This window comes from Roseiarcus fermentans, assembly GCF_003315135.1.
GTDB classification, from domain to species: domain Bacteria; phylum Pseudomonadota; class Alphaproteobacteria; order Rhizobiales; family Beijerinckiaceae; genus Roseiarcus; species Roseiarcus fermentans.
In genome coordinates, this window is record NZ_QNRK01000005.1 from 1 (window position 1) to 111,101 (window position 111,101).

General features: G+C 69.2%; 111 protein-coding genes and 1 other RNA gene (1 of these 112 running past the window's edge). 66 read left to right on the forward strand and 46 right to left on the reverse strand.

The features are described from left to right. Positions 1–285: 285 nt before the first annotated feature. The 4 genes from DFR50_RS05360 to DFR50_RS05375 form a co-directional block, all read right to left on the reverse strand. On the reverse strand, positions 286–1,428 hold the full coding sequence (locus tag DFR50_RS05360) for an adenylate/guanylate cyclase domain-containing protein (RefSeq protein WP_113888177.1): 1,143 nt from the start codon (positions 1,426–1,428) through the stop codon (positions 286–288). Between the two features lie 96 nt (positions 1,429–1,524). Next, positions 1,525–1,689: a Flp family type IVb pilin gene (locus tag DFR50_RS05365; RefSeq protein WP_113888178.1), complete on the reverse strand. Its 165-nt coding sequence runs from the start codon at positions 1,687–1,689 to the stop codon at positions 1,525–1,527. Between the two features lie 166 nt (positions 1,690–1,855). After that, positions 1,856–2,203 carry a DUF1491 family protein gene (locus tag DFR50_RS05370; RefSeq protein WP_113888179.1) on the reverse strand — a complete coding sequence of 116 codons (348 nt, stop codon included), beginning with the start codon at positions 2,201–2,203 and terminating at the stop codon, positions 1,856–1,858. 4 nt (positions 2,204–2,207) lie between these two features. After that, complete coding sequence (locus tag DFR50_RS05375; RefSeq protein WP_113888180.1) at positions 2,208–2,822, reverse strand: peptidoglycan-binding domain-containing protein; 615 nt, start codon at positions 2,820–2,822, stop codon at positions 2,208–2,210. A 301-nt stretch (positions 2,823–3,123) separates the two neighbouring features. Between DFR50_RS05375 and DFR50_RS05380 the strand changes: the two genes are divergently transcribed. Further along, the gene (locus tag DFR50_RS05380; RefSeq protein WP_147262659.1) at positions 3,124–3,417 is read left to right on the forward strand and encodes a hypothetical protein; all 294 of its coding nucleotides are present in this window, start codon (positions 3,124–3,126) and stop codon (positions 3,415–3,417) included. A 67-nt stretch (positions 3,418–3,484) separates the two neighbouring features. Then, positions 3,485–3,904 (forward strand): SufE family protein, encoded by a 420-nt coding sequence (locus DFR50_RS05385; protein ID WP_113888182.1) that lies wholly within the window; start codon positions 3,485–3,487, stop codon positions 3,902–3,904. Between the two features lie 5 nt (positions 3,905–3,909). Here the strand turns inward: DFR50_RS05385 and DFR50_RS05390 are convergent, their stop codons facing one another. From DFR50_RS05390 to DFR50_RS05400, 3 genes are read right to left on the reverse strand one after another with little or no spacing between them, the layout of a single operon-like run. After that, the gene (locus DFR50_RS05390) at positions 3,910–4,818 is read right to left on the reverse strand and encodes a c-type cytochrome (RefSeq protein WP_113888183.1); all 909 of its coding nucleotides are present in this window, start codon (positions 4,816–4,818) and stop codon (positions 3,910–3,912) included. 15 nt (positions 4,819–4,833) lie between these two features. Further along, positions 4,834–5,280, reverse strand: a complete 447-nt coding sequence (locus DFR50_RS05395; RefSeq protein ID WP_245427331.1) for a c-type cytochrome — start codon at positions 5,278–5,280, stop codon at positions 4,834–4,836. Positions 5,281–5,312: 32 nt separating this feature from the next. Beyond that, the gene (locus DFR50_RS05400; RefSeq protein WP_113888184.1) at positions 5,313–7,631 is read right to left on the reverse strand and encodes a xanthine dehydrogenase family protein molybdopterin-binding subunit; all 2,319 of its coding nucleotides are present in this window, start codon (positions 7,629–7,631) and stop codon (positions 5,313–5,315) included. Positions 7,632–7,988: 357 nt separating this feature from the next. Between DFR50_RS05400 and DFR50_RS05405 the strand changes: the two genes are divergently transcribed. From DFR50_RS05405 to secB, 6 genes are all read left to right on the forward strand, one after another. Further along, complete coding sequence (locus DFR50_RS05405; RefSeq protein ID WP_147262660.1) at positions 7,989–8,690, forward strand: hypothetical protein; 702 nt, start codon at positions 7,989–7,991, stop codon at positions 8,688–8,690. Between the two features lie 169 nt (positions 8,691–8,859). After that, positions 8,860–9,384, forward strand: coding sequence for a 3-hydroxyacyl-[acyl-carrier-protein] dehydratase FabA (gene fabA / locus DFR50_RS05410; RefSeq protein WP_113888186.1), 525 nt, complete (start codon positions 8,860–8,862; stop codon positions 9,382–9,384). 42 nt (positions 9,385–9,426) lie between these two features. After that, the gene (gene fabB, locus DFR50_RS05415; RefSeq protein ID WP_113888187.1) at positions 9,427–10,650 is read left to right on the forward strand and encodes a beta-ketoacyl-ACP synthase I; all 1,224 of its coding nucleotides are present in this window, start codon (positions 9,427–9,429) and stop codon (positions 10,648–10,650) included. A 44-nt stretch (positions 10,651–10,694) separates the two neighbouring features. Continuing rightward, positions 10,695–11,492, forward strand: coding sequence for an enoyl-ACP reductase FabI (fabI, locus tag DFR50_RS05420; RefSeq protein WP_113888188.1), 798 nt, complete (start codon positions 10,695–10,697; stop codon positions 11,490–11,492). Positions 11,493–11,590: 98 nt separating this feature from the next. Then, positions 11,591–12,850: a lytic murein transglycosylase gene (locus tag DFR50_RS05425; protein WP_245427333.1), complete on the forward strand. Its 1,260-nt coding sequence runs from the start codon at positions 11,591–11,593 to the stop codon at positions 12,848–12,850. Between the two features lie 164 nt (positions 12,851–13,014). Further along, the gene (gene secB / locus DFR50_RS05430; RefSeq protein ID WP_113888189.1) at positions 13,015–13,500 is read left to right on the forward strand and encodes a protein-export chaperone SecB; all 486 of its coding nucleotides are present in this window, start codon (positions 13,015–13,017) and stop codon (positions 13,498–13,500) included. Positions 13,501–13,502: 2 nt separating this feature from the next. On the opposite strand, the gene dnaQ is transcribed toward secB, so the two are convergent. Genes dnaQ through DFR50_RS05455 form a run of 5 tightly spaced genes read right to left on the reverse strand, consistent with a single transcriptional unit; the run spans position 13,503 to position 17,147 of the window. Next, positions 13,503–14,219, reverse strand: a complete 717-nt coding sequence (gene dnaQ, locus DFR50_RS05435) for a DNA polymerase III subunit epsilon (protein WP_113888190.1) — start codon at positions 14,217–14,219, stop codon at positions 13,503–13,505. Further along, positions 14,212–14,820: a dephospho-CoA kinase gene (coaE, locus tag DFR50_RS05440; RefSeq protein ID WP_113888191.1), complete on the reverse strand. Its 609-nt coding sequence runs from the start codon at positions 14,818–14,820 to the stop codon at positions 14,212–14,214. Before coaE ends, dnaQ begins: the two co-directional genes overlap by 8 nt. Continuing rightward, positions 14,817–15,674 carry a shikimate dehydrogenase gene (locus tag DFR50_RS05445; protein ID WP_113888192.1) on the reverse strand — a complete coding sequence of 286 codons (858 nt, stop codon included), beginning with the start codon at positions 15,672–15,674 and terminating at the stop codon, positions 14,817–14,819. Before DFR50_RS05445 ends, coaE begins: the two co-directional genes overlap by 4 nt. Further along, positions 15,671–16,321 carry a Maf family protein gene (locus tag DFR50_RS05450; RefSeq protein ID WP_113888193.1) on the reverse strand — a complete coding sequence of 217 codons (651 nt, stop codon included), beginning with the start codon at positions 16,319–16,321 and terminating at the stop codon, positions 15,671–15,673. Before DFR50_RS05450 ends, DFR50_RS05445 begins: the two co-directional genes overlap by 4 nt. Next, positions 16,314–17,147, reverse strand: a complete 834-nt coding sequence (locus DFR50_RS05455) for a pyruvate, water dikinase regulatory protein (RefSeq protein ID WP_113888194.1) — start codon at positions 17,145–17,147, stop codon at positions 16,314–16,316. The genes DFR50_RS05450 and DFR50_RS05455 overlap by 8 nt, the downstream gene beginning before the upstream one ends. Before the next feature lie 462 nt (positions 17,148–17,609). Between DFR50_RS05455 and hemJ the strand changes: the two genes are divergently transcribed. From hemJ to DFR50_RS05480, 5 genes are all read left to right on the forward strand, one after another. Further along, positions 17,610–18,038, forward strand: a complete 429-nt coding sequence (hemJ, locus tag DFR50_RS05460; protein ID WP_113888195.1) for a protoporphyrinogen oxidase HemJ — start codon at positions 17,610–17,612, stop codon at positions 18,036–18,038. 222 nt (positions 18,039–18,260) lie between these two features. Then, a complete protein-coding gene (gene rho, locus DFR50_RS05465; protein WP_113888196.1) occupies positions 18,261–19,526 on the forward strand; it encodes a transcription termination factor Rho in 1,266 nt (421 codons plus the stop codon). Positions 19,527–19,543: 17 nt separating this feature from the next. After that, positions 19,544–20,431, forward strand: a complete 888-nt coding sequence (locus tag DFR50_RS05470) for a chorismate mutase (RefSeq protein ID WP_245427335.1) — start codon at positions 19,544–19,546, stop codon at positions 20,429–20,431. Then, the gene (locus DFR50_RS05475) at positions 20,428–21,543 is read left to right on the forward strand and encodes a pyridoxal phosphate-dependent aminotransferase (protein WP_113888197.1); all 1,116 of its coding nucleotides are present in this window, start codon (positions 20,428–20,430) and stop codon (positions 21,541–21,543) included. The genes DFR50_RS05470 and DFR50_RS05475 overlap by 4 nt, the downstream gene beginning before the upstream one ends. Beyond that, positions 21,540–22,502: a prephenate/arogenate dehydrogenase family protein gene (locus tag DFR50_RS05480; RefSeq protein WP_113888198.1), complete on the forward strand. Its 963-nt coding sequence runs from the start codon at positions 21,540–21,542 to the stop codon at positions 22,500–22,502. The genes DFR50_RS05475 and DFR50_RS05480 overlap by 4 nt, the downstream gene beginning before the upstream one ends. A 224-nt stretch (positions 22,503–22,726) precedes the next feature. Here the strand turns inward: DFR50_RS05480 and DFR50_RS05485 are convergent, their stop codons facing one another. Genes DFR50_RS05485 through DFR50_RS05500 form a run of 4 tightly spaced genes read right to left on the reverse strand, consistent with a single transcriptional unit; the run spans position 22,727 to position 25,656 of the window. After that, the gene (locus tag DFR50_RS05485) at positions 22,727–23,191 is read right to left on the reverse strand and encodes a hypothetical protein (RefSeq protein WP_113888199.1); all 465 of its coding nucleotides are present in this window, start codon (positions 23,189–23,191) and stop codon (positions 22,727–22,729) included. A 53-nt stretch (positions 23,192–23,244) separates the two neighbouring features. Continuing rightward, positions 23,245–24,027, reverse strand: coding sequence for a lysophospholipid acyltransferase family protein (locus DFR50_RS05490; protein ID WP_113888200.1), 783 nt, complete (start codon positions 24,025–24,027; stop codon positions 23,245–23,247). Positions 24,028–24,070: 43 nt separating this feature from the next. After that, positions 24,071–25,021 carry a cell division protein FtsX gene (locus DFR50_RS05495; RefSeq protein WP_113888201.1) on the reverse strand — a complete coding sequence of 317 codons (951 nt, stop codon included), beginning with the start codon at positions 25,019–25,021 and terminating at the stop codon, positions 24,071–24,073. Beyond that, the gene (locus DFR50_RS05500; protein ID WP_113888202.1) at positions 25,018–25,656 is read right to left on the reverse strand and encodes a cell division ATP-binding protein FtsE; all 639 of its coding nucleotides are present in this window, start codon (positions 25,654–25,656) and stop codon (positions 25,018–25,020) included. The genes DFR50_RS05495 and DFR50_RS05500 overlap by 4 nt, the downstream gene beginning before the upstream one ends. Positions 25,657–25,931: 275 nt before the next feature. Here DFR50_RS05500 and hpt point away from each other — a divergent pair, with 275 nt between their 5' ends. Both hpt and DFR50_RS05510 read left to right on the forward strand, forming a co-directional pair. Next, on the forward strand, positions 25,932–26,480 hold the full coding sequence (gene hpt / locus DFR50_RS05505) for a hypoxanthine phosphoribosyltransferase (protein ID WP_113888203.1): 549 nt from the start codon (positions 25,932–25,934) through the stop codon (positions 26,478–26,480). A gap of 26 nt (positions 26,481–26,506) precedes the next feature. Beyond that, positions 26,507–28,360, forward strand: coding sequence for an aminopeptidase P family protein (locus DFR50_RS05510; protein WP_113888204.1), 1,854 nt, complete (start codon positions 26,507–26,509; stop codon positions 28,358–28,360). A 54-nt stretch (positions 28,361–28,414) separates the two neighbouring features. Here the strand turns inward: DFR50_RS05510 and phbB are convergent, their stop codons facing one another. Further along, positions 28,415–29,140 carry a beta-ketoacyl-ACP reductase gene (gene phbB / locus DFR50_RS05515; protein WP_113888205.1) on the reverse strand — a complete coding sequence of 242 codons (726 nt, stop codon included), beginning with the start codon at positions 29,138–29,140 and terminating at the stop codon, positions 28,415–28,417. Positions 29,141–29,426: 286 nt separating this feature from the next. On the opposite strand from phbB, the gene phaR reads away from it, so the two are divergent. From phaR to DFR50_RS05560, 9 genes are all read left to right on the forward strand, one after another. After that, positions 29,427–30,008, forward strand: a complete 582-nt coding sequence (gene phaR / locus DFR50_RS05520; RefSeq protein WP_113888206.1) for a polyhydroxyalkanoate synthesis repressor PhaR — start codon at positions 29,427–29,429, stop codon at positions 30,006–30,008. A gap of 74 nt (positions 30,009–30,082) precedes the next feature. Continuing rightward, a complete protein-coding gene (locus DFR50_RS05525; RefSeq protein WP_113888207.1) occupies positions 30,083–30,877 on the forward strand; it encodes a methyltransferase domain-containing protein in 795 nt (264 codons plus the stop codon). A 32-nt stretch (positions 30,878–30,909) separates the two neighbouring features. Beyond that, on the forward strand, positions 30,910–31,539 hold the full coding sequence (locus DFR50_RS05530) for a 2,3-bisphosphoglycerate-dependent phosphoglycerate mutase (protein ID WP_113888208.1): 630 nt from the start codon (positions 30,910–30,912) through the stop codon (positions 31,537–31,539). Between the two features lie 83 nt (positions 31,540–31,622). After that, positions 31,623–32,054, forward strand: a complete 432-nt coding sequence (locus DFR50_RS05535) for a hypothetical protein (RefSeq protein WP_210208814.1) — start codon at positions 31,623–31,625, stop codon at positions 32,052–32,054. Between the two features lie 66 nt (positions 32,055–32,120). Next, positions 32,121–33,443 carry a tRNA uridine-5-carboxymethylaminomethyl(34) synthesis GTPase MnmE gene (mnmE, locus tag DFR50_RS05540; protein ID WP_113888209.1) on the forward strand — a complete coding sequence of 441 codons (1,323 nt, stop codon included), beginning with the start codon at positions 32,121–32,123 and terminating at the stop codon, positions 33,441–33,443. A 19-nt stretch (positions 33,444–33,462) separates the two neighbouring features. Next, positions 33,463–35,352, forward strand: a complete 1,890-nt coding sequence (gene mnmG, locus DFR50_RS05545; RefSeq protein ID WP_245427339.1) for a tRNA uridine-5-carboxymethylaminomethyl(34) synthesis enzyme MnmG — start codon at positions 33,463–33,465, stop codon at positions 35,350–35,352. Beyond that, positions 35,349–36,032: a 16S rRNA (guanine(527)-N(7))-methyltransferase RsmG gene (locus tag DFR50_RS05550; protein ID WP_170153061.1), complete on the forward strand. Its 684-nt coding sequence runs from the start codon at positions 35,349–35,351 to the stop codon at positions 36,030–36,032. Before mnmG ends, DFR50_RS05550 begins: the two co-directional genes overlap by 4 nt. Before the next feature lie 3 nt (positions 36,033–36,035). Beyond that, positions 36,036–36,884 (forward strand): ParA family protein, encoded by an 849-nt coding sequence (locus DFR50_RS05555; RefSeq protein WP_113888211.1) that lies wholly within the window; start codon positions 36,036–36,038, stop codon positions 36,882–36,884. Between the two features lie 34 nt (positions 36,885–36,918). After that, on the forward strand, positions 36,919–37,806 hold the full coding sequence (locus DFR50_RS05560; protein WP_113888212.1) for a ParB/RepB/Spo0J family partition protein: 888 nt from the start codon (positions 36,919–36,921) through the stop codon (positions 37,804–37,806). 33 nt (positions 37,807–37,839) lie between these two features. Here DFR50_RS05560 and holA read toward each other — a convergent pair whose 3' ends face one another. Then, positions 37,840–38,862 (reverse strand): DNA polymerase III subunit delta, encoded by a 1,023-nt coding sequence (gene holA, locus DFR50_RS05565; protein ID WP_113888213.1) that lies wholly within the window; start codon positions 38,860–38,862, stop codon positions 37,840–37,842. A gap of 125 nt (positions 38,863–38,987) precedes the next feature. Here holA and leuB point away from each other — a divergent pair, with 125 nt between their 5' ends. Further along, positions 38,988–40,100 (forward strand): 3-isopropylmalate dehydrogenase, encoded by a 1,113-nt coding sequence (gene leuB, locus DFR50_RS05570; RefSeq protein ID WP_113888214.1) that lies wholly within the window; start codon positions 38,988–38,990, stop codon positions 40,098–40,100. Between the two features lie 60 nt (positions 40,101–40,160). Here leuB and DFR50_RS05575 read toward each other — a convergent pair whose 3' ends face one another. Further along, the gene (locus DFR50_RS05575) at positions 40,161–42,935 is read right to left on the reverse strand and encodes a hybrid sensor histidine kinase/response regulator (protein ID WP_113888215.1); all 2,775 of its coding nucleotides are present in this window, start codon (positions 42,933–42,935) and stop codon (positions 40,161–40,163) included. 382 nt (positions 42,936–43,317) lie between these two features. On the opposite strand from DFR50_RS05575, the gene metX reads away from it, so the two are divergent. The 4 genes from metX to DFR50_RS05590 all read left to right on the forward strand — a co-directional run bounded on the left by metX (position 43,318) and on the right by DFR50_RS05590 (position 48,804). Beyond that, positions 43,318–44,406, forward strand: a complete 1,089-nt coding sequence (metX, locus tag DFR50_RS05580) for a homoserine O-acetyltransferase MetX (protein WP_281015942.1) — start codon at positions 43,318–43,320, stop codon at positions 44,404–44,406. Then, positions 44,403–45,083, forward strand: coding sequence for a methionine biosynthesis protein MetW (gene metW, locus DFR50_RS05585; protein ID WP_113888216.1), 681 nt, complete (start codon positions 44,403–44,405; stop codon positions 45,081–45,083). The genes metX and metW overlap by 4 nt, the downstream gene beginning before the upstream one ends. 600 nt (positions 45,084–45,683) lie before the next feature. Continuing rightward, entirely contained in the window at positions 45,684–46,208 is a 525-nt protein-coding gene (locus tag DFR50_RS31225) for a hypothetical protein (RefSeq protein WP_147262661.1), read from the forward strand. Between the two features lie 247 nt (positions 46,209–46,455). Next, on the forward strand, positions 46,456–48,804 hold the full coding sequence (locus tag DFR50_RS05590) for an ATP-dependent helicase (protein ID WP_113888217.1): 2,349 nt from the start codon (positions 46,456–46,458) through the stop codon (positions 48,802–48,804). A gap of 16 nt (positions 48,805–48,820) precedes the next feature. On the opposite strand, the gene DFR50_RS05595 is transcribed toward DFR50_RS05590, so the two are convergent. Next, positions 48,821–49,708 (reverse strand): branched-chain amino acid aminotransferase, encoded by an 888-nt coding sequence (locus tag DFR50_RS05595; protein ID WP_113888218.1) that lies wholly within the window; start codon positions 49,706–49,708, stop codon positions 48,821–48,823. 122 nt (positions 49,709–49,830) lie between these two features. On the opposite strand from DFR50_RS05595, the gene DFR50_RS05600 reads away from it, so the two are divergent. Genes DFR50_RS05600 through DFR50_RS05610 form a run of 3 tightly spaced genes read left to right on the forward strand, consistent with a single transcriptional unit; the run spans position 49,831 to position 52,438 of the window. Continuing rightward, positions 49,831–50,349, forward strand: a complete 519-nt coding sequence (locus DFR50_RS05600; protein ID WP_113888219.1) for a MarR family winged helix-turn-helix transcriptional regulator — start codon at positions 49,831–49,833, stop codon at positions 50,347–50,349. Next, positions 50,346–51,053 (forward strand): response regulator, encoded by a 708-nt coding sequence (locus tag DFR50_RS05605; RefSeq protein WP_245427343.1) that lies wholly within the window; start codon positions 50,346–50,348, stop codon positions 51,051–51,053. The genes DFR50_RS05600 and DFR50_RS05605 overlap by 4 nt, the downstream gene beginning before the upstream one ends. Then, a complete protein-coding gene (locus DFR50_RS05610) occupies positions 51,050–52,438 on the forward strand; it encodes an ATP-binding protein (protein ID WP_113888221.1) in 1,389 nt (462 codons plus the stop codon). Before DFR50_RS05605 ends, DFR50_RS05610 begins: the two co-directional genes overlap by 4 nt. Positions 52,439–52,499: 61 nt before the next feature. Here DFR50_RS05610 and trxA read toward each other — a convergent pair whose 3' ends face one another. Continuing rightward, positions 52,500–52,832 (reverse strand): thioredoxin, encoded by a 333-nt coding sequence (gene trxA, locus DFR50_RS05615; RefSeq protein ID WP_113888222.1) that lies wholly within the window; start codon positions 52,830–52,832, stop codon positions 52,500–52,502. A 118-nt stretch (positions 52,833–52,950) separates the two neighbouring features. Between trxA and DFR50_RS05620 the strand changes: the two genes are divergently transcribed. From DFR50_RS05620 to DFR50_RS33290, 7 genes are all read left to right on the forward strand, one after another. Next, positions 52,951–53,859 (forward strand): TIGR01459 family HAD-type hydrolase, encoded by a 909-nt coding sequence (locus tag DFR50_RS05620; RefSeq protein ID WP_113888223.1) that lies wholly within the window; start codon positions 52,951–52,953, stop codon positions 53,857–53,859. A 148-nt stretch (positions 53,860–54,007) separates the two neighbouring features. Continuing rightward, the gene (locus DFR50_RS05625) at positions 54,008–54,463 is read left to right on the forward strand and encodes a MaoC family dehydratase (RefSeq protein ID WP_113888224.1); all 456 of its coding nucleotides are present in this window, start codon (positions 54,008–54,010) and stop codon (positions 54,461–54,463) included. A gap of 81 nt (positions 54,464–54,544) precedes the next feature. Continuing rightward, on the forward strand, positions 54,545–55,498 hold the full coding sequence (locus DFR50_RS05630; protein WP_113888225.1) for a bifunctional riboflavin kinase/FAD synthetase: 954 nt from the start codon (positions 54,545–54,547) through the stop codon (positions 55,496–55,498). Positions 55,499–55,576: 78 nt separating this feature from the next. Then, complete coding sequence (gene ileS / locus DFR50_RS05635; protein WP_113888226.1) at positions 55,577–58,531, forward strand: isoleucine--tRNA ligase; 2,955 nt, start codon at positions 55,577–55,579, stop codon at positions 58,529–58,531. Further along, positions 58,528–59,040, forward strand: a complete 513-nt coding sequence (lspA, locus tag DFR50_RS05640) for a signal peptidase II (protein WP_245427345.1) — start codon at positions 58,528–58,530, stop codon at positions 59,038–59,040. Before ileS ends, lspA begins: the two co-directional genes overlap by 4 nt. Before the next feature lie 94 nt (positions 59,041–59,134). Beyond that, a complete protein-coding gene (locus DFR50_RS05645) occupies positions 59,135–59,767 on the forward strand; it encodes a hypothetical protein (protein ID WP_113888228.1) in 633 nt (210 codons plus the stop codon). Positions 59,768–60,313: 546 nt separating this feature from the next. Further along, entirely contained in the window at positions 60,314–61,237 is a 924-nt protein-coding gene (locus DFR50_RS33290) for a DUF4167 domain-containing protein (protein ID WP_425376065.1), read from the forward strand. A gap of 31 nt (positions 61,238–61,268) precedes the next feature. Here the strand turns inward: DFR50_RS33290 and chpT are convergent, their stop codons facing one another. After that, complete coding sequence (gene chpT, locus DFR50_RS05655) at positions 61,269–61,898, reverse strand: histidine phosphotransferase ChpT (protein WP_245427347.1); 630 nt, start codon at positions 61,896–61,898, stop codon at positions 61,269–61,271. Between the two features lie 179 nt (positions 61,899–62,077). On the opposite strand from chpT, the gene cysQ reads away from it, so the two are divergent. The 4 genes from cysQ to DFR50_RS05675 all read left to right on the forward strand — a co-directional run bounded on the left by cysQ (position 62,078) and on the right by DFR50_RS05675 (position 64,637). Continuing rightward, on the forward strand, positions 62,078–62,899 hold the full coding sequence (gene cysQ / locus DFR50_RS05660) for a 3'(2'),5'-bisphosphate nucleotidase CysQ (RefSeq protein ID WP_245427349.1): 822 nt from the start codon (positions 62,078–62,080) through the stop codon (positions 62,897–62,899). Between the two features lie 116 nt (positions 62,900–63,015). Beyond that, the gene (locus DFR50_RS05665; protein WP_113888231.1) at positions 63,016–63,588 is read left to right on the forward strand and encodes a DUF1134 domain-containing protein; all 573 of its coding nucleotides are present in this window, start codon (positions 63,016–63,018) and stop codon (positions 63,586–63,588) included. Between the two features lie 209 nt (positions 63,589–63,797). Beyond that, positions 63,798–64,013 (forward strand): hypothetical protein, encoded by a 216-nt coding sequence (locus tag DFR50_RS05670; protein WP_113888232.1) that lies wholly within the window; start codon positions 63,798–63,800, stop codon positions 64,011–64,013. Between the two features lie 39 nt (positions 64,014–64,052). After that, complete coding sequence (locus tag DFR50_RS05675; protein ID WP_113888233.1) at positions 64,053–64,637, forward strand: DUF4337 domain-containing protein; 585 nt, start codon at positions 64,053–64,055, stop codon at positions 64,635–64,637. 12 nt (positions 64,638–64,649) lie between these two features. Here DFR50_RS05675 and DFR50_RS05680 read toward each other — a convergent pair whose 3' ends face one another. Then, entirely contained in the window at positions 64,650–65,777 is a 1,128-nt protein-coding gene (locus DFR50_RS05680) for a DUF2336 domain-containing protein (protein ID WP_170153062.1), read from the reverse strand. 216 nt (positions 65,778–65,993) lie between these two features. Between DFR50_RS05680 and DFR50_RS05685 the strand changes: the two genes are divergently transcribed. The 5 genes from DFR50_RS05685 (at position 65,994) to DFR50_RS05705 (ending at position 69,775) form a co-directional block, all read left to right on the forward strand. Beyond that, positions 65,994–67,166, forward strand: a complete 1,173-nt coding sequence (locus tag DFR50_RS05685) for a phosphoserine transaminase (protein WP_113888358.1) — start codon at positions 65,994–65,996, stop codon at positions 67,164–67,166. Positions 67,167–67,253: 87 nt separating this feature from the next. Continuing rightward, positions 67,254–68,834, forward strand: coding sequence for a phosphoglycerate dehydrogenase (gene serA / locus DFR50_RS05690; protein ID WP_113888359.1), 1,581 nt, complete (start codon positions 67,254–67,256; stop codon positions 68,832–68,834). Between the two features lie 27 nt (positions 68,835–68,861). Beyond that, positions 68,862–69,209 (forward strand): type II toxin-antitoxin system Phd/YefM family antitoxin, encoded by a 348-nt coding sequence (locus DFR50_RS05695; protein WP_245427353.1) that lies wholly within the window; start codon positions 68,862–68,864, stop codon positions 69,207–69,209. Beyond that, positions 69,206–69,508 carry a hypothetical protein gene (locus DFR50_RS05700; protein ID WP_210208815.1) on the forward strand — a complete coding sequence of 101 codons (303 nt, stop codon included), beginning with the start codon at positions 69,206–69,208 and terminating at the stop codon, positions 69,506–69,508. The genes DFR50_RS05695 and DFR50_RS05700 overlap by 4 nt, the downstream gene beginning before the upstream one ends. 48 nt (positions 69,509–69,556) lie before the next feature. Then, a complete protein-coding gene (locus DFR50_RS05705) occupies positions 69,557–69,775 on the forward strand; it encodes a Trm112 family protein (protein ID WP_113888235.1) in 219 nt (72 codons plus the stop codon). Between the two features lie 139 nt (positions 69,776–69,914). Here the strand turns inward: DFR50_RS05705 and DFR50_RS05710 are convergent, their stop codons facing one another. After that, a complete protein-coding gene (locus DFR50_RS05710; protein ID WP_113888236.1) occupies positions 69,915–70,322 on the reverse strand; it encodes a nuclear transport factor 2 family protein in 408 nt (135 codons plus the stop codon). A gap of 140 nt (positions 70,323–70,462) precedes the next feature. On the opposite strand from DFR50_RS05710, the gene DFR50_RS05715 reads away from it, so the two are divergent. Then, positions 70,463–71,371 (forward strand): AraC family transcriptional regulator, encoded by a 909-nt coding sequence (locus DFR50_RS05715; RefSeq protein WP_113888237.1) that lies wholly within the window; start codon positions 70,463–70,465, stop codon positions 71,369–71,371. Positions 71,372–71,409: 38 nt separating this feature from the next. Here the strand turns inward: DFR50_RS05715 and DFR50_RS31905 are convergent, their stop codons facing one another. The 6 genes from DFR50_RS31905 to secA form a co-directional block, all read right to left on the reverse strand. Continuing rightward, positions 71,410–71,562 (reverse strand): hypothetical protein, encoded by a 153-nt coding sequence (locus DFR50_RS31905; protein WP_170153063.1) that lies wholly within the window; start codon positions 71,560–71,562, stop codon positions 71,410–71,412. Next, positions 71,559–72,554 (reverse strand): SDR family oxidoreductase, encoded by a 996-nt coding sequence (locus tag DFR50_RS05720; protein WP_113888362.1) that lies wholly within the window; start codon positions 72,552–72,554, stop codon positions 71,559–71,561. The genes DFR50_RS31905 and DFR50_RS05720 overlap by 4 nt, the downstream gene beginning before the upstream one ends. Positions 72,555–72,904: 350 nt before the next feature. After that, positions 72,905–73,309, reverse strand: coding sequence for an acyl-CoA thioesterase (locus DFR50_RS05725; protein WP_113888238.1), 405 nt, complete (start codon positions 73,307–73,309; stop codon positions 72,905–72,907). Between the two features lie 111 nt (positions 73,310–73,420). After that, on the reverse strand, positions 73,421–73,762 hold the full coding sequence (locus DFR50_RS05730; RefSeq protein ID WP_113888239.1) for a hypothetical protein: 342 nt from the start codon (positions 73,760–73,762) through the stop codon (positions 73,421–73,423). Further along, complete coding sequence (gene prmC / locus DFR50_RS05735; protein WP_113888240.1) at positions 73,763–74,641, reverse strand: peptide chain release factor N(5)-glutamine methyltransferase; 879 nt, start codon at positions 74,639–74,641, stop codon at positions 73,763–73,765. After that, positions 74,638–77,445, reverse strand: a complete 2,808-nt coding sequence (gene secA, locus DFR50_RS05740) for a preprotein translocase subunit SecA (protein WP_113888363.1) — start codon at positions 77,443–77,445, stop codon at positions 74,638–74,640. The genes prmC and secA overlap by 4 nt, the downstream gene beginning before the upstream one ends. On the opposite strand from secA, the gene DFR50_RS31910 reads away from it, so the two are divergent. After that, the gene (locus tag DFR50_RS31910) at positions 77,444–77,596 is read left to right on the forward strand and encodes a hypothetical protein (protein ID WP_170153064.1); all 153 of its coding nucleotides are present in this window, start codon (positions 77,444–77,446) and stop codon (positions 77,594–77,596) included. The genes secA and DFR50_RS31910 overlap by 2 nt on opposite strands. 189 nt (positions 77,597–77,785) lie before the next feature. On the opposite strand, the gene DFR50_RS05745 is transcribed toward DFR50_RS31910, so the two are convergent. The 4 genes from DFR50_RS05745 to epmA form a co-directional block, all read right to left on the reverse strand. After that, on the reverse strand, positions 77,786–78,376 hold the full coding sequence (locus DFR50_RS05745; protein ID WP_113888241.1) for a Uma2 family endonuclease: 591 nt from the start codon (positions 78,374–78,376) through the stop codon (positions 77,786–77,788). A 97-nt stretch (positions 78,377–78,473) separates the two neighbouring features. Continuing rightward, positions 78,474–79,343 (reverse strand): bifunctional DNA-formamidopyrimidine glycosylase/DNA-(apurinic or apyrimidinic site) lyase, encoded by an 870-nt coding sequence (gene mutM, locus DFR50_RS05750; RefSeq protein WP_113888242.1) that lies wholly within the window; start codon positions 79,341–79,343, stop codon positions 78,474–78,476. Beyond that, on the reverse strand, positions 79,336–81,129 hold the full coding sequence (gene recQ, locus DFR50_RS05755; RefSeq protein WP_113888243.1) for a DNA helicase RecQ: 1,794 nt from the start codon (positions 81,127–81,129) through the stop codon (positions 79,336–79,338). The genes mutM and recQ overlap by 8 nt, the downstream gene beginning before the upstream one ends. 17 nt (positions 81,130–81,146) lie before the next feature. Further along, on the reverse strand, positions 81,147–82,211 hold the full coding sequence (epmA, locus tag DFR50_RS05760) for an EF-P lysine aminoacylase EpmA (RefSeq protein ID WP_113888244.1): 1,065 nt from the start codon (positions 82,209–82,211) through the stop codon (positions 81,147–81,149). Positions 82,212–82,366: 155 nt separating this feature from the next. Between epmA and efp the strand changes: the two genes are divergently transcribed. The 6 genes from efp (at position 82,367) to DFR50_RS05790 (ending at position 89,457) form a co-directional block, all read left to right on the forward strand. Continuing rightward, a complete protein-coding gene (gene efp, locus DFR50_RS05765) occupies positions 82,367–82,936 on the forward strand; it encodes an elongation factor P (RefSeq protein ID WP_113888364.1) in 570 nt (189 codons plus the stop codon). A gap of 202 nt (positions 82,937–83,138) precedes the next feature. Then, positions 83,139–83,918, forward strand: coding sequence for a bestrophin-like domain (locus DFR50_RS05770; RefSeq protein WP_113888245.1), 780 nt, complete (start codon positions 83,139–83,141; stop codon positions 83,916–83,918). Positions 83,919–84,091: 173 nt separating this feature from the next. Then, entirely contained in the window at positions 84,092–84,940 is an 849-nt protein-coding gene (locus DFR50_RS05775) for a neuromedin U (RefSeq protein WP_113888246.1), read from the forward strand. A 390-nt stretch (positions 84,941–85,330) separates the two neighbouring features. Next, positions 85,331–87,181, forward strand: coding sequence for an amidohydrolase (locus DFR50_RS05780; protein WP_170153065.1), 1,851 nt, complete (start codon positions 85,331–85,333; stop codon positions 87,179–87,181). 93 nt (positions 87,182–87,274) lie between these two features. Beyond that, a complete protein-coding gene (locus tag DFR50_RS05785; RefSeq protein WP_113888248.1) occupies positions 87,275–87,595 on the forward strand; it encodes a DMT family transporter in 321 nt (106 codons plus the stop codon). A gap of 32 nt (positions 87,596–87,627) precedes the next feature. Next, on the forward strand, positions 87,628–89,457 hold the full coding sequence (locus DFR50_RS05790; RefSeq protein ID WP_113888249.1) for an amidohydrolase: 1,830 nt from the start codon (positions 87,628–87,630) through the stop codon (positions 89,455–89,457). A 138-nt stretch (positions 89,458–89,595) separates the two neighbouring features. On the opposite strand, the gene DFR50_RS05795 is transcribed toward DFR50_RS05790, so the two are convergent. From DFR50_RS05795 to DFR50_RS05830, 8 genes are all read right to left on the reverse strand, one after another. Continuing rightward, the gene (locus tag DFR50_RS05795; RefSeq protein ID WP_113888250.1) at positions 89,596–90,666 is read right to left on the reverse strand and encodes a DMT family transporter; all 1,071 of its coding nucleotides are present in this window, start codon (positions 90,664–90,666) and stop codon (positions 89,596–89,598) included. A 47-nt stretch (positions 90,667–90,713) separates the two neighbouring features. Then, positions 90,714–91,403, reverse strand: a complete 690-nt coding sequence (locus DFR50_RS05800; RefSeq protein ID WP_113888365.1) for an HAD-IA family hydrolase — start codon at positions 91,401–91,403, stop codon at positions 90,714–90,716. Positions 91,404–91,408: 5 nt separating this feature from the next. After that, positions 91,409–92,227 carry a TIGR00282 family metallophosphoesterase gene (locus tag DFR50_RS05805; RefSeq protein ID WP_113888251.1) on the reverse strand — a complete coding sequence of 273 codons (819 nt, stop codon included), beginning with the start codon at positions 92,225–92,227 and terminating at the stop codon, positions 91,409–91,411. Next, positions 92,228–92,782, reverse strand: a complete 555-nt coding sequence (locus DFR50_RS05810) for a 5-formyltetrahydrofolate cyclo-ligase (protein WP_245427357.1) — start codon at positions 92,780–92,782, stop codon at positions 92,228–92,230. 163 nt (positions 92,783–92,945) lie between these two features. Beyond that, positions 92,946–93,099, reverse strand: a non-coding RNA gene (gene ssrS / locus DFR50_RS05815) — 6S RNA. 43 nt (positions 93,100–93,142) lie between these two features. After that, positions 93,143–93,760 carry a class I SAM-dependent methyltransferase gene (locus DFR50_RS32460; protein WP_113888367.1) on the reverse strand — a complete coding sequence of 206 codons (618 nt, stop codon included), beginning with the start codon at positions 93,758–93,760 and terminating at the stop codon, positions 93,143–93,145. Between the two features lie 33 nt (positions 93,761–93,793). Next, positions 93,794–95,041 (reverse strand): BtaA family protein, encoded by a 1,248-nt coding sequence (locus DFR50_RS05825; RefSeq protein ID WP_245427359.1) that lies wholly within the window; start codon positions 95,039–95,041, stop codon positions 93,794–93,796. A gap of 447 nt (positions 95,042–95,488) precedes the next feature. Beyond that, positions 95,489–96,913, reverse strand: a complete 1,425-nt coding sequence (locus DFR50_RS05830; protein ID WP_113888253.1) for a D-alanyl-D-alanine carboxypeptidase family protein — start codon at positions 96,911–96,913, stop codon at positions 95,489–95,491. A gap of 205 nt (positions 96,914–97,118) precedes the next feature. On the opposite strand from DFR50_RS05830, the gene DFR50_RS05835 reads away from it, so the two are divergent. From DFR50_RS05835 to DFR50_RS31915, 5 genes are all read left to right on the forward strand, one after another. Beyond that, a complete protein-coding gene (locus tag DFR50_RS05835; protein WP_210208816.1) occupies positions 97,119–97,958 on the forward strand; it encodes a uracil-DNA glycosylase in 840 nt (279 codons plus the stop codon). A gap of 143 nt (positions 97,959–98,101) precedes the next feature. Next, a complete protein-coding gene (locus DFR50_RS05840) occupies positions 98,102–98,653 on the forward strand; it encodes a biliverdin-producing heme oxygenase (RefSeq protein WP_113888255.1) in 552 nt (183 codons plus the stop codon). Positions 98,654–98,719: 66 nt separating this feature from the next. After that, positions 98,720–100,462 (forward strand): NAD+ synthase, encoded by a 1,743-nt coding sequence (locus tag DFR50_RS05845; protein ID WP_113888256.1) that lies wholly within the window; start codon positions 98,720–98,722, stop codon positions 100,460–100,462. 78 nt (positions 100,463–100,540) lie between these two features. After that, positions 100,541–100,774 (forward strand): hypothetical protein, encoded by a 234-nt coding sequence (locus DFR50_RS05850; protein WP_113888257.1) that lies wholly within the window; start codon positions 100,541–100,543, stop codon positions 100,772–100,774. Between the two features lie 237 nt (positions 100,775–101,011). Further along, complete coding sequence (locus DFR50_RS31915; RefSeq protein ID WP_170153066.1) at positions 101,012–101,188, forward strand: hypothetical protein; 177 nt, start codon at positions 101,012–101,014, stop codon at positions 101,186–101,188. 198 nt (positions 101,189–101,386) lie between these two features. On the opposite strand, the gene DFR50_RS05855 is transcribed toward DFR50_RS31915, so the two are convergent. Together DFR50_RS05855 and purH are read right to left on the reverse strand one after the other, a co-directional pair. Next, positions 101,387–101,809 (reverse strand): hypothetical protein, encoded by a 423-nt coding sequence (locus DFR50_RS05855; protein WP_113888258.1) that lies wholly within the window; start codon positions 101,807–101,809, stop codon positions 101,387–101,389. A gap of 325 nt (positions 101,810–102,134) precedes the next feature. Continuing rightward, on the reverse strand, positions 102,135–103,736 hold the full coding sequence (gene purH / locus DFR50_RS05860; protein ID WP_113888259.1) for a bifunctional phosphoribosylaminoimidazolecarboxamide formyltransferase/IMP cyclohydrolase: 1,602 nt from the start codon (positions 103,734–103,736) through the stop codon (positions 102,135–102,137). Between the two features lie 172 nt (positions 103,737–103,908). Between purH and DFR50_RS05865 the strand changes: the two genes are divergently transcribed. The 4 genes from DFR50_RS05865 to DFR50_RS05880 all read left to right on the forward strand — a co-directional run bounded on the left by DFR50_RS05865 (position 103,909) and on the right by DFR50_RS05880 (position 107,284). Beyond that, positions 103,909–104,142, forward strand: coding sequence for a hypothetical protein (locus DFR50_RS05865; protein WP_113888260.1), 234 nt, complete (start codon positions 103,909–103,911; stop codon positions 104,140–104,142). Positions 104,143–104,317: 175 nt separating this feature from the next. Then, complete coding sequence (locus DFR50_RS05870; RefSeq protein WP_113888261.1) at positions 104,318–105,508, forward strand: acyl-CoA dehydrogenase family protein; 1,191 nt, start codon at positions 104,318–104,320, stop codon at positions 105,506–105,508. 3 nt (positions 105,509–105,511) lie between these two features. Then, positions 105,512–106,657, forward strand: coding sequence for an acyl-CoA dehydrogenase family protein (locus DFR50_RS05875; RefSeq protein ID WP_113888262.1), 1,146 nt, complete (start codon positions 105,512–105,514; stop codon positions 106,655–106,657). 30 nt (positions 106,658–106,687) lie between these two features. After that, a complete protein-coding gene (locus DFR50_RS05880; protein ID WP_170153067.1) occupies positions 106,688–107,284 on the forward strand; it encodes a pyroglutamyl-peptidase I in 597 nt (198 codons plus the stop codon). Between the two features lie 32 nt (positions 107,285–107,316). Here the strand turns inward: DFR50_RS05880 and DFR50_RS05885 are convergent, their stop codons facing one another. Further along, positions 107,317–107,838 carry a phasin family protein gene (locus DFR50_RS05885; RefSeq protein ID WP_113888264.1) on the reverse strand — a complete coding sequence of 174 codons (522 nt, stop codon included), beginning with the start codon at positions 107,836–107,838 and terminating at the stop codon, positions 107,317–107,319. A gap of 50 nt (positions 107,839–107,888) precedes the next feature. Then, a complete protein-coding gene (locus DFR50_RS05890; protein ID WP_113888265.1) occupies positions 107,889–108,257 on the reverse strand; it encodes a phasin family protein in 369 nt (122 codons plus the stop codon). A 241-nt stretch (positions 108,258–108,498) separates the two neighbouring features. On the opposite strand from DFR50_RS05890, the gene DFR50_RS05895 reads away from it, so the two are divergent. After that, a protein-coding gene (locus tag DFR50_RS05895) for an ATP-binding protein (protein WP_113888266.1) crosses the window boundary here: on the forward strand, positions 108,499–111,101 show its 5' portion. Its footprint extends 196 nt past the window's final position; the window shows 2,603 of its 2,799 coding nt (coding positions 1–2,603); the start codon lies at positions 108,499–108,501; its stop codon lies off the right edge, out of view.

Below are 111,101 nucleotides of genomic sequence, written 5' to 3' on the forward strand. Positions count from 1 at the left end.
AAAAACCCCTCTTGTAGTGAAGACCTTTTCGCTCAAGCCATTGCTTTCCTTCACGCCGCTACCCGAAAATTGGCCGAATCCGCGAAGACGGGCTAACGTCACAATCGCAAGCGTAAGACCGCGCAGGGTCTGGTTCCGCTTTCAAACAGCCGGGCGCTTGCGCCGCAAGCGACACACGTCCAATCCGAACAGCCTAGTCGAAACTTCTGCTTTTCACAACACATTGCTTTCCGGACGCCGCGCTCCCCTTCGGCGCCGCATCCGCGCCGCGCGGGCTCGACGCCGTCATCCGCAACGCCTGTCGTCCCGAGGGGCGGCCCGCTCGACGACGTGGGCGACGACCGGCGACTGGCGGCCGCGAATGGCGACCTCGACGGCCTCGGCGACCCTCACGCCGTCCGGAATCGTGATCCGCCCGACGAGGTCGCCCGACGCCACGAAGCGGGCGTTGACCGACTTGCAATGGTCGCACAGGCGGGAGCCGACGTTCATCGTATCGCCGAACAGCGCCAGTTGCCGCTTTTCGCCGCCGCATTCGCTGACGATCACGGGCCCGACGTGCGCGCCGGCGCGGAACTCCGGAACCAGGCCGAACTCCGCGCGGTAGGCCGGGGCGAGGCGGACGATGGCGTCGTCGATGGCGAAGAAGCTCGCCACGCACCGGGAGTCGAGCGCGCGGTTCCCGGTCACGGGCCAGAGGATCACCACCTCGTCCCCGACATAGGCGTGCACCTCGCCGCCCGAGTCGCTGATCGCCTCGTCGATGTCGAAGAAGAAGCGCGTGATCAGGTCGTGGACCCGAAGTTCGCCCATCGCCTCGGCGAGCCGGGTCGAATGGGCGAGGTCGAGGAACATCACGATCCGCTGCTCGCGGGACGGGCGCAGGTAGGTTCCCAGGAGCACGCTGGTCAGCATCGGCCGGCCGATCAGCCGCAGCGTCTCGGCGAGCGCGCCGAACACCAGCGACAGGCCGAAGCCGATCGCCACGATGCGCGGCAGATTGGTGGTCAGCCAGCGCCGGGTGAGCCAGTCGAGCCGGTACGGCTCGGCATAAAGAAGGGCCTGCAGCGCCAGACCGACGGCGATCAGCGCGACCGTCAGGGTCAACGCTTTCACGAGCGCCTCCACCGCGAGCGGCAGGCGCCGAAGCCTGGCGCCGAAGCGCGACCGCTCGGCGGAGGCGAAACCGATCTGGACGGACCAGACGGTGAAGCCGAGCCCTACGCCGTGCAACCCGCTGCGCAGGAAGTTCCCCAACGTCGCTTCGGCGCTCTGATCAAAAAGGAAGCGATAGCCGACGCCGATGGCGAAGCCTGCGAGCGAGGCCCAAACGAGAAGGCCGGCGCGGCGAACGGCGCGGCGCGCCAGGGGTCTCGGGCGAGGCCCGGGCGGCGGCGGGATGCGGCGGCGGGCGTCCTCGTCGCTCATGCGGATGATCCGGGCGAGTCGGAGGGTGTTTCACACAAGGCCGGCGGGAGCGCATCGCGCGGACCCGGGGTCCGCTCCGCCGGGCGGAGCGGCGCCTCAGCGCAGCGAAGCGGCGAATTCGCCGAGCACGCCGCCGCTCTTCGTTCCGACCGTCTCGGCCGCGGTCACGATGAAAATGGCGATCAGCGACGCGATCACCGCATACTCAATGACGGTGGCTTCGGAACGGTCATTGAAGAGCTTTCGGAAAGCCTTGATCATAGATCTTGCTCCTGCGCGTGGGATCCGCACGATCTTGTACTTCGAGGTGGCGAAATTGAGACGCGCGACAACTATCTCTGAACGCTTTCCAGTGCGTTAATATCCACTTAATATCCACAACCTGGGCGAAAGCGCTGGTCCTCACGAAAGGCGCGATATTGAACCGTCAGGAAACGAGGTCGATCCGCGGCTCGCCGTTGCGGTCCTCGACCTCGACGATCCAGAGATCGGGATCGAACCGCACCTGGCGCGCGAGGCGCGCCTCGGCCTCGGCGGGGTCGATCCATTCCGCGTCGTGCATTCGCGTGAAGACCCGGTCGACGCCGGGCGGCGCCTCGGCCGACAGGGATTGCGGCGCCGGGCCGTAGAGCGCGGCGCGGCCGTCGAGGCGATCGAGCTTGACGACGATCGCGCCCGCTTCGGCCGCCCCGCGGCGGCGCAGCGCGGCGAACGCGCCGTCTGCATTGCGGCGGCGAAGATAGGCGGCGACCCAGATGTCGGCCCTCAGGCGCATGTCGTCAGTGCGCGGCCGCGCGCGCCGCCGCGCTCAATTGCTTGACCAGTCGGGGCGTGATCTCGGTCGAAAGCGGCAGCCCATGCGCACGCTCGAATTCGCGCAGCGCCTGGTCGGTCGCAGGCCCTTGAACGCCGTTGGCCTTGAGCGCGTGGCCGAGCTTGGCCAGCGCCGTCTGGGCCTCCTTGACGAGCCTCGAATTGTCGGCCGGCGGCTCGCCCCGGAGAAGGTCTCCGATCGCGTCCGGCGCGCGCGCGGCCGGCGCCGCGGACCGCGCGGCCGGCGGGGGAGACGGCGGCGCCGCCGCGGGCGGCTCGCGCGCGGCGGGGGCGGACGGGGGAGGCGGCGGCGGCGAAGCGACCGGGACGGGCGCTGCGACCCTTTGCGGAGGAGGAGGCGCGAACAACGGCGCAGGATGGCGCTCGCGCTGAAGAACGAGCGCGTTCACCCCGATGCCGACGAGGAGCGCCGACAGGATCGCCCCGACGACGAAGCGAGGCGAGAGAGCCGCCGCGAGGTCCACCGTCCGCCTGAGCAGGCCCGGTCCGCGCGGCGCGGATTTCTTTCCCGGCCGCGACAGGACGGCATCGTTGCGAATACGGGCAAGCGCTTCGGTCATCGGTCGTCTCCCCGATCTCCAGCTTCGAGAGGACGCGCGCCCGGTCGCGCGCCGTCCAGGAACGGCGCGATCTGGTCCGCATGGTCCTTGCGAACAGGGATCGCACGCCGATCTTAACCCAACGCTAAGGTTGAGACATCGTCGCCGAACTGAGACGGTGTTCCGCGGCATGGTTAACAATCCGTGCCGACAGCCGGCGCGCCTGGTTAAGGAAATCTTGTCGAAGCGCATACAATTCGATCAGACCTTGCGACGATTCCTTCGAGCCTCTCGGCTACGCTGCCGGCGCTTGGAGGCGTCGGTGGGCTTCGTCGTACGAACGATTTTCTGGCTGGGCCTGGTGTACAGCCAGATGCCGCTCGACTTCGGCTCGCTCGTTTCCGATGGATCAGCGGGCCTCATGGGCGCCAATCCGCTGGCGGATTGCGTCCGCGGCGCGACCGACGCCTGTCGCCATCGGATCGCGGACCTGCACAAAGCCCTCGACGCCGCCGTCGCGCTCGGGCTGATCGACCCCGGCGCCGCGGCGGTCGGCCCGGCCGTCGCGAGCGACGCCCGGCCTTCGCGCAGGCTCGAGCCGGGCCGCTCCAACTGATGAGCGCTGGCCACGGCCGGCGGCCGGTCGCTATACTGCGCCGCAATCCGAGTTTCGCGAGGCGCCGGTGACTGCATTCGACACGATCCAGGAGGATTTTTCTTCGCTCGACGAGTGGGAGGATCGCTATCGCTATGTGATCGAGCTCGGTCACGGGCTCGAGCCGTTGAGCGCGGAGGCGCATAACGACGTCAACAAGGTGCGCGGCTGCGTGAGCCAGGTCTGGCTGGAGAAGGCGCTTCGCGCCAACGAGGCCGGCGAGACCATCCTGCACTATCGCGGCGACAGCGACTCGCATCTGGTGCGCGGCCTCGTCGCCATCGCGATCGCGCTCTATTCCGACCAGACGCCGGCCCACATTCTGGCGACCGACGCCATGGCGACCTTCCGCTCGCTCGGCCTCGAACAGCACCTCACGCCGCAGCGGTCCAACGGCGTCCGCTCCATGATCGAGCGCATCCGCAAGGACGCCGCCGAGGCGGCCTGAGGGTCTCAGGGCGCGGCCGGCCGGACCGTCTTGAGAAAGTGGGTGATCGCGTTCAGGTCGCCCTGCGGAACCTGCCCGAGATTGCGCACCACGGCCGCCATCGGACCGCCGAGCGAATCGCCGGACGGCGTGAAGCCGGTCGAGAGGGCGTAGGCGATGTCGCTGTCCGACCAGTCGCCGAGCCCGGCGGCGGTGATGTCGGGCGCCTTCCCCTTGCCGTCGGGAAGCGGCGCGCCCGTCAGGCGGCGCGACTCGACCGGACCGCCGAGAAAGGTTCGCGGCGTGTGGCACTCGCCGCAATGGCCCGGACCCTCGACGAGATAGCGCCCGCGATCCTGCGGATCGGCCGGCGCCGCCGCGACCGGGCGGACCGCCGGCATGTACAGCAGTTTCCAGAACCCCAGCGCCCTGCGGATGGAAAACGGAAAGCCGAGCCGATCGGCCGGCGCGCGTCCGGAAACCGGCGGCGCGGTCTTCAGGAAGGCGAACAGGTTGCGGACGTCGTCGACCGACATCCGCGCGTAGGAGGGATAGGGAAACGCCGGATAGAGGTGCCCGCCGTCGCGGGAGACGCCGGCCATCAGCGCATTGGCGAAGTCGACCGCCGACCAGGCGCCGATCCCGTCGGCGCGGTCGGGAGAAATGTTCGGCGGGAAGAACGAGCCGAACGGCGTCTTCAGCTCCCGCCCGCCGCCCAGGCGCAGCGGGTCGGTCTGGCCCGGCGACATGTGGCACGAATCGCATCCGGCGAGAAAGAACACGATCTTTCCCGCGCCGGGGTCGCCCGGCGCCGAGACGGCGCGCGCCGTCTCGGGGTCGATTGGACGCGGCGCGGAGAGAACCCATGCAGCCGCCGCCACCCCCGCGACGAGGATGGCGATCCCGACCGCGAGCGCGGTGCGCGACGTCGTCATCGGCGCCGCCGCCGGTCAGCTCTCCTTGGCGCGATAGGTCTCGTGACAGCCCTGGCAGTTCTTCAGGACCCCCATGATATTGGCCTTGAAGGTCGCCGCGTCGACGATCGCGCCGGACGCCGCCGCTGAATCGGCGCCGAGCTTCTTGAAGCGCGCGTCGAAGTCGGCCGTGTCGGTCCAGACCGCCGCGAGGGCGTGGGTGTCGCCGGCCTGGCTGTCGGACGGGAACAGACCGGGCATCTTCGCGGCGGCGTTCTCGTAGGTCGCCAGCGCCTTCTGCACGGTCGCGAGATCGAACGGCGCGCCCTTCAGCATCGCGATGACCGGCTTCGTCGCCTCGCCGTTGTCCTTCATCAGCGCGCGCCGCTCCTTGATCGCCTCCGCGCCCGACATCGCCAACGCGGCCCCGACCCCCACCGCCAGGGCTGCGAACGCGACCGACCCTCTGCCCAGCATTTTCATCGCTTCCTCCCGTCCTCGTCAGCCGTTTTGCGTCAGGCGGGACGCTTCGACGCCTCCGCCTTGCGAATCGCGCGAAATATCGCCTGCGGCGTCGCCGGCATGTCGATGTCCGCAACGCCGTAGGCGCGCCACAGCGCGTCGACGACGGCGTTGACGACCGCCGGGGCCGCCCCGATCGTGCCCGCTTCGCCCGCTCCCTTCAACCCCATCGGATTGGTGGTCGAGGGCACGTTGCGCGTCTCGAAGGCGATGGCGGGAAAATTATCGGCCCTCGGCATGCAATAGTCCATGAAGCTCGCGGTCAGGAGCTGGCCGTCGTCATCGTAGACGGCGCCTTCCATCAGCGCCTGGCCGACGGCCTGGGCGACGCCGCCGTGCACCTGTCCTTCGAGCAGCAGGGGATTGAGGGTCGCGCCGAAGTCGTCGACGATCGTGAACCGGTCGAGCCGCGCGACGCCGGTGTCGGGGTCGATCTCGACCTCGCAGATGTGCGTCCCGTTGGGATAGGTCGCCATGTCCGGGGTATAGGCGCCGAGGCCCTCGAGCCTGTCGGGCGTCGCGGCCGGCAGCGCGGCGATCTCGGCGAACGACAGCGATCGGTCGGTGCCGACGATGCGGAACGCGCCGTCGACGATCTCGAGATCGGAGGCGGCTGCTTCCAGCGCGTCCGCCGCGAGGTCGGCGAGCGAGTCGGCGAGCGTCTTCGCGGCCCGGCCGGCGGTCACGGCGCCGATCGGAATCGAGCGTGAGCCGCCGGTGCCGCCGCCGCTCTTCACCCGGTCCGAATCGCCCTGCACGACCCGGATGCGTTCGAGAGGGATATCGAACCGTTCGGAGACGACCTGGGCATAGGCGGTCTCGTGCCCCTGCCCCGTCGACTGGGTGCCGATCAGCAGGGTGAAGGTCCCGTCCTTGCCGAGCGTGAGCGAGGTGTCGGACTCGCCCGCGCCCATCGCCGTGCACTCGACGTAGCTCGCAAGGCCCAGGCCCCGCAGCCGTCCGCGGGCCTTCGACTCGGCGGCGCGAGCGGCGAAGCCGGCGACGTCGGCCTTGTCCGCGCAGCGGGTCAGCGCGCCGGCGAAATCGCCGACGTCGTAGGTGCGCTTCGTCTGCGTCAGGTAGGGCATGGCGGCGGACGGAACGAAGTTCCTCAGGCGGATTTCCTCCTGCGACAGTCCGGTCTCGCGGGCGCAGCGGTCGACCAGCCGCTCGAGCAGGTAGGCCGCCTCCGGCCGACCCGCGCCGCGGTAGGCGTCGACCGGAACCGTATGGGTGTAGACGCCGCGCACCCGCGCCGCCAGCGCGTCGATGGCGTAGGGGCCGGTGGCCATCGTCACCCCGAGCCAGGGAACGAAGGGGGCGAACTGGGACAGATAGGCGCCGAGATTGGCGACGACGTCGACGCGCAGGGCGAGAAACCGGCCGTCCGCGTCGAGCGCCATCTCCGCCGTCGCGACATTGTCGCGTCCGTGCGTGTCGCCGACGAAGTGCTCGGAGCGGTCGGCCTGCCAGCGGACGGGACGGCCGAGCCTCTGCGCCGCGACGAGCAGGAGCGGGTATTCGCGATAGAGAAAGATCCGCGTGCCGAAGCCGCCGCCCACGTCGCCGGTGGTCACGCGCAGCTGATCGGGCGCGATCTTCAGCACCTGGGCCACGGCGTCGCGGAGCCCGTGCACGCCCTGGCTGCCGACGTGCAGGGTCAGCTTGCCGGTGTCGGGATTGTACGCCGCCACCGCCCCGCGCGGCTCCATGTAGTTGGCGACGACGCGCGGGTTGACGATGGTGATCGCGACTGTGCGCGCCGCCGCGGCGAACGCTTCGTCGGTCTTCGCCGCGTCGCCGAGGCGGGCGTCGAACGCCACGTTGCCGGGCGCGCCGGCAAACACCCGAACCGCCTCGGGGCGCAGCGCGTCCACCGCCGCGGCGACCGCCGGAAGCGGCTCCCAGTCGATCGCGAGCCCTTCCGCGCCGTCGCGCGCGGCGAACTCCGAGCGGGCGACCACCATGGCGACGATGTCGCCGACGTGGTGGGCTTCGTCCCTCGCCATCGCCGGATACGGCTTCGACGGCGTCTTCGATCCGTCCGCGTTGGCGACCAACCCGAAACAGGGCAGGTCGGCGAGATCGGCGAAGTCCGAGGCGAGGTAGACCGCCTCGACGCCGTCGACCGCCGCGGCCCGGTCCCGGCCATGCGCGAAAAAGCGCGCATGCGCGTGGGGACTGCGGACGAAGACCGCGTGCAGCGCGCCGTCGGGCGCGAGGTCCGACGTGTAGCGGCCTTCTCCGCGGACGAGCCGATCGTCCTCGACCCTGCGAACGGGCTGGCCAACTCCGAATTTCATCACAGTCATGAGGTCATCCTCCTCGTCAGCCGGGCCGATGGCCAATGGTTCGTTAATCCCGCGGGCGGACAATCAAACACGTTATCGTGAACCGCGGGCGATGCCGAAATGAGCGACCACCCCCTCGAAGACATGGACGCCGCCGGAACGGCGGAAAGCCGCGACGGTTCCCGGCCAACCGCGTCCGATCGCCAAGACGCCGGCGCGCCCGACGGCGCCTCGTCCGACGGTCCGGGGCGGGCGCCGTCCCGGGAGCTTGCGCGCCGGCCTGCGGCATTGCCCGCGGTCCCGTCGCGCATCGCCTGGGAGGATCTGGAAGATCGCGGACGTACGGAAGCCCGGCCGCGCCCGCACCGCCGATCGGCGGTGGCCTTCGCGTCCCTCGGGCTCGCCGCCATCGCCCTCGCGGCGGTCGCCTTCGTCGCGGTCGATCGCCACCGGCAGGCCGGCCTGCTCGCCGAGCGCGCTCGCGAGAATGCGACGCTCGAGCAGACCGTGTCCGCGCTCAACGCGCGGCTGCAGGCGATCGAGAGCGCGAAGGGACGAGACGACCTCGCCGAGCTTCGCCGTTCGGTCGGCGACATGAAGTCGGCCGCCACGACGTCGCGGGAGCTCGCCGCGGCGATCGCGCAGCTTTCGCAGCGGGTCGAGAAGCTCGATCGCGAGCAGGGCGCCAAGCTCGACCGGCTCGGCCAGCGGGTCGACCAGGAGACGACGGCGCGCACGGCCGACCTCGCGTCGCGGCTCGACAGGCTCGAGAAGAAGCCGGCGCAGGCGGCTGCGACGCCGCCGGGCCCGGCGGCGCCTCCGCCGACATTCGGGGCCAATGTCTCGATGGACCCGACCGGGTCGATCGCGCGGCCGAGGCAGGCGCTGCGCGGCTACGTCGTGCTCGGCGCGCAGGACGACATGGCCCTTGTCGGCGGTCGCTACGGCGAGCGCCCGGTGCGGGCGGGAGACTATCTGCCCGGCGCCGGCCGCGTCGAACGCGTCGAGCGGCAGGGTCCGAACTGGGTCGTCGTCACCGACCAGGGTTTCATTCCATCGGCCTACGGCGCGCCCGACTGAAGCCTGCGGCGGTCTCGAGTCCGGCGAGCCCTGTGGCCGTCGCGCATCAGTCGCGACAAAAGCGCCACGAGGCCGCGCCGCGCTTTCGATCAGAGGGCGCTTGTGTTACGAAGCCGCGTTCAAGGGTTCGAGCGTCTCGCCGCGTCGGCCCGATTGACAGACGGCGATCATGGCAGAACGGCGCAAAAGCTTCTCCTACGAAGACCTCCTGGCTTGCGGCAGAGGCGATTTGTTCGGCGCGGGAAACGCTCAGCTGCCCCTGCCTCCGATGCTGATGTTCGACCGGATTTCCGAAATTTCGGAGACCGGCGGCGCCAACGGCAAGGGCGGGGTCCGGGCGGAATTCGACATCAAGCCGACCCTGTGGTTCTTCGACTGCCACTTCAAGGGCGACCCGGTCATGCCCGGCTGTCTCGGGCTCGACGCCCTCTGGCAGCTCACGGGGTTCTTTCTCGGCTGGCTCGGTCTGCCCGGACGCGGGCGCGCGCTCGGCGTCGGCGAGGTCAAGTTCGCCGATCAGGTGCTTCCGACCGTCAGGAAGGTCGTGTACGGCGTCGACATCAAGCGGGTCTTCAAGGGCAAGCTCGTTCTCGGCATTGCGGACGGCTGGCTGGAAGCCGACGGCAAGCGCATCTACGACGTGAAGGACATGCGGGTCGGCCTGTTCACGCCGACCGCCCCCGCTTCAGCCTGACGAGCGGGCCCGCCGCGACGCGCTGTTCATGGAGAGATTGGGATGAGACGCGTCGTCGTCACCGGGCTGGGGATCGTATCGTCGATCGGAAACAACGCCGAGGAGGTGGCGGCCAGCCTTCGCGACGCCCGATCCGGCGTCACCCGGTCGGCGAAAATGGCCGAGCTCGGCTTCCGTTCGCAGGTCCACGGCGCCCCGACCCTCGTCGCCGAGGAGGTGGTCGACCGCCGGGCGCTGCGCTTCCTGGGCGGCGGCGCCGCCTGGAATCACGTCGCCATGGAACAGGCGATCGCCGACAGCGGGCTCGCGCCCGATGAAGTCTCCAACGAGCGGACCGGCATCATCATGGGCTCCGGCGGCCCCTCGACGCGCACCATCGTCGAGGCCGCCGACATCACCCGCGCCAAGGGGCCGAAAAAGATCGGACCGTTCGCGGTGCCCAAAGCCATGAGCTCGACGGCGTCGGCGACGCTCTCGACCTGGTTCAAGATCAAGGGCGTCGGCTACTCGATCGCCTCGGCCTGCGCGACCTCCAATCACTGCGTCGGCGCGGCCTACGAGCAGATTCTCATGGGCAAGCAGGACGTGATGTTCGCGGGCGGCTGCGAGGAGCTCGACTGGACGCTGTCGGCGCTGTTCGACGCCATGGGGGCGATGTCGTCGGCCTATAACGACACGCCCGCGCGCGCCTCGCGCGCCTACGACCGGAACCGGGACGGATTCGTGATTTCCGCCGGCGCCGGCGTTCTCGTGCTCGAGGACTACGAGCGGGCGAAGGCGCGCGGCGCGAAGATCTACGCCGAGATCGTCGGCTACGGCGCGACCTCGGACGGGCACGACATGGTCGCGCCGTCGGGCGAGGGCGCGGCCCGCTGCATGCGCCAGGCGCTGGCGACGGTGAAGGTCCCGATCGACTACATCAATCCGCACGCCACCTCGACGCCGGTCGGCGACGTCAAGGAGATCGAGGCTTTGCGCGAAGTGTTCGGCTCGGGCGAGAAGTGCCCGCCGATCTCGGCCACCAAGTCGCTCACCGGCCATTCGCAGGGGGCGACCGGCGTGCACGAGTCGATCTACTCGCTCCTCATGATGCGCGACCGGTTCATCTGCGAGAGCGCGCACATCGACGAGATCGACCCGGCCTTCGCCGACATGCCGATCCTGCGCGAGCGGCGCGACAACGTCGATCTGCGCGCCGTCCTGTCGAACTCGTTCGGCTTCGGCGGCACCAACGCGACGCTCGTGTTCAAGCACGTCGACGCCTGACGGCGCCCCGCAAGACCCGATCCCGAGAACCCGAAGAGCGCGCGATGTCGTCCGGCCTGATGCATGGGAAACGCGGCCTCGTGATGGGCGTGGCGAACGACCATTCGATCGCCTGGGGAATCGCCAAGGCGCTGGCCGCCGAGGGCGCGGAACTCGCCTTCACCTACCAGGGCGAGGCGCTCGGCAAGCGGGTGACCCCGCTCGCCGAAAGTCTCGGCTCGTCGCTGGTCGCGCCTTGCGACGTCGAGGACCTGGGGTCCGTCGATTCGGTCTTTTCCCGGATCGCCGAGGCGTGGGGGTCGATCGACTTCCTCGTCCATTGCATCGGCTTCTCGGACCGCAACGAATTGAAGGGCCGCTACGCGGACACGAGCCGGGAGAACTTCGTCCGCACGATGGTGATCTCCGCCTTTTCGTTCACCGAAGCAGCCAAGCGGGCCGCCGCCCTGATGCCCTCGGGCGGGGCGATGCTGACGCTCACCTTCGGCGGCTCGACCCGGGTGATGCCCAATTACAATGTCATGGGCGTCGCCAAGGCTGCGCTGGAATCCAGCGTCCGCTATCTCGCCGCCGACCTCGGCCCGGACAACATCCGCGTCAACGCGATTTCCGCCGGACCCATCCGGACGCTGGCGGGAGCGGGCATCGCGGACGCGCGCTTCATGTTCAATTTTCAGCGCGCGCACTCGCCGCTGCGCCGCACCGTGACGATCGAGAACGTCGGCGGCGCCGCGCTCTATCTGCTGTCGAGTCTGTCGGAAGGCGTCACCGGCGAGGTCCATTTCGTCGACGCCGGCTACAACGTCATCTCGATGCCGAGGCCCGACGACATCAAGGAGTAGCCGGGCGAAGCCGGCCGGGGCTCTTTCCGCCTCGCGATTCTGGTATGATCGGCCGTCCCGGCGCCGTTTTTTCGGCGCCCGGTCGGAGGAACGAGGGCTTGGCGCGAAACGGAATGCGCGGGGCGCGGCTGCGGCGCCGTTTCCGGGCCCTGGCCCGGGCGGTCGCGATCCTCGTCCTGGCGGGTTCCGTCGCATTGGCCGACGCGCCGGCCCGCCGCCCGCCGGCGGCGCGCGACCTCGCCTTCGCCGGCTTCGTCGCCTCGCTGTGGCCGATGGCGGAAATTCTCGGCGTCTCGCGGAAGACGTTCAACGACGCCTTCGCAGGCGTCGCCTTCGACCCGAAAGTCGTTGCGGCGACCAGACGGCAAGCCGAGTTCACGATTCCGGTTCGGGACTATATCGCCGCCGCGGTCTCGCCCGACAGGATCGCCCGCGGGCGGGTAGCTGCGCAGACGGTTTCGTCGTGGCTCGACGAGGCGGGCCAGATGTACGGGGTCGATCCAGCGATCCTGACGGGGATCTGGGGGCTCGAATCGGACTTCGGCTCGTCCCAGGGAACGTTCGACGTGATCCGTTCCCTCGCGACGCTGGCTTTCGTTCGTTTCCGAGACACCTATTTCCGCGACGAACTGCTGGCGGCGCTGATGATTCTCCAGAACGGCGACATCGCGCCGCGCGCAATGGTCGGTTCGTGGGCGGGCGCGATGGGCCAGACCCAGTTCATGCCGTCCAGCTTTCTCGAATTCGCGGTCGACTTCACCAACGACGGGCGGCGCGACGTCTGGACGAGCAAAGCCGACGCCATCGGCTCGACCGCCCGATTTCTCGCCGCCAACGGCTGGAAGCGGGGGCTTCCCTGGGGCTTCGAAGTCACGCTGCCGCCCGGGTTCACGCTCAGGGACGCCGATTCGGCGGCGCCGGCGGCGTTCTCCGACTTCGCCGCCCGAGGCGTCGTGCGAGCGGACGGAAAGCCGTTGCCGGCAGAGGGCGTGGGCCGTCTGCTGATGCCCACCGGGCTCAAGGGGCCGATCTTCCTCGTCACCGCCAACTTCGACGTCATCAAGACCTACAATTCCTCGACGGTCTACGCGCTCGCCGTCGCTCTGCTCGGCGACGAAATCGTGAGCCGGTCCGGTCTCAGGGCGCCCTGGCCGCCGTCGGACCGCGCCCTCGGACCGAACGAGGTGCGCAATCTTCAGTCTCGACTGAAGTCGCTGGGTTATGATCCCGGGGCGATCGACGGGATGGTCGGGGACACGCTGCGCGCCGCGGTGCGGAAGTACCAGGAGCGGAACGGCCTGCCTCCGGACGGCTATGCGGACGTCGCCCTCCTGAAGCGAATCGAGTCCGGCCAATGAGCCGGCGACCGCCGCCTGGCGGCGCAACCGTTCGCCCGGCGCGGCGGCTCCCGCTCGCTGCTTGTTCGCCCTGATCCGGCGTGCTAGGCGACGCCACGAGATTTCACGGCTCGACGCGCACCGCGTGCGAACGATCGGGCGAGGCGGACAAGAGGAGCGGAGAGATGGCCGAAGACAACGGTAACGGCGCGGAAGCCCCGAGCACGTCCCCCCGGTTCACAGTGCTGGCGCAGTACACCAAGGACCTGTCGTTCGAGAACCCGAACGCGCCGCGAACCCTCGGTCCGCAGCCGACCTCGCCCAATCTTTCGGTTCAGATCAACGTCAACGCCCGCCAGCTCGGCCCGACCGATTACGAGGTCAGCCTGATGCTCGAGGGCGGCGCCGGGCAGGGCGCCGACACGATGTTCAAGTTCGAGCTCAACTACGCCGGCGTTTTCCGCGTCGAGAACTTCCCGGCCGAGCAGGTTCAGCCGATCGTCATGATCGAGGGTCCGCGCCTCCTGTTCCCGTTCGCGCGCCAAATCATCGCCGACGCCGTTCGCGGCGGGTCCTACCCGCCCCTGTTCATCGACCCGATCGATTTCCACGCCCTCTACCTGCAGCGTCTCGCCGCCGCCGGCGGCCAGCAACAAACCCAGCCGGCCTGATCTCAGGTCCCGGTTCGCGCCTCGACCGCGACCGGATAGCGAAGCCAGATCGCCCCTTCACCCAGGGCGGTCAGGAACGCCGCGTGCGCCTCAGCCTCCTCCGGGCGCAGACGGGCCGCTCGGGCCGGGCGCGGCGCGAGCGGGCGCGAGGTCGGCGCGAACCCGGCTCCGCCGACGTCGCGCGCGTCGTCGAACGACAGAGACCGCTGCCTCCCTCCCGTCAGTTCGCTGTAGATCTCGACCAGGATCTCCGCGTCCAGCAGCGCCCCGTGCTTCACCCGCTTCGAGCGGTCGATGCGGTAGCGGTCGCACAAAGCGTCGAGGCTGTTCGATTGCCCCGGGTGTTTCTTGCGCGCCAGAGCCAGCGTGTCGACGACCCGCTCCAGCGCGATCGGCTCACGGCCGAGCAAGGCCAGTTCGGCGTTGAGGAAGCGCATATCGAATTCGGCGTTGTGAATGACGATCCGCGCGTCGCCGACGAACGCCAGAAACTCGTCCACCACCGCGGCGAAGACGGGCTTGTCCCTGAGATGCTCCGCCGTATGGCCGTGAACCCGCGCCGCTTCCTCGGGAACGTCGCGCTCCGGGTTGATCAGGTGATGGAAAACGCGCCCGGACGGCGCCTGGTGGATGATTTCGACGGCGCCGATCTCGAGCAGCCGGTGTCCCTCGGCCGGGCTGAGGCCGGTGGTTTCCGTGTCGAGCACGATCTCACGCATGGTCGGTCCTACGTCCTTCCAGACCCGCGACGGCGCGCAGACATTGCGCCACCTGGGCGCGCGTCTTTTCGAGGCTGCCGCCGGTGTCGATGACGGCATGCGCGCGGCGACGCTTTTCCGAATCGCCCATCTGACGCGCCAGAATCGCATCGAGCTTTTCGTCGGTCATCCCCGTCCGCGCCAGCGCGCGGGCGCGTTGCGCCGGCGCGGGCGCGCTGACCACGATGACGAGGTCCACCTCCTTGTCGCCGCCGGTCTCGAACAGCAGCGGCACGTCGACGATCGCGATCCGGCGCCCATCGCCTGCGGCGCGGGACACGAAACGCTTCCGCATCGCCGCGACGGCCGGATGCACCAGGCCCTCGAGTCGCGCGAGCGCCGCGGGCTCGTTGAGAACGACCCGCGACAGTCGATCGCGATCGACCCGGCCGTCGACGACAACGCCGGGAAAGGCGCGCCCGATCGTTTCGACGCCGTCGCCGGCGTAAAAGGCGCGCACCGCGGCGTCGGCGTCGAACACCGGCGCGCCGAAGCCAGCGAACATGGCCGCGACCGTCGACTTGCCCATCGCGATCGAGCCGGTCAGTCCCGCCACGATCATCGCCCCGCCTCCTGCGCCCGGACGTCCGCCTCGACCAGCGCGCGCAATTCGGGCGTGACCTCCGGCCGGCGCCCGAACCATCGTTCGAACGCCGGCGCGGCCTGGTGGAGGAGCATCCCGAGGCCCTCCACGGTCCTCAGGCCGCGGGCGCGCGCCGCCTCGATCAGGGAGGTGCGCAGCGGAACATAGACGATGTCGGAGACGACCGCGTCCGGCGGCAGGGTTCGCAGGTCGATGGCGAGCGGCGGCTGCCCCGCCATGCCGAGGGTGCTCGTATTCACCAGGCAATCGGCGCCCGGAAGGAGCTCGGGAAGATTGTCCCACCCCGCGACGACGACGGGCGCGCCAAAGGCGGCCGACAACGCCTCGGCCCGGCTCCGCGTTCTGTTGACCAGGACGACGCGCTCGAACCCGCGCGACACGAGGGCATGAACGATTGCGCGCGCGGCGCCGCCGGCGCCGATCACCAGCGCCGAGCGGCGATCCGCCCAGCCCGGCGCCGCCTCGTCCATGTTGGCCAGAAACCCTGCGACGTCGGTGTTGTCGCCCCACAGCCGCCCGTCCTCGCGCCAGAGCGTGTTGACGGCGCCCAGCGCCTCGGCGGTCGGCGTCCGGCGATCGCAGGCCGCAAACGCCGCCTCCTTGTGCGGGACCGTGACATTGGACCCGACGAGGCCGTTCCTGCCGATCTCGGCCGCGAAGGCTGCAAAGGCGCCCGGAGGAACAGGAAAGCGCTCGTACGCGCCCTCGATTCCGAGCCGCTCCAGCCAGAACCCATGGATGAGCGGCGAGCGCGAATGGGCGACGGGCCATCCCGCCACTCCGGCGCGAACGCGGGCGCTGGGCTGCGTCATAGCGAAAGCAGTCCTTCAGCCCGCGCCCAGGCGAGCAGCGCGAGCAGCGGCAGCCCCAGGATGGTGAAGTGATCGCCGCGGATGCGCTCGAACAGGTGCGCGCCCAGCGCTTCGAGTTGATAGACGCCGACGCTCGACAGGACCGCGGGTCCGGCGAGATCGAGGTAGCGCCCGATCGTCTCGTCATCGAGCGGACGCATGTCGAGTTCGGCCGTGTCCTCGGTGACGAGAAGCGCCGCGCCGCCGCGGGCGACGCAGACGGCGGAAGTCAGCCGGTGGGTGCGTCCGGCGAGCGCGGCGAGCGACTGCGCCGCCTCGCGTCGGTCGCGCGCCTTGTGGAGGAGGCGGCCCTCGACGGTCAGGGTCTGGTCGGCGCCGATGCACCAGGCGTCCGGCCGGGCCGCGCTGACGGCCAGGGCCTTGGCGCGGGCGAGGGCGCAGGCCAGATCGCCGACCGCGCCGCCGGCGGCGAAATGCCGCGCTTCCTCGGCGCGCTCGTCGACGTCGGGGGCGACGGATTCGACCGTCAGCCCGCTGGCGGCGAGCAGCGCAAGCCGGCTCGCGCTCCGCGAAGCGAGGACCAGAGGCGCGCGTCCTGTCCACAGGGCCGGCTTGGGGGTGCGGACGTCGCCGGAGGCGTCAGCCATGGGTGATGAACTTGAGCCGGTGGGCGCGGTAGAGATCGAGGATGGCGGCGGCGGTTTCCTCGATCGACCGGCGCGACACGTCGATGACCGGCCAGCTCCTGTCGGCGAACAGACGCCGAGAGGCGGCGATCTCCTCCGCGACCGCGACCCGGTCGACATATTCGCTCTGCGCGTCGGCGTTGAGCGACAACAGGCGGTTCTGACGGATCTGGACGATCCGGTCGGCCGAGGCCACCAGACCGACGATCAGCGGGTGGCGCAGGTGCACGAGCCCGCTCGGCAGCGGGACGTGCGGCACGAGCGGAATGTTGGCGGTCTTGTAGCCGCGGTTGGCGAGGTAGATGCTCGTCGGCGTCTTCGAGGTGCGGCTGACCCCGACGAGGACGATGTCGGCATGCTCGAGATTTTCCGGCAGCTGGCCGTCGTCGCTCATCATCGTGAAATTCAGGGCGTCGATGCGCTTGAAATAGTCCGCGTTCAGCATGTGCTGCGCGCCGGCGCGCGGGGTCGAGTTCTGCCCGAGATAGGATTTGAACAGGTTCAGGATCGGCCCCAGGACGCTGAGGCAGGGCGAGCCGAAGGTCTCGCAGCTCTCCTCGAGCCGCCGCGACAGATTTGCGTCGACCAGGGTGAACAAGACGATGCCCGGCGCGTTCTCGATTTCCGCAATGACGCGATCGAGCTGCTCGGGCGTCCGCACCAGAGGATAGACGTGCTCGATGGAGGCGACGCCCTGGTATTGGGCGGACGCGGCCCGCGACGCGGCGATCAGGGTCTCGCCCGTCGAATCGGACACGAGATGGAGGTGAAAATAGCTGCGGCCCAAGGTCGATCACCCCCGAGAATTCCCGTCGGTTATAGTCGGTGAATAGCGCTGTGGACAGGGCGGGACAGGCGCTGTCCCCCGCCAAGAATCAGCGGCGGCCCCGGGATCGCCGCCGCGTTTTCTCCCCAGGATGGAAATCGTGGACAATCGGTAAACGGAATCGGCCGGCTCCGGTGAATTCCGGGGATAAGCCGGCGCCCGCTCTCCATCCCACGGGCAACGGCAAGAAATCCTTAACGAAGCGTTAAGGCGATACGCCGGACGACGGCGGCGCAAGAGCGGCGGCGGCGCCGCTTTCAGGGGACGAACGAGGCGCAATCCGGAATCTCGGCTACGGACACCCTAGAAAAGAAATCAGACTCCAGATTCCATCTTTCCTGTCTTGCCTCCCGTCGAGGCCTTGCACAGCTCGCCGAAGCCCCCTATTCGCGGTGGCCTCCCTGACGAACTCTCCCGGAGCCAATGGACACGTACCTCTGGGTCAAGGCCCTGCACATCATCGCGGTGATCGCCTGGATGGCGGGGATCCTCTATCTCCCCAGGCTGTTCGTGTACCACACGGAGACGCCGAAGGGCTCGCAGGCCTCCGAACTGTTCAAGATCATGGAGCGGCGGCTTCTCAAGGCGATCATGAACCCGTCGATGATCGTGGTCTTCGTCACCGGACCGCTGCTCGCCTGGTGGGGCGGCTACTGGACGGCGCCCTGGCTGCACGTCAAGATCGCGCTGGCGCTCGCAATCGCGGCGGTTCACGGCTACCTGTCGCGGCGCCTGAAGCTGTTCGCACGGGACGCCAACGACCGTCCGGGGGTTTTCTACCGGGTGCTCAACGAGGTTCCGACGATCCTGATGATTTTGATCGTCCTGCTGGTCGTCCTGAAACCGTTCTGAGGCGATCGGCGACGCGCTGCAATTGACCGTTGAAAATCGCATTCGAGCCGACTATGAAAGGCTCGCTTATCATCAACGCGCCTCACTCATGGCCGCGGACCCCAGGGTTTGTCCGGCCAGGGCGGCCCAATTAGGCCGCGGACCCTCCGTAGAGCGCTTTCCACCCTCCTCTCATGTTGCGACGGAAGGCCTCGGGCCGACCGTCCGAGGCAAAGGTCCCCGATGCGGGAAATCAAACTCAAAGACTTGAAACAGAAGACTCCCACCGAGCTCCTCGCCTTCGCCGAGGAGAACGAGGTCGAAAACGCCTCGACCATGCGCAAGCAGGAGCTCATGTTCGCCATTCTCAAGCAGCTGGCGAGCGTCGACGTCCAGATCATCGGCGAAGGCGTGGTCGAGATCCTGCAGGACGGGTTCGCCTTCCTGCGCTCGGCCGACGCCAACTACCTGCCCGGGCCCGACGACATCTACGTTTCGCCGTCCCAGATCCGGCGGCTGGGGCTGCGGACGGGAGACACGGTCGAAGGCGTGATTCGCAGCCCGAAGGAGGGCGAGCGGTACTTCGCCCTGCGCGAATGCAAGGCGATCAACTTCGAGGACCCGGAGAAGACGCGTCACAAGATCCACTTCGACAATCTCACGCCGCTCTATCCGAACGAGCGACTGAAACTCGAGGTGGAGGATCCGACCCGCAAGGACATGTCGTCGCGGGTGATCGACATCGTGGCGCCGATCGGCAAGGGCCAGCGGGCGCTGATCGTCGCCCCGCCGCGCACCGGCAAGACCGTCCTCCTGCAGAACATCGCCCAGTCGATCACCGCCAATCACCCCGAGTGCTACCTGATCGTGCTGCTGATCGACGAGCGGCCGGAAGAAGTCACCGACATGCAGCGCTCGGTCAACGGCGAGGTGGTGTCGTCCACGTTCGACGAGCCGGCGGTCCGCCACGTGCAGGTGGCCGAGATGGTGATCGAGAAGGCCAAGCGCCTGGTCGAGCATGGCCGCGACGTGCTGATCCTGCTCGATTCGATCACCCGCCTCGGCCGCGCCTACAACACCGTCGTCCCCTCCTCCGGCAAGGTGCTGACCGGCGGCGTCGACGCCAACGCCCTGCAGCGGCCGAAGCGGTTCTTCGGCGCCGCGCGCAACATCGAGGAAGGCGGATCGCTGACGATCATCGCCACCGCGCTCATCGACACCGGCTCGCGCATGGACGAGGTCATTTTCGAAGAGTTCAAGGGCACCGGCAATTCGGAAATCATCCTCGACCGCAAGGTGGCCGACAAGCGCACCTTCCCGTCGATGGACATCACCCGATCCGGAACCCGCAAGGAGGAACTGCTCGTCCCGCCGGACATCCTGAAGAAGATGTATGTGCTGCGGCGCATTCTCAATCCGATGGGCACGGTGGACGCGATCGAGTTCCTGCTCGGCAAGCTGCGCGAGACGAAGACCAACGCCGGCTTCTTCGAATCGATGAACACCTGACAGCGAGGAGCGGAGCGGTGACGGACGAGGCGCTGGAGCCAGGCTCGCCGCGGCCGACGCTCGCCGACCTGCGCAGCGATATCGACCGGATCGATCGGGCGATGCACGAACTCCTGATGGAGCGCGGCCGCATCATCGATCGGCTGATCGAGATCAAGACGCAGCAGGGCGGCGGCTCCGCATTCCGCCCGGCGCGCGAGGCGTCGATGATGCGCGCGATCGTCGAGCGCCATCGCGGACTGCTGCCCCTCGACACGGTCGAGGGGATCTGGCGGATCATCATCTCGACCTTCACCTACATCCAGGCGCCCTACAGCGTGCACGTCGACGTCTCGCGCGGCGATGCGCCGATGCGCGATTCGGCGCGCTTCCATTTCGGTTTCACCGTGCCGTGCGTGCCCCATCTCGGCGCCGGCGACGTGATCGCCGCGGTCGCCGGTTCGACCGGCGATCTGGGCATGTTCGCGCTCGACGGCGGACCGCGCGCGGACGCCTGGTGGACGCGGCTGACGCCGCGCGAAGCCCCCAAGGTGATCGCGCGCCTGCCGTTCGTCGAGCGCTCCGACCATCCGGCCGGCATGCCGGTGTTCGTGATCTCGCGGCCGCTCGCCGACGGGGGGGCGCGCGACGTCGTGCTGGAGGCGGTCAGCCTCGATCGCTGGCGGCCGGACTATCCGTTCGCGCTGGCCGCGATCGGAGCGGAGATCGTCGCGTCGGCGGCCGAGCGTATGGGCCTCGGGCTGCTGATCGCCCGGCCGGGCGCGATCGACCCGGAGCTGACGGCGGCGACGTTGCGCGCCGCCGGAGCGCGCGACGTGCGCAGCGTCGAGATCGGAGCGCATGCGGCGCGGGCGGACGCTGCGACGTTGCGCCCGGAGGGCGCCCGAGGCTATCGAGAGCCATGACCGCCGTTTCTTCGTTGCGCCCCGAACCCCGTCCCGAGATCCTGGACATCGACATCTACGTCCCCGGCAGAAGCCGGGTGGAAGGCGTCGCCAAAGTCCACAAACTGTCGTCGAACGAGTCGCCGCTCGGACCGTCGCCGAAGGCGATCGACGCCTACCGGGCGCGAGCCGACGATCTCGCGGCCTACCCGGACGGATCGGCGCGGGTCTTGCGCGAGGCGATCGCGCGACGGTTCGGCCTCGAACCCGACCGTATCCTGTGCGGCAATGGGTCGGACGAAATCCTGGCGCTGCTGGCCCACGTGTTTCTTCGCCCGGGCGACGAGGGCGTCTACAGCGCGCACGGGTTTCTCGCCTATCCGATCGCCATTCGCGCCGCCGGCGCGACGGCCGTGGTCGCGCCGGAAACGGACCGCACCGCGAACGTCGACGCGCTCCTCGGCAAGGTTGGACCACGGACCAAGATCGTCTATCTCGCCAATCCCAACAACCCGACCGGCACATACCTGCCCTACGCGGAGATCAGGCGGCTGCACGCGGCGCTGCCGGCCGATTGCCTGCTCGTGCTCGACGCGGCCTATGCCGAATACGTGACGCGCAACGACTACGCGGCGGGGCTCGAACTCGCGGCCTCGTGCGAAAACGTCGTCATGACGCGTACGTTTTCGAAGATTCACGGTCTCGCCAGCTTGCGCATCGGCTGGTCCTACGGGCCGCGGCGCGTCGCCGATGCGATCAACCGGGTGCGCTCGCCGTTCAACCTCAGCGGTCCGGCGATCGCCGCCGGCGCCGCGAGCCTCGACGACGCGGCGCACCTCGAGGCGGCCGTCGCTCACAACGACCGATGGCTGCCCTGGCTTTCCGCCTCGATCGGCGCGCTCGGGATCGAACCGACGCCGAGCGTGGCGAATTTCGTCCTGCTGACCTTCGGGCGGAACGGCGTCGGAACGGCGTCGGAAGCGGACGCGTTCCTGAGCGCGCGCGGATATATTCTGCGCGCTATGAGCGCCTACGGGCTGCCGCAGAGCCTGCGGCTGACGGTGGGGTCGGCGGAGGCGAACCGCGGTGTGGTCGAGGCGCTGGCCGAGTTCGTCGAGAGGTCGCGGTCATGAGCGAGCGGCTGGGCCCGCCGCTCGACGAGCCGGTGTTCGACGAACTCGCGATCATCGGCATCGGCCTGATCGGGTCGTCGTTGGCGCGGGCGATCCGTCGCCAGAATGCGGCGCGCCGCATCGTGGTGGCCGACGCCTCCGAGGAGGCGCTCGGTCGGGCGGAGGCGCTCGGACTCGGCGACGCGTTCACGACCGACCTCGCAGAAGGGGTGCGCAACGCCGATTGCGTGATCCTGTGCGCCCCGGTCGGCGCCAATGCGGCGATTGGGCGGGCGATCGCGCCGGCGCTGAAACTCGGGGCGATCGTATCCGACGTCGGTTCGGTCAAAGCGGACGTGATCGCCGCCTTGCAGCCGGTTCTGCCCGATCACGCCCGGCTGGTGCCGGCCCATCCGGTGGCGGGCACGGAACAATCGGGGCCGGACGCCGGATTCGCGACGCTGTTCGTCAACCGCTGGTCGATTCTGACGCCGCCGGAGGGCGCCGACGCCGCGGCGGTCGCGCAGGTGCGGCGCTTGTGGGAAGCGATCGGCGCCAATGTCGAGGTGATGGAGGCGGCCCACCACGACCTCGTGCTGGCGATCACGAGCCATGTTCCGCACTTGATCGCCTACAACATCGTCGGCACCGCGGCCGATCTCGAGGACGTCACGCGCTCGGAGGTGATGAAGTTTTCCGCCGGCGGTTTCCGCGACTTCACCCGCATCGCGGCCTCCGATCCGACCATGTGGCGCGACGTGTTCCTGCACAACAAGGACGCGGTGCTGGAGATGCTCGGCCGGTTCAGCGAGGATCTGACGGCGTTGCAGCGGATGATCCGGCGCGGGGACGGGGACGGGCTGTTTGCGCTCTTCACCCGGACGCGCGGCATTCGCCTCGGGATCGTCGCGCAGGGGCAGGAGACCGCGGCGCCGGATTTCGGTCGACGCGTTCCGGACGACGGAAAGGCCGGGCGCTAGGCGACGCGGGCCGGAGTCGAGGAGGTCGAGGGCGAACGGTCGTCAGCGGTCCCGTATCGCCGCGACAGGCCGGGCGGAGCAGCCGCGAGTCCGCCGTCGCTTGCGAAGAGCCGGACCGGCGCGCCTTGGAAGGGGCGGCCTCTCGTTGAGAGCCGCGCCGGCCCCCTTGCGGACTGGAAGGTTTGGGCGATCGTCACTCCCAGGGACTGCGCCCGCCTCGGCGGTCACGAGTCGATGCCCGCGTCGGGCCGGGTGTGGCCAACGAGACCCGCCGACAGGTCGGCGATCGTCTCGCGGCGATCCGCGGCCGAGCTCGACAACAGGTGAACGTGAAACTCGAGTTGCTCCGCCGAACGGCCCAGCTCCCGTTCCGCGCGCGCCAGCGCCGGCTCGGGGAAGGCGCCGGTGTCGAGGACGGCGAGGACCCGGCGCGCGCCGTCGCCGTCGAAGGCCGCGGCGAGCAGCACGGCGTCGCAATAGGCCGGACAGTCGGAAGCCGGGTAGACGGTGAAGACGTAGCTCTTGCCGGAGACCCCCCGCCACGAGCGGAATCGCCTCGCCAGCGCGGTTCGGGACAGGGCCGCGAACACTTGGCTCCCCGGCTCGCTTCGGTCGGTCCCGAGGCCCGAGCGCAGCCCGGGCGGCCTGTCGCCGCCGTTCGAATCAACGCCGACGTTGTATGACAACATGTCCAGGCTCCGCTACGGAACACGAACATGATTGGAACAAAAAGAGACCCTCGTCAAGCCGGAGCGGCGAGACGATCGCAGTTTGCCCCGACTTCGAGCAGCGCCAGCAACGACGGGTCGCGGTTGGCGGCCTCGGCGTTCAGACGATCGCAGGCCGCTTCGATCTCGGACTCGAGTCGCGCCATGAAGGCGTCGCGGCCCAGACCCGGCGGGATCGGCGGCAGATACTCGATCACGGCGACGCCGGGGCGGCGCAGGAACCCGCGCCGCCGCCAGAACAGCCCGGTGTTCAGCGCGACCGGGAGGCAGGGGACGTCGTTCGCCCCGTAGAGCGCGGTCACGCCCATCTTGTAGCGCGGCGGCGCGCCGGGCGGGCGGCGCGTGCCCTCGGGGTAGATGAAGATCTGCCGGCCGGCGGCGAGCACGGGTTTGGCGGCGGCTTCGATCTGCTGCAACGCCTGCCGACCGCGCGCGCGGTCGATGGCGATCTGCTTCGAGACGATCAGATAGAGGCCGAAGAAGGGAATGTAGGTCAGCTGGCGCTTGAGAATGATGGCGAAATCCGGGGCGTACTTGAGCAGTGCGAAGGTCTCGAGAAAGGACTGGTGCTTGGCGGCGATGATCACCGCGCCGGGCGGAATGTTCTCCAGGCCGCGATATTCGACCTTCAGGCCGCAGATCGTTTCGAGGAGCCAGACCGACGCCGCCCGCCACAGGTTGGCCAGGGCGAAGACGCCGCGCCGGCCGACCAGCAGCACAGGCGCGCCCACGATCATCAGGACCGTCAGGGTCAGGTAGAAGAGGATGTTGAAGGCGATCGAGCGGACGGCGAGCATGGCGGACAGTCGGCGAAGGAGGACAGGGGCGGCCTTGATACCACTATTGCAGCGCGCGCAAGTGACGGACCACGATCCTGCGGGAGAGAATCCCGGTGAGCAGCGTGACGACGCCGGCGACGAGGAGAAGTCCGAAGTAGCCGCCGGGGCCGAGCGCAAACGAACCGAACAGCGCCGCGAGCTCGGCGCCGCCGGGCGAGTTCGCCGACCAGCGCGACAGCCCCGCTGCGGCGAGGAAGAAGGCGATCGCCGCGCCGCCGCCGATCGCCGCGCCCTGGAACCCCAGGCGCTGAAAATGGCCGTGGAACTGATTGGCGACGAACCGGTCGGAGGCGCCGACGAAATGCAGCACCTCGACGATCTCGCGGTTCTCCGCCACCGCGCCGCGGGTGGCGAAGCCGATCGCCGTCGCCATGGCGACGATGACGAGCAGGAAGATCGCCAGCGCGAGCGACACGATCGCGCCGGCCATGACGCTGATTCGCGACGCCCACACCCGATGGTCGTCGAGGTCGGCCTGCGGCGCCTCGCGGGCGAGGCTCGTCCGCAGCGCGGCGATGTCGGCATCGTTGGCGAGCCGGACGACGACGATGCGCGGAACGGGGAGAAGGGCGAGGTCGATGTTGTCGCCGAGCCAGGGCTGAAGCAGCTTCTTCGAATCGTCGGCGCTGTAGGCGTGGACGGCGCCGCTCCCCGCCTGGCGGACCGCGATCGCGACCACCCGCTCGACCACCCGGTCGACGTCGTCGTCCGGTCCGGGTTTCACCTGGATCGTGAGATCGCTGAGGACATCCGTTTTCCACGCCTGCGACGCCTGCGCCACGAGCAGGGCGCCGCCGGCCGTCAGGCAGGCGAGAAACGTCATGATCGCGACCACGACGACGAGCGCGCTGCCGGAGATCGAGTCGCGCGGAATGAGCGGCGCGCCGCGGGCGACGGCCGCCTCGGAAGACGGCGCGATCGGAGCGGCGCCGTCGTCCCCGGGCTCGGTCATTCCGGGTTCCCCTCGAAAATGTCGACCCTCCCGTCGCCCACGACCATCCGCCGGGCGAAGCCGAGCTGATCCATGAGCTGCAGGTCGTGGGTGGCGATCACGACCGCCGTGCCGAGCCTGTGCAACTCGACGAACAGGCGCAGCAGCCGGCGGGCGAGCCCGGGGTCGACGTTGCCGGTCGGCTCGTCAGCGAGCAGCAACTCGGGCCGGACGATGAGCGCGCGGGCGATCGCCGCGCGCTGCTTCTCGCCGCCGGACAGAACCGGGGGAATGGCGTTCATGCGCTGGCCGAGGCCGACCCAGCGCAAGAGCTCCATGACTTCCGCCCGGTAGCTCGATTCCGCCCGGCCGAGCGCGCGCAGCGGCAGGGCGACGTTCTCGTAGGTCGTGAGATGATCGAGCAGGCGGAAGTCCTGGAAGACCACGCCGATCCGCCGTCTGAGCCCGGTGAGCTCGTCCTTGGTCAGGGTCGCCGAGTCGCGCCCGAATATATGGATGGTCCCGCGCGTCGGCCGCAGCGACAGCAGCATCAGCCGAAGCAGCGTGGTCTTGCCGGCGCCCGACGGCCCGGTCAGGAACTGAAAGGTTTGCGGGGCGATGGAGAAATTGAGATCGCTGACGACCTCTTCGCCCATTCCGTAGCGCAAACCGACGTTTTCGAAGTGAAGCAAGGGAATCGCCTGGAAGGGAGCGCCGCGAAAGGCTCGCGCGAATCCGTAATCGACGGATCGCGGATCGGCAATCGGCCCCGGGTTCGCAAGCCGTCGATTCGGGATGGCGACCGAACGACGCCGCGCCTGGGCGGCTTTCGACGGCTATCGATCCGGCGCTTGGAAAAGGCCGGCCTCGGCGGCTATGCTGACGGACCGGAAAGGTGCAAGACGGGGCTTGCCCGATCGAGGATACGCTCATGAGCGGCGAGAGACGCGTCAAGGTTCTGTTCGACGAAACGGCGATCGCGGCGCGAACCGAAGCGCTGGCCCGGGAGATCGCGGCCGCCGCTCCGAAGGACCTGCTGGTGGTGGCGATCCTGAAGGGCTCGTTCATGTTCGCCGCCGATCTCCTGCGCGCGCTGCATCGGGCCGGGCTCGAGCCGCAGGTCGAGTTCTTTCATCTGTCCAGCTATCTCGACGGAACGGTGTCGAGCGGAACGGTCAGGATCCTGCGCGACATCGACTCGCCGGTGCGCGACCGGGACGTGCTGGTGATCGACGACATCCTCGAATCCGGGCGAACGCTCGCCTTCGCCAAGGATCTCCTGGCGGCGCGCGGCGCCCGGCGCGTGCTCATCTGCACGATGCTCGAGAAACCGGGCAAGCGCGCCGTTCCGCTCACCGCCGATTTCGTCGGCTTCGTCTGCCCCGACGCGTTCGTCGTGGGCTACGGCATGGACGTGGCGCATTACTACCGGGAGCTGCCGTTCATCGGACGGGTGGTGACGGAACAGGACGCCGATTGAGCGGCGCTAGATCGGGAGGCGCCGAGGTGTTCGAAAGCCGTTTTCAGTCGTTTGCGGACATTGGCGGTCCGACAAACGGGGCCGTGCGGGCGGCGGAGCTGCGGCGCGCGCTGGACGCCCAGTCCCTCGACGGCTTCATCGTCCCGCGCGCCGACGAGCACCAGAACGAGTACGTTCCGGCGAACGCCGAGCGCCTGTTGTGGCTGACCGGATTCGCGGGCTCGGCCGGCGCCGCGATCGTGCTGAAGGATCGCGCGGCTGTGTTCGTCGACGGCCGCTACACGGAGCAGGCGAAGGCTCAGGTCGACGGCTCGGTGTTCGAGGTCCGCCACGGGGTCGAGGAGCCGCCGACGGAGTGGTTGAGCCGCGCGCTGAAAGCCGGCCAGCGATTCGGCTACGATCCGCGCCTGCACACCCCCGATTTCGTTCGGCGGCTCGCCGCCGCGTGCGAGGCGGCGGGCGCGGAGCTGGTCGCCGCCGCGCAGAACCCCGTCGACTCGATCTGGCTGGACCGGCCGGAGTCGCCGGCCGGGCCGGTCACCGAGCACAAGACGCAGTTCGCCGGGGAACCCGCCGCGGCGAAGGTGACGAGGGTCAGGGAAGCGCTCGGCCGGAACGACGGCGTGCTGGTCAGCGACCCGCACAATCTCGCCTGGCTGTTCAACATTCGCGGCGCGGACGTCTCGCATACGCCCCTGCCGCTCGGCTACGCCTATGTTCCCCGCGACGGCCGGCCGACGCTTCTGCTCGATTCGCGGAAATTGTCCGCCGCAATCCGGGACGGGCTCGGCGAGCATGCCGAGCTGGCCGAACCGGATACGGTGGTCCCGCTGATGGAAAGACTGGGCCGGCAGGGCGCGCGCGTGCTGTTCGACGGCGCGACCGCCCCGGCGCTGCTCACCCAGACGCTCGAGCGCGCCGGCGGCAAAGCGGACGTCGGCGCCGATCCGATCGGCCTGATGAAGGCGGCCAAGAACAAGGCCGAGCTCGATGGCGCGCGGGCGGCTCACGAGCGCGACGGCGCGGCGCTCACGCGCTTTCTGGCGTGGTTCGACGCCGAGGCGCCGCGCGGGCGGCTGACCGAGATCGACGCCGTCCAGGCGCTCGAATCGTTCCGACGCGCCACCGGCGCCCTCAAGGACATCTCGTTTCCGACCATCGCCGCCGCCGGACCGCACTCCGCGATGCCGCACTACCGGGTCAGCGCCGCGAGCAACCGCAAGATCGAGAGCGGCGTCTTCCTGGTCGACAGCGGCGGGCAATACGAGGACGGGACGACGGACGTCACCCGGACGATCGCGGTCGGGCGTCCGACCGCGCTGATGCGCGACCGGTTCACGCGGGTTCTCAAGGGCCACATCGCGATCGCGAAGGCCGTGTTTCCGAGAGGGACCAGCGGGGCGCAGATCGACGCGCTGGCGCGACGGCCGCTCTGGGAAGCCGGTCTCGATTTCGATCACGGCACCGGACACGGCGTGGGCTCGTACCTCTCCGTGCACGAGGGCCCGCAACGGATCTCGAAGACGGGGACGGTCGCGCTGGCGCCGGGGATGATCCTGTCCAACGAGCCGGGGTATTACGCCGCCGGCGCGTTCGGAATCCGGACGGAAAACCTCATGGTGGTCGAGCCGCGGGCGATCGCGGGGGCGGAGCGGGACATGCTCGGATTCGAAACGCTGACGCTGGCGCCGATCGATCTCAGGCTCGTCGACTGGAAACTCCTGGACGCGTGCGAGATCAAGTGGCTCGACGGGTATCACGCGCGCGTGCGCAAAACGCTGTCGCCGCAGCTCGACACGGCCGCCCGCCGCTGGCTGCACGAGGCGACCAGCCGCCGGCTCGGAATCCGGTCGCGGCGTGGATCCGAGCCGGCCACGTGAGAACGCGCGCTCCTTAGCGCCCGGCGCCGGATCGGCGCCGGGCGCGCCCGGGGATCAGACCATATATTGGCCGCCGTTGGCCGAGATGGTCGATCCGGTGATGAGCCCCGCTTCGTCGGAAGCGAGGAACACGACGCAGCGGCCGATCTCCGACGGCTCGCCGAGGCGGCGCAGCGGGATCAGCGGCAGGATCGACTTCTCGAGGACCTCCTTCGGCACCGCCCTGACCATTTCGGTGGCGATGTATCCGGGGCAGATCGCGTTCACCGTGACGCCCTTGTTGGCGTTCTCCTGGGCCAGCGCCTTGGTGAAGCCGATGTCGCCGGCCTTGGCGGCGGAATAGTTCGACTGGCCCGCCTGCCCCTTCTGACCGTTGACCGAGGAGATGTTGATGATGCGGCCGAACCCGCGCTCCCGCATCCCTTCGATCACCGGACGGGTCATGTTGAACAGCGAGTTGAGGTTGGTGTTGATGACCGCGTACCATTGTTCGGGGGTCATCTTGTGGAAGAAGCCGTCCTTGGTGATGCCGGCGTTGTTGACCAGCACGTCGATCGGTCCCAGGTCCTTGGTCACGGTCGCGAGGCCCTGGACGCAATCCTCGTACTTGGACACGTCCCACTTGTAGACGTGCACCCCGGTTTCCGCCTTGAACTTCGCCGCCGCCTCGTCGTTGGCATGATAGGTCGCGGCGACCTCGTATCCGGCCGCCTTCAGCGCCTTCGAGATCGCTTCCCCGATGCCGCGCGTGCCGCCCGTGACTACTGCTACCCTTGCCATGTCCTTGTCCTCCCTGGAGGTTGCTGACGACTTTACCGGGCTTGCCGCCGACGGGTCCTGTCGGGGCGAGCTTCCGGCCGTGAATTCGATAACGCGGCAAACCTACACGATGCGCCCGATGAGGCGCCAGTAGCCGATAGGCGCACGATGCGCCTTGGCCGCGGCCGCCGGCATGGTCGGGAATCGGAGCGCCTTGCGGCGCCAAAAAGAGAGTGCGGGGCACAAAAAAACCGCCTATCGTAGGCATCTCCTTCGCACCTGCGTATCATTGGGGACGCGCGATCTTATGGCGACCAGTTCTCCGACGACGATCAAGAAATACGCGAACCGACGCTTGTACAACACGGCGTCGAGCGCGTATGTGACTCTGGCCGACCTCGCCAAGATGGTGAAGAGCGGGGAAGATTTCGTCGTCTACGACGCCAAGACGAACGAGGACATCACCAGGTCCGTCCTCACGCAGATCATCTTCGAGCAAGAGGGCATCGAGGGTCAGTCGCTCCTGCCGACGACGTTTCTGCGCCAGCTGATCCGCTTTTACGGCGACAGCGTGCAGGCTCTTCTTCCAAGCTATCTGGAGTTCTCCATCGATCGGTTCAGCGGCGAGCGCCAGGCGATGCGCGAGGCTGCCGGCCACATGTTCGGCGCGGACGCGTTTTCCGGCGGATCGTTCGCGGCGCTGCAGGAGCTGACGCAAAAAAACCTGATCGCTTTCAATCAGGCGCTCGGCATGTTCTCGCCCTTTCCCGCTGCGATCGCGACCGTCGAGGCGGCGCGGAAGACGAGTTCTCCCGAGGACATCGAGGAGTTGCGCAAGCAACTGTCCGAGATCCAGAAAAAACTGGAATTGCTCGCCGGAAAGAGCTGAGCCGGCGAAGCGACGATTGCGCAAGCGAGGCTGGTCGTCCACAATTCAGCGCTGAAAATGCGGCCTGAAGCGCGATGCCTGTCGACTCCCAGACCCTGATCGACTTTTACGAGTCCCCGCTGGGCGACGTCGCCAGACGCCTGATCGGGCGGATCGTGCGCGCGCGCTGGCTCAGCGCCCGGGGCCTGACGATCGCCGCGCTCGGATACGGGTCTCCTTACCTCGAGCGGCTGCGCGACGGCGCCGATCGGTGCTTCGCCATGATGCCGGCCGGCCAGGGCGCCGCGGTCTGGCCCGACCGCGAGCGGTGTGCGGCGACGATGGTGCACGGCGAGATGCTGCCCCTGCCCGACAACAGCGTCGACCGGCTCATGATCGTGCATGCGCTCGAGGCCGCGGAGCGGCCAGGCGAGCTGCTCGAGGAGGTGTGGCGCATCGTCGCGCCGGAAGGCCGCATCCTGGTGGTCGTCCCCTCGCGGCGCGGCGTTTGGGCGCGAGTGGACGCGACCCCTTTCGGGCACGGATTGCCGTACTCGCGAACCCAGTTGCGCGATCTCCTCCAGGGCGCGGACCTGTCGCCGGTGTTCTGGGGCGAGGCGCTGTTCGCGCCCCCGGTGGGGAAGCGCGCCGTGATTCGCTTCGCGCCGACGATCGAGCGGGTCGGCGCGGCCTTCAGCCTGCCGTTCGCCGGCGTCTACGTGGTCGAAGCGATCAAGCAGGTCTATCGCCCGGTGCGCGTTCACGCCCTCGCCAGGACCCGGCGCGGGGTCGGCGTCCCGGCGCTGGCCGCGAGCGCCCGGCGCGAGGCCCGGGGCGCCGCCGATCATCCGTCGATTGTGCAATTGGCGCCGGGCGAGCGGATGGTCTAAGGCTCTTTGATCCTCGAACTCGGTGAAGACAGATGCCGAATAGCGAACGCCTGCTCGTCCTCCTGCGCCACGGCCAGAGCGACTGGAACCTGAAGAACCTGTTCACCGGCTGGCGCGACCCCGACCTGTCGCCGACCGGGGTGGAAGAGGCGACCGAGGCCGGGCGCCGGCTGAAGGCGCAAGGGCTCACGTTCGACGTCGCCTATACCTCGGCCCTGACCCGGGCCCAGCACACGCTCGCCCTGACGCTCGCCGCGCTCGACCAGACGGGTCTGCCCGAGCATCGCGACCAGGCCCTGAACGAGCGCCACTACGGCGATCTGTGCGGGCTCAACAAAGACGACGCGCGCAAGAAGTGGGGCGAGGAGCAGGTCCATCTCTGGCGCCGGAGCTACGACGTCCCGCCGCCCGGCGGAGAGAGCCTGAAGGACACGGTCGCCCGGGCGCTGCCGTATTATTGCCAGCACATTCTGCCGGACGTCCTGCGCGGCAAGCGCGTCCTGGTCGCCGCGCACGGCAACTCGCTGCGGGCGCTGGTCATGGTGCTCGACCGCCTGACCCCCGAGACGATCCCGTCGATGGAGCTCGCGACCGGCGTGCCGCTGGTGTACCGGCTGAACGCCGATTCGACCGTGGCGTCGAAGGACGTCCTGACGGCGTAACCGAGGGCCGACCTTTGCCGCCGGGCGCGCGCGCTTTGGGTTACTATCCCGGGGCGAGGTGATTCGTTTCGGCGGAGAGGACGATGGCGCGCTGGATCGCAGCGATGGGCTTGCCGGTGATCGGAGCGGCGCTGGCCGGGCCGGCCGCCGCGGCCGCCGGGCAGTACGAGTTTCTCGCCGCGCCGCAAATCAACCTGTCGCTCGTCTATCGGCTGGACAAGCTCTCGGGGGACGTGATCGCGTGTCAGTTCGCGCATAGCCCCGGCCGCGCCGACGTCGGCCCCGGCGCCTTCGGCGTGACGGCCTGCTACCGCTCCGGCGAGGGCGCGACCGGACAGGAGCCGGGCGACTATGGGCTCGTCGCCACCCGCCATGAGCAGGAAGGCGGCGTCTTTCGCGTCAACTATCGGACGGGCGCGCTCAGCGTCTGCTATCTCTATTTCCAGCGCGAGAAGCAGGGCGACCGCGAGGCGATCGCCGACCAGTACGTCGTCTGCACGCCGCCGTCGAAGTGACGGCGGCGTCGGCCTCCCGGCGAGGCCGGGCGGCCGCGCGGCGGGACGGGAGTCGGACGGCGCGGCATGGCGGGCAAGCAATCAGACACGATTTTCGCCCAGGCGAGCGGCGTCGGAAAGGCCGCCGTCGCCGTCTTCCGCATCTCCGGTCCGGCCTGCGTCGCAGCGCTCGCGGCGCTCGCGCCCGGCGCGGTCTTTCCCGACCGGACCGCGACGCTGCGGACGTTGACCGACCCGGCGACCGGCGAGGCGCTCGATCGGGCGCTTGTGATCCGCTTCGCCGCGCCGAGGAGCTTCACCGGCGAGGAGGTCGCCGAGATCCACGTCACCGGCGGACGGGCGGTTCCGGCGGCGCTCGCCCGCGCGCTCGCCGCCGCGCCCGGGCTGCGGCTCGCCGCCCCCGGCGAATTCGCCTGGCGCGCGTTCCTGAACGGCAAGATGGACCTGTCCGAGGCCGAGGGGCTCGCCGATCTGGTCGAGGCCGAGACCGAGGCGCAGCGCCGGCAGGCGGTGCGGATCGCCGGCGGCGCGCTGCGGCGCGAGTGCGACGCCATTCGCGCCGCGCTGCTCGACGCGATGGCGACGGTCGAGGCGCAGCTCGACTTTTCCGATGTCGAAGACGCCGACCTGAGCGAGCAATCGGTGCGCGCGGCGGCGCGCCGCGCCCTTGACCGGATCGACCGCGGGCTCGCCAGCGCCCGCTCGGCGGAGAGGCTGAGGACCGGTTATGTCGTGGTGATCGCTGGCCCGCCCAACGTCGGCAAGTCGACGCTCTTGAACGCGATCGCCGGCCGCGACGTCGCGATCACCTCGCCGTTCGCCGGTACGACCCGGGACCCGATCGAGGTGGCGGTCGATCTCGCCGGCTATCCGGTCGTTCTCGTCGACACCGCGGGCATTCGCGATGCGGCCGATCCGGTCGAGCAGGAAGGGGTGAGACGGGCGCGCCAGCGCGCCGAGGACGCCGACCTGACGCTGTGGCTCGACGACGGCCTGGGACGCAGCGGCGCGCCCGGCGGCGCGCTGATCGTCAGGACCAAGTCCGATCTCGCGGGCGCCGACGCGCCGCCCTCGACGGACGGCGCGGAATTTGCGATATCGGCGAAGACCGGACAGGGGATCGACCGCCTGCTCGCCGCGATCGCCGAGCGGGCGGTGGACGGCATGGCGACGGCGGAGCCCGCCGTGCTGACGGCGGCGCGGCATCGCGACGCCTTCGCGGAGGCGCGAAGCGCGCTGGCGTCGATCCTGGCTGCGGACACGATCGAGGCGGAGCTGGCGGCGGAAAGCTTCCGCATCGCCGCCGCCGCGATGGACCGCGTCGTCGGGCGAATCGGCGTCGAGGACGTGCTGGGAGCGATCTTCTCCCGGCTGTGCGTAGGCAAGTGAGGGCGAGGGTCTGTTTCACGTGAAACACCAGGCGGTCCTGCAACGCTTCGACGTCGTCGTGATCGGCGGCGGCCACGCCGGCTGCGAGGCGGCCGCGGCGGCGGCCCGCTGCGGCGCCGCGACCGCCCTCGTCACCCATTCGGCGGCGAGGATCGGCGAGATGTCGTGCAATCCGGCGATCGGCGGCATCGGCAAGGGCCACCTCGTGCGCGAGATCGACGCCCTCGACGGCCTGATGGGCCGCGCCGCCGATGCGGCCGGCCTGCAGTTCCGCGTCCTCAATCGTCGCAAGGGACCGGCCGTCCAGGGGCCTCGCGCGCAGGCCGACCGGGCGCTCTACCGTCGCGCCATGCGTGCGCTGGTCGCCGCGACGCCCGGCCTCGCCGTGATCGAAGGCGAGGCCTCGGCGATCCGGTCGGCGAACGGCGCGGTCGTCGGCGTCGATCTCGCCGATGGGCGGACGCTGTCGTGTCGCTGCGCCGTGCTGACGACCGGCACCTTCCTTCGCGGCATGATCCACCTCGGCGAAGTTCGCACCCCGGCCGGCCGCTTCGGCGATCCGCCCTCGGTGTCGCTGGCGCTCAGCCTCGAACGGGCGGGGTTCGCCTTCGGGCGGCTGAAGACTGGAACGCCGCCGCGTCTCGACGGTCGGACGATCGATTGGGCGGCGCTGGAGATTCAGCACGGCGACGACCCGCCGGAGTTCTTTTCCGCCGACACGAGGGCGGTCGCGGCCCCGCAGATCCCCTGCCACATCACTCGCACGACCGCGGAGACGCACGCCGTCATCCGCGCCGACTCGCGCCGCTCGGCCGTCTATTCGGGCGCGCTGTCCGGCCGCGGGCCGCGCTATTGCCCGTCGATCGAGGACAAGGTGGTCCGCTTCGCCGATCGCGACAGTCACCAGATCTTCCTCGAGCCGGAGGGCTTCGACGATCCGACCGTCTATCCCAACGGCGTCTCGACCTCGCTGCCGGCCGAGACGCAGCGGGCGCTGATCGCGACCATCCCGGGGCTCGAGCGGACGCGGATCGTCCGGCCGGGCTATGCGATCGAATACGATTACGTCGACCCGCGCGGCCTGGAAGCGACGCTGGAGGCGCGCCGCTTCCGCGGGTTATTCCTGGCGGGCCAGATCAACGGCACCACCGGCTACGAGGAGGCGGCGGCGCAGGGGCTCGCGGCCGGGATCAATGCGGCGCGGGCGGCCGGCGGCCTCGACCCCGCCACCTTCGACCGCGCCGATTCCTATCTCGGGGTGATGATCGACGACCTGACCACCCGGGGCGTCAGCGAGCCCTACCGGATGTTCACCTCGCGCGCCGAGTTCCGGCTGTCGCTGCGCGCCGACAACGCCGACGAGCGCCTGACCGGCCGGGGCATCGCGCTCGGCTGCGTCGGCCCGGACCGCAGTCGGCTCTACCGCGACGCCCAGGCGCAGCTCTCCGCTGCGCGCGCGCTGCTCGCGGGCGCGACGGCGTCGCCTGCGACCCTCGAGACGTTCGGCGTCCTGGTCAACGCGGACGGCGTCCGGCGGACGGCGTTCGAACTCGCGGCGCAGCCGCAGTTTCCGCTCTCGGCGCTGGCGCGGGTGTGGCCGGAGATCGCGACCATCCCGCGCGCGCTCGTGCCGCGACTCGAAGCCGACGCCAAATATGCGGTCTATGTCGAACGGCAGGCGGAGGACGTGGCGCGCCACCGTCGCGACGATGCGCTGCTGCTGCCCGACAGCCTCGACTACGACGACCTGCCCGGGTTGTCGCGCGAGATGCGACAGAAGTTTTCCGCCGTACGACCGCGCAGCCTCGGTCAGGCGGGGCGAATCGAAGGCGTCACCCCGGCGGCGCTCGCGGTGGTGTCCGCGCACGCCCGGCGGGCGAGAGCCGCGGAGGTTCGGACATCGACGTGAGGGCCGGCGGCGGGGAGACCAGGCGGGCTTCGCCCGCAGACGCCGCCGGGCGGCTCGGGGAGGACCGCCGCGCCGCGTTCCGACTCGTTCCTGTTTCACGTGAAACAGAGGAGCGCCTGGAAACCTTCGTCGCCCTCCTCGCCCGCTGGCGCAAGGCGACCAATCTCATCTCCGAATCGAGCTTCCCGACGGTCTGGACACGGCACGTCGCCGACAGCGCCCAGCTTCTCCCGCTCTCCGCCGGCGCGACGCGCTGGCTCGACATGGGCTCCGGCGCCGGCTTTCCGGGGATGATCGTCGCCATCGCGCTCGCCGACGTTCCCGGCGCGGTGGTTCATTGCGTCGACAGCGATCGCCGCCGCTGCGCCTTTCTGCGCGAGGCGGCGCGGGCGACCGGCGCCCCGGCGGTCATCCATCCCGTCCGGGTCGAGTCGCTGGGGCCGCAGGACACGGGAGCTGTGGACTGCGTGGCCGCGCGCGCCTTCGCCCCCTTGCTCAAGACGCTCGAGTTCGCCAAACCATGGCTCGAGCGCGGAGCGTCGGGGTTGTTTCCCCGCGGCAGGTCGGCTTTGCAGGATCTGCAGCAGGATCCCCCTCCGCCGCAATTCGCGATCGAGACGATCCGGAGCGTCGTCGACGCCGACGCCATGATCCTTCGCGTCCGGATGAACCAGGATTGAGCCATGGCTGCCGTCATTCCACCCGATGAAGGCGACGCGAAGCGCGCGGCGAAGCCGCGCGTTCTCGTCATGGCCAACCAAAAGGGCGGCGTCGGGAAGACCACCACCGCCATCAATCTCGGCACGGCGCTGGCCGCCATCGGCGAGCGCGTGCTGATCATCGACCTCGATCCCCAGGGCAACGCCTCGACCGGGCTCGGAATCGATCGCAAGGCCCGCGCGACCTCGAGCTACGACGCCCTGATCGGCGAACGGAGCCTCAGCGAGGTGATTACGCCGACGGCGGTGCCGCGGCTCAGCATCGCGCCCTCGACCATGGATCTGCTCGGAGTCGAACTGGAAATCGCCGGCGAGAGCGATCGGTCCTACAAGCTGCGCAAGGCGCTGCTGGCGTTCTTCGAATCAGACCGGACCCGTCCGGACCCGGTCACCTACGTTCTCGTCGACTGTCCGCCGTCATTGAACCTGCTCACGATCAACGCGCTGGCGGCCGCCGACGCGGTCGTCGTGCCGCTGCAGTGCGAATTCTTCGCGCTCGAGGGGCTGTCCCAGCTTTTGACCACCGTCGATCAGGTGCGGCGGACGCTCAATCCCGCGCTGACCATCCACGGCGTCGTGCTGACGATGTTCGATCCGCGCAACAGCCTCGCGGGCCAGGTGGTGGCGGACGTGCGCGCCCACATGGGGGACAAGGTCTACGACACGGTGATCCCGCGCAATGTCCGGATCTCCGAGGCGCCCTCGCACGGCAAGCCGGCGCTGCTCTACGACCTGCGCTGCGCCGGCAGTCAGGCCTATCTCAAGCTCGCCTCGGAAGTGATTCAACGCGAAGGCCGCTGGCGGCCCGCGTGAGCGGGCGGTCCGGCTGAACGGGAGCAAGGACAGCATGGCCGAGGATCCTGGCCGAACGGAACACAGGCCGCGCCTCGGGCGCGGGCTCGCCGCGCTTCTCGGGGCGTCCCAGGACGATGTCGAGGCGCCCGTCGCCCGCGGCGCGCGCAAGGCGCCGATTGAATTTCTGAGGCCCAATCCGCACAACCCGCGCAAACGCTTCGACGAGACGGAGCTCGACGAACTCGCCGCGTCGATCAGGGAGCGCGGCGTCATCCAGCCGATCCTCGTGCGCGCCATTCCGCGCGTCGCCGACGCCTACGAGATCGTCGCCGGCGAGCGGCGCTGGCGCGCGGCGCAGCGCGCCGGCCTGCACGAGGCGCCGATCGTGGTGATCGAGGCGAGCGACCGCGAGGCGCTCGAGATCGCGATCATCGAGAACGTGCAGCGCGCCGACCTCAACCCCCTCGAGGAGGCCGCCGGCTACGCCCAGCTCGGCGCCGAGCACGGCTACGCCCACGCCGACATCGCGCGGGTGGTCGGCAAGAGCCGCAGCCACATCGCCAACACGCTGCGGCTCGTCAATCTGCCCGAGCACAGCCGGAGGCTGCTCGCCGAGGGCAAGATTTCCGCCGGCCACGCCCGCGCCCTGCTGGCCGTTCCGCACCCGGACGCGACCGCCGACCGGATCGTTTCCGAAGGCCTCACCGTGCGCGACATCGAGCGCCTCGGCGAAAACGCCGGCAAGACCGCGCGTCCGCGGAAGCCCGCTGCGACAATCGACGCCGACACGCTCGCTCTTCAGGACCGGCTCGGCCTGGCGCTCGGCGCCAAGGTGACGATCCGCCACGCCGGCGAGAGCGGCGAGATCCGCATCGCCTTCCGCGATTTCGAGCAGCTCGACGAATTCTGCCGGCGGCTCTCCCAGCCGGCGGAGCGATAGGGCCGGCGGAGCCGGCGACCGCAGGCGAGCGGGTCAGGACGGGCGTCGGGAGGCCAGCGACCAGATGGCGCGGGTCGCGAGAACCTTCGCCAGATCGGGCGTCGCGCGAATCCGGCCGCTCGCGGCCCGGATGGCCGGCAGTTGCCGGGAAATCGAGGCAGAGGTCCAGCGCTGCGCGGCCCGCGCCAGCGCCTTGCGCCCCTCGGGCGTCGCGCGGAGATACAGCGCCTGGAACGCCGAGTCGAAGTCGCGGCCGGTTTCCATCTCGAGCCGTAGCCGATGCAGCGTGGTCAGCCGGGCGACGAGGCGTCCGAACACCTCGTTGGCGTCGCCGCCGTCGGCGAAGAACCGCGCGGCGTCGGCCGCCGCCCCGGCGAGGTCGCCGAGCAGCGCCTGGTCGACGAGCGCGTCGATCGGCGACGGGGCGGCGTTCGAGACGATCGCCCTTACGTCGTCGAGCCCGATGCGCGCCTTTCCGTGCGCGAACAGGACGAGCTTGGCGATTTCCGCCCGGCTCGTCTGGCGGTCGGCGCCGATCAGGTCGAGCAGCGCGTCGCGGGCGTCGGGCTCGATCGCGAGCCCGGCCTGACGCAGCGCGCCGTCGACCAGCGCGGCGAGCGCCCGGGGATCGTCCGAATAGCACTCGATCGCCGCCGCGTCGGCCGCCTTCTCGAACGCCGTCCTGAGGGCGTGGCCACGCTTGAGTTGCGGCGCCTTGATCACGATCGCGCATTCGTCCGGCGGCCTCGCGAACAGCGGCTCGAGCGCGGGCATGAGGTCGCGCCCCTGCGCGTCGATCCAGATCGCGCGGCTGCCGCCGAACATCGACACCGCATAGGCTTCGTCGGCGAGGGCTTCGGGGCGGCGCGCGAGCGCGTCGCCCTCGAGTCGCACAAGCCGCAACGGATCGGGGTCCGCCCCGATCAGCCGGCGGACGATCGCCTGCGACCGCTCGTACGCCAACCCTTCGTCGTCGCCGTGGATCAGGAAGAACCGGACCTCCGCCGGCAAGCGCTGGATGAATCCGTCGGCGGCGAAGGACTTGATGGCGGTCATGGCGGCGCTGTCCCCGATCGTGCTCGCGCGGCCGCCGATCCTTCCGATCGGCTGCGGCCTTTCATCCCCGGTCGAAATCGTCTAGCAGTGCGTCTCCCTTTCGGCCCATCAGACAAGAAACGTCAATGCCCAGCTATCATCTCTTTCTTCTTCCCGGCGACGGAATCGGCCCCGAAGTGATGGCCGAGGTCGAGAAGGTGATCCACGCGTTCGAGTCCGATGGGCTCGCGACGTTCGAGATCGAAAAAGGCCTCGTCGGCGGCTGCGCCTACGACGCGCACGGGGCCGCGATCAGCGACGCCGACATGGCGCGCGCCGAGGCCGCCGACGCTGTGCTTCTCGCCGCGGTCGGAGGACCGAAATGGGCCTCCGTGCCCTACGAGGTGCGCCCGGAAGCCGGGCTCCTGCGCCTGCGCAAGGACCTCGGCCTCTACGCCAACCTGAGGCCCGCGGTGTGCTATCCGGCGCTCGCGTCCGCTTCGTCGCTGAAGCCCGAGGTCGTCGAGGGCCTCGACATCATGATCGTGCGCGAGCTCACCGGCGGCGTCTATTTCGGCGAGCCGAAAGAAATCGTCGACCTCGGCAACGGGCAGAAGCGGGCGATCGACACCCAGGTCTACGACACCTACGAGATCGAGCGCATCGGCCGGGTCGCCTTCGATCTGGCGCGCAAGCGAGGGAACAAGGTCACGTCGGCCGAGAAGCACAACGTGATGAAGTCCGGGGTGCTGTGGAAGGACGTGATCACGGCGCTCCACAAACGCGAGTACGCGGACGTTCAGCTCGAGCACCAGCTCGCCGACGCGCTCGGCATGCAGCTGGTGCGCTGGCCGAAGCAGTTCGACGTCATCGTCACCGACAATCTGTTCGGCGACATGCTGTCGGACGTCGCGGCGATGCTGACCGGATCGCTCGGCATGCTGCCGTCGGCCTCGCTCGGCGACCAGAACCCCAAGACCGGCAAGCGCAAGGCGATGTACGAGCCGGTGCACGGCTCGGCGCCCGACATCGCCGGCAAGGGCGCGGCCAACCCGATCGCGATGATCGCGTCGTTCGGCATGGCGCTGCGCTATTCGTTCGGCGCGGGCGCGGCGGCGGATCGGCTGGACGCTGCGATCGCGAGCGTGCTCGCCGACGGTTTCCGCACCGCCGACATCAAGAGCGACGGCTGCACGCTGGTCTCGACCATGGCCATGGGCGACGCGATCGTCTCGGCGTTGGGAAAAAGCGCCGCCTGATCTTCACCGGTCCCGCGACCGCTCGGCGAGGGAATTCGGCCGCTTCCGTCGCCGACCGCGTCAGGCCGCGGCTTCGCCGACCGCCCTCGCGATCTCCGCGAGCTTGGCGCGCAGGACGGCCGCCCGGATCGGCTTGGCGAGATAGTCGTCCATGCCGGCCCTCAGGTAATAGTCCTTCGCGCCCGTCATCGCGTCGGCCGTCAGCGCCACGATCCGGACCCGCCCCAGCGGCCCGGGCAGCTGGCGGATCCGCTTGGTCGCCTCGATGCCGTCGAGCAGCGGCATCTGCACGTCCATCAGCACGACGTCGAAGCGTTCGGCGGCCGCCGCCGCGACCGCTTCCAGGCCGTTGTCGACCACCTGCACGCTGTGCCCCGCCTTCTGGAGCATCGTCCGGGCGACCTCCTGGTTGACCTTGTTGTCCTCGGCCAGAAGCACGCGCAACCGCGCGGCCCTCGGATCCGACGCCGTCATTCCCTGCGCCGCCGCGCCGCCGGGGTCCGTCGGGACCGGCGCCGCGGACCGGGCGGCGGCCCTTGCGGCCGCCGCATCGTCGGGGCTGAACAGCCGGCTCAGGCAGTCCAGCAGGTCGGCGCGACGGATCGGCTTCCCCAGCACCGCGTCGATCGCGCCGCCCACCCGCCGCCTGAGGTCGGAGGCGCCGGAAGAAGACACGAGAACGATGCGCGCCTTCGTGAGGTCCGACGTGGAGCGCACGCGTTCGGCCAGCGACACGCCGGCGAGGCCCGGCATCATCTGGTCGAGCAGGAGGAGGTCGAAGGGCCGGCCGGCGGCGGCAGATCGCTCGATCCCGGCCAGCGCCACGAAACCGTCGGGCGCGGTCTCGATCTCCATGCCGAGCGCGCGCAGTTGCAGCGTCAGAATCTCGATGTTCAGCGGCACGTCGTCGACGATCAACGTTCGCAGGCCGCGCAGGCAGTCGGGCGCGGCGGCCCTGTGCGGATCGACGGGCGGCGCGAGCGCCGGGGCGAGCGCGACCTCGAACCAGAATGTCGAACCTGCGCCGACTTCGCTGCGGGCGCCGATCGCGCCGCCCATCAATTCGACCAGCTTGGCGCAGATCGCGAGACCCAGTCCGGCGCCGCCATAGCGCCGCGTGATGGAACTGTCGGCCTGGGTGAATTTCCTGAACAGGCGCGCCCGGACTTCCGCCGAGATTCCGGGCCCGGTGTCCGTGACCTCGAACCGGACCCTGACCGCGCCGCCGTCCGCCGGAGTCCCGACCCTCGTCGCCTGCACGCCGACGCTGCCGCGCTCGGTGAATTTCACTGCGTTGCCGACGAGATTCAACAGCGCCTGGCGAATGCGCAGCGGGTCGCCGTGCAGCGCCGCCGGCAGGGAGGGGTCGACATAGGTCGACAGGCCGATCGCCTTTTCCGCCGCGCTCGGGGCCAGCATGGCGGTCGCGGCCTTTACCGTGTCGGTGAGGTCGAAATCGATCGTCTCGAGATCGACCCGGCCGGCCTCGAGCTTGGAGATGTCGAGCACGTCGTTGATGATCGAGAGCAGCGCCTCGGCCGAATCCCGCGTCATCAGGGCGGACTTGCGCTGCTCGGGGGTGAGGTCGGTGTCGAGCAGATGCCCGTTCATGCCGATGATTCCGTTCATCGGCGTGCGGATTTCATGGCTCATGTTGGCCAGGAAGTCGGACTTCGCCCGGTTCGCCCTCTCGGCCGCCTCCTTGGCCGTCTGCAATTCCGCGGCCGTCGCCTCCGCCGCCGCGCGCGCCCGCGCCAGTCCGACGAGCGCGCGCTCCTGCCCGCGAAGCAGGCGCGCGAGCACCGCCGACATGATGAACACGATCGTCGCCAGCACGGCGGCCAGCCCGCCGACGCGCAGGACCGTCGCGCGCCAGTTGGCGAGCACGATCGTGTCGTCGATCGTGATGTTGGCGACAAGCGGATAGTCGCGCAGGCGGCGCGGCGCGACGATCCGCAGCGCCCTGCCGCCGCCGACGAGGCGGCTTTCGTCGGTGACGACGGCGGCCCCGCTGACGCCGGGCCGAAGCGCGTCCTTGAACGACGGCTGGTCGGCAAAGGACTTTCCGATGTAATCCCCTGCTGCGGGTTCGCGCGCCAGGAGGGCGCCGTCGCCGCGGAACAGCGAGATCGCGCTGCCCTGGCCAATGTTCACGGCCTTGAAGAAGGACTCGAAAAATGCGCTCTTGACGCCGGCGATGACCAGGCCCAGCGGCCGGCCCTGCCGGTCGCGGATCTGCCGGGCGAGGTAGAACGTCCACTCTTTGGTGACTCGGTTCTGCACCGGCGCGCTGATGTAGGGGCCGTCGAACGGACCGGCCATCAGCGTCCTGAAATAATCCCGGTCGGCGAGGTTGATGCGCTTTCCCGGCTGTCCGGGCAGGTACGGCGGGTAGTAGCGGTTGAAATTGACGATGTCGCCGCGCGCGTCGACGATCGAGGCGACGTCGAGCTGCGGCGCCCCGGCCACCTTGTTGCGGATCGCCTCGTGCATCGCGGGCGAGTCCGTCGCCCGCCAAAGCGCCTCGTCGCTGTCCAGTCCGGCGTCGTTCAGCGGCTGCACGATGCTCAGCAGCACGAGGTCGGCGGCGCGGACGGTCTGCTCCGCATGTTCGGCGAGCATGACGGAGAAATCGGTCGCGTTCGACCGCCAGAGCGCGACGTCGGCGCTTCTGTCCTGCCACAACAGCAGCGCCGCGCCGGCCAGCGTCAGGGCGGCCACCGTCACGCCGATCGCGATCGCCGACGCGCCTGTGGCGCCGCCCGGGCGAACGGCCGACGTCGTCCCCGCAGGGGAGGACAGCGGCTCGGTCGCGGAAGTTCGATAGCGCGTCATTTTCCCCGACAGGACATCCCCCACGCCGCGTCTGCGCGGCTGTCAACATCGCAAGCATCGTCCATGCCGCGTCGGAAGACGCAATTTCGGACGAATCCGCCTGGCGCGCCCCGTTCCGAGACCCATTTTGCGATTTTTGTTCGCAAAACGCGAAGGATCAGGTCCGCCCGTCCCGTTGGGGAACCGGATCTCGCCGTTTCGATCCCCTTCGCGCTTCCGCTTGCGTCCAACCGCGTGCCGGCATAACAAACAGATTGTTCGCTAGACAGAACGTAACCGACCCAAGGTGTGACCTCTCGTGGACGATCTCGTCCCGCCGACCAGCGGCGCCGCTCTCCAGTCCCTGTATCCCGACAGCCTCACTTATCGGGTCGAGGAGCCCGTGGCGCTGGGGATGGACTCGGGCGCGAGCCTCGCCCCGATGACGATCGCCTACCAGACCTACGGCGCCCTCAACGCCGAACGATCCAACGCGTTGCTGGTCTGCCATGCGCTGACCGGCGACCAGCATGTCGCGAACCTCCATCCGGTGACCGGCCGGCCGGGCTGGTGGGAGACCATGGTCGGCCCCGGCCGGCCCTTCGACACCGACCGCTTCTTCGTCATCTGCCCCAATGTGCTCGGCGGCTGCATGGGCAGCACGGGGCCGGCGTCGCTCAACCCCGAGACCGGCGAGCCCTACGGCCTCGGCTTTCCGGTCGTGACGATCGCCGACATGGTGCGCGCCCAGGCGCTGCTGATCGACCATCTCGGCATCGACACCCTGTTCTGTGTCGCCGGCGGGTCGATGGGCGGGATGCAGGTGCTGCAATGGGCGGCCGCCTATCCCGATCGCGTCTTCGCCGCGCTGCCGATCGCCACCGCCGCCCGCCATTCTTCGCAGAACATCGCCTTCGGCGAGGTCGGCCGACAGGCGGTGATGGCCGACCCCGACTGGCGCGGCGGGCGCTATCTGGTCGAGGGAACGCGGCCGTCCAAGGGGCTCGCGGTCGCGCGCATGGCGGCCCACATCACCTACCTGTCGGAGAGCGCGCTGCATCGGCGGTTCGGCCGCAACCTCCAGGACCGCGCCGCCCGGACCTTCTCGTTCGACGCCGATTTCCAGATCGAGTCGTACCTGCGCCACCAGGGACGGATTTTCGTCGACCGGTTCGACCCGAATTCCTACCTCTACCTGACGCGCGCCATGGACTATTTCGACCTCGCGGCCGAGTTCGGCGGTTCGCTGGCCAACGCCTTCCAGAACTCGCCGACCCGCTTCTGCGTCGTCTCGTTCACCTCCGACTGGCTGTTTCCGACCAGCGATTCGCGCGCGATCGTCCGCGCGCTGAACGCCGGCGCGGCGTCGGTGTCGTTCGTCGAGATCGAGACCGACAAGGGCCACGACGCCTTCCTGCTCGACGTTCCCGAACTGCTCGAGACGACCAAAGGCTTCATCGACTCGGCCGCGCGCGCCCGGGGGATCGCATGACCCTGTCGCGAGTCCTGGACGCGCGGCGCGTCGATCTGGTCCGCGTCATGGAGATGGTCACGCCGGGCTCGCGCGTTCTCGACGTCGGTTGCGGCGACGGCGAATTGCTGCGGTTGCTCGCCGAGGAGCGGCGCGTCGACGGCCGCGGCATCGAACTGTCGCAACAGGGGGTGAACGACTGCGTCGCCAAGGGACTGTCGGTGGTGCAGGGCGACGCCGACTCGGACCTCGCCGACTATCCCGACGCGGCGTTCGATTTCGTGATCCTGTCGCAGACCCTGCAGGCGACGCGCCAGCCGCGCGTCGTGCTGGAGAATTTGCTGCGCATCGGCCGTCGCGCCATCGTCTCGGTGCCGAATTTCGGCCACTGGCGGGTGCGGGTCCAGCTCGCCCTGCGCGGCCGCATGCCGGTGACCGAGCAGCTGCGCTATTCCTGGTACGACACGCCGAACATCCACTTCTGCACGATCGACGACTTCATCAGTCTCGCGCGGGAGATCGGCGCGGTGATCGAGAGCAGCGTCGCGCTCGACCAGAGCGGCGTCCCGCTCTCGCCGACGTGGCCGAAATGGACCTGGAACCTGGTCGGCGAGCAAGCGATTTTTCTGCTGCATCGCAAAGGCCTTGCGCGCGCGCACGCTTCGCGACCTCAACTGCGTTCGTCTGCGTTAGGGTGACGCGTACCAGTCGAACTTATCGTGTACGATTCTGGTCGTGAGTCGTTTTGTCGCATTCGACCCAAGTACGGTTGACGAACACGCAAAAAATGTCAATTTAAAGGGGCCGCCGCAGGAAGCAAGCCCGCGACGGCCGGGACGCTGCAATATCAGTCTAGTGGGAGCTAGACATCAGAAGACGAAGCTGAGTTGATCGCAGCAACGCCAGTAGTCGCGCACATGCTCCAAACGGCCAAAACGCAGCCTCACATACGCGCGCACGTGATGACACACGCTACGCTTTCTCATGTTGGCCTCATTTGAGGCCACAGGTTGAAAGGACGGTCGACTGGTGGTATCGTTCGAAAGGGAACGGCTCACCAGCCTAACCTATCCCCGAGCAGCTCTGTGACTGGTCCTGCCCGGTGACCCAAACAACGGCTCCTTTGGAGGTTGCAGCCTCCTCTGGAGCCGTTGGCGTTTAGGCTAAGAAGTTCATACGCGTCGAATTTCGATTCTGCAACCCGGCGTATCTGTATCTAGCCCCTTGCCCCGATACGCGGCACCGATTGCCGCTAGAGGCGACACGCTGTATCGTCACGCTCCTTCAAGGGCGCTCGCATGTCAGACACGGCGATAATGAACGCGGTTCGGGAGCGGTCGCGAATCGAGGCCAAAATCAGCGAAAGCGAAGCGCGTACCAAGCGGCTTAAGGCTCAACTTGCTGAAATAAATACGTTTATTTCTCAGTGGGAAAAGTTCAGCGGCCAGCCGGTAGTTTCTGCCCATCCGGAGGATGTGTCTCATTCTGGTACAGATTCCGGCGCAACCAGCCAGAAATTCGGAAATTCTAAAAAAGAGGAGGTTGCAGCGGCAGCGAGGGAGATAATCGAAAGTCGGGACGTACCGATTTCGAGATCAGAGTTGTTCACAGCTCTTTCGGCGAGAGGGCTAAGAATGCATGGATCGAATCCCGAGATGGTCTTGTCCACAATGTTGTGGCGCGCAGGGCCGACGGAAGGAATCGTCCGTCTCAAGTCAGGGGGCTATTGGCTCGAAGGTCGGCCCCTGGGCGAGGACACGTCCGAGCAAACCGATACAAATTCGGACCCGCCCGACACTGAAAGCACCGACATGCTTGAGTAGTGCAAACCAAGGTGCCAGAAACGCGTGAATAGGGAGAGAAAACCATCCAAGCTCCCTGCACCGACAGAGAATTCGCTGGTGGCAGAACAATCATGTTGCGGACCATTCCTTTTGTAAATGTATTTGCACGACGCGCTCATAATATTTGAGTCAGAGCGGACGAGCCTTCCGCCTTCCCAGGCGGGCTGTGAGTGCTAGGCCTTCAGGGGCTCGACAAACCCGGTTGCGCCCCTCACGTTGCCGGCGCATGATTCGTTCCGTGGCGCAGTCTCCCGACAATCCCGAGGCGGAAGCCTTTCCGTCGTTCGAACCGGCGCCGCGCGTCGCCCGCGCCGGGCACGGCCGGGTCGCGCCCTATCTCGAGGGGCTGAACCCGGAACAGCGCGCAGCCGTCGAGGCGCTCGACGGGCCGGTGCTGGTGCTCGCCGGCGCCGGCGTCGGCAAGACCCGCGTGCTCACCACCCGCATCGCCCATCTGATCGCCTCCGGCCGGGCGCGGCCGCACGAGATCCTGGCGGTCACCTTCACCAACAAGGCGGCGCGCGAGATGCGCGAGCGGGTGAGCCTGTTCACCGGCTCGCATCAGGGCATGCCGTGGCTCGGCACGTTCCATTCGATCGGCGTCAAGATCCTGCGCATGCACGCCGAACTGGTGGGCCTCAGGCCCAATTTCACCATTCTCGACACCGACGACCAGTTGAGGCTCATCAAGCAGATCCTGCAGGCGGAAAACCTCGACGACAAGCGCTGGCCCCCGCGCGCGCTGGCCAGCCTGATCGACGGCTGGAAGAACCGCGGCCTCGACCCGGCCCACGTTTCGGCGGGCGAATCCTCGGCCTTCGCCGGCGGGCGGGGCGCGGCCCTCTACGCCGCCTACCAGGCGCGGCTGAAGACCCTCAACGCCGTCGATTTCGGCGACCTGCTGCTGGAGGCGCTGCGGCTGTTCCGCGAGAACGCCGACGTGCTGGCGGCCTTCCAGAGCCGCTTCCGCTACATTCTGGTCGACGAGTACCAGGACACCAACGCCGTCCAGTACCTGTGGCTGCGGCTGTTGGCGCAAGGGCGCGGCAACGTCTGCTGCGTCGGCGACGACGACCAGTCGATCTACGGCTGGCGCGGCGCCGACGTCGACAACATCCTGCGCTTCGAGAAGGATTTTCCCGGCGCGCGGGTGATCCGGCTGGAACGCAACTACCGCTCGGGCGGCCACATCCTCGCGGTCGCGGCGGGGCTGATCGCCCACAACCAGGGGCGGCTCGGCAAGACGCTGTTCACCGACGCGCCCCTCGGCGACCGGCCGACCGTGATCGGAGTCTGGGACAGCCAGGAGGAGGCGCGCGTCGTCGGCGACGCGATCGAGGACGCGCAACGCCACGGCGTCTCGCTCGACGACGTCGCCATTCTGGTGCGGGCGTCGTCCCAGATGCGCGAATTCGAGGAGCGGTTCATCGCCATGGGGCTGCCGTACAAGGTGATCGGCGGCCCGCGCTTCTACGAGCGGGCGGAGATCCGCGACGCGCTCGCCTATCTGCGCTGCGTGGCGCAGCCCGACGACGACCTCGCCTTCGAGCGCATCTACAATCAGCCGAAGCGGGGCCTGGGCGACGCGACCCTCGCCATTTTGCACGAATTCGGCCGCCGCGCCGGCGTCTCGCTGATGCGCGCGGCGCAGATGCTGATCGAGACCGAGGAACTGAAGGCGCGGCCGCGCCAGCTCCTGCGCGACCTGCTCTTAAGCTTCGACCGCTGGCGAAAGGCCGCGGAGGAGATCCCGCACGAGGAGGCGGCGCAGCTCGTGCTCGAGGAGAGCGGCTACATCGACATGTGGAAGGCGGAGCGGACGCCGGACGCGGCCGGCCGCCTCGACAACCTCAAGGAACTGGTGCGGTCGATGGGCGGATTCCCCGACCTCGGCGCCTTTCTCGAGCATGTCTCGCTGGTGATGGACGTCGAAAGCGCCGACGCCGGCCAGCGCGTGTCGATCATGACGCTGCACGCCGCCAAGGGCCTCGAGTTCGACCTCGTGTTCCTGCCCGGCTGGGAGGAGGGGCTGTTCCCGAACCAGCGGGCGCTCGACGACAACGGCCGCGCCGGGCTCGAGGAGGAGCGCCGGCTCGCCTATGTCGGCCTGACGCGGGCGCGCCGGACGGCGAAAATCTATCACGCCGCCAACCGGCGGATGCGCGGCCTGTGGCAGAGTTCGGCGCCGTCGCGGTTCATCGACGAGCTGCCGCCCGACCACATCGCGGTCGAGGAGACGGAAGGCGCCGCCGCCTTCGGCGGCTACGGCGTGTCGCGGTTCGACGCGGCCGGCTTCGGCGGACGCTATGAGACCCCCGGCTCGCGGCGGGCGGAGGTTTTCCGCCAACGCGGCGACGGGTCGGGCTTCGGCAGGGCCGCGGCGGGGCGTTCGTTCGACGGCAAGGCCGTCGTCCGCGCCGCGCCCGCGTCCGGGTTCGAAGAGGGCGCGCGGGTCTTCCACGTCAAGTTCGGGCCGGGCAGCGTGGTGTCGGCCGACGGGCCGAAGCTCACCATCGATTTCGACAAGGCCGGCCGCAAGCTGGTGATGGAAAGCTTCGTCACGGCCGAGCCGTGAGGCCGCCGCCGACCCGCTACGCCGCCCTGCGCCGCGGACGGACGGCGTCGGCATAGGCGTCGACCAGCGCCTTGGTGACCGCGCCGGGCGTGTAGGCGATGTCGCCGATCGCGCCGACCGGGGTCACCTCCGCCGCCGTGCCGGTCAGGAAGCACTCGGAAAACCCGCCGAGTTCCTGCGGCCAGATTCGCCGTTCGATCACGGCGAGCCCGCGCGCGCGGGCGAGGTCGATCACACTCGCGCGGGTGATCCCGGAGAGAAAGCAGTCCGCCACCGGCGTGTGGAGCGCGCCGTCCTTCACGAAAAAGACATTGGCGGCGGTGCATTCGGCGACCCGGCCCTGCCAGTCGAGCATCAGCGCGTCGGCGAAGCCGCGCCGCTCCGCGCGGTGGCGCGACAGGGTGCAGATCATGTAGAGTCCGCTCGCCTTGGCCAGCGACGGCGCGGTTCGCGGGTCGGGCCGCCGATAGTCGGCGAGATCGAGACGGACGCCGCGCATCCGCTGCGCCGGATCGAAGTAGCTCGGCCAGGCCCAGGCGGCGATCCCGAGATGAATCGCGTTCGACGGCGCGGACACGCCGAGCGTCTCCGCTCCCCGCCACGCGATCGGCCGGACATAGGCGTCGGCGAGATCGTTCCGCCGCAGCACCTCGGCCTTGGCGGCGTCGATCGCCTCGACCGTCCACGGGATGTCGAAATCCAGAATCCGGGCGGACGCCTTTAGCCGCGCGGAATGCGCCGTCGACTGGAAGATCGCGCCGCCGTAGGCGCGCTCGCCCTCGAAAACCGAACTCGCGTAGTGGAGCGCATGCGTCAGCACGTGCACCTTCGCGTCGCGCCAGGGAATCATTCGCCCGTCGAGCCAGATCCATCCGTCGCGATCCGCAAAAGCGCTGTCGTTCATGACTGTTTCCTCTTCGCCGGTCGCGCCGGTTTGGAATCCGCGGATTTGGCGTTACATGCAGGGCGTCGGGACCGGCTGCATCGATAGCCGACCCCAGGAATTAAGTCAATGATGCTGACCTAATGACCGATTCCATGCCGTCCCGATCCGCCGCAACCGACCCGACGCTCCGCCCGCGCGGGGACGACGCGCCGATGTACGACCTGATCGAGCTCCTGTTTTTCGCCTATCGGGACTTTGTCGGCGACGCCGACCGGCTGCTCGAGTCCTACGGCTTCGGCCGCGCCCATCATCGGGTGCTGTATTTCGTCAGCCGCAGGCCCGGGCTGACCATCGCCGAGCTTCTGGAGATCCTGCGCATCACCAAGCAGAGCCTCAATCGCGTGCTCGCGCGGCTCGTCGAAACGAACTTCATCGAGGCGCGCGAGGGCGCCCTCGATCGCCGTCGCCGCGAACTCTATGCGACGCCGGCCGGCGAGCGCCTGGCGCTGCGGCTCGCCGAGGTGCAAACCCGCCGGTTCGCCGCCGCGCTCGACCGGCTCGGCCCTTCCGGCCGGCAATCGGCGGCCCGTTTCCTGAGCGCGATGATCGACCCGCAGGACGACGGCGGCCCGCGCAGGGACGGAGCCAGACAGCCTTGACCCTCGCGCCGCCCCAGGACGACGCTGCGCACGTGCTGGTCGTCGACGACGATCGCCGGCTGCGCGACCTCTTGTCGAACTACCTGATGAAGAACGGGCATCGCGTGACGGTGGCGGCCAACGCGGCGGAAGCGCGCGGCTTCCTGGACGGCCTCGCCTTCGACATCATCGTGCTCGATGTCATGATGCCGGGCGAGAGCGGGCTCGACCTTGCCGCGGATCTGCGTCAGCGCTCCCAGGTGCCGATCCTGATGCTGACCGCGCGCGGCGAGCCGGAGGACCGCGTCCGCGGGCTCGAGGTCGGCGTCGACGACTATCTCGCCAAACCCTTCGATCCGCGCGAACTGCTCCTGCGGATCGGGTCCGTGCTGCGTCGCACCCGCGCCGAACCGGTCGGCAAGCCGGAAGCCTCGGTCGTCCGGTTCGGACCGTTCACGTTCTCGCTCGAGCGCGGCGAACTGCGCGTGGGGGACGAACTGGTGCGGATCACCGAGCGCGAGCGGGAGATGTTGCGCCTGCTCTGCGCCGCAGCCGGCGCCAGCGTCACGCGCGAGGCGCTGTCCGGCTCGGGCGGCGCCGCGCAGGAGCGCACGGTCGACGTGCTGATCAACCGGCTGCGGCGCAAGATCGAGCGCGACCCCGCCAACCCCGTCTATCTGCAGACGGCGCGCGGCGCCGGCTACCGACTCGTCGCCGACGGATGATCGCCCGGCCGTCCTTTCGCACGCTGCGCAATCTCGCGCGCATCCGCGACCTGTGGCGGCGCGGCGCGCGTCGCCTTGCGGAATTCCTGCCCAAAGGCCTCTACAAGCGGTCTCTGCTGATCGTCATCCTGCCGATGGTGCTGTTGCAGACGGCCGTCACCTTCGCCTTCATGCAACACCATTTCGAGCTCGTGACGCGGCGGCTGTCGGAGAGCGTGGCGCGCGACGTCGCGGCGCTTGCCGACCTCTACAGCCGGGCGCCGCCGGGCGTCGACGACACGGTGCTGTCCCAGCTCGCCGCGGAGCGCTTCCGGATGGACGCGACCCTGCTGCCGGCCGGGCCGCTGCCGCCGGCGCTGCCGCGCTCGTTCTTCGACGCGCTCGACCCGCTGAGCCGCACGCTGCCGAACGAGCTGAAGACCCAGCTTCGGCGCCCCTTCTGGGTCGACACCATCGGCCGGTCGGGCCTGATGGAGATTCGCGTCGATCTCGGCGACCAGGTGCTGCGGCTGGTGACGCGCCGCGCGCTCGCCTACGAGGCGAATGCGCATATCTTCATCCTGTGGATGCTCGGCGCGATGATCGCGCTCCTGTCGGTCGCCATCATCTTTCTGCGCAACCAGATTCGCCCGATCCTGCGGCTCGCCCGCGCGGCGGAGGATTTCGGCAAGGGCCGCGACCCCGACTTCACCCCCCACGGCGCGCGGGAGGTCCGACAGGCGGGCCGGGCCTTCATCGAAATGAAGCGTCGGATCGAGCGGGCGACGGAACAGCGCACCGCGATGCTCAACGGGGTCAGCCACGACCTGCGCACGATGCTGACCCGTTTCAAGCTGTCGCTGGCGCTGCTCGACAATTCGGCCGACAGCGAACTCCTGCAAAAGGACGTCGACGAGATGGGCCGGATGCTCGAAGGCTATCTCGCCTTCGCGCGCGGCGACACGGCGGAGTCGGCGGTTCGCACAGACGTCGGCGCGCTGCTCGAGGATCTGCGCGCCGACGCCGGGCGGCACGGCGCCGAGGTCAGCCTCGAGACGGACGGCGACCTCGACATCTTCGTCCGGCCGACGGCGATCAGGCGTTGCGTCGGCAATCTGCTCGCCAACGCGGAGCGCCATGCCGATCATGTGCGGATCAGCGCGAGGCGGGAACGCCAGTTCGTCTCGGTGGTCGTCGACGACGACGGCGTCGGCATCCCTCCGGAGCACAGGGAGGAGGTGTTCCGCCCGTTCTATCGCCTCGACGAGGCCCGGAACCAGGACGAGGGGGGATCCGGCCTCGGGCTTGCGATCGCCCGCGACATCGCCCGCTCGCACGGCGGCGACATCATGCTGACCGACAGCCCGATGGGCGGTCTGAGAGCCGCCGTCCGCCTTCCGGTGTGACCGGGAAGGGCGCGCGAGACGCGCGCCGTTCAGGCGCGGGCCGCGGCGGCCCGCGCCCGGATCAGACCGCGGCGGAGATCCAGCGGCTGAGCTCGCTCTTCGGGCCCGCGCCGATCTTGGTGGCGACGTTCTTGCCGCCCTTGAAGATCATCAGAGTCGGGATCGAGCGGATGCCGTACTTGCCGGCGACGCCCGGGTTCTCGTCGACGTTGAGCTTGACGATCTTGACCTTGCCCTGCATTTCCTTGCCGATCTCCTCGAGCGAGGGGGCGATCATCCGGCACGGACCGCACCATTCGGCCCAGAAATCGACGACCACCGGCTCGCTGGCGTTGACGACGTCGGTTTCGAAGCTCGCGTCCGTGACTTTGGTTGTGATCGATGCGTCGGCCATCTCGCCCTCGGCGTTGCGCGGCGGAGCCGCTTTCGGACACGATAGTTAGGAAGCGGCCGGACGCGCGTCAAGGACGGGCGGGCTTGACAGCGGCGAGGGCGGGCCCTAGCCGGCCGGCATGTCAAACGAAAACCAGACCGGCCCGGTTCGTCCGATTGCGGGCCTTGCCGAGATTTCCGATCGCTACGACGTCGTTCTGTGCGACGTCTGGGGCGTTCTGCACAATGGCGTGGCGTCCTTCCCGCCCGCCAGCCGGGCGCTCGCCGCCTATCGCCGGCGCGGCGGCGCCGTCGTCCTGATCACCAACGCGCCCCGCCCGTCGGCCCCGATCCGTCGCCAGCTTCAGCGGCTCGGCGTCGGGTCCGACGCGTTCGACGACATCGCCACCTCGGGCGACGTGACGATCGCGCTGATCGCGGAGCGGATCGACGATCCGGTTTTCCACATCGGCCCGGCGCGCGATCTGAGCCTGTTCGAAGCGGCCCACGAGGCCGCCGGGCGCGCGCCGCGGCTCCTGCCGCTCGAGGAGGCCCGCTATGCCCTCTGCACCGGGCTCAGGGACGACGTGACCGAAACGCTCGACGACTACGAGACGGAACTGCGCGCGATGGCGGCCCGCGGGATGCCGATGATCTGCGCCAACCCGGACATCGTGATTCATCGCGGCGACAGCCTGATCTACTGCGCCGGCGCGCTCGCCGGCCGATACGAGGCGCTGGGCGGCGAAGTCGTCTACGCCGGCAAGCCGTACCCGCCGATCTACGCGCGCGCGCTGGCGCTCGCGGAGAGGGCGCATGGGCGGGCGATCGACCGGCGGCGCGCGCTCGCGGTCGGCGACGGCATGAAGACCGACATCGCCGGGGCGGCGCGCGCGGGGCTCGACGCCTTGCTCGTCACGCGCGGCATCCATCGCGCCGCGTTGCACGGCGACGTCCTCGAACGCCCGGCGAGCGCCGCGAGGCTCGAACGGCTCTGTCAGGAGTTCGGCGTTCGGCCGGTCGCGGCGATCGGCTCGCTGGAGGGGTGACGCGCGCCGCGGGAATTCGACCGGCGGTCCGCAATGCGAATTGATCCGTCCCGACTTTCAAAATAGGACTGTTGATCGGGGACGAGGGCGTCGCCGCCGGGGCCTTCGCGAAAGGATGCCCGGCGCCTGTTCGAAAGGCTCGGGGCCCATGCAGAAGTCGATGTTTCAGACGCTTTATTTCGAAGATCTCACGATCGGAATGCGGGAGACGATCACCAAGACCGTCGAGAACGAGGACGTCATCGGTTTCGCCGAGCTGTCGGGCGATCACAATCCGATTCATCTGTCCGAACATTTCGCCCGCAAGACCCGCTTCGGCACCCGGATCGTCCACGGCCTCTACACCGCCAGCCTGATCTCGGCGGTGATCGGGATGCGGCTGCCCGGCCCCGGCGCGGTCTATATCTCGCAGAGCCTGAATTTTCTCGGGCCGGTCAAGATCGGCGACGTGATCGAGGTCAGCGTCGAGGTGGCGGACCTGACGGAGAAAGGACGGCGCGTCCGGCTGAAGTGCGAGTGCCGCGTCGGCGACAAGGTCGTGCTCGAGGGCGAGGGGGTCCTGAGCGTTCCACCCAACCCGGCGCTCAGGCATGCGCACGCTTGACCGCGCCGTGCGGGAGAGGCACTACTCCGCAGCGCCGGCTGTCGCGGCAGGGGCGCGCGAACCCGGGGACCGCAGGACGGCATGACAAGCGGCTTCGTCGTCGCCAAGGACCCGGCGTCGCCGCCAAGAGGGCTGGAACGCGCGGTCTACGCAATCGGCAATTTCGACGGGCTCCACCTCGGCCATCAGGCGGTTCTGCACCGGACTCGTCGCCTGGCCGAGGCGCGCGGGGCGCCGAGCGCGCTGCTGACCTTCGAGCCGCATCCGGCCGATTTTTTCGCCGAGCGCCCGGTGGCCTTCCGGCTGACGCCGCCCGATCTCAAGGCGCGGGTCGCCGAACGCCTCGGGCTGTCCGGAATCGTCTTCTTCACCTTCGACGCCGCGCTCGCCGGCCTGCCCGCGGACGACTTCGTCCGCCTCATCCTCGTCGAGAGGCTCGGCGCCGGCGCCGTCGTGGTCGGCTGGGACTTCCATTTCGGCAAGGGGCGGACGGGCGGTCCCGCCTTCCTCGAGGACGCCGGCCGCCGCTACGGCTTCGCCGTCGAGATCGTCGCCAAGGTCGAAACCGGCGACGGCGAGGCGGCCCGCATCGTCTCCTCCACCGCCATCCGCCGGGCGCTCGAGCGCGGCGACGTCGCGGACGCCGCCTCCTGTCTCGGCCGCCGCTACGCGGTCTCCGGCCCGGTGATCGCCGGCCAGCGCCTCGGCCGCACGCTCGGGGTGCCGACGGCCAACGTCGCGCTCGCCCCGACCAACCGGCTGGCGCACGGGGTCTACGCCGTGCTCGCGACCGTGGACGGACGAACCCATCCCGCGGTCGCGAGCTTCGGCGTCAGGCCGACCGTGGACAACGGGCCGCCGCTGCTCGAGGTGCATCTCCTCGACTTCGCCGGCGATCTTTACGGGCGCGGGCTGACGATCGAGTTCGTGGAGCGCATTCGCGAGGAGCGAAAGTTCGACTCGCTCGCAGCCCTCGTCGAGGAGATGAAGCGCGACATCGCGCGCGCCCGCGCGATCCTCGCCGCCGCCTCCTGACGTCCGATTTGGCGATTTGAGGGAAATCCTCTAATTCCCTCGCCACTTGTCCCATCCCCATCCTGGCCCGCAATTCTCATGACCGACGCGCCCGACACAGCCTTCGACTATTCGCAGACGCTGTATCTGCCGAAGACGGATTTTCCGATGCGGGCGGGGCTGCCGCAGAAGGAGCCGGAGATTCTGGCGCGCTGGGCGCGCGAGGATTTGTACGCGCAGCTGCGCGAGAGCGGAAAGGGCCGGCCGAAGTTCGTGCTGCACGACGGGCCGCCCTACGCCAACGGCAATGTCCATATCGGCACGGCGCTGAACAAGATCCTGAAGGACATGGTCGTCCGCTCCCATCAGATGGCCGGCAAAGATTCAAATTACGTTCCCGGCTGGGATTGCCATGGCCTGCCGATCGAATGGAAGGTCGAGGAGGAGTTTTATCGCAAGAAGGGCAAAGTGAAGCCCGACTTCTCCGACCCCGCCGCCATCATCGCGTTCCGGCGCGAATGCCGCGCCTACGCCGAACATTGGCTCAACGTTCAGCGCGAGGAATTCAAGCGCCTCGGCGTCATCGGAGACTGGGACCACCCTTATCTCACGATGAGCTATCCGGCCGAGGCGCAGATCGCCCGCGAGATCTTCAAGTTCGTCGCCAATGGGCTGCTTTATCGCGGTTCGAAGCCGGTGATGTGGAGTGTGGTCGAAAAGACCGCGCTCGCCGAGGCGGAGGTCGAGTACGAGGATCACACCAGCGACACGATTTACGTGGCCTTCCCGGTCGAAGGCGACGACGCCGAGATCGTTATCTGGACAACGACTCCGTGGACGATCCCGGGCAACCGGGCCATCGCCTTTTCGCGCCGGGTCTCCTATGGCCGCTATCGGGTGACCGAGGCTTCGGACGACAATTGGGCCAAGGTCGGTTCGACATACATTCTCGCCGATTCGCTCGCCGAGGGCGCGCTCAAGGCGGCGAAGGCGACGGGCTTCGAACGCCTCGGCGACGTCAGCGGCGACGCGCTCGCCGCGACGGTCTGCGCGCATCCGCTGCGCCGCCTCGGCTACGGCTTCGTCGTCCCGCTGCTCGAAGGCGATCACGTCACCGAGGACGCCGGCACGGGCTTCGTTCACACCGCGCCCAGCCACGGCCGCGAGGACTTCGAACTCTGGACCGCCAGTACGCGGCTTCTCCAGCAGCGGGGCGTCGACACGCGCATTCCCTACACAGTGGATGAGGACGGGGTTCTGACCGACGAAGCGCCGGGGTTCACGGGCCGCCGCGTCCTGACCGAGAAGGGGGAGAAGGGCGACGCCAACGACGCGGTGATCAAGGCCTTGATCGAGTCTGGAGCCCTGATTGCGCGCGGCAAACTCAAGCACCAGTATCCGCATAGCTGGCGGTCGAAGAAGCCGGTCATCTTCCGCAATACGCCGCAATGGTTCCTCGCGATGGACCGGCCGTTCGCCAACGCTTCGGGTGGAAAAAGCTTGCGCGAGCTCGCGGTCGAGGCGATCGAAAGCACCCGTTGGGTGCCGAGAACCGGTGAGAACCGCATCAAGGGCATGGTGGCCAACAAGCCCGACTGGGTGCTGTCGCGCCAGCGCGCCTGGGGCGTGCCGCTCGCGATTTTCGTGCGCAAAGGCGAGCACGAGGTTCTTTACGACGAGGAGGTCAACGCGCGGATCGCGGCCGCCTTCGAGACCGAGGGCGCCGACGCCTGGTTCGCCGAGGGGGCAAAGTCGCGTTTCCTGGGCGACAAGCACAATCCCGACGATTACGACAAGGTCGACAATCTGGTCGAGGTTTGGTTCGACTCCGGTTCAACGCACGCCTTCGTCCTCGAGGACAGTGTGCATTTTCCCGGGCTCGCCGGAATTCGGCGTGCGGTCGATGGCGGTCCGGACGAGGTGATGTATCTCGAGGGCTCCGACCAGCATCGCGGCTGGTTTCAGTCGTCGCTGCTCGAAAGCTGCGGCACGCGCGGCCGGGCGCCTTTCGACATCGTCCTGACCCACGGCTTCACGCTCGACGAGAAGGGCCGCAAGCAGTCGAAGTCGCTCGGCAACCAGACGTTTCCCCAGGACGTGATCCGCGCCTCGGGCGCCGACATCCTGCGCCTGTGGGTGGCGAGCGTCGACTATTCCGACGACCAGCGCATCGGGGCGGAGATTCTGAAGGCGGTTTCGGACAACTACCGCAAGCTGCGCAACACCATCCGCTGGATGCTCGGCACGCTGGCGCACTTCGACCCCGCCACGTCGGTCGGGTTCGCCGGCATGGCCGAACTCGACCGGCTGATGCTGCACAAGCTCGCCGACCTCGACGGCAAGGTGCGCGAGGCCTATGCGAATTTCGACTACGCCCGGGTGATCTCGCTCTTGTCGGCGTTCATGAACGCGGACCTCTCCGCCTTCTATTTCGACATTCGCAAGGACGCGCTCTATTGCGATCCGCCGTCGAGCGCGCGGCGACTCGGCGCGCTCGAGGCGATCGATCGCATCTTCCGCGCCGCCACGGTCTGGCTCGCGCCGGTGCTCGTGTTCACCGCGGAGGAGGCCTGGGCTTCCCGCAACCCCGACGCCCGGTCGGTCCATCTCGAACAGTTCCCGGCGATCCCGGAGACATGGCGGGACGAGGCGCTGGCGCGCAAATGGGACACGATTCGCGCCCTGCGCCTGGCGGTGACCGGGGCGATCGAGATCGCCCGCGCCGACAAGGCGATCGGATCGTCGCTGGAGGCCGCCCCGCGCGTCTGGCTCTCCCGCCCCGAGCATGTCGAGGCGCTGCGGGGGGTTGATTTCGCCGAGGTCTGCATCACGTCGGACATCGTCATCGAGACGGAGGGCGCCCCCCCGGACGGCGCTTTCCGCCTGCCCGACCTGCCCGACGTGGCGGTGGTCGTCGAGCGGGCCCGGGGGATCAAATGCGCGCGCTCGTGGCGCTACTTCGACCCCGCGACCGCCGCGCCCGGTTTTCCCGACGTCAGTCCGCGAGACGCCGCCGCGCTTCGCGAGCTTCGGGCGCTCGGCCGTCCAACGTGACGCCGCGCGCCCTCGGCGCCGCCATCGCCGCGGCGGTCTTGCTGGCCGATCAGGCGGCGAAGCTCGCCGTCCTCGCGCGCGCCGACGCCGCGCGCGACGCCTTGCCGCTCGGACCGTTCCTCGATCTCGTCCTGCGCTGGAACCGCGGGATCTCGTTCAGTCTGTTCACCCAGGACACGGCCGCCGGCCGGGCCGCGCTGCTGGCGGTGACGCTCGCGGCGGTCGTTCTGCTCGGATGGTGGCTGGTTTCGAGCCGTTCGTTTCTGTCCGCGGCCGGGCTCGGGGCGATCGTCGGCGGAGCGCTCGGCAACGCGCTGGACCGGCTGACGCATGGCGCGGTGGTCGACTATCTCGACCTGCACGCGTTCGGTCGGCACTTCTTCGTGTTCAACCTGGCCGACGCCGCGATCAATGTCGGCGTCGCGCTGCTGATTCTCGACCTGGCGTTCGGCGCGCGCGCCGGGGAGCGCCGGTCTGGGGGCGGCGCTCCGTCCGACGCCATGGAATAGCCAGAATTTGCGGGAATGAAACGGTCGCGTGTTTCCGGCTTGGACCGGACGGAGGCCGGATCGCGCCGGGCCGCGCTTCGTGAGAGATTAGGGGATGCACATCGGATTCCGAGGAACGTTGATCGCCCTGGCCGCCGCCGCGTCCTGTCTCGGCTCCACCGCGGCGCGCGCAGGAGACGACGGGGCGGCGCCGCTGTGGGAGGGCATCGGCTCGATCTTCGGTCCGGTCGTCGGGCTGGGCAACGAGGAGAAGGACCCGATCGACTATCACGAGCACGGCAAGCTCGTCGTGCCGAAGTCGATGGACCTTCCTCCGCCCGGGGGTTCTGCGGCGACGAGCGGCGGCGCCTGGCCGGTGAATCAGGAGATCCAGCGCAAGAAGACCGCGAAGGAGAACGAGAAGAAGAAGATCGCGGGGGTGGGCGACGTGCGTCTGCGCGGGCTGCAAGGCTTCCCCAACGCCCCCGTCACCGTGCGCGCCTCCGACCAGCCCGAGAGCGCGGCGACGCTTGGCGCCGGCGCCAAGGCCGAATCGTCGTCGGTGCTGGGGAATCTCAACCCGCTCGGCTGGGTCGGCTTGAACAAAGGCCCGACGACGTTGGGTCCCGAGCCGGATCGGGACTGGCTGACGGATCCTCCGAAAGGGTATCGAGCGCCGGTGGCCGCGTCTCCGGCGCCGACCGCCGCCGCGCAGCGGCCCGCGTCGGCGGCGCAACCGTCGAACTGACGGGCGCCGGGCCGGGTCGTGTCGTTGGCGATGATTCGGCGCTTGGCGAAAGAACGAAAAGAAGGTATCCTCATTTCAAGAATCGCCGTGGGCCGGCTCGGTCAAGCGACGTCAAGTGTGGGGCGGAGGGGCGCAGCTCCGAGAGTGCGCCGCTCGATCTGACGAACACGATAGCGTTGAGAGAATCTCTCGAATCCAGCGCGACGCCGGCTCCGGTCGTTATTTAAACCAGAAAGCAGCGCGAAAGACGGACGCCGTAACGAGCGCGGGAGTTGTCGGAGCCGGGAATGGGGCGCGGACCGGCGTGCGAGCGCAGCGCATCAGTCTGGCGGGGCATGGGCAGAGGGGGCTGAGCTTTGTCGTCGGCGCGACGAGCCCGGCGGCAATCCTCACTTGACGGATTGATCGGATGCGTTCCTGCGCCGGCGCGGCCTGCGCCGACGACGAGCGCAACACGACGGCGAATTGGGAAAGGCTATGAGACCAAATCAGAACAACAAGCGGATGCGCGGCAGGCCGACCAACGGCCGGCGAGGACCGAACCCATTGACGCGATCCTACGAATCGAACGGCCCCGACGTGAAGATTCGTGGCAACGCGCAACATGTGGCCGAGAAATACCTCCAGTTGGCGCGCGACGCGCACACCGGCGGAGATCCCGTGGCCGCGGAAAACTACCTCCAGCACGCCGAGCACTACTTCCGCATCATCGCGGCGGCGCAAGCCGCGCAGGCGGTGGCGCAGGGCGGCCAGCCTCGCGCGATCGGCGATGGCGACAGCGACGACCTGGACGACGACGACGATTACAGCGCGCTGACCGACCGCTTCGCCTCGCCGGCGGAACGGGCGGCGGCATTCCAGCCGCCGCAGAACGGCTTCCCGGCCCAGCCGGGCGCCCCGAACGCGCCGCAGCCCTTCGTCGAGCGGCCGGCCTTCGATCCCGAACGACAGGGTCAGAACGACCGCAGCGGCTTCCAGCCGCGGCAGGATCGACAGGGTGGCCGCTTTCCGGACCGGGGTCCTCGCCAGGACCGGCCGTTCAACGATCGAGGAGAGGGCTATCGCGACAACCGGCAGAATCGCGACGGCCGCCCGCCGCGCGAATTCCGGCCGTACCGCGATCCCGGTCAGCCTCAGCCGCCGCGCGAGAGCCCGCCCGAGGCGGTCGCGGCGCCCACGTTGCCGTCGTTCATCACCGGACCCGCGAGACCGCCGGCGCCGGAATCCGACGCGCTGCCGCCGCCTCAGGTCGTCGAGACGACGCCGGCCGATGTCGCAGCGCCCAACGAGCCGGCGCCGCAGCCGTTCGGTGACGGGACCGAATCGGGCGAAGTCCGGTTCCCGGCGCGCGGAAGGCGTCGCAGGTTGCGTTCGCCCTATGGCTTCAACGCCGCGCAGTCGGATCCGGATCAGGAGCTGCCGACTCCGGCGCCGAACCCGATGAGCGACGAAACGCCGGTCAACGAGTAGCGCGGCGCGTTCGTCGCGCCGCCGGGGCGCCTTATGCGGCGCGCTTCGCTGTCAGCGTCACCGCGCCCGCCGTCGCGACGGCGTCGATGGTCAGGCCGCACTCCCCGGCGAGCAGCGTCGCGTAATAGGGCTGGATCGAGTGGGCGTCGATCGTTTCGGGCTCCGAACCGGAGAGAGCGTGGGCGACGGCCTGCGACAGTTTCACGTTTCCTCCGACCGCGCCGACGCGGATGAACAGATCCTCGCCCTCGCCGGTCATCTCGGCGGTGATCACCCCGCCGCGCGGGGCCGCGCTCGCGGCGATGAGGCAGAGGTTCAGAAGAAGCTTGACCGCGTTCTTCGGCGCCAGGCGCCGGGGCGCCTCCCATCTGAGGGTGGTGCGGTCGGTGTTGAAGATCTCGCGCGCCGCCGTTTCCGCGTGGCCGGTGTCGATCGCCGCGGCGAGCGAGCCGGAGGCGCCGAAGGCGAGCCGGCAGAACTGGAGCCGCGCCGACGCGGATTCCGCGCTCTTCCGGATCAGGTCCATCGCGATCCCGCGCATCTCCGCGTCGTTGCTGTCGAGCACCTCGAGGCCGTTGATGATGGCGCCGACTGGACCGATCACGTCGTGGCACAGACGTGAGCACAGCAGCGCGGCGAGATCGAGCGGGGCGATTGTCAAGCGGCCGGTCCTATGGTCAATGCGTTCCGCGCCGGCGGGCGATGTCGCCGAGGCGCCGGGGCGCTACCGCTCGAATATCCGATTCGCGTCGTCGCCGCGACACCTGAAGGCGCCGGACACGCATGCGGAACGTCGGGCGGGCGATGGCGCGCCGCCGCGCTTGATGACGGGGAACGCTCTTGACAGACCTTAACCACACGGCCCGCGAAGACCTCGCCGTCCTTTTGGCCGACATCGCGCTCGCGGCGGGACCGGCGGTCATGGAGGTGTACGCGGCTGACGCCGCCGTATCGTCCAAGTCCGACGGCAGCCCCGTCACGCTTGCCGACGAGCGCGCGGAGGCGATCATCTGCGACCGCCTCGCCCGCGCCCTGCCCGACACGCCCGTGGTCGCCGAGGAAATGACCGCGGCGGGACGGCAGGTCGCGATCGCGGATCGGTTCCTGCTCGTCGATCCGCTCGACGGGACCAAGGAGTTCATCACCCGCAACGGCGAGTTCACCATCAACGTGGCGCTGATCGAGGGAGGAAAACCGGTGGCCGGGGCGGTTTACGCGCCGGCGCTCGCCCGGCTGTGGTTCGCCGGCGACCGCGCCTTCGTCTGCGATGTCCCGGTCGGGTCCGGACTGCCTGGGCGCGCCGCCTGGACGGCGATCGGCGCGCGCGCCGCGCCGGAGCGGCTGGTCGCCGTCGCGAGCCGGTCGCACGCCGACGCCGAGACCGAAGCCTTCCTCGCCCGCCTGCCGGTGGGCGAGCGGCGGGCGGCTGGGTCGTCGCTGAAGTTCTGCCTCGTCGCCGAGGGGCTGGCGGACGTCTATCCCCGGTTCGGACCGACGATGGAATGGGACACTGCGGCCGGCGACGCCGTGCTGCGCGCCGCGGGCGGCGTCGTGCTCACGGCGTCGGGCGCCCCGTTGGCCTACGGAAAGGCCGACGCCAAGCTGCGCAACGGATCGTTCATCGCCTGGGGCGATCCGGCCGCGGCGGCGCGATTTCGCTAACGTTAATCATCGGTTAATGTCCGCGCCGGACAATCGCGGCGCCGCCTCGGCGACGATTCGCCCAAGCGCTCGGGATTCGGGCGCGCGTCGGGGCGTGGCGAAGGAGCGCGATTGCGATGGCGAGACTGACGCGTCGGGAAGCCCTTGTCATGGCCGCGGCCAGCCCGCTGGCGCTGTGCGCGCGGGCTGCGGCGGACGCGCCCCCGGAAACCTTCTCGGTCGACGAAGTCGTGGACAGCGGCCACAAGTTTTTCGGCGGCCTTTCGCGCGGCCTCGCTGAAGCGGTGCAGGAGGCGGCGCGCCGATGGGGCCTTCCCAACGCGTATATTCTCGGCCAGGAAGCCTCCGGGGCCTTCATCGGCGGCCTGCGCTACGGCGAAGGCAAGATGTTCACCCGCAACGCGGGCGATCAGCCGGTGTTCTGGCAGGGACCCTCGCTGGGGTTCGACTGGGGCGGCGACGGCGACCGAACCATGATGCTTGTCTATAATTTGCCCGCGGTCGGCGCCATCTATCAGCGGTTCGGCGGAGTCAACGGCTCGGCCTATCTCGTCGGCGGCTTCAGCTTCACCGCGCTCGACGCCGCGGGCGTCGTCGTGGTGCCGATCCGGACCGGCGTCGGCGCGCGGCTGGGAGTCAATCTCGGCTACCTGAAATTCACGCAACGCGCGACCTGGAACCCGTTCTGAGCGACGCCGACGGACGCCTTCGCGATTCCCTGCGCAGAGGCGGTTGCGCTTCCCGACGCTTTCCGTCAGCCTCCGCGCAGGCGGAGCGCCTCCGTTCCGGAGGATGACGCCGGCTGCGATCGTGGGCGCGATCGTGGCGGTCGGGGTTGCGGGGCGTGGGTGTGTTGACGAATCAGGCGAAAGCGGCGCTTCCCGACAGGGAGGCGGCTATGGCCGCGACGGTCGCCGCGCTCGCGGCCCGACTGGCTGCGCCGGCCGGCGACTATGACGCGGACGATGCGGCGTTGCGGGAGTCGATCGGCCGTCTCGGGCGCGAGGTCGTGCGGCTCTTTTCCGCCGTCGCGGCGTCGGGCGGGGCAGGCCTTCCCGCCGACCGCGAGCCTTCGGCGATCGACACGGCCCGGATCCGCACGCCCGGCGCCTGAAGGCGAAGTCGCGAGAGTGGACGAGATGGAGGGGCGAACATGAGCGAAGATCCGGTCGAGACAGCGGTCGAGGCCAAGGAAAAAGACCGGAGGGCGGCGCTCGTCATCGCCCTTCTGGCATTGTTGCTGGCGTTGTCCGAGGCGGGCGCCAAGCGAGCGCAGCATCTTTCGACCGAAAGCAACATCGAGGCTGTCGACCTGTTCAACTTTTATCAGGCCAAGAAGATCCGCGCGACGATCGCCGAGTCCGGCGCGCAGCTTCTGGAAGCGGAAAAGGCGGCCGTCGCCGACCCCAACGCCCGCGAGGCGTTCGACAAGCAGATCGAGACGTTCCACGCGGCGGTCGAGCGCTATGAGCACGAGCCGAAACATCCCGAGGACAGCCTGGAGAAGATCCAGGAGCGGGCGCACGAAGCGACCGAGGCGCGCGAACTGGCCAACCACCGGCTGGAGCGCTACGAGTTCGGCAGCGGCCTCACCCAGATTGCGATCGTTCTGGCGTCCGCGTCGATCATCACCGACATCGCCGCGCTGCTCTGGATCAGCATCGGACTCGGCGCCATCGGCGCGGCGCTGGTCGGCCTCGGGTTCTTCCTCCCGACCGCCCTGCCATTCCTGGGCTGAGCCGCGGGCGCCCTATCCGGCCGCCTTGCGCTGCGGCCGGATCGCGGCGCGCTCGCGCCGCCGCGCCGCCGGTTCGCGCAGCGCGGCCTCCGCGGGCCCGTCCGTTCGCCGGCGCGCGGGCTGTCCACACAGCGCCGCCATCACCGCCATCGCCGCGTTGCGGTCGAGGGCGCTGTTGAGCCGCGCCAGCGACCGGATGCGGCCATAGGCCCCGCCGGCCGCGAGGTCGCCGGCGATCAGAACGCGCACCACAACCTCGCCGGGCGCGCCCAGCGCCGCCAGGGCGACGGCGAGCGGTTCGCCCGACGGGTCGTCGGCGATCCGTTGTGCGAGCGCCTCGCCGCAGCCGAGGGCCTTCGCCAGGGTGGCGACGAAAAGCCTCGGCTGACGGGCGACGGCCGCCAGCTCCAGCGCCTCGATCGTCTGCGGCGCGGCCGCCGCCGGCAGCCCGCGAGGCCTGCCCAGCCGGTCGCGCTGCGCGGCGATCAGGATCTCGACCCGCTGAGGCGGATCGGCGAGAAGGAACAGCGCGGCGTGCTCGGGGCCGAGCGGTCGGCGGCGCAGCAGACTCTCGGCGAGGCGGCGGTCGCCGCGGTCTTCGGCGAGCGCTCTGGCGCGCCGCATGAGGCCGGCGACGACCGCGCCCTGGAGCCGCGCGCCCGGATTGTCCGCGAGCGCGACGAGGATATCGGCCTCGTCCCGCGCGACGAGCGCGCCGATCAGCCTGGAATCGAGGCCGGGCCGCCGGGCGACCGCGAGCGCTTGCCGTGAACCGCGCCCGATCGCGCCGACGAGGTCGGCGGAGGTGAAGGCGCGCCCGTGTTCCAGCACGCAGTCGCTCGCTTCCGGGTCGGCGTCGGCCAGCCGGTCGAGGAGCCGCGCCGGCGTCCGCGGGCACGGGGCGAGTTTTCGCGCGGCTTCCAGGACGGCGGCCCTGTCGGCCGTCTCCAGTTGGCGGCCGACCGCGTCGGCGAAACGCTCGATCGCTCGCGCGTCGGCGCGCCCCGCCAGAACAAAATGGTCGCAGGCGACGCGCAGCCAGATCCGCCTGTCCTGCGGGTCGGCGCTGTCGGCCAGGGCGGCGACGAACGGAAATCCGGAGAGCGTCAGGTCCGGCGCCGGTTGAAAATCCGTAGGCATTGCATCAGCTTGGCGCAGCCTCATTGAGGAAGCGTTAACCCTTGCCGCGGCGGGCCGCGATCGACCGGACAGCACGGGCGGGCATGGCGACCCTCGCGGCGCCGGCGAAAAAACCGTTCGCGATGCGGATTGCCAACCCGGATCGGATCGGATAATGGCGACGGCGGGACACCTCTCCCCAACGAGAGGCTTCCATCTGAAAGGATGGCTCTGGTGATGACGATCGAGACGCCTGCGGCGAAGCCCGCCAACGCTTGCTTTTCTTCCGGCCCCTGCGCCAAGCGCCCCGGCTGGACCCCCGAAGTCCTGAAAGACGCGCCCCTCGGGCGCTCGCATCGCGCCAAGCTCGGCAAGGCCAGGCTGAAGCTCGCGATCGACCTGACCCGCGAGGTGCTCGGCGTCCCGGCCGACTACCGCATCGGCATCACGCCCGGCTCCGACACTGGCGCGGTCGAGATGGCGCTCTGGACCCTGCTCGGCGCGCGTGGCGTCGACGTGCTCGCCTGGGAGAGTTTCGGAGACGGCTGGGTCACCGACATCGTCAAGCAGCTCAAGATCAAGGACGCCCGCACGCTGAAGGCGGGCTACGGCGAATTGCCGGACCTCGCGAAGGTCGATTTCGACAACGACGTCGTGTTCACCTGGAACGGCACCACCTCGGGCGTGCGCGTGCCGAACGCCGACTGGATTCCGGCCGACCGCAAGGGCCTGACCATCTGCGACGCCACCTCGGCGGCCTTCGCCCAGGACCTCGACTGGCCGAAGCTCGATGTCGTCACCTTCTCCTGGCAGAAGGCGCTCGGCGGCGAAGGCGCGCACGGCGTCATTATTCTCAGCCCGCGCGCGGCCGAGCGGCTGACTGCCTACACCCCGGCCTGGCCGCTGCCGAAGCTCTTCCGGCTCGCCAAGGGCGGCAAGCTCACCGAGGGCTTCTTCGAGGGCGAGACGATCAACACCCCCTCGATGCTGTGCGTCGAGGACTATATCGACGCGCTGCATTGGGCCAAGGGCCTCGGCGGCGCGAAGGCGCTGATCGCGCGGGCCGACGCCAACGCGGCGGCGCTCGCCCGATGGGTCGAGACGAGCCCCTGGATCGCGAACCTGGCCGCGGTTCCGGCGACGCGCTCCAACACCAGCGTCTGCCTCAAGGTCGTCGATCCGGCCGTCGCCGCGCTGCCGGCGGAGGCGCAGGCCGCCTTCGCCAAGGCGCTGGCCGGCCTCCTCGAAAAAGAGAAGGTCGCCTACGACATCGGCTCCTACCGCGACGCTCCGGCGGGCCTGCGCATCTGGTGCGGCGCGACGGTCGAGACCGCCGACGTCGAAGCGCTGACGCGCTGGCTCGACTACGCCTTCGCGGTCGAAAAGGCCAAGCTCGCCAAGGCCGCCTGAACGACGTCAGCGCCCGGCCGTAGCGGCGCGGGCGCTCCTTCCCGACATTCCATGCGGCCGTCGCGGCCGCCCCTCGAGGTCTTTCCCATGGCTCCTCGCGTTCTCATTTCCGACAAGCTTTCCCCCGCCGCCGTCGCCATCTTCAAGGAGCGCGGCGTCGAGGTCGACGTCAAACCGGGTCTCGACAAGGACGAGCTCGCCAAAATCATCGGCGACTACGACGGCCTCGCGATCCGGTCGAACACGAAAGTCACCGCCAAGCTGCTCGAACAGGCGACGAAGTTGAAGGTCGTCGGCCGGGCCGGCATCGGCGTCGACAATGTCGACATCCCGGCCGCCACCGCCCGCGGCGTGATCGTGATGAACACCCCGTTCGGCAATTCGATCACCACCGCCGAGCACGCCATCGCGCTGATGTTCGCGCTCGCCCGCCAGCTTCCCGCCGCCGACCTCTCGACCCAGGCGGGCAAGTGGGAGAAGAACCGCTTCATGGGCGTCGAGCTCACCGGCAAGACCCTCGGCGTGATCGGCTGCGGCAACATCGGCTCGATCGCCGCGACGCGGGGCGTCGGCCTCAAGATGCGGGTGATCGCCTACGATCCGTTCCTGAGCCTCGAGCGCGCCGCCGAGATCGGCGTCGAGAAGGTCGAGCTCGACGACCTGCTCGCCCGCGCCGACTTCATCACCCTGCACACGCCGCTCACCGCCCAGACGAAGAACATCCTGTCGGCCGAGAATCTGGCCAAGACCAAGAAGGGCGTGCGCATCATCAACTGCGCCCGCGGCGGTCTCGTCGACGAGGCCGCGCTGCGCGCGGCGCTCGACAGCGGCCAGGTGGCGGGCGCGGCCTTCGACGTGTTCGTCGAGGAGCCGGCCAAGGCGAACCCGCTGTTCGGCCATCCAAACTTCATCGCCACGCCGCATCTGGGCGCCTCCACCAGCGAAGCGCAGGAGAACGTCGCCCTGCAGGTCGCCGAGCAGATGTCCGACTACCTGATCCGCGGCGCGATCTCCAACGCGGTCAACTTCCCCTCGATCACCGCCGAGGAGGCGCCGAAGCTGAGGCCGTTCATCGCGCTCGCGGAAGGGCTCGGCTCGTTCGCCGGCCAGCTCACCCACGCGCCGATCGAGAAGGTCGCCATCGCCTACGACGGCGCGGTCGCCGATCTGAAGATCAAGGCGCTGACCTCGGCGGCGATTGCCGGCGTGCTGCGGCCGTCGCTTCAGGACGTCAATGTCGTCTCGGCCCCCGCGGTCGCCGCCAGCCGCGGCATCGTCATCGAGGAAGTGACCCGCGCCGCCCAGGGCGACTACGAAAGCTTCATCACCCTCACGGTGACGACGAAGGAGCAGACCCGCTCGATCGGCGGCACCGTGTTCCACGACGGCAAGCCGCGGATTCTGTCGATCAAGGGCATCAAGATCGACGCGGAATTCACCCCGTCGATGATCTATGTCACCAACGAGGACAAGCCGGGCTTCATCGGCCGGTTCGCGAGCCTGCTCGGCGACGCGGGGGTCAACATCGCCACCTTCGCCCTCGGCCGCGACGAGCAGGGCGGCTCGGCGATTGCGCTGGTGGCGGTCGACGGCCCGGTCCCCTCGGCGGTGCTGGAGGAGGTCGGCAAGCTCAAGGGCGTGCGACAGGCGAGCGCGCTGCATTTTTGAGGGCCATCGGGGCGAGCGCGGCTACGGGTGGCTGCGCTCGCCCCTGATCGCATGACCGAGGAAATTGACGGATTTGGCTATTTTCGCTATTTTGGCCAAATCGGAGATGTGGGGATGCAACAAACAAGGGTCACGGCGAGCGAATTTCAGGCTGCCTTCGGGGCTCTGAGCGACAGGGCGCGGCGCGAGCCCGTCGTCATCACCAAGCACGGGCGCGATTCGCTCGTGGTCATGTCAGCCGAAGAGTGGGCGCGCCTGAAGCGGCGGGATCGCCGGGCCGGATTGACCGCCGATCTGTCCGACGCGTGGATCGAAGCGGTTCAAAGCGCCAGTGTCCCGTCCGAATTCGAGCGCCGCGACTCCGAGTTGAAGTGATCCTTGGCGCTGTGCTTGTTCTGCCGATCACGCGCAGCCCGCCGGGCGACCCAGCCAGTGCCGTCGAAATCCCTACCGTCACCAAGAAGCGCCTCGGCCTCGACGACGGACGCTCGTGGATCCTGCTCACGGAGTGGAACGAGTTCGTCTGGCCCGGCCCGGACCTGCGTCGCCTGCCGAACAGGACCGACGCCACCGTCGCCTATGGCGTCCTGCCGCCGAGCCTGTTCGCCGCGATCCGGGAGAGGTTTCTCACAGTCGTGAGCGCCGGCCGCGCCAGACGCATCCCGAGGCTGTGACTTTCGCTGGCCGCGACCAGCATTCCCCAAGGCCCGAGACCACGACAGATGACCAACGACGAGACCGAAACCGGCGAGGCTACCCCATCGCGAGGGCGCACGGACCCGCGCCTGCTCGAACTCCTCGTCTGCCCGCTGACGCGCGACACGCTCGTCTACGACGCCGCGCGGCAGGAGCTGATTTCGCGCGCGGCCAAGCTCGCCTATCCGATCCGCGACGGCGTGCCGATCATGCTGCCGGACGAGGCGCGCAAGCTCGAGGATTGAGCCCTAGTCTAGAGCATGATGAATTGAGGTTCATTCCCTCCGTCATTGCGAGCGAAGCGAAGCAACCCCGTCCCCCCGGACTGTAGTCCGGGGGGCTCCTCGCAATGACGGGGTTGGTTCGACCTGATTTCATCTCGCTCTAGTCGGCGTTCACCAGCTTCATCGCCTGGCCTCCCAGTTTCGGAGCGAGTTTCTGCTGCACCGCGACCACCGACGGAAGGGGACGCCACGCCACCGTCATACTGTCCACGAGACCAGCCTCGTTGATGTGCATGTGATCCATACCGTCGATCGTGTGGTCGCCGAGCTTGATGGTGAAGACGGCGACGAAGTCCGCGTTTTCGCGCAGCAGCATCTTCGGCTCGAAGGCGTCGACGGTGCTCAGGAGCGCCGCCAGGACATCCGCCACCTTCTCCTTGCCCTTGAAAGGCGCGGGGACGAGAGGGCTGTAGATGACGACGTCATCGGCCATATGGACCTTTGCCGAGGCGACATCGCGCGCTCCCATAGCTTTGAGATATGCCTCGAGATGGTCTGTGCTGATCATGATAAATATTCCTGTTGCTGAAGCCGCCCTGATGGGCCGGCAAGTTCACCCGGCGTTCCATCCGGCAGTGACTTTTTCTAGCAAGGCAAAGCAGGGTTCTCTATAATCGTAACTCCGTATTCGTTTACCAGGAGTCCATAATGGACCCGCTTTCCCAGATCATTACCCTGCTCAAGCCGCAGGCGGTCTTCTGGCGCGTCGTTGAAGCCCATGACGCCTGGACGATCCGCTTTCTGCCATCCGACGTTGTCGTGTTCGGCCAGATGATCGAAGGGGCGGCGCGTGTCGAACGCGATGACGGGGCTGGCCTCGACCTGGCGACGGGTGATTTCATGTTGATGGCGGCGCCGCCGCCCTGGACGATGACAGGGGGCGGCGGCGGCGCCCCGGTCGACTTCAAGGCGGCGATCGCCGATCCAGGTTTGCTGGTTTCGGCGGGGAGGAAGGGGACAATTACCCGGTTCATCGCTGGGAACTTCAGCTTCGCGCCCGCCAACGCTGACCTTGTCGCGAGCCTGATGCTGCCGATTGCGCATGTGCGCGCGACGGATACGCTCGTGGCCCGTCTCGGCGCGTTGTTGTCGGCGTTGGGCGACGAAGCGCTCGCGGATCGGCCCGGCCGGTCGCTCGTGCTCGATCGTCTGCTCGAGGTTTTGCTGATCGAGGCGCTGCGCTATCGCTCAAGCGCCATCCCCGGCTCAGATCGCGGTCTGTTGGCGGGACTTGCCGATGCAAAAGTCGGAAGGGCTCTGCGCATCATGCACGAGGACGCACGGCGTTCCTGGACGGTTGCGGCGCTCGCCAACGCCGTCGGAATGTCGCGATCCGCATTCGCCGCGCGCTTCACCCACATCATGGGCATGCCGCCGATCGATTACCTCGCCAACTGGCGTATGACGCTTGCCAAGGCGGCTTTGGCGTCATCGAACCTGCCTATGACCGAGATCGCGGAAATAGCCGGCTATCAATCCGTGAGCGCATTCAGCACGGGCTTCAAGCGCGCAACCGGGTTGTCGCCGAAATTCTATACGCAATCTTTGGCGACCTGAATCTCCCTTGGTTCGTCATGAGGTCGAGAAGGAGTTGGCTACCGGGCAGGGCTGGCCTCCTGGATCGCAGGCTTCGCCCAGACGCTGACTCCGGCCAGAGGCCTTCGGTCAGAGTGGCCTGCCCAAAGCGTGACGGGCGTCATCAGCGCAAAACCGAGCGTCGCCCAGCCCCAGATGAGACCAGCGCTCATGACAAACTCCGCGGCGCGGTGTCGAAGTAACTCCCATGTTCGAGGTCGGCGATCAGACCCTGCTCCTGCGGCTGCCATCCGAGCTGGGCGCGGGTCAGGTCGCTCGACGCCGGATTATCGGCCTTGATGAAGGGTGCGAGGAAACTGAATCGTTTCGACGCTTCTTTTGCCGTGATCCCGGCTACGGGAACGTCGAGCTTTCGACCGATGACATCGGCGATCGTCCGGAACGGTATGCTTTCGTCCGCGACCGCATGATAGCGCGCGCCGGCGACTCCGCGCTCCAGCGCGAGCCTGAACAACCGCGCGGCGTCGGTCCGGTGCACCGCAGCCCACCGATTGTCGCCATCGCCGACATAAGCCGAGTTGGCCTTCTTGCGGGCGATCGCGATCAGTTGCGGCACGAAACCCGTATCACCGTCGCCATGCACCGATGGCGCGAGGCGGATCATCGTCGCGCGCACGCCGAGTGAGGCCAGGGCCTCCACCTTTTCCTCGGTCATCGCTCTGGCGATGCCGGGCGAATCGGTCGCGGGCGCATCGTTCTCCGTCGCGAGTCCAGAAGCCCGCAGTGCGGCGTGCGCCAGTCCCATCGTGCCGAAGGTCGTCACCAGCGGCCGACCCGATCCCTTGAGGGCGACGCCGAGCGCGTCGATCGCGCAGCGGTCCGCCTCGGCGGATACCGCCAGGAAACGTGAGACGATGTCGGTCGGCAGTCCGCCAAAAAGGATGCGTAGCCGCTTCGGCAACGGGACCTGCGACAGGCCGTGCATGAAGGCGAGGTGGATCACTCCGTCCGCCGCCGCCGCCGCACTCCGAAGACTTTCCAGATCATCGATATCGCCGCGATGCGGTTCGACGCCCTTGGCCCGCAGCGCCTGGGCCTTTGCTTCGGAGCGCGCGAGCGCCGTGACGGCATGGCCCGCTCCGATCAGCTCCTTGACGACGGCGGTCCCGACGAAACCGGTTGCCCCTGTCACGAATACACGCATGGTCTTCTCCTGTTCTTTGCAGAAGCCGCCCTGAAGGGCCGGAAAGTTCACCCGGAGGTTCATCCAGCGGCGACGATTTCTAGCAAAGGGTCACAGGAGCATCTATAATATTTAGTCCATAATCGTTTATCATCAGTCCAGGATTTTGGCGTAGCGGTCTCGCGACCGGTTCTCGAACCCACACCGGCGGACTGCCTCAAGAGCCTGGCGTACAATCTGGGGAAGATTCTGCGATGACCCCGACACGCTGCGCCGGGCGCCCCATCGGGCCGGACGCTCTCGTACAGGCTCTGACGATTGGCGCGGAGGCGAAGGGGGCGGGCGGCCAGACTGTCGGCCCGCGCCTTTCCTCACCCTTTCGCCGGCTCCTCGACGACCGGCCGCGGCCGTCCGTCTTCGTCGATGGCGACGAAGGTGAAGGTGGCGTCGGTCACCTTCTCGCGCACGTGCCGGCGGAACCGGCGCGCCCAGGCTTCGACATGCATCTTGATCGAGGTGCGCCCGATCCGGTCGACCGCGGTGTAGACGCACAGGACGTCGCCGACCTTGACCGGGCGAATGAAATGCAGCGCGTCGATGGCGACCGTCGCCACCCGCCCCTGCGCCGTCTCGACCGCGGCGATGCCGCCCGCCACGTCCATCTGGCTCAACACCCAGCCGCCGAAGATGTCGCCGTTGGCGTTGGTGTCGCTCGGCATGGCGACGAGGCGCACGGTCAGCTCGCCGCGCGGTTGTTCGACGGATTCTTCGGCCATCAGCGACCCCCTTCGAGAAAGTTCCGCGATCCCGCGTCCCCGGACGCGTCCCTCGCCTTGTAGGGCGCGTCCGCCGTCCGCGCCAGCTTCCGGATCGCTTGCGTCTTTGCCTCAGCGCGGCGGGCAGTCGAAGGGCAGGAAGGTCGGCGACATGCCCTCGTTGACGACGCGAATCGCGAGCGCGTCGGCGAGCTTTCGATCCCGCGCGGTCTTGGGACAGATTGGTTTGGAGGCGACGCAGCCGGCCTTGAGGAAGGCGCCGTTGCCGGCCAGAAACCCCGCGCTGAGACCGTCCCTGCCGAAGCGGCGCAGGGCCTCGTCCCAGTCGCGCCCGTAACGGAAGCACTTTTCCTGTCGCCAGTCGCGCTTTGGCGCCGGCGAATCGGCTGCGACCGGCCCGACCGCCGTCGCGGCGAGGAGCGCGAGGGCGACCCGGCGCCGAAGGCGTTTCACTTAAGGCCGCTCGCCGATCACCACCCGGTCGATCCCGGCGAGATCGCGTCGGGTCTCGGCGTGGACGAACCCCAGCCGCGCCGCGAGGCCGAGGACGGCGCCGCCCTGTCCGGCCCCGACCTCGACGATCAGCCGGCCGCCGGGCGACAGCAGGCTCGCCGCCGCCGGCAGGATGGTGCGGTAGGCGTCGAGCCCGTCCGCGCCGCCGTCGAGCGCGAGGCGCGGGTCGAAATCCCGCACCTCGCGCGCCAGCGTGTCGATCTCGGCGCTCGGAACGTAGGGCGGGTTCGAAACGATCAGGTCGAACGGGCCTTCGACGCCCTCGGTCCACGAGCCGAGCCGGATGTCCGCACGGCCCGCCAAGCCGCACGCTTCGATGTTGCGGCTCGCGACGGCGACGGCGGCCGGCGACGCGTCGACGCCGAGGCCCTGCGCCATCGGGCATTCGGTCAGCAGCGCGCACAGAATCGCGCCCGAACCGACGCCGAGGTCGAGAATGCGCAACGGATTGCGCCGCCGCGCGCCGAGAATCTTGAGCGCCGCCTCGACCAGCGTTTCCGTCTCCGGGCGCGGGTCGAGCACCTCCGGCGACACGATCAGCGTCAGGCCCCAGAACTCGCGCCGCCCGGCGATTTTGGAAAAGGGCTCGCCGGCCGCGCGCCGTGCGGCGAACTCGGTGAGCCGGGCCGCGGCCGGTTCGCCGAGCGACCTTTCCGGTTCGGCGATCAGGGACGCCGCCGCGAACCCGCCGGCGTGGCAGAGGGCGAGGCGGGCTTCGCGCTTCGGCTCCTCGATCCCCGCGGCGCCGAACGTTTCGGCGAGCCAGGCGAGCGCTTCCGCGCGGCTGGTCGCGGCGCCGAGCCCATGGCGGCGGCTCACGCCACCTGCCCGTGGCAGTGCTTGAATTTCTTGCCCGAGCCGCACGGACACGGCTCGTTGCGGCCGACCCGTCCCCAGCTCGCCGGCGCCTGCGGATCGCGCTCCTCGGCGAGCGCGACCCCGGCGTCCGGGGCGAGGCGCGCGTCGGTCGAGAGGCCGCCGAGCGGATAGTCGCCGTCGAGGGCGCCCGCCTCCGCGTGCTGGAACATCATCGGCGGCGGCGGCTCGGGCGTCTGGAAGCGCACCTCGATCCGCATCATCTGGGAGATCACCGATTCGTGCCACTGCTCGATCAGCTGCTGGAACAGTTCGAACGCCTCGGACTTGTATTCGTTGAGCGGGTCGCGCTGCGCCATGCCGCGCCAGCCGATCACCTGGCGCAGGTGGTCGAGCGTCACCAGATGCTCGCGCCACAGGTGATCGAGCGCCTGCAGGATCACCTGCTTCTCGACGTAGCGCATGGCCTCGGGCGTGTTGCGCCGAACGCGCTCGGCGTAGGCCTCCTCCGCCGCCTTGTGCAGGCGGGCTGCGACCTCCTCGTCGGCGATGCCCTCTTCCTTGGCCCAGGCGTCGACGGGCACGTCGAGATTGAGTTTCTCCAGAACTTCCTTCTTCAGGCCGGCGATGTCCCAGGCTTCCGGATAGGCGTCGTGCGGGATGTGCTCGGCGACCAGATCGTCGACGACGCCGGTGCGCATCTCCACGATCGTCGGCTCGAGCGTCTCGGCCGCCATCATCTTGCGCCGGTCCTCGAAAATGACCTTGCGCTGGTCGTTCATCACGTTGTCGAACTTGAGGATGTTCTTGCGGATGTCGAAGTTGCGCGCCTCGACCTTCTGCTGCGCCTTCTCCAGCGCCTTGTTGATCCAGGGGTGGACGATCGCCTCGTCCTCCTTCAGTCCGAGACGCTTGAGCATGGTGTCCATGCGCTCGGCGCCGAAGATGCGCATCAGGTCGTCCTGCAGCGACAGGAAGAACTTCGACCGGCCCGGATCGCCCTGGCGCCCCGAACGGCCGCGCAGCTGGTTGTCGATGCGGCGGCTCTCGTGCCGCTCGGTGCCGATGATGTAGAGGCCGCCGGCCTCGATCGCCTTCTGCTTGAGCTCGGCCACCTCGGCGCGGATCTCCGCTTCCTTCGCCGCGCGCTCCTCTTCGCTCGCGTCGGCGGGGATCTCCTGGCGAATGCGCATCTCGACGTTGCCGCCGAGCTGGATGTCGGTGCCGCGGCCAGCCATGTTGGTGGCGATGGTGATCGCGCCGGGGACGCCGGCCTCGGCGACGATCGGCGCTTCTTGCTCGTGGAAGCGGGCGTTGAGCACCGCGAAGGTCTTCGACGGCTTGCCCGAGCGCGCCGAGGCGTAAAGCGGCTTCAGCGCCCCGGGCTGGCTGAAGTCGATCTTCTTGTAGCCCTTCTTCTCGAGCACCTCGGCGAGCACCTCGGACTTCTCGATCGAGGTCGTGCCGACCAGCATCGGCTGCAGCTTGGCGTTGGCCTCTTCGATCTCGCGCACGATGGCGCGCGTCTTCTCGTCGATCGTGCGGTAGACCTCGTCGTCTTCGTCGGCGCGCGCGATCGGCAGGTTGGTCGGGATCTCGACCACGACGAGCTTGTAGATCTCGGCGAACTCGTCCGCTTCCGTCGAGGCCGTGCCGGTCATGCCGGCGAGCTTCTTGTAGAGGCGGAAGTAGTTCTGGAAGGTGATCGAGGCGAGCGTCACGTTCTCGGGCTGGACGGTGACGTGCTCCTTCGCCTCGAGCGCCTGATGCAGGCCCTCGGAATAGCGCCGGCCGGGCATCATGCGGCCGGTGAACTCGTCGACGATCACCACCTCGCCGTTGCGGACGATGTAATCCTTGTCGCGCTGGAACAGCTTGTGGGCGCGCAGCGCCTGATTGACGTGATGGACGAGGGTCGCGTTGCCCGCCTCGTAGAGCGAGCCCTCCTCCTTCATCACGCCGATCTCGCGCAGGAACGTCTCGGCGTGCTCGTTGCCGGCTTCCGTCAGGTTGACGGTGCGCTGCTTCTCGTCGAGCTCGAAGTCCTCCTTGACCAGCTTCGGGATGATCGTGTCGACCGCGGCGTAGAGGCCCGAACGGTCCTCCGACGGGCCGGAAATGATCAGCGGCGTGCGCGCTTCGTCGACCAGGATCGAGTCGACCTCGTCGACGATGGCGTAGGCGTGGCCGCGCTGCACCATCTGCCCCATGTCGTACTTCATGTTGTCGCGCAGATAGTCGAAGCCGAATTCGTTGTTGGTGCCGTAGGTCACGTCGGCGGCGTAGGCGGCGCGGCGCTCGTCGTCGTCGAGCCCGTGCACGATCACCCCGACGGTGAGGCCGAGGAACCGGTAGATCTGGCCCATCCAGTCGGAGTCGCGGCGGGCGAGATAGTCGTTGACGGTGATGACGTGCACGCCCTCGCCGGCGAGCGCGTTGAGATAGACGGCGGTGGTGGCGACCAGCGTCTTGCCTTCGCCGGTCTTCATCTCGGCGATCGAGCCCTCGTGCAGGACGAAGCCGCCGATCAGCTGGACGTCGAAATGGCGCTGCTTGAGCGTGCGCTTGGCGGCTTCGCGGACGGCGGCGAAGGCGGGGGCGTAGATGTCGTCGAGCGTCTTGCCGGCGGCGAGTTCGGCGCGGAATTCGTCGGTCTTGGCGCGCAACTGCTCGTCGGTCAGCGCCGCGAATTCCGGCTCGAGCGCGTTGATCTCGGCGATCTTCGGCCGGTAGCCCTTGAGACGGCGGTCGTTGGACGATCCGAACACCGCCTTCATCACGGAGTCGAATTTCAGGGCGCGGAGCATGGTCGACCTTTCCATCGCCGCGCCGGTATTCCTCGCGCTTCGCCCGGTCTTCGGACGATCCCGGGGCGCGGCTTACGACAACGGCCACAACAAAAAGCGCGAAACATGGCAAAGCGCCCGTTTTCGCGCTGCTGAACAGGGTTCTCGGTGAGATAGGAGCCGGGGCCGGGGTTGTCAATGACGCGAACCGTCTCGCAGCCGTCCCGCGGCTTTCCGCCGTCTCGACGGCGCGCGGGCGCGCTTCCATCCGGCGGCTTGCGACGGCGACCGCCCACCGAAGACCGCGCGAGCCGGCCGCCGTCCGCCGCCGCCCGCCTCCCGTCGGCGCGGAGGCGATCCGTCAGGCGGACTCTTCCGCCTGCGGCCCGCCCGTCGCGGCGCCGAAGTCGATCCCGTCGTAGAGTTCGGCGAGCGGCAGTTCGACGCCGATCTCCGGAAGGGCGAGCGTGGACTCTTCGATCAGGATCTCGTGCGTCCACCCGTCGCCGGCGCGGGCGTAAACGACGGCCCCGACGCTGTCCTGCTCCAGCATGACGTAGCGCTGAACGGAGGGCGTGGCCTGATATTCGCGCGCCTTGACGAGCCGATCGGTGCGGGTCGTGCTCGGGCTCAGCACCTCGAAAACGACGACGGGGTTCCGGACGACGGTCGCGCCGCGATCGACCGGGGAGCACAGCACCATGCCGTCGGGGTAGCGGACAGCGCCGTCGGCGACCTGGAACTTGAGGTCGTTTCCATGGAAGCGGCATGGCTTTCCGCGGAGCCGGCCGGTCAGCGAGAACGCAAGGTTGGCCTGGATGGCGGAGTGGCCGGCGGTCCCGCCCGTCATGGCGACCGGGCCGACTCCGTCGAATTCGTAACGCAGCGGCTGACGCTCCTCCCAGGCGAGGAACTCAGCGAGGGTCATGGGCTTGCGCAGGGCGAGGTTCATGCGGGCCGTTTTTATCACGAAACGAGGCTGGACGCGACCGATGGCGGCCGCCCGGCTGGTTCGCTGCTCATGCCGGTTGCGACGGCGGGGTCGCCGGCTACTTCTGGCACTCCGGGCAATAAAACGTCGAGCGCGCGGATTGCGCATTGCGCAGGACCATGCCCCCGCACCCCCGGCGCTGGCAGGCCGCCCCCTCGCGGTCGTAGACGGAAAACGCGTGCTGGAAATAGCCGAGCGCGCCGTCCGTCTGGCGATGATCGCGCAGCGTCGAGCCGCCGGCCTCGATCGCCTCCAGCAGCACCGTGCGGATCGCCTCCGCCAGGGTCATGGCCGACCGGGTCGGCCGCCCGTCGGCGCGGACGAGGTCGCCCGCGGCCCGGAACGGCGACAGTTTTGCGCGGAAAAGCGCCTCGCAGACGTAGATGTTGCCGAGCCCTGCGATCCGCTTCTGGTCGAGCAGCGCCGCCTTCAGCGGCGCGCGCACCCCCTGAAACAGCGCGGCCAGCCTCGCGCCGTCAAAATCGTCCGCCAGCGGCTCGTCGCCGAGCCCGGCGAGCCGGGGGTGACGGTCGAGCTCCCCGACGCGCGCGAGGTCCATGAAGCCGAACCGGCGCGGATCGTTGTAGGTGACGACCTTGCCGCCATCGAGATGAAAGACGACGTGGTCGTGCTTCGGGTCCTTCGAGCGCGGGTGATGGAATTCGCCGACGAAGGCCTCCTCGATCCGGAACGAGCCGGACATGCCGAGGTGGGCGATCAGCGTCTCGCCGCTGTCGAGCCCGGCCAGCAGGTACTTGGCCCGCCGCGTCAGCGTTTCGATCCGCCGCCCGGTCAGGCGCTCGGAAAAGTCGGACGGGAAGGGAAAGCGGATGTCGGCCCGCCTGAGCTCGACCTTTTCGATTCGTGCGCCGCTCATCGCCGGCGCGAGCCCGCGCCGCACCGTCTCGACCTCGGGCAGCTCAGGCACGGGCGTGGTCCCGGATCACCGCCAGGAAGGGCGCCCCGTATTTGTGCAGCTTGGTGTCGCCGACGCCGTGGATCGAGGCGAGGTCGTCGAGGGATGCGGGTCGTTCCTTCGCCATCTCGAGCAGCGTCCGGTCGGGAAAGATCACGTAGGCCGGCTGCTTCTGGGCGGCGGCGATCGCGCCGCGCAGGGCCTTCAGCGCGGCGAGTAGATCGGCGTCTGCGTCGCCCGGCTCGACGATCCGGCGCTCGGCCCGCTTGCGCCCAGGCGCGATCACGTCCTCGCGCAGCGCGAACGGCGTTTCCCCGCGCAGGACCTTCCGCCCCTCCTCGGTGACGACGAGCCGGTCGCGGTCCTCCTCGTCGCGGACGATCAGTTTGGCCGACTGCAACTGCCTGAGCACGCCGCGCCAGCCGGCCGGGGTGCGGTCCTTGCCGACGCCGAAGGTCTTCAGCTCGTGGTGGCCGTGGCGCTCGATCGCCTCGGTGGTCTTGCCGGCCAGGATGTTGGCGAGATGGCCGAAGAAGAAGCGCCCCGAGGTGCGCAGCACCGCCGACAGGGCCTTCTGCGCCTCGACCCGGCCGTCGATCAGCCGCACCGCGCCCTTGCACACGTCGCAATGGCCGCACGGGCCCGACTCCTCGCCGAACATGCCGAGCAAGGTCTGGCGGCGGCAGCGCGCGGTCTCGCACAGGGTGACGAGATCGTCGAGCTTGGCCATCTCGACCCGCTTGCGCTCGTCCGGCGAGCCGCCCTCGACAATCTGGCGGCGGCGCAGCTCGATGTCGCCGGCGCCGTACAGGGTCAGCGTGTCGGCCGGCAGGCCGTCGCGCCCGGCGCGGCCGATCTCCTGGTAATAGGCCTCGATCGAGGACGGCATGTCGGCGTGGAACACGAAGCGCACATCCGGCTTGTCGATGCCCATGCCGAAGGCGATGGTCGCGCAGACGACACAACCGTCTTCGCGCAAAAAAGCGTCCTGGTTCGCCGCCCGAACACCATGATCGAGCCCGGCGTGGTAGGGGAGCGCCCGGCGGCCGAGGCCGGAGAGTTCCTGCGCCAGCTCCTCGGTGCGCCGGCGCGACGCGCAATAAATGATGCCGGACTCGCCACGGTGCAGGTCGAGCCGTTCGATCAGCTGGCGGGTGGCGTTGGTCTTCGGCCGCATCGCCAAAAAGAGGTTCGGCCGGTCGAACGAGCGGACGAAGACTTTCGGCTTGCGCACGAACAGCCTGGCGGCAATGTCGTCGCGCGTCGGCGCGTCGGCGGTCGCGGTCACGGCGACGGTCTGCACGCCCTCCAGCGCCTGCACCACCTCGCGCAGGCGCAGATATTCGGGGCGGAAGTCGTGCCCCCATTGCGACACGCAATGCGCCTCGTCGATGGCGAGGCAGCCGATCGGAAAGCCCTTGAGGTAGGCGATCACGTCGTCGCGCATCAGCCGTTCGGGGGCGATGTAGAGCAGGCGCAGCGTCCCCTCCTTCAAGCCCCGCGCGATCTGGCGCCGCTCGTCCGGCTCGGTCGAGGAATTGAGGGCCGCGGCCTCGATCCCGAGTTCGCGCAACTGCGCCACCTGATCGCGCATCAGCGCGATCAGCGGCGACACCACCAGCGTCAGGCCCGCGCGCACGATCGGCGGCAGTTGAAACAACAGCGACTTGCCGCTGCCGGTCGGCATCACCGCGAGCACGTCGTCGCCGTCGAGGATCACCGACAGGATCTCCTCCTGCCCGGGGCGGAAGGCGGAAAAGCCGTAGACGCTGGTCAGCGCCGCCCGGGCCTTGAGCATGAGGGCGGGATCGGGGCTCACGCGCCGGCTCCGGGATCGAACACCGGCGTCCACTGAACCGCCTCGACGCTGGCTGCGCCGGTCGCGAGCATCACCAGGCGGTCGAAGCCGAGCGCGGCGCCGCAAGCGTCCGGCATCCCGGCGACGGCGCTCAAGAAGTCCTCGTCGATCGGGGCGGAGGCGCCGTAGATGCGGCGCTGCTCGGTCCTGTCGGCCTCGAAACGGCGCCGCTGCTCGGCTGGGTCGGTGAGCTCGTGGAAGGCGTTGGCCAGCTCCACGCCGCAGGCGTAGAGCTCGAAGCGTTGCGCCACGCGCGGATCGGCCGGATCGAGGCGCGCGAGCGCCGCCTCGCTCGCCGGATAGGCGTGCAGGATCGTCGGCCGGCCGAGGCCGAGGTTTGGCTCGACCCGCTCGCTCAAGATCCGGCTGAACAGGTCCGACCAGGTGTCGTCCGCCGCGACCCGAAGGCCCGCCGCTTTCGCCTGACGGGCGAGCAGGCCCATGTCCGGCTCGTCGCCGCGGGGAAGGCTTCGATAGAGGTCGATCCCGGCGTGGCGGAGGAACGCTTCGCGGACGGTCAGGCGCTCGGGCGGCTCGAACGGGCTCGCCTCGCGGCCGCGGAACGCGAAAGTTTTCGCGCCGGCGACGTGAGCGGCGAGCGCAACGAGCGCGGCGCAGTCGTCCATCAACACGTCGAGCGGCGCGCCGGCGCGGTACCATTCGAGCATCGCAAATTCCGGCGCGTGCAGCGCCGTGCGCTCGCGGTTGCGGAACACGTGCATGAGCGCGAAGATCTGCGTTTCGCCTGCCGCGAGCAGCTTTTTCATCGCGAATTCGGGCGAGGTGTGCAGCCAGGATTCGTGCGTCCGGCCGTCGGGCCCGACGAGGTCGGCGCGAAACCCGTGCAAGTGGGTCTCGACGCCGGGGGAGGCCTGAAGGGCGGCGGGATCGACTTCGACAAAGCCCTTGGCGTCGAACCAGCGGCGCGCCGCCGCGGCGATCCGCGCGCGAAGGATCAGCCGCGGGCGGCGGGCGGCGTGGCGGTCGGGGCTCCAGAACGGCGGGGGGGACGAGGAACTCAAGTTGCTCCGAAGGTTGCGGCCGATTGTGAACGATCCCGGCTGGCCTTTGCCGCCAAAATCAGTATAAAGCGCGCCGAAAGCGCCGGGACGCCGCCTTGAAAACGGGCGTCCGTTCGCGCATCAGGCGCGCGCGCCAATTTCTTAAGGACAAGGTCGTGAGAGTTATCGCAAGCTCGATTCGCAAGGGCAACATCATCGAGCGGGAGGACGGGCAACTGTGCGTCGTTCTCTCGGCGGAAAGCTTCCATCCCGGCAAGGGCACCCCCACGACCCAGATCGACATGCGCCGCCTGTCCGACGGCGTCAAGGTCACCGACCGCTTCAAGACCACCGAGCAGGTCGAGCGCGCCTTCGTCGAGGACAAGGAATTCGGTTTCCTCTACGCCGACGCCGACGGCCATCATTTCATGAACAACGCGACCTACGACCAGGTCACCGTCCCGGCCGACGTCCTCGGCGAGCAGGCGCAGTGGCTTCAGGAAGGCATGAAGGTGCTTCTGTCGGTGTTCAACGAGAAGCCGGTGGCGATCCAGCTTCCCCCGCGCGTGACGCTGGAAGTGGTCGAGACGGAGCCGGCGATGAAGGGCCAGACGGCGTCCTCGTCCTATAAGCCCGCGAAGCTTTCGAACGGCGCGCGCGCCATGGTGCCCCCGCACATTTCTCCGGGAACGCGCATCGTCATCCAGACCGAGGACGGCAGCTACGTCGAGCGGGCGAAGGACTGATCGGGGCGGCGTCGCGCCGCCCGAGCGCGCGACACGCGCTCCCTCGATCCTGGCTTCCCCCGGCCGGAACCGCCCCCGGGAGCGCGGGTGCGCCGGGCTTGACGATGTCGGCGGCGACGGCGACAGTCGGCCGTAGCGGCTGGGCTCTTTTCCCCCTGGGCGGCGTACAGAGTCGAGCCTCCCTCTGGGGGAGAGGAAATCCATGTCGAACGCCTTGTCGCTCCTGCCGCTGTGGGAGTTGATCGTTCTGGTCGTCCTCGCGCCGACGGCCGTCGCGGTCGGACTCCAGATCGTCGTGCGCCGATGGGCCGGCTTCGAGCGGCTCGAGGTCAACAACGAGCTCGCCGGCTTCCTGTTCGGTGCCATCGGGGTCTTCTACTCCGTGCTGCTGGCGTTCGTCGTGGTCGCCGTCTGGGAGAAGTTCAGCGAGGGACAGACGTCGGTCGCCCGGGAATCCGCCGCCGCGTCGGCGTTGTTCCACTATGCCGAAGGCGCCGAGCCGCAGGCCATCGCCCTCCGCGACCGCGTGGTCGACTATCTGAAGCTCACCATCGAAAAGGACTGGCGGGCGATGGCGGCGGAGTCGGCGGATCTGGAGACGTCGCAGGCGCTCGATGCGGTCTATCGCGCCGCGATGGCGCTCAACCGGACGGGCACGCGCAGCGCCCCCGACATGACGGCGGTCTTCACCCAGGTCGACAATCTCAACCTGGCGCGCCGGGTGCGCCTCCACCTGTCGACCGGCCTCTTGCCCGACGTAATCTGGCTCGTGCTGTTCGCCGGCGCCGGCCTCACCATCTATTTCACGCTGTTCTTCGGCAGTCGCAACGCGGCCGCGCAACTGGCGATGACGGCGATCCTGTCGATCGTTCTCACCTCGGGCCTGGTGATCATCATTTCGCTCGACCACCCGTTCAGCGGCCCGGTCCACATCGAACCGGAATCGCTCGAACAGGTTCTGGCCGCCGAGACCGGACACTAGCCACGAACGACGGAGACCGCCCGTGGGCGCGCCCGCGCGCCGCGGCGACGTCCGCCATGGGCGCTTCCCGTTCCAGCGCCCGCGGGTCGACTCGCCGCTTGCGTGAGCGCCGTTAAATTTGCAGATTTGGATCCGCTTCCAGCGCGCTCGTTCGTCCTTTGGGGAGGACGCTTATGAAACCAACCTTCGGCCTGCTTTGCGCGGCGCTTCTTGTCGCTTCGCCGCCTTCCCTGGCGCAAACCGCGCAGCCTGCGGGACGGCAACCGCTGGTCGGCGACGACGCGAAGGACGAGAGCGACAGCGAGCTCGCCAAGCAGATTCAAAATCCGGTCGGCGACCTCATCAGCTTCCCGCTGCAGAACAACGTCAATTTCGGCTACGGGCCGCATGGCGGGGCGCAGAACGTCCTCAACCTCCAGCCGGTGATTCCCTTCCACATCACCGACGACTGGAACCTGATCACCCGCACCATCCTGCCGGTGGTCTGGAACCCGGACGCCGCGCCGATCCCGACCGTGCCCGCCGGGACCGCGCCGACCTCGTTCACTGCCTTCCTCTCGCCCCGGCGCGCCGTCGACGGGTGGCTGTGGGGCGCAGGCCCGGTCGTTCAAATTCCGACGATCAGCTCGACCACGCTCGGCTCGAGCGTCTGGGGCGGGGGTCCGAGCGCGGCGATCGTCTGGTCGGGCGGCCCGTGGGTCACCGGCACGCTGTTCAACGCCATCTGGTCGATGGGAGGAGCGCCCGGGCCGTCGGGGAACAGCTACGCCACGTTCCTCGCCAACCCCTTTGTCGCCTACAACCTCGACGACGGGTGGTACGTTTCGACGGGCCCCAATGTCACAGCGAACTGGCAGGCCCCGGGAACCAAATGGACGGTTCCCGTCGGCGGCGGCGCCGGCCGGACATTCCGCGTCGGATCGCTCCCGGTCGATCTGTCGCTGAGCGCGTACTACAACGCCGTACGGCCGACCGCGGGGGCGCTCTGGCAATTGAGCACGCAGCTCACGTTTATCTTCTAAGTCGAGGCTGCGAGAGGCGGATGCGATGAATACTCCGGCGCGGGCCATCGGAGCCGCCGTCCTCGCCTTCGGCGCCGGCGGCCTGCGCGCTCGCCTGCCGGAGAAGCGCTCGCCCGACAGGTCGACCGGCATGATCGGCCCGACGGCCGGCCTGTTGCGCCTCCCGCGCGCCGGCCGTCGTGGGCGTCGCGCTCGTGTCGCCTGCGTCGGGGTCGCGAACCTGGTCTCGAAATCGATCGCGCACGGCGGCGGCCATGCGACGAGGATGCGGCATGCTGGTCTCCGTCGCCGTGGCGTCATCGGCCGATGGGAGGACATGGAGGCCTCGCCTGCCCGCCCGATCGTCACGGGACGGCGATGTCGGGGGCGGCGGAGGAGAGAGCGGAAACCATGTGTCTGATTTGCGATTGGGCGAGAGCGCTGGACAACTCCGGCCTGCGCGCCTCCCGAAGGCAGGTGTTGCGCGGCGCCGGCGCGTTTGCGGCGACGGCGGTCGCCGCGCCGGCGCTGAGCCGCGCCGCCGAAGCGACGGCGACGCGAACGTCGCCGCCCTCGCCCACGGACGGCGAAGCCGACTGGCTGTTTCAGAACGGGCGGATCCACACGGTCGACCCCGCGCAGCCGACCGCCCAGGCCGCGGCGGTCCGTGGAGACGAGATCGTCTACGTCGGCGACAAGGCCGGCGCCGCGGCTTGGCGCGGGCCGAAGACGCGGGTCGTGGACCTCGCGGGCCGGATGCTGATGCCGGGCTTCGTCGACGCCCACAACCATCTCGCCATGGGCGCCGTCGCCAAGCTCGGCGTGAACCTTCGCGGTCTCGTCGGCAAGGACAGGGTTCTCGACGCGATCCGCGCGTGGATCGCCACGCAGGCGCTCGACGCGCCTCTGCGCGGGCACGGCTGGACGGTGGGCGTTTCCTTCGGGCCCGACTATCCGCGGCGCGAGTGGCTCGACGAGCTCACCGGCGATCGTCCGATGTACGTTCTCAACGCCGACGCGCACGATCTCTGGTTCAACACTGCGGCGATGAAGGCGGCCGGACTCGACCGGCGCAGCCCCGATCCCGATCCCGGCAAGCAATATTACAAGCGCGACCCGGACGGGACGCCGACCGGCGCGGCGATCGAGAGCGCGGCCGCGCTCCCGGTCTGCATGGCCCTCGGCATGACGTCCCTCGAATCCATCCGCGCCTCCCAGCGCCTGACGATCGATCGCGCCCCTTCTTTCGGAATGACCGCCTACATGGACGCCGGCGTGCTCGCCGGCCCGTCCAACGGCGCCGCCGAGGCGGTATGGCGCGATCTCATCGACCGCGACCGGCGCGGCGAGTTGCCGGTCCGCATCGTAGGAACCGTCTTCACGCGCAACGCCGAAGACGATCCGCAGGCGGTCGCGGCCGAGCTCGTCGACTGGAACGCGAAGCTGCGCTCGCCGCACTTGCGGATCTCGATCTGCAAGATGTGGGTGGACGGATCGTCGATCGCCGGCACCGCGCTGCTGCTCGAGCCGTTCGCCAACCAGCCGGACTTCAAGGGGTCGCTCACGCTGTCGCCGAGCCACATCAAGGCGCAGATCGAGGCCACCCATCGCGCCGGCTTCGACATGCACATCCACGCCGACGGGGACGGCTCGGTGAGGATCGTGCTCGACGCGCTCGAAGAGGTGCAACGGCGGCTCGGCCCGCAGGGACGTCGCCACGCGATCTGTCACCTGAGCCTGACGAGTCCCGACGACGTCAAGCGGTTCCAGCCCCTCGGGATCATCGCCAACGGCACGCCGCTCTGGGCCACGAACTACGACGGCGTCTACGTCGAGCAGTTCAACACGCTGTTCGGGCGCGAGCGCGTGGAGGAGCGCGCGCTTCCCTACGGCGATCTCGTGCGCTCGGGCGCCACGGTCACGTTCGGCGCCGACTTGCCCGGCGTCGACGTCGACGAGATTCCGCCGCTGTTCCAGCTGGAGTCGACGGTCACGCGCCAGCGGCCGGGTTTCCCCGGCGATCCCGCCCTTGTCGCCCGGCAACGGATCAGCGTCGAAGAGGCCATCCGCGCCTACACCATCAACGGCGCCTGGCAGCTTCGCCTCGAAGACCAGATCGGCTCGATCGAGGTCGGCAAGAAGGCGGACCTGATCGTGCTGGGAGCCGATCTCTTCGAGGTCGATCCGCACGACATCCACCGCGTCCCTGTGTTGCTCACCCTGATGGACGGCGAGGCCAGGCACGATAAGCTGAGGGTCTGAGAGCGCCCGAATGCGCGGACATCGAATGAAGAGGGCCGCGCGATTTCGCAATCGCCGCGACTCCTTCGGAGCCATGAGAGAGCGGAGCGGAACTTGTCCTGGATCTATCTGACGTGCGCGGGTCTACTGGAGATCGGCTGGCCCGTGGGCCTCAAGATGGCGCAGATGGAAGGGCAACGCCTGATCGGCGTGATCCTCGCGCTCGCCTTCATGCTGGGCAGCGGCTTCCTCCTGTGGCTGGCCCAAAGGGAAATTCCGATCGGCACCTCCTACGCGGTCTGGACGGGGATCGGCGCGGCCGGGACGTTTCTTTACGGCATCCTCATTTATGGCGACCCCGCCAGCCTCGGCCGGTTTTTCGGCGTCGGGCTCATTCTCGCCGGCGTCGTCACCCTGAAACTCGCGCATGGTTGAGGTCATCGCGTTGGCGGAAAGGAGACTCGGTCATGTGCGTCGGGTGTCACTGGGCGAACTTTCGTGATGACGTCCGCAAGGCTTCGCCAGCGGCCGCGAGCGGCCTGACGCGGCGTCAGGCGTTGCGGCGCGGAGCGGGCTTCGCCGCCTCGGCGGTGGCTGCGACCGCCGCCGCGCCTGCCTTCTTCGCGGAAGCCGTCGCCGCCGAGGACGCCGGCGCCGACATCGTGTTCCGGAACGGCCCGGTCTATACGGTCGACGGCGCGAGACCCTGGGCGCGCGCCGTTGCGGTCAAGGGCAAGCGCATCGTCTTCGTCGGCGACGAGGCGGGGGTGCAGCCCTTGCTCGGGCCGCGGACTCGGGTCGTCGATCTCTCCGGAAAGATGCTGCTGCCCGGATTCGTCGAAGGGCACATCCATCCGCTCATCGGCGCCACGCTGACCCGGGGCGTGGATCTGCAACTGAACAGCCGCGAGGAGATTCTGGCCGCCCTCGAGGCCTATCGCGAGAAAATCGGGAGCGTCGACGTCGTCCGCGGCTTCGGCTGGCGGTACTTCGCCTTTCCCGCGACCGGCCCGCGCAAGGAGGATCTGGACGCGATCTGGCCCGACGTTCCGGTGATCTTGCTCGCCATCGACGCCCACAGCGCCTGGGTCAACTCGCAGGCGCTGGCGCTCGCCGGCGTCACGAGGGACACCAAGGACCCGCTGCCCGGCTTCAGCGTCTTCGAGCGCGACCCGGCGAGCGGCGAGCCGACCGGCTATCTCGTCGAGGTTCCCGCGATCATGCAGGTCAACAACGCCGTCGAGCCGTTCAGCGCGGACTACGTCGCCGAATCGCTGGCGCAATGGTTTCCCAAAGCTGCGGCCGCGGGCGTCACCACCGTCTTCGACGCGGGCATGCAGCTCGTGCCCGAGGCGGAAGGTTTCGGCATGTACGCGAAGGCTGAGCGGGACGGAACGCTGCCGTTCCGGGTGGTCGGCTCATACTACTACAACAATCCGGAGATCGACCCCCTGCCGGTGATCCAGGCGTTGCGGCGGGAGTTTCACTCGGAACTGGTGAAGGCTTCGGTGCTGAAGCTGAGCATCGACGGCGGCGACGCGCAGTACACCGCCGCCATGCTCGCCCCCTATTCCGACAAACCCGGAACGAGCGGCGACACCCTCTTGCCGCCCGACCTGTTCGCCGACATCGTCAGGCGCGCCGATCGCGCCGGCCTCGACATCCACATCCACGCTTACGGCGACCGCGGCGCGCGCCTTTCGCTCGACGCGATCGAGGCGGCGATCGAGGCCAACCCGCCGCGCGACCGCCGGAACGCGCTGGCGCACCTCATTCTGGTCGACCCAGCGGACGTCCCGCGGTTCGGCAAGCTCGGCGCCGTCGCGCAGGTCTCGGCGCAATGGGCCGTGCCCGACCAGCAGTGGCGGGACGTCACCCGCGTGCGCTGGGGCGAAGCCCGCGGCGACGCGCTCTACAGCGTCAAGGCGATCCTCGACCACGGCGGCGTCGTCTCGCTCGGCACCGACTGGCCGGCCGCGGGCTATTACAGCACCTGGCGCCCGCTCGAAGCGATCGAGATCGCGACGACCCGGCGCGAACTCGACAAGCCGGAAGGCCCGCGGCTGCCGCCGTTCGAGCAGGCCCTGTCGCTCGACGAGGCTTTGCGCGCCAACACCATGGGCGCGGCCTGGCAGCTGGGGATGGACCACGAGGTCGGCTCGATCGAGGCCGGCAAGCTCGCCGACCTCGTCGTCCTCGACAGGAACCTGTTCGAGGCCGCCCCGCACGATATCCACCGGAGCCGGGTCGTGATGACGGTGATGAACGGCAGGGTGACGCACGAGGAGCGCGCCTGAGGCCGGCGCGCCGCCGGCGCGCGGAGCCCGCACCGGGTCGCCGCCGCGCTTCGCCGCCGGCCGTCCGGCTCGCCGCCGCCGGTCCCCCGACACGGCGCGACGACCCTCGCTTTGGAAGAAAGTGTTTCGCTGGCTGCGTCACCCGTGCCCGTGGCGGTGATGCAGGTCGGGGTAGTGAACATGCTTGTGCAGCATCGGTTCGTGGCGGTGCCGGTGCGAATGCGCCTCGACGACCGGCCCGTCGTGCGCGTGCCGGTGATGCTCGTCGTGGACGTGGCTGTGCTCGTGCTCCAGAGCTTCGTGGACATGATCGTGGTCGTGGCGCTCGGCGAGGTGCAGCCACAGGCCGGAGGCCATCAGGAGCCCGGCCATCACGAGCTGGGGCGTCAGCGCTTCATGCAGCAGGGCAAGGGCGACGACCGCGCCGACGAAGGGGGCGAGCGAGAAATACGCGCCGGTTCGCGCGCTTCCCAGATGGCGCAGAGCCAGGACGAACAGCACGAGACTGACGCCAATTCCGAGAAAGCCGACCGCGGCCGCGGCGCCGAGCGCCGCAGCCGAGGGGAACGCGACCCCGCGCGCGAGCGCCAAGGCGAAATTGATCCCGCCCGCGACCATCCCCTTGACGAGCGCGATCACGACAGGGTCCGCCGACGACAGTTTGCGCGTCAGATTGTTGTCGATCCCCCAGGCCAGGCATGCCGCGGCGATCAACAGGCCGCCGGTGTCGAGCCGCACGCCCTGTCCCGGCCACGACAGGACCAGCGCGCCGGCGAGGATCGCGGCTGCGCCCGACAACAGCCTTCGGTCGACGTTCTCGCCGAAGACGACCCACGCGATCGTCATGGTGGCCAGCCCTTCGAGGTTCAACAGCAGGGAACCCGAAGAGGCCGTGGTCCGAGCGAGGCCCAGCATCAACAGGAGCGGCCCGGCGATCCCCCCGAACGCCACGATGGCCGCGAGCCACGGCAAATCCGAGCGCCGCAAAGGAGCTTCCGACCCTTCGCGCCCAACGCCCCATCGCGTCAAATGGACGACCCCGAGGCCAATCGCGGCGCCGAGATAAAGGAGCCCGGCGAGCATTTGCGGGTCTATTGAGTCCAGCAGAAGCTTGGCGAAGGGAGCCGACGCTCCAAACAAGACCGCCGCGGCCAGAGCAAGAGGGACGCCCGGCCAAAGATGAGCGTGGCGCGAACCGCTTCTGGACATCTCTCCACTCTCGAGGCTTCGAGATCCCTCGCGCGGGGCTTGCTGCGTCAGGCCTCGCCGGAGGTGAGTGTCGCCATCACCTCGGCCACCGCCGCCTCGAGCTCGTCGAAATGCGAGATCACACGGTCGGGGCCGAGTTCGGCGACGGGAATGTCGGTATAGCCGAAATCGACGCAGATCACCGGCAGGCCGGCGGCGCGCGCGGTCTTGATGTCGGTGCCCGAGTCGCCGATCATGATCGCGCCGGCGATCGTCCCGCCGGAGCCCTCGATCGTGCCGATCAGCGGCTTCGGGTCGGGCTTGCCGACGCCGAATGTGTCCTGGCCGCAGATGAAGGCGAAGCGGCCGGCGACGCCGAGCCGGTCCAACAGCATCTTCGCCGAGGCTTCCATCTTGTTGGTGCAGATCGCCTGGCGCCAGCCGGCGGATTCGAACGCGTCGAGCGCGTCGAGCACGCCGGGGTAGAGGCGGGTGTGGACGTCGATGTGGTCGTTGTAATGGGCGAGGAAGTCGCCGAACAGCATCTCCAGCTTTTGCGGCGACAGCTCGTGACCACAAGCCGCAAAACCGCGCTGGATCAGCGCCCGCCCGCCGGCCCCGAGCAGCGAGCGGGCGTTCTCGACCGGCAGGGTCGGAAGCCCCTCGCGCCCGAGCACGAAGTTGAGGGCGCCCATGAGGTCGCCCGCCGTGTCGGCGAGCGTGCCGTCGAGATCGTAGACGATGGTCGGCGCCGCCATGATGGTCACCCCCAGAAATCCGGTTCCGCGGCGTTGAGCAGGCCGCCGATGCGAACGGGCGCGATTCTCCGGGTCAGCCCGTCCGGGCCGATGTCGACGGCGACGGCGCACAGCGTCGCCGGCCCCGTCGCCGGCTCGAACCGGCCCGAGGGGATGCGCCGGGTGAAGCGGCGGAGCGGCTCGTCCTTTTCCATGCCGATCACCGAGTCGTAATCGCCGGTCATGCCGACGTCGGTGACGAAGCCGGTGCCGCCGGCGAGGATGCGATGGTCGGCGCTGGGAACATGGGTGTGGGTGCCGGCAATCAGGCTCGCGCGGCCGTCGCCGAAATGGCCGAGCGCCCATTTCTCGCTCGTCGCCTCGGCATGAACGTCGACCACGATCGCCTCGCAGCCGGAGCCGAGGCGGCGCTCGGACAGCTCGCGGTCGAGCGCGGCGAACGGATCGTCGAGCGCGTCCATGAAGACGCGCCCGAGCAGGTTGACGACGACGAGCCGCGCGCCCTTGGCGTTCTCGACCACGGTCGCCCCGCGCCCGGGGGTGCCGGGCGGATAGTTGGCCGGGCGGACGAGCCGGGGCTGGCGCTCGATGAACACCAGCGCCTCGCGCTGGTCGAAGGCGTGGTTGCCGAGCGTCACGGCGTCGACGCCCGCGGCGAGGAATTCCTCGAGGATCGACTCGGTCAGGCCGAAGCCGCCGGCGGCGTTCTCGCCGTTGACGATGATGAAGTCGAGTTTCCAGCGCGCCCGCAGGATCGGCGCCTGCTGGACCACCGCCGCGCGACCCGACCGCCCGACAACGTCGCCGACGAACACGAGCCGCATTCAGCGCTCGCTCACGAATATGGTTTCCTGTTCGGTCACGATGGCGTCCAGGAGCTGATCATGCGCTTCATAGGGCACGGACGCGACTTCGCAAACCCCGTAGGCGACGCCGACCGCCCGGATCGGCTTCAGGGCCCTGAGGCGCGCCAGGCTGCGGTCGTAGTATCCCGCGCCGTAGCCGAGGCGCCGGCCGCGGCGGTCGAAGGCGGCGAGCGGCGTGAACAGGAGATCGGGATCGACCGCCGGCGCCTCGGGGAGGGGCTCCGGAATGCCCATGGCCCCGAGCGCGGTCGGCTCGCCCGGCAGCCACAGGCGGAAGTCGAGATGGGTTCCGCGCGCCGTCACCACCGGCAGCGCGATGTCGAAGCCCCGGTCGGCGAGCGCGCTCAGCAGCGCGAGCACGTCAGGCTCCTCGCGGATCGGATAAAAGCCCGAAACGATCGCCGGCGACCAACGGTCGGCGAGCCGCAGCCCCTCGCGCACCAGCCGCTCGGTGAACCGGGACCGAAGCTCCGGCGCGATCGCCTTGCGCCGGGCGAGAGCGCTCCGGCGCACCGCGGCTTTCCGATCGGGGTCAGACGTGGTCAAGGCGGGCCCCGATCCGGTCAACGAAAGCGCGCCGTGGCGCAGGAACGCCCGGTCTTCGCCAGGAGGCGCGCGACACCACGAACGGACGGCGACCCCGCCGTTCCGGACGAACGCAAGTCGCCCCCCTGTTCGCGGAGCCGAGAAGGCCGTTGGACGGTGATCCCGGGCGCCTACGTAAGTAGGTGGGCGCCGTGTGCCAAAGCCCACGGGCTAGGGCAGGGACAGCTCCCATGGGGATCGTACGGCCCCGAGGAATGTTGTCCTGACGCGCCACCCAGCTCCGCGAGCCTCCAATGTAGGCGCTCGGCGGCCGAATGGCTAGAGCCTTCAGGCCGCCCGCCGGGCGACCGCCAGCGTCGCATAGCCGCGGCCCCAGCTTTCCGTAGCGCTGGAGAAGCCGCGCGCCGCGGCGAACGCCGCCAGAGTCTCGTCGAGGTCCTCGCGCGGGGTGACGTCGAAGGCGGCGAGCCAGCGGCGCAGCGCCGCCTTGAACGGCGCGGGCAGGCCCGCGCAGTCGCCGAAATCGACGACGTGCAGCGCGCCGCCGGGAGCGACCACGTCGAGTCCCTTCGCCAGCGCCTCGCGCCACGGCGGGATCATCGACAGCGCGTAGGAAATCATCACCCGCTCGAACGTCGCCCGACCGAACAGCGCTGCGGGATCGAACGCGGTCGCGTCCGCTTGCGCGACCGACACGCGCCCGGCGAGGCCGGCGCGGCGGATGGCGGCTTCTGCGGTCTCGAGCATCTCGCGCGACACGTCGAGGCCGTAGAATTGCGCCTGCGGCGCCGCGCGCGCCGCCCGGATCAGATTGCGTCCGGTGCCGCAGCCGATTTCCAGCACGGCCTCGCCCGGTCCCGGCGCGAGGCGCGCGATCGCCTCGTCCCGCCCGAGCAAATAGTATTTGCGGGTGACGTCGTAGATCCGCCGCTGGTGGCGGTACATCCGGTCCATGAGCGCGGCGGCGTCGCTCACGGCTCACGCGTCCTTCAGCACGTAGAGGTGGAAGGCGCCGTAGATCGACGAGCGATCCTGCCGGCCGAATTCGCGGCTCGCCTCCTCCTCGTAACGCCAGTGGGCGAGGATGGCGTCGGGAACGCGGCCGGGCAGCAGCCGCTCGTCGGCGGCGGTGCGGAAGATCACCCGCGCCCCCGGTCGCGCGGTCCGGGTGATCTCGGTCCAGAGCGCAGTCAGGTCGGCGGCGTTCATCCAGTCCTGCGCGTCGAGCAGGACGTAGCGGTCGAAGCGCGCCGCGCGTTCGTCCCTGAGGATGTCGGTGAAGCTGCGCTGGACGTAGCGCACCCGGTCGGCCCGGCTTCTGACGGCCTCGAATTTCTCGCGCTGCAGATAGGGGGGCAACGATGGGTTGGGGCCCGGCGCATAGCGGCGGCCGAACGCCTGCCAGGCGAAATAGTTGTCGGAAATGGCGAAGTCGCAGGCCAGCCGCTCGACCCGCTGGCTCAGCACGGCGCCGATTCCCTTGGGCGAATCCCCGGCGAGCGCCTTGTACTGCGCCGGCGGGATGCCGAGGCCGTAGAGCGACGCCGGCTGCTTCATCATCCAGCGGATCAGCGGCTTGTCGAAGATCGGCGCGAGGCGCTCCTGGTAGAGCCGGCGCTGCTCCTCGAGCGTGCGCGCTTCCAGAATGGCCGAGGGATCGACGCCATGCAGCCGGGCGAGCGCATGGCCCGCCCCGAGGAAATGACCGAGCAGGCCGTGGCGGTAGAAATTGCGCGCGAACACGCCGATGCGCCGCCGCCCGAACGTGCGCCGCTTGTCCCAGTAGGCGCGCGTCGCGGGGTCGAGCTTCATGCGCAGGCTCTGGTCGTAGGCGGCGACGTTGGCGCGCGCGTCGGCGCGGCCGAAGAAGCGGAAGAAGGCGTCGTAGTCGGGCAGGTTCTCCAGCGCGCAGAGCTTCAGCTTGCCGAGCGCGACGTGGGCGCCGTTGAGATCGACGGCGGTGACGCCGGAAGGGTCGGCGGTCAGATACGACAGGACGTTGCATCCGCCGGAGGCGATGGCGATCACCTCCTGTCCCGGCCCGATCTCGAGCGCCTTCATGTCGACGACCGGATCCTCCCAGATCTGCGGGTAGACCAGCTTCGAGAAGGCGAATGTGAACATCCGCTCGAGCACGCCGGCGCGCGACAGGGGCCTTGCGCGATGAACGGCGGCCTTGAGGTGTTCCCCGGTCGCCTTGTGCGCCGCTTTCGTCGAATGACGCAAACCGATACCTCGATCTAAAAAACGGATCGCGCGGCGGTAGAGGAATTGCATGACGGGAACGTGACAGCCGGACCCGGCTGGCCGAGCGCGAGGCGCGCGCAACCGACCGGCGGCGATCGGGGCGGGAGGACGCGGCTGCCGAGCGGACAAAAAAAGAGCGGATCGGCTGGGAGGGGGCCCGCCGATCCGCTAGCCGCAACAGGTACCTTCGGTCCGACTTGGCGCTCGGGGGCTGGGGGGCAAGAAAACCGAGCTAACCGCGAACCGATCCTGTGCGGCACGGTTCCAAAGATGACCCTGCGGTGCGGCGCACGCTTGTCCGGAAGTTGGCCAAACCAAGGCGTTGTGCAAAACAATTATGACACTCAGCGCAACGAGGAGTTTCCCGCCAGCACTCTGCGGGATCGCTCGCATCGGCCGCCTGCGCCGGCAATAAATCCAGCCGACTCACTGATCGTCGGAGGGTCTCGGCGGCGGCTTGACCGGTTGCGCCTTGGCCTCCGCGGCCTTTCCCGGCTTCGCCGCCGCGCGCTTGACTTCCGCCGGTCCGGCGCCGGCTTTCGGTTTCTCTGACGGTCCGGCGTCCCCGACGGCGGCGACGCGCTTCGACTTGGGGTGATGGCGCGTCCCCTCCGGCGCCGGCGTCCGCACGGCGCCTGCGAGCGCTTGCGGCGCGTCCGGGCCGTCGGGGGCGAGCGCCTGCTCGACGGCGCCGGGCTTGTCGCCGGCATAGGCTTTGGCGTCCGCCGGCAGGGCGGCGACCGCGGCGACCTTGCGCGGCCCGAGCACCGGTCCCGTCCAGCCGGCGACCGGTCCGACGAAAATCGGCACCGGGTCGAACTGAGGCCGTTCGTCGGTGAGCTCCGTGTGGGTCGGCGCGCCCGCCGCGGCGACGACCACGGTCGCGCCGCCGCCGCGACCGACGGAGCGAATGCCCGCCTGCTCACCACCGCCGTCTTCCTCTTCCGCTACGACGGCCGCGGCGCTGCGGTGCAGGCAGACGTTGGCGCTGCGGCTGGGGGCGCTCCCGCCGCTCGACGGCAGCGAGTCGAGCGACCCGGATCCGCCGCCCCACATGGCGAAGCCGCGGTCGAAGAGATCGGCCGTCTCCTGGTTGCGCAGTCGCGCCGACGGCGCTCCGAACACGACCGCGACCAGATGGCGGCCGGAATGATTCGCGGTCGCGACGATATTGAACCCGGCGGGGCAGGTGAAGCCGGTCTTCATGCCGTCGACGCCGGGATAGCGGCCGAGGAGGCCGTTGTGGTTGCGGATGATCTGCTGGTCGAGCTGCAGCGCCCCGATCGAGAACAGTCCGGCCTCCTGGGGAAATTCCTTGAGCAACGCGCGCGCGATCAGCGCCATGTCGCGGGCCGAGGACATGTGGTTCGCATTGTGCAGCCCGTTCGGGTTGACGAAATGCGACTCGTGCAGCCCGAGCCGTTCGGCGGCGGCGTTCATCTCGCCCGCGAACGCCTCGACCGAGCCGGACACGCCCTCGGCGACGGTCACTGCGATGTCGTTGGGCGACTTCACCATCAGCATCTTGAGCGCGTTATCGAGCGTGACCTCCGTGCCGGGCCGGAAGCCCATCTTGGACGGCTGCTGACTCGCGGCGCGGGCGGAGACCACGAGCGGCGTCTCCATGGTCAACCGGCCGGCGCGCACGGCGTCGAGCGCGACGTAGACGGTCATCAGCTTGGTGGTCGACGCCGGGTACCACTCGGCGGTCGCATTGTTCTGGATCAGCACTTGCCCGCTGTCGATATCGGCCACGAGATAGGGCGCATCGGAGGCGGAAGCGGCCGTTGCGGTGACGGCGAGCGCGACGGCGGCGAGCCGCGCGACGACCGATGAAACGCCAAAAGGCATGTTTGATCGCTCCTTCGACGCCCACTACCCCGCCCGGCTCTTAGAGGAGAACGCCCCCGACCTCAAGTTTTCCGGGATCGGCGCTGGATTCGCAGCCCGGCGCGCGACGGCGTCGGGCCATGCGGCGTGCGCGCCGGCGTGGTAGAGGAGGGACGACGAGCCGCGAGGGGCGGCGGATGAACCAGGTCGGATGGGGATCGGGGCCATGGGCCCGCAGGACGGCAGACTGACGCCCGAGGACGCCGCCGAGGCCCTGCTGTGGTGGGCGGAGGCCGGCGTCGGCTTCACGGTCGGCGCCGCGCCGCGCGATTGTTTCGCGCTGCCGGCGGAGGCGCCGCGCCGAGCCGAACCCCAGCGCTTCCGGGCGAGGCCCGAGGAGAGCCGCGCCGAAACGCCCGTCGCCCGCCCGCCCGGGCTCGTCGGCGCGCCGGCCGCGCTCGCGGCGGCCGAGATCGCGGCTTCCGCCCGCGACCTCGACGACCTGCGCGCCGCCCTCGAGCGCTTCGACGGCTGCGCGCTGCGGAAGACGGCGACGCAGCTGGTGTTTTCCGACGGCGTTCCGGGCGCCCGGGTGATGCTGGTCGGCGAGGGTCCGGGCGGGGACGAGGACCGGATCGGGCGCCCGTTCGTCGGGCGCGCCGGACAATTGCTGGACCGGATGCTGGCCGCGATCGGGCTCGACCGCAGCCGGGTGTACATCGCCAATGTCGTGCCCTGGCGACCGCCCGGCAATCGCACGCCGACCCCCGAGGAGACGCAGGCCTGCCTGCCGTTCATCAAGCGCCAGATCGAGCTCGCCGACCCGGAGATCCTGGTCTGCCTCGGCGCCCTCTCCGCCCAGACCCTGCTCGGCGTCAAGGCCGGGATCACGCGCGCGAGGGGGTCTTGGTTCGCCTACCAGCGGCAGGACGGTCGCACGCTGCGGGCGCTGGCGATGCTGCATCCCGCCTATCTTCTCCGCTCGCCGTCGCAGAAGCGCGCCGCCTGGGCCGACATGCGGGCGCTGGCGGCGGCCCTCGACGGCGCCGCCCGCCCGGAACCCTGAGCCCGGCCGTTGGCGCGACCGGCCCGGCGGGACCGTCCTCGGTCCGGCCAGGTCCGGCCTCGCCGCCTTGCCAAGCCGTTTCCACGGGGGCATAGGGAAACGATGTCCGCAATCCGACTCTGGCGCTTTGGCGAGGCCTGCCCATGAGCGAGGCCCACGCCTGGCTGAAACAATCGACGTCGGCCGCGCACCAGAAAGTGGACGCGGCCTTCTCCCGCTTCGCCCTCGACGACGCGCGATCCTATCGGTCGTTCCTGATCGCCCAGGCGACGGCGCTGTTTCCCATCGAGGCCTGGCTCGGCGAGCGGGCCGGCGCCGTGCTCGCCGACTGGCCGGAGCGCGCGCGCGCGGCGGCGCTGGAGGCCGACCTCGCGCGGCTCGAGGCGTCGGCGCCGGCCGGCGCTGCGTTCGCGGCGTCCGACGATCCCGCCGCGATCGCGGGCGTCCTCTATGTCCTCGAGGGCTCGCGGATCGGCGGCGCCATCCTCGCCAAGCGCGTCCCGGACCGGCTGCCGAAAGCCTATCTCGCCTCGGGCTGCGACGCCCAGAGCTGGCGGCAGGTGGTGTCACGCCTCGACGACGTCATCCGCGACCAGGGGACGAGAACGGCGTCGGCCGAAGCCGCCCTCGCCGTGTTCGCGCGATTCGAGCAGGCGGCGCGATCGGGCGCGCCGGCGGAAGACCGCGCCGGCTGACCGCTCGCGCGGACGCCGCGATCGCCGCGATTGCCTCGACCCCTCCGCCTGGGGCAAAGTGGCCGCATGTCCGCACCCGCCCATCGCCTCGTCATCGCGCTCGCGCAAATCCCATTCGTCGTCGGCGACATCGCCGGCAACGCCGACCGGCTGAGGCGCGCGCGGGCGGAGGCGGCCGGGTTCGGCGCCGACATCGTGATGACCCCGGAACTCTGTCTCGCCGGCTACCCGCCCGAGGACCTGGTGCTGAAGCCCGCCTTCCAGGAAGCCTGCCGGACGGCGTGCGAAGCGCTGGCGCGCGAGACCGGCGACGGCGGCCCGGCGATGCTGGTCGGCCTGCCCTGGGTCGAGAAGGGCCTGCTGCACAACGCCATGGCGCTGCTCGACGGCGGCCGGATCGAGGCGGTGCGGTTCAAGGTCGACCTGCCGAACTACGGCGTGTTCGACGAGAAGCGGGTGTTTGCGCCCGGGCCCTCGCCGGGGCCGATCGTGTTTCGCGGCGTGCGCATCGGCGTGCCGATCTGCGAGGACATCTGGGGCCCGGACCCGGTGGAATGCATCCTCGAAACGGGGGGCGAGATTCTCCTCGTCGGCAATGCGAGCCCGTACGAGCGCGACAAGCTCGCGATCCGGCAGAACGTGGCGGTCGACCGGGTGGTCGAGAGCGGCCTGCCGCTGATCTATCTCAACATGGTCGGCGGACAGGACGAGGTGGTGTTCGAGGGCGCCTCGTTCGCGCTGAACGCCGACCGCAGCCTCGCCGTGCAATGTCCGGCGTTCCGGCCGGTGGTGGCGCGCACGGTGTGGGAGCGTGGGGCGAACGGCTGGGCCTGCGTCGAGGGGCCGAGGGAGGTGGTCGAGGAGGGCGACGAGGCCGACTACGCCGCCTGCGTGTTGGGCCTGCGCGACTATGTCGAGAACAACCGGTTTCCCGGCGTGGTGCTCGGCCTCTCGGGCGGCGTCGATTCGGCGCTGTGCGCGGCGATGGCGGTCGACGCGCTGGGCGCGGCGCGTGTCCATGCGGTGATGCTGCCCTACCGCTTCACCTCGAGCGAATCGCTCTCCGACGCCGCCGCCTGCGCCACGGCGTTGGGCGTGCGCTACGACATCGTCCCGATCGCGGAGCCAGTGGAAGGAGTCGAGCATGCGCTGGAAAGGATGTTCGCCGGAAAGCCCCGCGACGTCACGGAAGAGAACATCCAGAGCCGGGCGCGCGGCCTCGTCCTGATGGCGATCTCCAACAAGTCGGGCGCGATGGTGGTGACGACTGGCAACAAGTCGGAGATGTCGGTCGGCTACGCGACGCTGTACGGCGACATGAACGGCGGCTTCAATCCGATCAAGGACCTCTACAAGATGGAGGTTTTTCGCCTCGGCGCCTTGCGCAACCGCTGGAAGCCGGTCGGCGCGCTCGGTCCCGACGGCGAGGCGATCCCGGAAAACATCCTGACCAAGGCTCCGTCGGCGGAACTGCGCGAGAACCAGAAGGACGAGGATTCGCTGCCGCCCTATCCGGTGCTCGACGCCATTTTGCACGGGCTGGTCGAGAAGGAGATGCGCGTCGCCGACATCGTCGCGCAGGGGTTCGATCCGGAAACGGTGCGGCGGGTCGAGAAGCTGCTCTATCTCGCCGAATACAAGCGCCGCCAGTCGGCGCCGGGCGTCAAGGTCGGCCCGAAGAATTTCGGCCGCGACCGCCGCTACCCGATCGTCAACCGTTTTCGCGATCCCGGCCTGCCGGCGCAGGAGCCTGACCCTGCGCTCGCGCCGCGCGGGGCCGCGGGGACGAGCGAGCGCTTCGAGGATTAGTTTTCGCCTGTCGCGCGAAAGGCTTGAACCGTCGTTCGGCCTTCATGCGCCTCGTCTATCGACGGGAAAGATGGAGGGATGACGATGGACGAGGCCGAACTCGACACGCTGCAAGCCGACTACAAGAAGGCCGTCGACGAATGGGTGACGGCGATCCGCGCCGAGGAGGCGCTCGCCTCCGTCCATCATTCGGTCGCCGAGCTCGACAAGTGGGAAGAGTCTCACGCGATCGCGCACAAGGCGTACAAGGAAGTGATCTTCCGCAAGCGCCTCTACGAGGACGCGCTGCGCGAGGACATGTTCGGGTTCTGACGGCGCCGTCATCGGAGGCGCAACCGGCGCAATCCGTCATGGGCGGCGCGCGCGCGCCGCTGGGCGCGTCCGCCCCTCGAGTCGGCGCGAAAGCCCGGCGGCCGCACCCCTCATGAGGAAACGTCGCCCGTTCCCGGCAATCGGGAGGAACCATTCCGCGCGGGAGGGGTTTGAAGCCGTGGAAGCGGAGCAGAGGCTCCATTCATCGCTTTCGACCCCTACTCACAGGAGTGTTTCATGCCGAACAGTGAACGCGGCGGCTCGCACGAACAGCACGTCAGGGCTGGCGAACAGAGCCACAAGGCTTCCAGCGGCGGATCGGGCTCGAAGGAGTCCGGGTCCGAAGGGTCGACGCGCGGCGGCACGCACGAGCAGCACGTCAAGGCCGGCCAACAGAGCCACAAGACCCGGTGACGAGCGGGGGGCCGCAGCGCCCCCTCGTGTCGCACGATGGGAGAGAGTCGGCAGGCGGGCGGGTAACCGGGGCGTCGTCATAGCGCGCCGGCCGCCACCGCGCTCGCCGAGCGCGGCGACCAAGACGCCGGCGCCTCCGCCCCGGTTGCGCGGGCGGCGCTCCGGCGACCGCCCGCCGCGGGACCCAAATTCTTACGATCACTTCACGCAGATCTTTACCGTTCCCAATTCGTGCCACATGGCGCAGGGGGAGAAGCTGAAGCGATAAGTCCCGTTGGCGGGGACGACGAAGGTCAGCGCGCCGGGCGCCTCGGCGTCGCCGAAGAAGAAGCCGCCCGGCCCCTCGACGTTGGGATCGCGCGGGCGCGTCAGGGTCGCGACCTGGCCGGTTCGGGGGTCGTAGTCGGCCGCCTCGCCCGACATCAGGACCGACACCGTCCGCCCGTGCGAGAAGTCGCCGACGAAGGTGGTGGCGGCGCCGCGATAGGCCCAGCACGCGCCGGCCCGCATCTTGACGTGCGCGACCATCTGCCGATCGCAGCCGCTGGCGACGGCGGCGGGGTCGGACGCCACGAGGCCGAGCGCGGCAGCCGCGAGCGAAACGGTCCGGTTTCCAGTCACGCCTTCCCCTCCTCGAAAGCACGGGGAAGGCTAGCGCCATCGGGCCGTGGCGACCAGCGGGCCGATGCGACGGCGGCGGCGCCGTCGACTGCGATGAGCGAAGCCCTGCGCCATTGTTTGTAAAATCAGAATTCGTGAGCGTCTGGCCTTGAGGCCGCCGTGGGCCGCCGGCTCCTCTCGACGCGCTTGGAGGACGGTCGCGCACGCGACGGGAGGGCGCCCGTCTCGCGCGCCCGGGCGGCGGTCCGCCGCCCTCCGGCGCCCGGGGAGCGCGCACCCCGGGCGCCCGATTATGAAACCGCTTGAATCCGGATGAAAACGCCGGTCAGTGGCGGAAGTGGCGGATGCCGGTGAACACCATCGCCACCCCCGCTTCGTCCGCGGCCGCGATCACCTCCGCGTCGCGAACCGAGCCGCCGGGCTGGATGACGGCGGTCGCGCCGGCCTCGATCGCCGACACGAGCCCGTCGGCGAAGGGAAAGAACGCGTCCGAGGCGACGACCGAGCCCTTCGTCCGCGGTTCGGGCCAGCCCGCGGCCTTGGCGGCGTCGGCGGCCTTCAGCGCCGCGACCCGCGCCGAATCGACCCGCGACATCTGCCCGGCCCCGACGCCTGCGGTCGAGCCGTCCCGGACGTAGACGATGGCGTTCGACTTGACGTGCTTGGCGACCGTCCACGCCATCGCGAGATCGGCGAATTCAGCCGGCGTCGGCGCCCGCTTCGTCACCACCTTCAGCGCCGAGGGATCGAGCGCGCCGCCGTCGCGGTCCTGCACCAGCAGGCCGCCGGCGACCGAGCGCACCGTCACGCTTCCGGCTTGCGGGTCGGGCAGGGCGCCGGCGATCATCAGGCGCAGGTTCTTCTTCGTCGCGATGATGGCGATCGCCTCGTCGTCGGCCTCGGGCGCGATGATCACCTCGGTGAAGATCTCGACGATTTTTTTCGCCGCCTCGGCGTCGAGCCTGCGGTTCAGCGCGACGATGCCGCCGAACGCCGACACGGGATCGCAGGCCAGCGCCTTCTCGTAGGCCTCGAGCAGGGTTTCGCCGACCGCGACCCCGCAGGGATTGGCGTGCTTGATGATGGCGACCGCGGCCGTCTTGGCCGGATCGAACTCGGCGACCAGCTCGTAGGCCGCGTCGGTGTCGTTGATGTTGTTGTAGGACAGCGCCTTGCCCTGCACCTGACGCGCGGTCGCGACGCCGGGCCGGGTCTCGGCGGCGAGATAGAGCGCGGCGCTCTGATGCGGGTTCTCGCCGTAGCGAAGCGCGCCGAAGCGCTCGTGCAGAACGCCGCCGAAGGCGCGCCACTTCGGCGTCGTCTCGCCGACCTCCCCGGCGAGCCAGTTCGAGATCGCCGCGTCGTAGGCCGCCGTGCGGGCATAGGCCTTCTGCGCCAGGCGGCGACGGAAGGCGAGGCCGGTGCCGCCGTCGTGGCGCTCGAGCTCCGCCAGAAGCTCGTCATAGTCGGCGACGTCGACGATCACGGCCACGTCCTCGTGGTTCTTGGCGGCGCCGCGGACCATGGCCGGTCCGCCGACGTCGATGTTCTCGATCCTGTCTTCGAACGAGGCCGTGCGCCTGAGGGTCGCCTCGAACGGGTACAGGTTGACGATCAGCAGGTCGATCGGCGCGATGCCGTTGACCAGCATCGCCGCCTGATGCGACGGATCGGCCCGGATCGCGAGCAGCCCGCCGTGGATGCGGGGGTGCAGGGTCTTCACCCGGCCGTCCATCATTTCCGGAAACGCGGTGACCTGCGCCACGTCCATGACCGGAACGCCGGCCTCCGCGAGCGCCGCCGCGGTGCCGCCGGTCGACAGGATCTCCACGTCGCGGGCCGTCAGCGCCTTGCCGAGATCGACGAGCCTCGCCTTGTCGGAGACCGAGATCAACGCGCGCCCGATCTTCACGATATCTGTTGGCATTCGACTCGCTCTCCTCGCGCCGGCGTCCCGCACGGGCGGCGGGCCATTAGCACGGCGGCGGCGAGGCGGGAACGGCTGCGAAAGGCGAAGCGCTGCTCCGGATGTTCGCCTCTTTCGGACCCTTTTGTCGCGTCATACGTTGAAGCCCGCAAACGGTTATCAGGAGAAACGCATGCTCAAACCCCTCGCATTCGTCGGCCTCGCGGTCGCCCTGACGGCGGCCCAGGCCGCTTTCGCCCAGCCGTCCGGCTACGGCACCGAAGGCCCCAACGGCCGCAGGCTCGACGCACGAGCCCAAAGCACCTACCAGCGACACTGGAACAGCGCCAACGAAAGCAAGTATCGCGCGGAGGAGTCGGCGCGCTGGATGCGCCACCACGGCGAGGGCTTTCCCAACCCGTTCTAGGCCCGGGTCCTTCCGATTCGCTCGGGAAGACGCTGGCGAGGGGCCGCTCGAGTTCGCTCGCGGCCCCTTCGTTTGGTTCGACGTCCGGGTTGACGCGGACCCGCCGAAGCCCGACATTCGCCCGGTCAACGAAGGCCAACGCCTTCGCCAAAGCGACCATGGAGGCGACCCCGAGATGGACCTGAGACTGACGGAGGACGAGCTCGCCTTCCGCGGCGAGGTGCGCGCATTCGTCCGCGACAACCTGCCGGCCTCGATTCGGGAGAAAAGCGTCGCCGGCCGCCGGCTCGCCAAGGACGACTACGTCCGCTGGACCCGCATCCTCGCGGCCAAGGGCTGGTCGGTTCCCCACTGGCCCGTCGAGTGGGGCGGGACCGGCTGGAGCCCGGTCAAACAGTCGATCTTCCTCGACGAGGTGCAGCGCGGCTACGCCCCCGAGGCGATCGCTTTCGGCGTCAGCATGGTCGGCCCCGTCATCTACACCTTCGGTTCCGAGGCGCAGAAGAAACGCTTCCTGCCGGGCATCGTCGATCTCAGCGACTGGTGGTGCCAGGGCTTTTCCGAGCCCGGAGCGGGATCGGACCTGGCGAGCCTGCGCACTGCGGCGCGCCGCGACGGCGAGTCCTGGGTCATTTCCGGCCAGAAGACCTGGACGACGATGGCGCAGTACGCGGACTTCATCTTCGTGCTCGCGCGCACCAATCCGCAGGCCAAGAAGCAGGAGGGCATCTCGTTCTTCCTTCTCGACATGAAGAGCCCGGGCGTGACCGTGCGACCGATCCAGACGATCGACGGCGGCCACGAGGTCAACGAGGTGTTCTTCGACGACGTGCGGATCCCGCTCGACGCCATCGTCGGCGAGGAGAACAAGGGCTGGGACTACGCCAAGTTCCTGCTCGCCAACGAACGCAACGGCATCGCGCGCGTCGGCATCTCCAAGGGCCGGCTCGACCGGATCCGGCAGCTCGCCGCCATCCCGGTTTACGGCTCCGGCCCGAAGATCGACGATCCGTTCTTCCGCGCCCGGCTCGCCGCGGTCGAGGTCGACCTGAAGGCGCTGGAGATGACCCAGATGCGCGTCATCTCGAACCAGCGGCGCGACGGCAAGCCCGATCCCGCCTCGTCGGTCCTGAAGATCAAGGGTTCGGAGATCCAGCAGGCGACGACCGAACTTCTGATGGAGGTCGTCGGCCCCTACGTCCTGCCCTACGAGGATCCGGAAGCGCTGACCAACGAGCCGCCGGCCGGTCCCGACTGGGCCGGCCCGGCCGCGGCGAATTATTTCAACACGCGCAAGGTGACGATCTACGGCGGCTCGAACGAGATTCAGCGCGGCATCATCGCCAAGGCCATTCTGGGACTTTAGACCATGGACTTCGACCTCAGCAGCGAGCAGCAGATGCTGCGCGACAATGTCGCGCGCCTGATGAAGAAAAAATACGGCTTCGAACAGCGAAAAGCCTATCTCGCGGCCGCGAACGGCTTCAGCGACGACCTGTGGCGCGCCTACGCCGACCTCGGCCTGCTCGGCGCGCCGTTCGCGGAAGAGGACGGCGGCTTCGGCGGCGGCCCGGTCGAAACCATGATCGCGATGGAAGAGTTCGGCAAGGCGCTGGCGCTCGAGCCTTACCTCGAAACCGTCGTGCTGGGCGGCGCGCTCGTCCGGCATGCGGCGGCGCCGGAGCAGCGCGCCGACCTGATTGGTCGGATCGCGGCCGGCGACCTGCGCCTGAGCTTCGCCCACGCCGAACGGCAGTCCGGGTTCGACCTGAACGATGTCGGGCTGACCGCGAAGCGGGACGGCGCCGCCTTCGTGCTCGACGGCGAGAAAGGCCTCGTCGTCAACGGCGACAGCGCCGACGCGCTGATCGTCTCCGCGCGCGTCGCGGGCGGAAGGCGCGACCGCGACGGGATCGGGCTCTTCCTGGTCGACGCCGAGGCGCCCGGCGTGTCGCGCCGCGGCTATCCGACCCAGGATGGACGGCGCGCGGCGGAGATCGCCTTCGCCAACGTCCGGGTCGCGCCGGACAACGTGCTCGGGTCGCCTGAGGACGGATTGCCGGCGATCGAGCGCGCGGTCGACGAGACGATCGCGGCGCTGGCGGCCGAGGCGGTCGGCGCGATGAGCGAGGCGCTGGCGATGACCGTGGAGTATCTGAAGACCCGCAAGCAGTTCGGGGTCACGATCGGCTCATTCCAGGCGCTGCAGCATCGCGCCTCCGACATGGTCGTGGCGCTGGAGCAGGCGCGCAGCATGATGTACTTCGCCACCATGAGCGCTGCCGACGACGACGCGGACGAGCGCGCGAAGGCGATCTCGGCGGCCAAGGTTCAGATCGGCCGGTCGGCGAAATTCATCGGGCAACAGGCCGTCCAGATGCACGGCGGCATCGCGATGACCTACGAATACAAAGTCGGCCACCTGTTCAAGCGCCTGACGATGATCGACGGGGCGTTCGGCGACGCCGACCTGCATCTGCGCAGGCTCGGCGACCGCGGGTCGCTGTTCGCTTAGCGGCGGATGGCGGGGCCGGGCGCGGTTCTGGTGACGGCCTTCGAGCCCTTCGGGGGCGAGACGGTCAACGCCTCGTGGGAGGCGGCCAGGCAGCTCGACGGTTGGCGCTGCGGCGAGGTCGTGGTCGCGGCGCGGATGCTGCCCTGCGCCTACGACGTCAGCGTCGCCGAGTTCTTCGCGTCTGTCGAGAGCCTGAGGCCCTGCGCCGTCCTGATGACCGGCCAGGCCGCGCGGCGAGCAACCGTGTGCGTCGAACGCTTCGCCCGCAACGCCGCGCATGCGAGCGCCCCGGACAATCGCGGGTCGCTCGGCCCGAGGGCGGCCGACGGCCCCGACGCGATCGAGAGCACGACATCGGCGTTGAGGATCGCCTGGGCCATCCGCCAAGCCGGAATCCCGGCGCGGGTATCGACCGACGCCGGCGACTATGTCTGCAACCACCTGTACTACTACGCGCTTCGGCGTCTTGCCGAAGCGTCCCAGCCGATCCCGGCGGTCTTCATCCACCTGCCGGCGACCCCGGAGCAGACTCCGGCCGGCGCAAGTCGCCGCCGCCTCGCGACCCCCGACGCCGTCCTGGCCCTGCGGGCGGCGGTCGAAGTCGTCTCGGCGCCGTGCGTTGGATGACGCGACCGGTTCGAGGCCGCGGCGATCGCGGATCAGACCGCGATCTTGAACGACTTCGTCAGCTGGCTCTTGATCGGCTCGAACGTCTCGACGACGGCCTTCTTCGCGGTTTCGGCGAGGTCCTTGAACTGGACGACCACCGCATCGGTCTGCTTGCGAGCGAACTCACTCTGCAGGCTGACGAGGTCGGCCACGGACTTGGCGGCGAGCGACGCCTTGACGAAGTCGAAGTTGGCTTCCGCATTGGCCTGCGCGGCGGCGAACGCCTTGGCGTTGAACGCGACCACGCCGTCCTTCGCGGCCGCGAGGACCGACTCCAGCGCATTGACCGCGTCATCGGCGGAAACCTTCGCCTTCACGAAAGCCGCGCGGGACTCGACCACGCCCTTCTGGAGCGCGCTGCGGACCGACTCCTGCATCTCCAGGGCCGGCTCGACGATCGCCTCGACGGCCTCGCTGGCGCTCGGGAATTCATTCGGGAGGTCGGGTACGGTCTCGACCTGCTCGGCTACGGCGGCCTTCTCGGCCGCGCCTTTCTTCGGTGAGGATGCCATGTCAGTCTGCTCGTGCTTCGCGTTGACGGGATTGACGACGCGCGCGCCGGTCAGTGCGCGCTCGGCGTGATGCTCTTCTGGAGAGCCGCGGTGATTTCCTTGGCCTGCGTCTGCAGCGCGGCGATCTGGGTCTTCAGATAGTCGCTTTGGAGCGCGAGCGCTTCCTGCGGGTCTTTCGCCTTGACGAGCTTGTTGGCGAGGTCGAAGGCGGCGTTGACGTTCTGCTCGGTGTAGCTCAGGACGTGCGCGGCGAAGGTCTTCACCCCGCCCTGGCCGGCCGCTCCGGCGGCGTCGCCCATCGCGCCCGCGCTCCGTTGGGCGACGGCGAAGAAGCCCTCGAACGCCTTGCGCGTCTGCTCGACGCTGCGCTCGGCGAAGTCACGCAGATCGTTCGGAATTTCGAAAGGGGAAGTGCTCATTGCGGTCATGCCTTCCAGGATATTCGGCGAGTGGCCTCGGCCCATCGTCCAGGTTCCCTTAGCGCATGCCGTGTTGCAGTGCAACATAATTTTGCGTTGCACCACGAGTCTTAACCTTGCGCGAATTCCAGCCGTGGAGAAGCGTGGCGAAGTCTTTGGAACAGCGTTAAAGAATTGCTAACGGTGGCGGGCGTAGGCGTGGTTGACATCGCCCGGCCGAGCGTCCCAGAGCGAGCCGATCTTGAATCTTCCGCCGTCGAAAGGACCCGCAGAGAGCGCCGCGACGCCGGAGGCGAGCGAGGCGCTGTTGGCTGCGGCCGCACGGTCGGCTGCCGGGACGCCGCTCGCGTTCATCGACCCGCAGGGCCGGTGCGTCGCGATCACGGCGCCGGGGCGAACCCGTCTCGGAGCCGCGGATATCGCGGCGTTCCAGGGACGCTTTCTCGCGGGAAACGGGCCGGGCGCCAGACGGCTGCGGCATCTGGCGGCGACGTTGCCGGCGGACCAGGCGCCGAGACTCGAACGCATTCGCTGGTTCGAAGGATCGCGCGCGACAAGCCTCAACGTCCGGTGCGTTCGCGTCGCAACCTCCGATGGACAGAGCTATCTCATGCTCGCGACCGAGGACGGCGCTGCGCCGACGGCGCCGACGCCCGCGTCGGACGAGCCCGAGCGCGCGCCGCCCGTCGCGCCGGCGGCGGCGCGTCGCCCTTCGCGCTTTCTCTGGACCGTCGACGCGGACGGGCGCTTCGGCGCGCCCGACCCCGCGCTCGTCGCGACGCTCGGCGCCGCGGCGCCGCAAGGCGGCGAGCGCGTCGAGGCGGCGTGCCTGCGCGCCGCGGTCGCCGACGGCGCGGCGCTGGTCGCCGCCATCGGCAAGCGCGAGACCTTCGCCGGTGTGACCGTCCTGTGGGACGGAGGCGACGGGGCGCATGCCGTGCCGCTCACGTTCTCCGCCGCGCCGCTGTTCGACTCCGCGCGTGGATTTGCCGCCTTCAAGGGCTTCGGCGCGATCGGCGCGCCGGTCGAGGCTGCGAGACCGACGGCGACGGCGACCGAGGACGCCCAACCGGACTCCGCGCAGGCGGAGCCGCTCGACGCGCCCGCCCGGCCGCTCGACGAGGAGACGGCGGCGGCGTTCGCCGTGGATCGTCCGGCGGACGACGCCGAAGCGCCGCCGTCGCAACCGCCCGAACCGGCCGCGCCGCCGGAGGCCGCCGTCCCCCTCGAGCGGACGGCCGAGATCTACGTGCTGCGGCACGGTTCCGCGGCGCCGCCCGCGCCGTCCAAGATCGTCCCGATCCGGCCCGGCGCGTTCGACGCGTCCCGGCCTCACGACCCCGGCGACGACGGCGACGGCGGCGTCGAGCTCAGCAAGGCGGAGCGCGAGGCGTTTCGCGAAATCGCCCGCGCCCTCGTCGGCCGCGCTCCGGTCTCTCGTCACGACGCGCCGCCTCTTCCCGCCGCGCCGTCGCGGGAGGCGGCGCCGCTTCCAATCGAATCGGCGGGACCGGCGGTCCCGGCCCCCGACGCCGCGGCCGAGCGGCCTCGTCCGGCGGACTTCGACACGGCGCCGGTGCTGCGCAACACGCTGGCCCTGCTCGACCGCCTTCCCCTCGGCGTCCTCGTGGCGCGCGACGCCCAGCCGCTCTACGTCAATCTGACGCTGCTGGGGCTGCTCGGATATCCGGACGTGGAGCGCTTCGAGGCGGCGGCCGGCTTGTCCGCGATGTTTCAGGGCGGCGTCCGGCCTGCGCTGCCGGACGCCGACGACGGCCTGTTCTCGATCTTCACCGCGAATGGCGAAGCTCTCGCCGTCGAGGGGCGCGCGCAGGCGATCGTCTGGGACGGCGCGCCGGCGACGTTGATCATGCTGCGGCCGGCGGCGGGCGCCGGGCGCGCGGCCGCCCGAGCGGGCGGCGAACCGGAGGCCGTCGCCAACGACCTCGCCGAGATGCTGGCGCTCGCGACCGACGGCGCGGTGGTTCTCGATTCGGCGGGCCGAATCCAGTCGTTCAACGCCTCGGCGCAGAAGCTGTTCGGCTTCAGCGAGCACGAGGTGGCCGGAGAAAGCGTGCTGATGCTGCTCGCGCCGCAGAGCCATCCCGCAGCCACCGCGAGGCTCGAAAGCCTGAGCCGGCTCGACGAGGACGCCTCCGGCGAGCCGCGGCTCGCCGTCGTCGGCCGCGACCGCGACGGCGCGTCGCTCGCCCTCGGGCTGACGCTCGCCCGGGTCGGGCCGTCGGAAGCGCCGTATTATTGCGCGCTCTTCCGCAACATGCGACCCGAGCGCGACGCCGAGCGCCGGCTCGCGGCCGCGCGAGACGCGGCGCTCGCCGCGAGCGCCGCCAAGACCGATTTCCTCGCGCACGTCAGCCACGAGATCCGCACGCCGCTGCACGCCATCCTGGGCTTTGCCGAGGTGATGATGGAGGAGCGCTTCGGACCGATCGGCAACGACCGCTATCGCGACTATCTCAAGGACATCCACGCCTCGGGCCGGCACATCATGAGCCTGGCCGACGACCTGCTCGATCTGAGCAAGATCGAGTCGGGCAAGCTCGAGCTGGCGTTCGCGCCCGTGGACGCCAACAGCCTGATCCGGGAATGTGTGTCGTTGATGCAGCCGCAAGCCTCGCGCGAGCGAATCATCATGCGCCTGTCGCTGTTCGACCGGCTGCCCCGGGTGATCGTCGACGAGCGGTCGCTGCGGCAGATCATGCTGAACCTCATGTCCAACGCGGTGAAGTACAACGAGCCGGGCGGTCAAGTGATCGTCTCGACCGCCCTCGACGCGGCAGGACAGGCGGTCATCCGTGTGCGCGACACCGGCGTCGGCATGAA

What these genes read in the sequence shown, in the direction of transcription:
- DFR50_RS05360 (WP_113888177.1), bottom strand. Translation starts at nt 1,428, where the DNA reads ATGAGCGACGAGGACGCCCGCCGCCGCATCCCGCCGCCGCCCGGGCCT.
- DFR50_RS05365 (WP_113888178.1), bottom strand. Translation starts at nt 1,689, where the DNA reads ATGATCAAGGCTTTCCGAAAGCTCTTCAATGACCGTTCCGAAGCCACC.
- DFR50_RS05370 (WP_113888179.1), bottom strand. Translation starts at nt 2,203, where the DNA reads ATGCGCCTGAGGGCCGACATCTGGGTCGCCGCCTATCTTCGCCGCCGC.
- DFR50_RS05375 (WP_113888180.1), bottom strand. Translation starts at nt 2,822, where the DNA reads ATGACCGAAGCGCTTGCCCGTATTCGCAACGATGCCGTCCTGTCGCGG.
- DFR50_RS05390 (WP_113888183.1), bottom strand. Translation starts at nt 4,818, where the DNA reads ATGACGACGTCGCGCACCGCGCTCGCGGTCGGGATCGCCATCCTCGTC.
- DFR50_RS05395 (WP_245427331.1), bottom strand. Translation starts at nt 5,280, where the DNA reads ATGAAAATGCTGGGCAGAGGGTCGGTCGCGTTCGCAGCCCTGGCGGTG.
- DFR50_RS05400 (WP_113888184.1), bottom strand. Translation starts at nt 7,631, where the DNA reads ATGACTGTGATGAAATTCGGAGTTGGCCAGCCCGTTCGCAGGGTCGAG.
- fabA (WP_113888186.1), top strand. Translation starts at nt 8,860, where the DNA reads ATGGCAGAACGGCGCAAAAGCTTCTCCTACGAAGACCTCCTGGCTTGC.
- fabB (WP_113888187.1), top strand. Translation starts at nt 9,427, where the DNA reads ATGAGACGCGTCGTCGTCACCGGGCTGGGGATCGTATCGTCGATCGGA.
- fabI (WP_113888188.1), top strand. Translation starts at nt 10,695, where the DNA reads ATGTCGTCCGGCCTGATGCATGGGAAACGCGGCCTCGTGATGGGCGTG.
- secB (WP_113888189.1), top strand. Translation starts at nt 13,015, where the DNA reads ATGGCCGAAGACAACGGTAACGGCGCGGAAGCCCCGAGCACGTCCCCC.
- dnaQ (WP_113888190.1), bottom strand. Translation starts at nt 14,219, where the DNA reads ATGCGTGAGATCGTGCTCGACACGGAAACCACCGGCCTCAGCCCGGCC.
- coaE (WP_113888191.1), bottom strand. Translation starts at nt 14,820, where the DNA reads ATGATCGTGGCGGGACTGACCGGCTCGATCGCGATGGGCAAGTCGACG.
- DFR50_RS05445 (WP_113888192.1), bottom strand. Translation starts at nt 15,674, where the DNA reads ATGACGCAGCCCAGCGCCCGCGTTCGCGCCGGAGTGGCGGGATGGCCC.
- DFR50_RS05450 (WP_113888193.1), bottom strand. Translation starts at nt 16,321, where the DNA reads ATGGCTGACGCCTCCGGCGACGTCCGCACCCCCAAGCCGGCCCTGTGG.
- hemJ (WP_113888195.1), top strand. Translation starts at nt 17,610, where the DNA reads ATGGACACGTACCTCTGGGTCAAGGCCCTGCACATCATCGCGGTGATC.
- rho (WP_113888196.1), top strand. Translation starts at nt 18,261, where the DNA reads ATGCGGGAAATCAAACTCAAAGACTTGAAACAGAAGACTCCCACCGAG.
- DFR50_RS05475 (WP_113888197.1), top strand. Translation starts at nt 20,428, where the DNA reads ATGACCGCCGTTTCTTCGTTGCGCCCCGAACCCCGTCCCGAGATCCTG.
- DFR50_RS05480 (WP_113888198.1), top strand. Translation starts at nt 21,540, where the DNA reads ATGAGCGAGCGGCTGGGCCCGCCGCTCGACGAGCCGGTGTTCGACGAA.
- DFR50_RS05485 (WP_113888199.1), bottom strand. Translation starts at nt 23,191, where the DNA reads ATGTTGTCATACAACGTCGGCGTTGATTCGAACGGCGGCGACAGGCCG.
- DFR50_RS05490 (WP_113888200.1), bottom strand. Translation starts at nt 24,027, where the DNA reads ATGCTCGCCGTCCGCTCGATCGCCTTCAACATCCTCTTCTACCTGACC.
- DFR50_RS05495 (WP_113888201.1), bottom strand. Translation starts at nt 25,021, where the DNA reads ATGACCGAGCCCGGGGACGACGGCGCCGCTCCGATCGCGCCGTCTTCC.
- DFR50_RS05500 (WP_113888202.1), bottom strand. Translation starts at nt 25,656, where the DNA reads ATGGGCGAAGAGGTCGTCAGCGATCTCAATTTCTCCATCGCCCCGCAA.
- hpt (WP_113888203.1), top strand. Translation starts at nt 25,932, where the DNA reads ATGAGCGGCGAGAGACGCGTCAAGGTTCTGTTCGACGAAACGGCGATC.
- phbB (WP_113888205.1), bottom strand. Translation starts at nt 29,140, where the DNA reads ATGGCAAGGGTAGCAGTAGTCACGGGCGGCACGCGCGGCATCGGGGAA.
- phaR (WP_113888206.1), top strand. Translation starts at nt 29,427, where the DNA reads ATGGCGACCAGTTCTCCGACGACGATCAAGAAATACGCGAACCGACGC.
- DFR50_RS05525 (WP_113888207.1), top strand. Translation starts at nt 30,083, where the DNA reads ATGCCTGTCGACTCCCAGACCCTGATCGACTTTTACGAGTCCCCGCTG.
- DFR50_RS05530 (WP_113888208.1), top strand. Translation starts at nt 30,910, where the DNA reads ATGCCGAATAGCGAACGCCTGCTCGTCCTCCTGCGCCACGGCCAGAGC.
- DFR50_RS05535 (WP_210208814.1), top strand. Translation starts at nt 31,623, where the DNA reads ATGGCGCGCTGGATCGCAGCGATGGGCTTGCCGGTGATCGGAGCGGCG.
- mnmE (WP_113888209.1), top strand. Translation starts at nt 32,121, where the DNA reads ATGGCGGGCAAGCAATCAGACACGATTTTCGCCCAGGCGAGCGGCGTC.
- DFR50_RS05555 (WP_113888211.1), top strand. Translation starts at nt 36,036, where the DNA reads ATGGCTGCCGTCATTCCACCCGATGAAGGCGACGCGAAGCGCGCGGCG.
- DFR50_RS05560 (WP_113888212.1), top strand. Translation starts at nt 36,919, where the DNA reads ATGGCCGAGGATCCTGGCCGAACGGAACACAGGCCGCGCCTCGGGCGC.
- holA (WP_113888213.1), bottom strand. Translation starts at nt 38,862, where the DNA reads ATGACCGCCATCAAGTCCTTCGCCGCCGACGGATTCATCCAGCGCTTG.
- leuB (WP_113888214.1), top strand. Translation starts at nt 38,988, where the DNA reads ATGCCCAGCTATCATCTCTTTCTTCTTCCCGGCGACGGAATCGGCCCC.
- DFR50_RS05575 (WP_113888215.1), bottom strand. Translation starts at nt 42,935, where the DNA reads ATGACGCGCTATCGAACTTCCGCGACCGAGCCGCTGTCCTCCCCTGCG.
- metW (WP_113888216.1), top strand. Translation starts at nt 44,403, where the DNA reads ATGACCCTGTCGCGAGTCCTGGACGCGCGGCGCGTCGATCTGGTCCGC.
- DFR50_RS31225 (WP_147262661.1), top strand. Translation starts at nt 45,684, where the DNA reads ATGTCAGACACGGCGATAATGAACGCGGTTCGGGAGCGGTCGCGAATC.
- DFR50_RS05590 (WP_113888217.1), top strand. Translation starts at nt 46,456, where the DNA reads ATGATTCGTTCCGTGGCGCAGTCTCCCGACAATCCCGAGGCGGAAGCC.
- DFR50_RS05595 (WP_113888218.1), bottom strand. Translation starts at nt 49,708, where the DNA reads ATGAACGACAGCGCTTTTGCGGATCGCGACGGATGGATCTGGCTCGAC.
- DFR50_RS05600 (WP_113888219.1), top strand. Translation starts at nt 49,831, where the DNA reads ATGACCGATTCCATGCCGTCCCGATCCGCCGCAACCGACCCGACGCTC.
- DFR50_RS05610 (WP_113888221.1), top strand. Translation starts at nt 51,050, where the DNA reads ATGATCGCCCGGCCGTCCTTTCGCACGCTGCGCAATCTCGCGCGCATC.
- trxA (WP_113888222.1), bottom strand. Translation starts at nt 52,832, where the DNA reads ATGGCCGACGCATCGATCACAACCAAAGTCACGGACGCGAGCTTCGAA.
- DFR50_RS05620 (WP_113888223.1), top strand. Translation starts at nt 52,951, where the DNA reads ATGTCAAACGAAAACCAGACCGGCCCGGTTCGTCCGATTGCGGGCCTT.
- DFR50_RS05625 (WP_113888224.1), top strand. Translation starts at nt 54,008, where the DNA reads ATGCAGAAGTCGATGTTTCAGACGCTTTATTTCGAAGATCTCACGATC.
- DFR50_RS05630 (WP_113888225.1), top strand. Translation starts at nt 54,545, where the DNA reads ATGACAAGCGGCTTCGTCGTCGCCAAGGACCCGGCGTCGCCGCCAAGA.
- ileS (WP_113888226.1), top strand. Translation starts at nt 55,577, where the DNA reads ATGACCGACGCGCCCGACACAGCCTTCGACTATTCGCAGACGCTGTAT.
- DFR50_RS05645 (WP_113888228.1), top strand. Translation starts at nt 59,135, where the DNA reads ATGCACATCGGATTCCGAGGAACGTTGATCGCCCTGGCCGCCGCCGCG.
- DFR50_RS05665 (WP_113888231.1), top strand. Translation starts at nt 63,016, where the DNA reads ATGGCGAGACTGACGCGTCGGGAAGCCCTTGTCATGGCCGCGGCCAGC.
- DFR50_RS05670 (WP_113888232.1), top strand. Translation starts at nt 63,798, where the DNA reads ATGGCCGCGACGGTCGCCGCGCTCGCGGCCCGACTGGCTGCGCCGGCC.
- DFR50_RS05675 (WP_113888233.1), top strand. Translation starts at nt 64,053, where the DNA reads ATGAGCGAAGATCCGGTCGAGACAGCGGTCGAGGCCAAGGAAAAAGAC.
- DFR50_RS05680 (WP_170153062.1), bottom strand. Translation starts at nt 65,777, where the DNA reads ATGCCTACGGATTTTCAACCGGCGCCGGACCTGACGCTCTCCGGATTT.
- DFR50_RS05685 (WP_113888358.1), top strand. Translation starts at nt 65,994, where the DNA reads ATGACGATCGAGACGCCTGCGGCGAAGCCCGCCAACGCTTGCTTTTCT.
- serA (WP_113888359.1), top strand. Translation starts at nt 67,254, where the DNA reads ATGGCTCCTCGCGTTCTCATTTCCGACAAGCTTTCCCCCGCCGCCGTC.
- DFR50_RS05705 (WP_113888235.1), top strand. Translation starts at nt 69,557, where the DNA reads ATGACCAACGACGAGACCGAAACCGGCGAGGCTACCCCATCGCGAGGG.
- DFR50_RS05710 (WP_113888236.1), bottom strand. Translation starts at nt 70,322, where the DNA reads ATGATCAGCACAGACCATCTCGAGGCATATCTCAAAGCTATGGGAGCG.
- DFR50_RS05715 (WP_113888237.1), top strand. Translation starts at nt 70,463, where the DNA reads ATGGACCCGCTTTCCCAGATCATTACCCTGCTCAAGCCGCAGGCGGTC.
- DFR50_RS31905 (WP_170153063.1), bottom strand. Translation starts at nt 71,562, where the DNA reads ATGAGCGCTGGTCTCATCTGGGGCTGGGCGACGCTCGGTTTTGCGCTG.
- DFR50_RS05720 (WP_113888362.1), bottom strand. Translation starts at nt 72,554, where the DNA reads ATGCGTGTATTCGTGACAGGGGCAACCGGTTTCGTCGGGACCGCCGTC.
- DFR50_RS05725 (WP_113888238.1), bottom strand. Translation starts at nt 73,309, where the DNA reads ATGGCCGAAGAATCCGTCGAACAACCGCGCGGCGAGCTGACCGTGCGC.
- DFR50_RS31910 (WP_170153064.1), top strand. Translation starts at nt 77,444, where the DNA reads ATGGTCGACCTTTCCATCGCCGCGCCGGTATTCCTCGCGCTTCGCCCG.
- secA (WP_113888363.1), bottom strand. Translation starts at nt 77,445, where the DNA reads ATGCTCCGCGCCCTGAAATTCGACTCCGTGATGAAGGCGGTGTTCGGA.
- DFR50_RS05745 (WP_113888241.1), bottom strand. Translation starts at nt 78,376, where the DNA reads ATGAACCTCGCCCTGCGCAAGCCCATGACCCTCGCTGAGTTCCTCGCC.
- recQ (WP_113888243.1), bottom strand. Translation starts at nt 81,129, where the DNA reads ATGCTCAAGGCCCGGGCGGCGCTGACCAGCGTCTACGGCTTTTCCGCC.
- DFR50_RS05770 (WP_113888245.1), top strand. Translation starts at nt 83,139, where the DNA reads ATGTCGAACGCCTTGTCGCTCCTGCCGCTGTGGGAGTTGATCGTTCTG.
- DFR50_RS05775 (WP_113888246.1), top strand. Translation starts at nt 84,092, where the DNA reads ATGAAACCAACCTTCGGCCTGCTTTGCGCGGCGCTTCTTGTCGCTTCG.
- DFR50_RS05780 (WP_170153065.1), top strand. Translation starts at nt 85,331, where the DNA reads ATGTGTCTGATTTGCGATTGGGCGAGAGCGCTGGACAACTCCGGCCTG.
- DFR50_RS05790 (WP_113888249.1), top strand. Translation starts at nt 87,628, where the DNA reads ATGTGCGTCGGGTGTCACTGGGCGAACTTTCGTGATGACGTCCGCAAG.
- DFR50_RS05795 (WP_113888250.1), bottom strand. Translation starts at nt 90,666, where the DNA reads ATGTCCAGAAGCGGTTCGCGCCACGCTCATCTTTGGCCGGGCGTCCCT.
- DFR50_RS05800 (WP_113888365.1), bottom strand. Translation starts at nt 91,403, where the DNA reads ATGGCGGCGCCGACCATCGTCTACGATCTCGACGGCACGCTCGCCGAC.
- DFR50_RS05805 (WP_113888251.1), bottom strand. Translation starts at nt 92,227, where the DNA reads ATGCGGCTCGTGTTCGTCGGCGACGTTGTCGGGCGGTCGGGTCGCGCG.
- DFR50_RS32460 (WP_113888367.1), bottom strand. Translation starts at nt 93,760, where the DNA reads ATGTACCGCCACCAGCGGCGGATCTACGACGTCACCCGCAAATACTAT.
- DFR50_RS05830 (WP_113888253.1), bottom strand. Translation starts at nt 96,913, where the DNA reads ATGCCTTTTGGCGTTTCATCGGTCGTCGCGCGGCTCGCCGCCGTCGCG.
- DFR50_RS05835 (WP_210208816.1), top strand. Translation starts at nt 97,119, where the DNA reads ATGGGCCCGCAGGACGGCAGACTGACGCCCGAGGACGCCGCCGAGGCC.
- DFR50_RS05840 (WP_113888255.1), top strand. Translation starts at nt 98,102, where the DNA reads ATGAGCGAGGCCCACGCCTGGCTGAAACAATCGACGTCGGCCGCGCAC.
- DFR50_RS05845 (WP_113888256.1), top strand. Translation starts at nt 98,720, where the DNA reads ATGTCCGCACCCGCCCATCGCCTCGTCATCGCGCTCGCGCAAATCCCA.
- DFR50_RS05850 (WP_113888257.1), top strand. Translation starts at nt 100,541, where the DNA reads ATGACGATGGACGAGGCCGAACTCGACACGCTGCAAGCCGACTACAAG.
- DFR50_RS31915 (WP_170153066.1), top strand. Translation starts at nt 101,012, where the DNA reads ATGCCGAACAGTGAACGCGGCGGCTCGCACGAACAGCACGTCAGGGCT.
- purH (WP_113888259.1), bottom strand. Translation starts at nt 103,736, where the DNA reads ATGCCAACAGATATCGTGAAGATCGGGCGCGCGTTGATCTCGGTCTCC.
- DFR50_RS05865 (WP_113888260.1), top strand. Translation starts at nt 103,909, where the DNA reads ATGCTCAAACCCCTCGCATTCGTCGGCCTCGCGGTCGCCCTGACGGCG.
- DFR50_RS05870 (WP_113888261.1), top strand. Translation starts at nt 104,318, where the DNA reads ATGGACCTGAGACTGACGGAGGACGAGCTCGCCTTCCGCGGCGAGGTG.
- DFR50_RS05875 (WP_113888262.1), top strand. Translation starts at nt 105,512, where the DNA reads ATGGACTTCGACCTCAGCAGCGAGCAGCAGATGCTGCGCGACAATGTC.
- DFR50_RS05885 (WP_113888264.1), bottom strand. Translation starts at nt 107,838, where the DNA reads ATGGCATCCTCACCGAAGAAAGGCGCGGCCGAGAAGGCCGCCGTAGCC.
- DFR50_RS05890 (WP_113888265.1), bottom strand. Translation starts at nt 108,257, where the DNA reads ATGAGCACTTCCCCTTTCGAAATTCCGAACGATCTGCGTGACTTCGCC.